The sequence below is a fragment of the Priestia sp. YIM B13491 genome, from assembly GCF_042787605.1.
Classification (GTDB): Bacteria; Bacillota; Bacilli; order Bacillales; family Bacillaceae_H; genus Priestia; species Priestia megaterium_E.
Genome location: NZ_JBHZOR010000002.1, coordinates 287,724 through 403,066, shown reverse-complemented (window position 1 = coordinate 403,066; position 115,343 = coordinate 287,724). Strand labels below are relative to the sequence as shown.

General features: G+C 38.3%; 111 protein-coding genes and 2 riboswitches (2 of these 113 cut by a window edge). Of the genes, 76 read left to right on the top strand and 35 right to left on the bottom strand.

Going from position 1 to position 115,343, the window contains the following annotated elements; all coding sequences use genetic code 11:
- From ACFX4E_RS08200 to ACFX4E_RS08150, 11 genes are all read left to right on the top strand, one after another.
- Positions 1 to 645, top strand: partial view of a glycosyltransferase family 4 protein gene (locus ACFX4E_RS08200; protein WP_377258034.1) — the 3' portion only. The gene continues 510 nt to the left of window position 1, outside the view; 645 of the gene's 1,155 nt are visible here — the last part of the coding sequence; its start codon lies beyond the left edge, outside the window; the stop codon is at positions 643 to 645.
- Between the two features lie 38 nt (positions 646 to 683).
- On the top strand, positions 684 to 2,012 hold the full coding sequence (locus ACFX4E_RS08195; protein ID WP_377258031.1) for a UDP-glucose dehydrogenase family protein: 1,329 nt from the start codon (positions 684 to 686) through the stop codon (positions 2,010 to 2,012).
- 87 nt (positions 2,013 to 2,099) lie between these two features.
- A complete protein-coding gene (locus ACFX4E_RS08190; RefSeq protein WP_155008337.1) occupies positions 2,100 to 3,158 on the top strand; it encodes a glycosyltransferase family 4 protein in 1,059 nt (352 codons plus the stop codon).
- A 39-nt stretch (positions 3,159 to 3,197) separates the two neighbouring features.
- Entirely contained in the window at positions 3,198 to 4,268 is a 1,071-nt protein-coding gene (locus ACFX4E_RS08185) for a glycosyltransferase family 4 protein (protein WP_377258028.1), read from the top strand.
- Positions 4,269 to 4,284: 16 nt separating this feature from the next.
- Positions 4,285 to 5,670 (top strand): sugar phosphate nucleotidyltransferase, encoded by a 1,386-nt coding sequence (locus ACFX4E_RS08180; RefSeq protein ID WP_377258025.1) that lies wholly within the window; start codon positions 4,285 to 4,287, stop codon positions 5,668 to 5,670.
- A 100-nt stretch (positions 5,671 to 5,770) separates the two neighbouring features.
- On the top strand, positions 5,771 to 6,778 hold the full coding sequence (gene manA / locus ACFX4E_RS08175; RefSeq protein ID WP_328153237.1) for a mannose-6-phosphate isomerase, class I: 1,008 nt from the start codon (positions 5,771 to 5,773) through the stop codon (positions 6,776 to 6,778).
- On the top strand, positions 6,738 to 8,498 hold the full coding sequence (locus tag ACFX4E_RS08170) for a phospho-sugar mutase (protein ID WP_377258022.1): 1,761 nt from the start codon (positions 6,738 to 6,740) through the stop codon (positions 8,496 to 8,498). The genes manA and ACFX4E_RS08170 overlap by 41 nt, the downstream gene beginning before the upstream one ends.
- A 157-nt stretch (positions 8,499 to 8,655) precedes the next feature.
- Positions 8,656 to 9,411, top strand: coding sequence for a YveK family protein (locus ACFX4E_RS08165; RefSeq protein WP_121944605.1), 756 nt, complete (start codon positions 8,656 to 8,658; stop codon positions 9,409 to 9,411).
- Entirely contained in the window at positions 9,395 to 10,102 is a 708-nt protein-coding gene (locus ACFX4E_RS08160) for a CpsD/CapB family tyrosine-protein kinase (RefSeq protein WP_155008333.1), read from the top strand. The genes ACFX4E_RS08165 and ACFX4E_RS08160 overlap by 17 nt, the downstream gene beginning before the upstream one ends.
- Before the next feature lie 442 nt (positions 10,103 to 10,544).
- The gene (locus ACFX4E_RS08155; protein ID WP_377258019.1) at positions 10,545 to 11,828 is read left to right on the top strand and encodes a cellulase family glycosylhydrolase; all 1,284 of its coding nucleotides are present in this window, start codon (positions 10,545 to 10,547) and stop codon (positions 11,826 to 11,828) included.
- A gap of 707 nt (positions 11,829 to 12,535) precedes the next feature.
- Entirely contained in the window at positions 12,536 to 13,849 is a 1,314-nt protein-coding gene (locus tag ACFX4E_RS08150) for a hypothetical protein (protein WP_377258016.1), read from the top strand.
- 517 nt (positions 13,850 to 14,366) lie between these two features.
- Here the strand turns inward: ACFX4E_RS08150 and ACFX4E_RS08145 are convergent.
- Together ACFX4E_RS08145 and tagU are read right to left on the bottom strand one after the other, a co-directional pair.
- Positions 14,367 to 15,455 carry an acyltransferase family protein gene (locus ACFX4E_RS08145; protein WP_377258013.1) on the bottom strand — a complete coding sequence of 363 codons (1,089 nt, stop codon included), beginning with the start codon at positions 15,453 to 15,455 and terminating at the stop codon, positions 14,367 to 14,369.
- Positions 15,456 to 15,614: 159 nt separating this feature from the next.
- Entirely contained in the window at positions 15,615 to 16,559 is a 945-nt protein-coding gene (tagU, locus tag ACFX4E_RS08140; protein WP_377258010.1) for a polyisoprenyl-teichoic acid--peptidoglycan teichoic acid transferase TagU, read from the bottom strand.
- A gap of 180 nt (positions 16,560 to 16,739) precedes the next feature.
- On the opposite strand from tagU, the gene ACFX4E_RS08135 reads away from it, so the two are divergent.
- From ACFX4E_RS08135 to ACFX4E_RS08110, 6 genes are all read left to right on the top strand, one after another.
- Positions 16,740 to 17,513: an SGNH/GDSL hydrolase family protein gene (locus ACFX4E_RS08135; protein ID WP_377258007.1), complete on the top strand. Its 774-nt coding sequence runs from the start codon at positions 16,740 to 16,742 to the stop codon at positions 17,511 to 17,513.
- A gap of 358 nt (positions 17,514 to 17,871) precedes the next feature.
- A complete protein-coding gene (locus ACFX4E_RS08130) occupies positions 17,872 to 18,633 on the top strand; it encodes a tyrosine-protein phosphatase (protein WP_377258004.1) in 762 nt (253 codons plus the stop codon).
- A 133-nt stretch (positions 18,634 to 18,766) separates the two neighbouring features.
- Positions 18,767 to 19,531, top strand: a complete 765-nt coding sequence (locus ACFX4E_RS08125; RefSeq protein WP_377258001.1) for a CpsB/CapC family capsule biosynthesis tyrosine phosphatase — start codon at positions 18,767 to 18,769, stop codon at positions 19,529 to 19,531.
- Positions 19,532 to 19,810: 279 nt separating this feature from the next.
- Positions 19,811 to 20,578, top strand: coding sequence for a tyrosine-protein phosphatase (locus ACFX4E_RS08120; protein WP_274863438.1), 768 nt, complete (start codon positions 19,811 to 19,813; stop codon positions 20,576 to 20,578).
- 100 nt (positions 20,579 to 20,678) lie between these two features.
- On the top strand, positions 20,679 to 22,400 hold the full coding sequence (locus ACFX4E_RS08115; protein ID WP_377257998.1) for a pyruvate oxidase: 1,722 nt from the start codon (positions 20,679 to 20,681) through the stop codon (positions 22,398 to 22,400).
- Positions 22,401 to 22,443: 43 nt separating this feature from the next.
- Positions 22,444 to 24,024 (top strand): FMN-binding glutamate synthase family protein, encoded by a 1,581-nt coding sequence (locus ACFX4E_RS08110; RefSeq protein ID WP_377257995.1) that lies wholly within the window; start codon positions 22,444 to 22,446, stop codon positions 24,022 to 24,024.
- A gap of 24 nt (positions 24,025 to 24,048) precedes the next feature.
- On the opposite strand, the gene ACFX4E_RS08105 is transcribed toward ACFX4E_RS08110, so the two are convergent.
- Complete coding sequence (locus tag ACFX4E_RS08105) at positions 24,049 to 24,675, bottom strand: GntR family transcriptional regulator (RefSeq protein ID WP_336091376.1); 627 nt, start codon at positions 24,673 to 24,675, stop codon at positions 24,049 to 24,051.
- Between the two features lie 293 nt (positions 24,676 to 24,968).
- On the opposite strand from ACFX4E_RS08105, the gene garR reads away from it, so the two are divergent.
- The 4 genes from garR (at position 24,969) to ACFX4E_RS08085 (ending at position 29,391) form a co-directional block, all read left to right on the top strand.
- The gene (gene garR / locus ACFX4E_RS08100; protein ID WP_377257992.1) at positions 24,969 to 25,871 is read left to right on the top strand and encodes a 2-hydroxy-3-oxopropionate reductase; all 903 of its coding nucleotides are present in this window, start codon (positions 24,969 to 24,971) and stop codon (positions 25,869 to 25,871) included.
- Positions 25,868 to 27,307, top strand: a complete 1,440-nt coding sequence (locus ACFX4E_RS08095; protein ID WP_377257989.1) for a four-carbon acid sugar kinase family protein — start codon at positions 25,868 to 25,870, stop codon at positions 27,305 to 27,307. Before garR ends, ACFX4E_RS08095 begins: the two co-directional genes overlap by 4 nt.
- Positions 27,308 to 27,413: 106 nt before the next feature.
- On the top strand, positions 27,414 to 28,772 hold the full coding sequence (locus tag ACFX4E_RS08090) for a GntT/GntP/DsdX family permease (protein WP_013055857.1): 1,359 nt from the start codon (positions 27,414 to 27,416) through the stop codon (positions 28,770 to 28,772).
- A gap of 139 nt (positions 28,773 to 28,911) precedes the next feature.
- On the top strand, positions 28,912 to 29,391 hold the full coding sequence (locus ACFX4E_RS08085; protein WP_223546426.1) for a competence protein ComK: 480 nt from the start codon (positions 28,912 to 28,914) through the stop codon (positions 29,389 to 29,391).
- A gap of 100 nt (positions 29,392 to 29,491) precedes the next feature.
- Here the strand turns inward: ACFX4E_RS08085 and ACFX4E_RS08080 are convergent, their stop codons facing one another.
- Positions 29,492 to 29,983, bottom strand: coding sequence for a sigma-70 family RNA polymerase sigma factor (locus tag ACFX4E_RS08080; RefSeq protein WP_377257984.1), 492 nt, complete (start codon positions 29,981 to 29,983; stop codon positions 29,492 to 29,494).
- 463 nt (positions 29,984 to 30,446) lie between these two features.
- On the opposite strand from ACFX4E_RS08080, the gene ACFX4E_RS08075 reads away from it, so the two are divergent.
- The 5 genes from ACFX4E_RS08075 to ACFX4E_RS08055 all read left to right on the top strand — a co-directional run bounded on the left by ACFX4E_RS08075 (position 30,447) and on the right by ACFX4E_RS08055 (position 36,032).
- Entirely contained in the window at positions 30,447 to 31,193 is a 747-nt protein-coding gene (locus tag ACFX4E_RS08075; RefSeq protein WP_377257981.1) for an SGNH/GDSL hydrolase family protein, read from the top strand.
- A 376-nt stretch (positions 31,194 to 31,569) separates the two neighbouring features.
- Positions 31,570 to 33,984: a nitrite reductase large subunit NirB gene (gene nirB / locus ACFX4E_RS08070; RefSeq protein WP_060746467.1), complete on the top strand. Its 2,415-nt coding sequence runs from the start codon at positions 31,570 to 31,572 to the stop codon at positions 33,982 to 33,984.
- 18 nt (positions 33,985 to 34,002) lie between these two features.
- A complete protein-coding gene (nirD, locus tag ACFX4E_RS08065; RefSeq protein WP_013055862.1) occupies positions 34,003 to 34,329 on the top strand; it encodes a nitrite reductase small subunit NirD in 327 nt (108 codons plus the stop codon).
- 71 nt (positions 34,330 to 34,400) lie between these two features.
- Positions 34,401 to 35,171, top strand: a complete 771-nt coding sequence (gene cobA / locus ACFX4E_RS08060) for a uroporphyrinogen-III C-methyltransferase (protein WP_377257978.1) — start codon at positions 34,401 to 34,403, stop codon at positions 35,169 to 35,171.
- Between the two features lie 24 nt (positions 35,172 to 35,195).
- Entirely contained in the window at positions 35,196 to 36,032 is an 837-nt protein-coding gene (locus ACFX4E_RS08055) for a formate/nitrite transporter family protein (protein WP_377257975.1), read from the top strand.
- 216 nt (positions 36,033 to 36,248) lie between these two features.
- Here ACFX4E_RS08055 and ACFX4E_RS08050 read toward each other — a convergent pair whose 3' ends face one another.
- On the bottom strand, positions 36,249 to 36,575 hold the full coding sequence (locus ACFX4E_RS08050; RefSeq protein WP_098332225.1) for a cyclic-phosphate processing receiver domain-containing protein: 327 nt from the start codon (positions 36,573 to 36,575) through the stop codon (positions 36,249 to 36,251).
- A 455-nt stretch (positions 36,576 to 37,030) separates the two neighbouring features.
- On the opposite strand from ACFX4E_RS08050, the gene ACFX4E_RS08045 reads away from it, so the two are divergent.
- The 7 genes from ACFX4E_RS08045 to ACFX4E_RS08015 all read left to right on the top strand — a co-directional run bounded on the left by ACFX4E_RS08045 (position 37,031) and on the right by ACFX4E_RS08015 (position 45,501).
- Complete coding sequence (locus tag ACFX4E_RS08045; RefSeq protein WP_016763311.1) at positions 37,031 to 38,008, top strand: carbohydrate kinase family protein; 978 nt, start codon at positions 37,031 to 37,033, stop codon at positions 38,006 to 38,008.
- 460 nt (positions 38,009 to 38,468) lie between these two features.
- A complete protein-coding gene (locus ACFX4E_RS08040; RefSeq protein ID WP_014461163.1) occupies positions 38,469 to 39,332 on the top strand; it encodes a GRP family sugar transporter in 864 nt (287 codons plus the stop codon).
- A 283-nt stretch (positions 39,333 to 39,615) separates the two neighbouring features.
- Complete coding sequence (locus ACFX4E_RS08035) at positions 39,616 to 40,074, top strand: VOC family protein (protein WP_377257971.1); 459 nt, start codon at positions 39,616 to 39,618, stop codon at positions 40,072 to 40,074.
- Positions 40,075 to 40,452: 378 nt separating this feature from the next.
- Complete coding sequence (locus ACFX4E_RS08030) at positions 40,453 to 41,580, top strand: DUF2087 domain-containing protein (RefSeq protein ID WP_377257965.1); 1,128 nt, start codon at positions 40,453 to 40,455, stop codon at positions 41,578 to 41,580.
- Between the two features lie 62 nt (positions 41,581 to 41,642).
- Positions 41,643 to 42,965, top strand: coding sequence for an MATE family efflux transporter (locus ACFX4E_RS08025; RefSeq protein WP_244300228.1), 1,323 nt, complete (start codon positions 41,643 to 41,645; stop codon positions 42,963 to 42,965).
- Between the two features lie 111 nt (positions 42,966 to 43,076).
- Positions 43,077 to 43,742 (top strand): cupin domain-containing protein, encoded by a 666-nt coding sequence (locus ACFX4E_RS08020; protein WP_377257962.1) that lies wholly within the window; start codon positions 43,077 to 43,079, stop codon positions 43,740 to 43,742.
- 412 nt (positions 43,743 to 44,154) lie between these two features.
- Positions 44,155 to 45,501: an FAD-binding oxidoreductase gene (locus tag ACFX4E_RS08015; RefSeq protein WP_028407823.1), complete on the top strand. Its 1,347-nt coding sequence runs from the start codon at positions 44,155 to 44,157 to the stop codon at positions 45,499 to 45,501.
- A gap of 193 nt (positions 45,502 to 45,694) precedes the next feature.
- On the opposite strand, the gene ACFX4E_RS08010 is transcribed toward ACFX4E_RS08015, so the two are convergent.
- Together ACFX4E_RS08010 and ACFX4E_RS08005 are read right to left on the bottom strand one after the other, a co-directional pair.
- Positions 45,695 to 46,525, bottom strand: coding sequence for an LCP family glycopolymer transferase (locus ACFX4E_RS08010; protein ID WP_377257959.1), 831 nt, complete (start codon positions 46,523 to 46,525; stop codon positions 45,695 to 45,697).
- A gap of 76 nt (positions 46,526 to 46,601) precedes the next feature.
- Complete coding sequence (locus ACFX4E_RS08005; protein ID WP_377257956.1) at positions 46,602 to 46,973, bottom strand: PilZ domain-containing protein; 372 nt, start codon at positions 46,971 to 46,973, stop codon at positions 46,602 to 46,604.
- Positions 46,974 to 47,470: 497 nt separating this feature from the next.
- Here ACFX4E_RS08005 and corA point away from each other — a divergent pair, with 497 nt between their 5' ends.
- Positions 47,471 to 48,442 (top strand): magnesium/cobalt transporter CorA, encoded by a 972-nt coding sequence (gene corA, locus ACFX4E_RS08000; protein ID WP_013055874.1) that lies wholly within the window; start codon positions 47,471 to 47,473, stop codon positions 48,440 to 48,442.
- Between the two features lie 39 nt (positions 48,443 to 48,481).
- Here corA and ACFX4E_RS07995 read toward each other — a convergent pair whose 3' ends face one another.
- Entirely contained in the window at positions 48,482 to 51,673 is a 3,192-nt protein-coding gene (locus tag ACFX4E_RS07995) for a S8 family peptidase (RefSeq protein ID WP_377257953.1), read from the bottom strand.
- Between the two features lie 454 nt (positions 51,674 to 52,127).
- On the opposite strand from ACFX4E_RS07995, the gene ACFX4E_RS07990 reads away from it, so the two are divergent.
- From ACFX4E_RS07990 to ACFX4E_RS07975, 4 genes are all read left to right on the top strand, one after another.
- The gene (locus ACFX4E_RS07990; RefSeq protein ID WP_225049769.1) at positions 52,128 to 52,637 is read left to right on the top strand and encodes an SUKH-4 family immunity protein; all 510 of its coding nucleotides are present in this window, start codon (positions 52,128 to 52,130) and stop codon (positions 52,635 to 52,637) included.
- 142 nt (positions 52,638 to 52,779) lie between these two features.
- The gene (locus ACFX4E_RS07985; protein WP_377257950.1) at positions 52,780 to 53,058 is read left to right on the top strand and encodes a YesK family protein; all 279 of its coding nucleotides are present in this window, start codon (positions 52,780 to 52,782) and stop codon (positions 53,056 to 53,058) included.
- 1 nt (position 53,059) lies between these two features.
- Positions 53,060 to 53,518 (top strand): GNAT family N-acetyltransferase, encoded by a 459-nt coding sequence (locus ACFX4E_RS07980; RefSeq protein ID WP_253352425.1) that lies wholly within the window; start codon positions 53,060 to 53,062, stop codon positions 53,516 to 53,518.
- Positions 53,519 to 53,993: 475 nt separating this feature from the next.
- Positions 53,994 to 54,479: a hypothetical protein gene (locus tag ACFX4E_RS07975; RefSeq protein WP_050688262.1), complete on the top strand. Its 486-nt coding sequence runs from the start codon at positions 53,994 to 53,996 to the stop codon at positions 54,477 to 54,479.
- Positions 54,480 to 54,695: 216 nt separating this feature from the next.
- Here the strand turns inward: ACFX4E_RS07975 and ACFX4E_RS07970 are convergent, their stop codons facing one another.
- The 4 genes from ACFX4E_RS07970 to nagA are packed head-to-tail and all read right to left on the bottom strand — an operon-like array spanning position 54,696 to position 58,144.
- Entirely contained in the window at positions 54,696 to 55,421 is a 726-nt protein-coding gene (locus ACFX4E_RS07970; RefSeq protein ID WP_377257947.1) for an SIS domain-containing protein, read from the bottom strand.
- 15 nt (positions 55,422 to 55,436) lie between these two features.
- Positions 55,437 to 56,162, bottom strand: a complete 726-nt coding sequence (locus ACFX4E_RS07965) for a GntR family transcriptional regulator (RefSeq protein ID WP_377257944.1) — start codon at positions 56,160 to 56,162, stop codon at positions 55,437 to 55,439.
- Positions 56,163 to 56,219: 57 nt separating this feature from the next.
- Positions 56,220 to 56,957 carry a glucosamine-6-phosphate deaminase gene (gene nagB, locus ACFX4E_RS07960; RefSeq protein ID WP_263034427.1) on the bottom strand — a complete coding sequence of 246 codons (738 nt, stop codon included), beginning with the start codon at positions 56,955 to 56,957 and terminating at the stop codon, positions 56,220 to 56,222.
- Positions 56,958 to 56,959: 2 nt separating this feature from the next.
- On the bottom strand, positions 56,960 to 58,144 hold the full coding sequence (gene nagA, locus ACFX4E_RS07955; protein WP_377257941.1) for an N-acetylglucosamine-6-phosphate deacetylase: 1,185 nt from the start codon (positions 58,142 to 58,144) through the stop codon (positions 56,960 to 56,962).
- 328 nt (positions 58,145 to 58,472) lie between these two features.
- Here nagA and nagE point away from each other — a divergent pair, with 328 nt between their 5' ends.
- The 4 genes from nagE (at position 58,473) to ACFX4E_RS07935 (ending at position 62,358) form a co-directional block, all read left to right on the top strand.
- Positions 58,473 to 60,350 carry an N-acetylglucosamine-specific PTS transporter subunit IIBC gene (gene nagE / locus ACFX4E_RS07950; protein ID WP_217599497.1) on the top strand — a complete coding sequence of 626 codons (1,878 nt, stop codon included), beginning with the start codon at positions 58,473 to 58,475 and terminating at the stop codon, positions 60,348 to 60,350.
- A gap of 387 nt (positions 60,351 to 60,737) precedes the next feature.
- A complete protein-coding gene (locus ACFX4E_RS07945; protein WP_057239623.1) occupies positions 60,738 to 61,457 on the top strand; it encodes a DUF554 domain-containing protein in 720 nt (239 codons plus the stop codon).
- A gap of 129 nt (positions 61,458 to 61,586) precedes the next feature.
- Positions 61,587 to 61,961, top strand: a complete 375-nt coding sequence (locus ACFX4E_RS07940; RefSeq protein ID WP_377257938.1) for a VOC family protein — start codon at positions 61,587 to 61,589, stop codon at positions 61,959 to 61,961.
- Between the two features lie 79 nt (positions 61,962 to 62,040).
- Complete coding sequence (locus ACFX4E_RS07935; protein ID WP_034270421.1) at positions 62,041 to 62,358, top strand: hypothetical protein; 318 nt, start codon at positions 62,041 to 62,043, stop codon at positions 62,356 to 62,358.
- A gap of 58 nt (positions 62,359 to 62,416) precedes the next feature.
- Here ACFX4E_RS07935 and ACFX4E_RS07930 read toward each other — a convergent pair whose 3' ends face one another.
- Positions 62,417 to 62,734 carry an iron-sulfur cluster biosynthesis family protein gene (locus ACFX4E_RS07930; protein WP_057241684.1) on the bottom strand — a complete coding sequence of 106 codons (318 nt, stop codon included), beginning with the start codon at positions 62,732 to 62,734 and terminating at the stop codon, positions 62,417 to 62,419.
- Between the two features lie 512 nt (positions 62,735 to 63,246).
- On the opposite strand from ACFX4E_RS07930, the gene ACFX4E_RS07925 reads away from it, so the two are divergent.
- The 4 genes from ACFX4E_RS07925 to ACFX4E_RS07910 are packed head-to-tail and all read left to right on the top strand — an operon-like array spanning position 63,247 to position 68,025.
- Positions 63,247 to 64,941 carry a DUF6583 family protein gene (locus tag ACFX4E_RS07925; protein ID WP_060746678.1) on the top strand — a complete coding sequence of 565 codons (1,695 nt, stop codon included), beginning with the start codon at positions 63,247 to 63,249 and terminating at the stop codon, positions 64,939 to 64,941.
- 14 nt (positions 64,942 to 64,955) lie between these two features.
- Positions 64,956 to 66,179 (top strand): ABC transporter permease, encoded by a 1,224-nt coding sequence (locus ACFX4E_RS07920; protein WP_028407842.1) that lies wholly within the window; start codon positions 64,956 to 64,958, stop codon positions 66,177 to 66,179.
- Positions 66,176 to 67,318, top strand: a complete 1,143-nt coding sequence (locus ACFX4E_RS07915) for an ABC transporter permease (RefSeq protein ID WP_377257935.1) — start codon at positions 66,176 to 66,178, stop codon at positions 67,316 to 67,318. Before ACFX4E_RS07920 ends, ACFX4E_RS07915 begins: the two co-directional genes overlap by 4 nt.
- A complete protein-coding gene (locus ACFX4E_RS07910) occupies positions 67,315 to 68,025 on the top strand; it encodes an ABC transporter ATP-binding protein (RefSeq protein WP_060746681.1) in 711 nt (236 codons plus the stop codon). Before ACFX4E_RS07915 ends, ACFX4E_RS07910 begins: the two co-directional genes overlap by 4 nt.
- A 52-nt stretch (positions 68,026 to 68,077) precedes the next feature.
- Here ACFX4E_RS07910 and ACFX4E_RS07905 read toward each other — a convergent pair whose 3' ends face one another.
- The 3 genes from ACFX4E_RS07905 to ACFX4E_RS07895 all read right to left on the bottom strand — a co-directional run bounded on the left by ACFX4E_RS07905 (position 68,078) and on the right by ACFX4E_RS07895 (position 70,286).
- Positions 68,078 to 69,433 (bottom strand): hemolysin family protein, encoded by a 1,356-nt coding sequence (locus ACFX4E_RS07905; RefSeq protein ID WP_013082163.1) that lies wholly within the window; start codon positions 69,431 to 69,433, stop codon positions 68,078 to 68,080.
- Between the two features lie 59 nt (positions 69,434 to 69,492).
- The gene (locus tag ACFX4E_RS07900; protein WP_377257932.1) at positions 69,493 to 69,858 is read right to left on the bottom strand and encodes a MerR family transcriptional regulator; all 366 of its coding nucleotides are present in this window, start codon (positions 69,856 to 69,858) and stop codon (positions 69,493 to 69,495) included.
- A gap of 227 nt (positions 69,859 to 70,085) precedes the next feature.
- Entirely contained in the window at positions 70,086 to 70,286 is a 201-nt protein-coding gene (locus ACFX4E_RS07895) for a hypothetical protein (protein WP_014461135.1), read from the bottom strand.
- A gap of 147 nt (positions 70,287 to 70,433) precedes the next feature.
- On the opposite strand from ACFX4E_RS07895, the gene gloA2 reads away from it, so the two are divergent.
- From gloA2 to ACFX4E_RS07880, 3 genes are all read left to right on the top strand, one after another.
- Complete coding sequence (gene gloA2, locus ACFX4E_RS07890; protein WP_014461134.1) at positions 70,434 to 70,832, top strand: SMU1112c/YaeR family gloxylase I-like metalloprotein; 399 nt, start codon at positions 70,434 to 70,436, stop codon at positions 70,830 to 70,832.
- 5 nt (positions 70,833 to 70,837) lie between these two features.
- Positions 70,838 to 71,704: a gamma-glutamylcyclotransferase family protein gene (locus ACFX4E_RS07885; RefSeq protein ID WP_028407845.1), complete on the top strand. Its 867-nt coding sequence runs from the start codon at positions 70,838 to 70,840 to the stop codon at positions 71,702 to 71,704.
- 119 nt (positions 71,705 to 71,823) lie between these two features.
- A complete protein-coding gene (locus tag ACFX4E_RS07880; RefSeq protein ID WP_255255733.1) occupies positions 71,824 to 71,958 on the top strand; it encodes a hypothetical protein in 135 nt (44 codons plus the stop codon).
- A gap of 73 nt (positions 71,959 to 72,031) precedes the next feature.
- Here ACFX4E_RS07880 and ACFX4E_RS07875 read toward each other — a convergent pair whose 3' ends face one another.
- Positions 72,032 to 72,907, bottom strand: coding sequence for an aldose 1-epimerase family protein (locus tag ACFX4E_RS07875; protein WP_377257929.1), 876 nt, complete (start codon positions 72,905 to 72,907; stop codon positions 72,032 to 72,034).
- A 141-nt stretch (positions 72,908 to 73,048) separates the two neighbouring features.
- On the opposite strand from ACFX4E_RS07875, the gene ACFX4E_RS07870 reads away from it, so the two are divergent.
- On the top strand, positions 73,049 to 73,495 hold the full coding sequence (locus tag ACFX4E_RS07870) for a YndM family protein (protein WP_016763336.1): 447 nt from the start codon (positions 73,049 to 73,051) through the stop codon (positions 73,493 to 73,495).
- A gap of 36 nt (positions 73,496 to 73,531) precedes the next feature.
- Here the strand turns inward: ACFX4E_RS07870 and lepB are convergent, their stop codons facing one another.
- From lepB to ACFX4E_RS07855, 3 genes are all read right to left on the bottom strand, one after another.
- Positions 73,532 to 74,083, bottom strand: coding sequence for a signal peptidase I (gene lepB / locus ACFX4E_RS07865; RefSeq protein ID WP_013055900.1), 552 nt, complete (start codon positions 74,081 to 74,083; stop codon positions 73,532 to 73,534).
- A gap of 190 nt (positions 74,084 to 74,273) precedes the next feature.
- Positions 74,274 to 74,609 (bottom strand): LapA family protein, encoded by a 336-nt coding sequence (locus ACFX4E_RS07860; protein WP_060746685.1) that lies wholly within the window; start codon positions 74,607 to 74,609, stop codon positions 74,274 to 74,276.
- Positions 74,610 to 75,001: 392 nt separating this feature from the next.
- Complete coding sequence (locus ACFX4E_RS07855; RefSeq protein ID WP_013055902.1) at positions 75,002 to 75,340, bottom strand: YmaF family protein; 339 nt, start codon at positions 75,338 to 75,340, stop codon at positions 75,002 to 75,004.
- A gap of 252 nt (positions 75,341 to 75,592) precedes the next feature.
- On the opposite strand from ACFX4E_RS07855, the gene ACFX4E_RS07850 reads away from it, so the two are divergent.
- Positions 75,593 to 76,000, top strand: a complete 408-nt coding sequence (locus ACFX4E_RS07850; RefSeq protein ID WP_025749486.1) for a DUF1259 domain-containing protein — start codon at positions 75,593 to 75,595, stop codon at positions 75,998 to 76,000.
- Between the two features lie 212 nt (positions 76,001 to 76,212).
- On the opposite strand, the gene ACFX4E_RS07845 is transcribed toward ACFX4E_RS07850, so the two are convergent.
- Positions 76,213 to 76,965 carry a M48 family metallopeptidase gene (locus ACFX4E_RS07845; protein ID WP_028414208.1) on the bottom strand — a complete coding sequence of 251 codons (753 nt, stop codon included), beginning with the start codon at positions 76,963 to 76,965 and terminating at the stop codon, positions 76,213 to 76,215.
- A 261-nt stretch (positions 76,966 to 77,226) separates the two neighbouring features.
- Between ACFX4E_RS07845 and ACFX4E_RS07840 the strand changes: the two genes are divergently transcribed.
- From ACFX4E_RS07840 to ACFX4E_RS07820, 5 genes are all read left to right on the top strand, one after another.
- Complete coding sequence (locus tag ACFX4E_RS07840) at positions 77,227 to 78,471, top strand: methyl-accepting chemotaxis protein (RefSeq protein ID WP_051421047.1); 1,245 nt, start codon at positions 77,227 to 77,229, stop codon at positions 78,469 to 78,471.
- A 203-nt stretch (positions 78,472 to 78,674) separates the two neighbouring features.
- Positions 78,675 to 79,181, top strand: coding sequence for a GNAT family N-acetyltransferase (locus tag ACFX4E_RS07835; RefSeq protein ID WP_377237602.1), 507 nt, complete (start codon positions 78,675 to 78,677; stop codon positions 79,179 to 79,181).
- A gap of 47 nt (positions 79,182 to 79,228) precedes the next feature.
- A complete protein-coding gene (locus tag ACFX4E_RS07830) occupies positions 79,229 to 80,383 on the top strand; it encodes an amidohydrolase (RefSeq protein ID WP_377237604.1) in 1,155 nt (384 codons plus the stop codon).
- Between the two features lie 63 nt (positions 80,384 to 80,446).
- A riboswitch (SAM riboswitch) is annotated at positions 80,447 to 80,548 on the top strand.
- Between the two features lie 68 nt (positions 80,549 to 80,616).
- A complete protein-coding gene (locus ACFX4E_RS07825) occupies positions 80,617 to 80,859 on the top strand; it encodes a hypothetical protein (protein WP_028414204.1) in 243 nt (80 codons plus the stop codon).
- A gap of 469 nt (positions 80,860 to 81,328) precedes the next feature.
- On the top strand, positions 81,329 to 82,942 hold the full coding sequence (locus ACFX4E_RS07820) for a M20/M25/M40 family metallo-hydrolase (RefSeq protein ID WP_377237606.1): 1,614 nt from the start codon (positions 81,329 to 81,331) through the stop codon (positions 82,940 to 82,942).
- An 18-nt stretch (positions 82,943 to 82,960) separates the two neighbouring features.
- Here the strand turns inward: ACFX4E_RS07820 and ACFX4E_RS07815 are convergent, their stop codons facing one another.
- Together ACFX4E_RS07815 and ACFX4E_RS07810 are read right to left on the bottom strand one after the other, a co-directional pair.
- Positions 82,961 to 83,758 (bottom strand): VOC family protein, encoded by a 798-nt coding sequence (locus ACFX4E_RS07815; protein WP_098333628.1) that lies wholly within the window; start codon positions 83,756 to 83,758, stop codon positions 82,961 to 82,963.
- 147 nt (positions 83,759 to 83,905) lie between these two features.
- On the bottom strand, positions 83,906 to 84,289 hold the full coding sequence (locus ACFX4E_RS07810; RefSeq protein WP_377257926.1) for a CotG/ExsB N-terminal domain-containing protein: 384 nt from the start codon (positions 84,287 to 84,289) through the stop codon (positions 83,906 to 83,908).
- A gap of 113 nt (positions 84,290 to 84,402) precedes the next feature.
- Here ACFX4E_RS07810 and ACFX4E_RS07805 point away from each other — a divergent pair, with 113 nt between their 5' ends.
- A complete protein-coding gene (locus tag ACFX4E_RS07805) occupies positions 84,403 to 84,849 on the top strand; it encodes a GNAT family N-acetyltransferase (protein ID WP_377237612.1) in 447 nt (148 codons plus the stop codon).
- 45 nt (positions 84,850 to 84,894) lie between these two features.
- Here the strand turns inward: ACFX4E_RS07805 and ACFX4E_RS07800 are convergent, their stop codons facing one another.
- Together ACFX4E_RS07800 and ACFX4E_RS07795 are read right to left on the bottom strand one after the other, a co-directional pair.
- Positions 84,895 to 85,125 (bottom strand): hypothetical protein, encoded by a 231-nt coding sequence (locus ACFX4E_RS07800; protein WP_034275570.1) that lies wholly within the window; start codon positions 85,123 to 85,125, stop codon positions 84,895 to 84,897.
- 23 nt (positions 85,126 to 85,148) lie between these two features.
- Entirely contained in the window at positions 85,149 to 86,318 is a 1,170-nt protein-coding gene (locus tag ACFX4E_RS07795; RefSeq protein WP_028407856.1) for an MFS transporter, read from the bottom strand.
- 165 nt (positions 86,319 to 86,483) lie between these two features.
- On the opposite strand from ACFX4E_RS07795, the gene ACFX4E_RS07790 reads away from it, so the two are divergent.
- Complete coding sequence (locus ACFX4E_RS07790; protein ID WP_231504471.1) at positions 86,484 to 86,687, top strand: hypothetical protein; 204 nt, start codon at positions 86,484 to 86,486, stop codon at positions 86,685 to 86,687.
- Positions 86,688 to 86,718: 31 nt separating this feature from the next.
- On the opposite strand, the gene ACFX4E_RS07785 is transcribed toward ACFX4E_RS07790, so the two are convergent.
- The 3 genes from ACFX4E_RS07785 to ACFX4E_RS07775 form a co-directional block, all read right to left on the bottom strand.
- Entirely contained in the window at positions 86,719 to 88,020 is a 1,302-nt protein-coding gene (locus tag ACFX4E_RS07785; RefSeq protein WP_013055916.1) for an NCS2 family permease, read from the bottom strand.
- A 219-nt stretch (positions 88,021 to 88,239) separates the two neighbouring features.
- Positions 88,240 to 89,190, bottom strand: coding sequence for a sensor histidine kinase (locus ACFX4E_RS07780; protein WP_336095562.1), 951 nt, complete (start codon positions 89,188 to 89,190; stop codon positions 88,240 to 88,242).
- A gap of 17 nt (positions 89,191 to 89,207) precedes the next feature.
- Positions 89,208 to 89,906: a LytR/AlgR family response regulator transcription factor gene (locus tag ACFX4E_RS07775; RefSeq protein ID WP_098248418.1), complete on the bottom strand. Its 699-nt coding sequence runs from the start codon at positions 89,904 to 89,906 to the stop codon at positions 89,208 to 89,210.
- A 175-nt stretch (positions 89,907 to 90,081) separates the two neighbouring features.
- On the opposite strand from ACFX4E_RS07775, the gene ACFX4E_RS07770 reads away from it, so the two are divergent.
- From ACFX4E_RS07770 to msrA, 7 genes are all read left to right on the top strand, one after another.
- The gene (locus ACFX4E_RS07770) at positions 90,082 to 90,819 is read left to right on the top strand and encodes an ABC transporter ATP-binding protein (protein WP_098333623.1); all 738 of its coding nucleotides are present in this window, start codon (positions 90,082 to 90,084) and stop codon (positions 90,817 to 90,819) included.
- Position 90,820: 1 nt separating this feature from the next.
- On the top strand, positions 90,821 to 91,987 hold the full coding sequence (locus tag ACFX4E_RS07765) for an ABC transporter permease (protein WP_377237615.1): 1,167 nt from the start codon (positions 90,821 to 90,823) through the stop codon (positions 91,985 to 91,987).
- Positions 91,988 to 92,101: 114 nt separating this feature from the next.
- Positions 92,102 to 92,236, top strand: a complete 135-nt coding sequence (locus ACFX4E_RS07760; RefSeq protein ID WP_255257676.1) for a hypothetical protein — start codon at positions 92,102 to 92,104, stop codon at positions 92,234 to 92,236.
- A gap of 105 nt (positions 92,237 to 92,341) precedes the next feature.
- The gene (locus ACFX4E_RS07755; protein WP_377254000.1) at positions 92,342 to 92,818 is read left to right on the top strand and encodes a hypothetical protein; all 477 of its coding nucleotides are present in this window, start codon (positions 92,342 to 92,344) and stop codon (positions 92,816 to 92,818) included.
- 137 nt (positions 92,819 to 92,955) lie between these two features.
- The gene (locus tag ACFX4E_RS07750; RefSeq protein ID WP_028407862.1) at positions 92,956 to 93,456 is read left to right on the top strand and encodes a MerR family transcriptional regulator; all 501 of its coding nucleotides are present in this window, start codon (positions 92,956 to 92,958) and stop codon (positions 93,454 to 93,456) included.
- Positions 93,457 to 93,658: 202 nt separating this feature from the next.
- On the top strand, positions 93,659 to 94,087 hold the full coding sequence (locus ACFX4E_RS07745; protein WP_028407863.1) for a MarR family winged helix-turn-helix transcriptional regulator: 429 nt from the start codon (positions 93,659 to 93,661) through the stop codon (positions 94,085 to 94,087).
- Between the two features lie 153 nt (positions 94,088 to 94,240).
- Positions 94,241 to 95,203, top strand: a complete 963-nt coding sequence (gene msrA / locus ACFX4E_RS07740) for a peptide-methionine (S)-S-oxide reductase MsrA (RefSeq protein ID WP_377257923.1) — start codon at positions 94,241 to 94,243, stop codon at positions 95,201 to 95,203.
- Between the two features lie 25 nt (positions 95,204 to 95,228).
- Here msrA and ACFX4E_RS07735 read toward each other — a convergent pair whose 3' ends face one another.
- The 3 genes from ACFX4E_RS07735 to ACFX4E_RS07725 are packed head-to-tail and all read right to left on the bottom strand — an operon-like array spanning position 95,229 to position 98,986.
- On the bottom strand, positions 95,229 to 96,353 hold the full coding sequence (locus tag ACFX4E_RS07735; RefSeq protein WP_377257920.1) for a GerAB/ArcD/ProY family transporter: 1,125 nt from the start codon (positions 96,351 to 96,353) through the stop codon (positions 95,229 to 95,231).
- A 12-nt stretch (positions 96,354 to 96,365) separates the two neighbouring features.
- Complete coding sequence (locus tag ACFX4E_RS07730; protein ID WP_377237620.1) at positions 96,366 to 97,451, bottom strand: Ger(x)C family spore germination protein; 1,086 nt, start codon at positions 97,449 to 97,451, stop codon at positions 96,366 to 96,368.
- A 14-nt stretch (positions 97,452 to 97,465) separates the two neighbouring features.
- Complete coding sequence (locus ACFX4E_RS07725; RefSeq protein WP_221832901.1) at positions 97,466 to 98,986, bottom strand: spore germination protein; 1,521 nt, start codon at positions 98,984 to 98,986, stop codon at positions 97,466 to 97,468.
- Between the two features lie 202 nt (positions 98,987 to 99,188).
- Here ACFX4E_RS07725 and ACFX4E_RS07720 point away from each other — a divergent pair, with 202 nt between their 5' ends.
- The 5 genes from ACFX4E_RS07720 (at position 99,189) to sigI (ending at position 107,700) form a co-directional block, all read left to right on the top strand.
- A complete protein-coding gene (locus ACFX4E_RS07720) occupies positions 99,189 to 100,844 on the top strand; it encodes an alkaline phosphatase (RefSeq protein WP_377237622.1) in 1,656 nt (551 codons plus the stop codon).
- A 751-nt stretch (positions 100,845 to 101,595) separates the two neighbouring features.
- A complete protein-coding gene (locus tag ACFX4E_RS07715; protein WP_028407869.1) occupies positions 101,596 to 102,339 on the top strand; it encodes a LytR/AlgR family response regulator transcription factor in 744 nt (247 codons plus the stop codon).
- Positions 102,340 to 102,498: 159 nt separating this feature from the next.
- On the top strand, positions 102,499 to 105,522 hold the full coding sequence (locus ACFX4E_RS07710; RefSeq protein WP_377257917.1) for a PAS domain S-box protein: 3,024 nt from the start codon (positions 102,499 to 102,501) through the stop codon (positions 105,520 to 105,522).
- A gap of 76 nt (positions 105,523 to 105,598) precedes the next feature.
- Positions 105,599 to 105,694, top strand: a riboswitch (yybP-ykoY riboswitch).
- A gap of 96 nt (positions 105,695 to 105,790) precedes the next feature.
- Positions 105,791 to 106,606 carry a TerC family protein gene (locus tag ACFX4E_RS07705; protein ID WP_377237625.1) on the top strand — a complete coding sequence of 272 codons (816 nt, stop codon included), beginning with the start codon at positions 105,791 to 105,793 and terminating at the stop codon, positions 106,604 to 106,606.
- Between the two features lie 383 nt (positions 106,607 to 106,989).
- Positions 106,990 to 107,700 (top strand): RNA polymerase sigma factor SigI, encoded by a 711-nt coding sequence (gene sigI / locus ACFX4E_RS07700; RefSeq protein ID WP_028407872.1) that lies wholly within the window; start codon positions 106,990 to 106,992, stop codon positions 107,698 to 107,700.
- Positions 107,701 to 107,752: 52 nt separating this feature from the next.
- On the opposite strand, the gene ACFX4E_RS07695 is transcribed toward sigI, so the two are convergent.
- The 3 genes from ACFX4E_RS07695 to phaQ all read right to left on the bottom strand — a co-directional run bounded on the left by ACFX4E_RS07695 (position 107,753) and on the right by phaQ (position 109,254).
- Entirely contained in the window at positions 107,753 to 107,950 is a 198-nt protein-coding gene (locus ACFX4E_RS07695; protein WP_013055933.1) for an alpha/beta-type small acid-soluble spore protein, read from the bottom strand.
- A 143-nt stretch (positions 107,951 to 108,093) separates the two neighbouring features.
- Positions 108,094 to 108,606, bottom strand: a complete 513-nt coding sequence (phaP, locus tag ACFX4E_RS07690; RefSeq protein WP_014461097.1) for a polyhydroxyalkanoic acid inclusion protein PhaP — start codon at positions 108,604 to 108,606, stop codon at positions 108,094 to 108,096.
- Positions 108,607 to 108,774: 168 nt separating this feature from the next.
- A complete protein-coding gene (phaQ, locus tag ACFX4E_RS07685; RefSeq protein ID WP_013082201.1) occupies positions 108,775 to 109,254 on the bottom strand; it encodes a poly-beta-hydroxybutyrate-responsive repressor in 480 nt (159 codons plus the stop codon).
- 353 nt (positions 109,255 to 109,607) lie between these two features.
- Between phaQ and phaR the strand changes: the two genes are divergently transcribed.
- From phaR to ACFX4E_RS07655, 6 genes are all read left to right on the top strand, one after another.
- A complete protein-coding gene (phaR, locus tag ACFX4E_RS07680) occupies positions 109,608 to 110,207 on the top strand; it encodes a polyhydroxyalkanoic acid synthase subunit PhaR (RefSeq protein WP_013055937.1) in 600 nt (199 codons plus the stop codon).
- Between the two features lie 81 nt (positions 110,208 to 110,288).
- Positions 110,289 to 111,032 carry an acetoacetyl-CoA reductase gene (phbB, locus tag ACFX4E_RS07675; RefSeq protein WP_014461095.1) on the top strand — a complete coding sequence of 248 codons (744 nt, stop codon included), beginning with the start codon at positions 110,289 to 110,291 and terminating at the stop codon, positions 111,030 to 111,032.
- A 76-nt stretch (positions 111,033 to 111,108) separates the two neighbouring features.
- On the top strand, positions 111,109 to 112,197 hold the full coding sequence (locus tag ACFX4E_RS07670; RefSeq protein ID WP_028407874.1) for a class III poly(R)-hydroxyalkanoic acid synthase subunit PhaC: 1,089 nt from the start codon (positions 111,109 to 111,111) through the stop codon (positions 112,195 to 112,197).
- A gap of 268 nt (positions 112,198 to 112,465) precedes the next feature.
- Entirely contained in the window at positions 112,466 to 113,845 is a 1,380-nt protein-coding gene (locus tag ACFX4E_RS07665; RefSeq protein ID WP_255256589.1) for a TrkH family potassium uptake protein, read from the top strand.
- Between the two features lie 328 nt (positions 113,846 to 114,173).
- Complete coding sequence (locus ACFX4E_RS07660; protein WP_025749458.1) at positions 114,174 to 114,332, top strand: hypothetical protein; 159 nt, start codon at positions 114,174 to 114,176, stop codon at positions 114,330 to 114,332.
- Between the two features lie 2 nt (positions 114,333 to 114,334).
- Positions 114,335 to 114,508 (top strand): thiamine pyrophosphate-dependent enzyme, encoded by a 174-nt coding sequence (locus ACFX4E_RS07655; RefSeq protein ID WP_169305214.1) that lies wholly within the window; start codon positions 114,335 to 114,337, stop codon positions 114,506 to 114,508.
- Between the two features lie 27 nt (positions 114,509 to 114,535).
- Here the strand turns inward: ACFX4E_RS07655 and ACFX4E_RS07650 are convergent, their stop codons facing one another.
- Positions 114,536 to 115,343, bottom strand: the final stretch of a protein-coding gene (locus tag ACFX4E_RS07650) for a B12-binding domain-containing radical SAM protein (protein ID WP_050689442.1). Its footprint extends 962 nt past the window's final position; only the last 808 of its 1,770 coding nucleotides appear in the window; its start codon lies off the right edge, out of view — the gene reads right to left on this strand; it ends in the stop codon at positions 114,536 to 114,538.

The following is a 115,343-nucleotide window of genomic DNA, read 5'->3' as shown; positions in this document are numbered from 1 at the left end:
GGTATTTCAAATTACATTTTGAAGTATCATCAAGACCATCAGTTGTTTCAACGCTCCGACGCAGACGTTATTGGTAATGTAGTAAATGCTGAGCGTTTTGATCGCAATCCAAGAGTAGAGGGTGACCCTCTAACCGTTGGATACTTTGGACAAGTGGCTTCTAACAAAGGCGTTATGATGCTCGTAAATACAATTCAACAGCTAGATTCTTCGATTGTGAATAAGCTAGTTATTTGCGGTACAGGAGATCAGCTTGACGAAATAAAAGAAATTGCTAAGACAGATAGCAGAATTGTAGTAAAAGGAAAAATTTCTCAAGGAGAAGTATATCAGCAGATGGCCAGTGTAGATGTAACCGTCGTACCGTCAAAATGGGCTGAGCCTTTTGGACGAGTAATCATCGAATCTTATCAGCAAGGGACTCCTGTTCTTGCAACAGCTGTAGGTGGCATTCCTGAATTAATTCCTGAAAAAGATATGTTGTTTGAAAGAGAAAATATAGAAGAGTTAAAAGAAAAATTAATCGTTATCCAAAAAATGTCGCGCAAATCATATGAAAAGTTAGTTTCTGATAGTTACGAAAATTCCGTTAAATATAGAGACAATCTTGTAGATTACAAACGCGTGTATGAGAAAGTAATGTAACAAGTGTTATAAAGGCACGCATGTAGGAGGAGTATAACATGAAAATTAGTGTGGTAGGAACTGGATATGTAGGGCTTGTAACAGGGGTATGCCTATCAGAAATTGGCCATGATGTTACGTGTATTGATACAGACATCAACAAAATTAACAAAATGAGACAAGGGCAATCGCCCATCTACGAACCAGGATTAGCTGAGCTAATGGTTAAAAATATTAACGAAGGTCGCTTACATTTTACAAATGTCCATAAAGAAGGCTTCGAAAATTCAGAAGTCGTGTTCATCGCAGTAGGAACACCTCAGCTGCCAGACGGTTCTGCTAATTTACAATATATTGAAGCGGTAGCAGAGCAAATTGCTCAAGAGGTAACAACTGATGTGGTCGTTGTAACAAAAAGTACAGTGCCAGTAGGAACAAATTATCGAGTAGAGAAAATTATCCGTGAAAATCTTAAAAATGACGTAAAAATCAGCATTGCTTCAAACCCTGAGTTTTTACGCGAAGGTTCAGCGGTTCAAGATACATTTAACGGAGATCGAATTGTTGTCGGAACAGATGATGCTGAAACAGCGGCTATTCTTGAAGAGATGTACAAGCCGTTGAATATTCCAGTATTTAAAACAGACATTTCAAGTTCTGAAATGATTAAATATGCATCAAATGCGTTCTTAGCAACAAAAATTAGCTTTATTAACGAAATTTCTAATATTTGTGAAAAGCTAGGAGCGAATGTAGAAGATGTAGCAAATGGTATGGGCTATGATCAGCGTATTGGCCGAAACTTCTTAAATGCGGGAATTGGTTACGGAGGGTCATGTTTCCCAAAAGATACGCATGCATTAGTGCAAATCGCAGGCGGAGTGGAGCATGATTTTGAGTTGCTTAAATCTGTTATTCAAGTAAATAACAATCAGCAGCGTCTAATGGTAGATAAAATTGTTTATAAATTTGGCAGTCTAGAAGGGAAAGTTATTTCATTATTAGGTCTGGCGTTTAAACCAAATACTGATGATATGCGTGAAGCAGCTTCTATCGTTTTAGCAAAAGAATTAATTGCTCAAGGAGCTAAAGTGAAAGCATACGATCCAATTGCTATGGCAAATGCCAAATCACTTCTTCCAGAAGCAGTTACTTATGAAGAATCAGTTTCAGGTGTTCTACAAAATGCCGATGCAGCAGTAATTGTAACAGAGTGGGATGAATTTAAAAATATGAACTTAAAAGACTTGCATACGGTCATGAACGAAGCTGTTGTTTTTGACGGACGTAATTGTTTTGATGAAAAAGCCGTAACAGAAGCAGGTATTGAATATCATTCTGTTGGTCGAAAATCTATTTACACTTCTAAGTCATTAATTAATTCCTAAGAGATCAGAAGGTTAATTGCCTTCTCTCTTTTTCAAGGCTTCCCTTTCCTATTAGGAATAAATTTTAATGAATATAAGGAGAATACTATGGATGTATATATAAATGGACGCTTTTTGACTCAGCGCGTAACAGGTGTGCAACGGTTTGCGTGGGAAATCATACAGCGTTTAGACAAACAAAAAGACGTTCAATTCACGATTTTAGTTCCCCCTAATTATGAAGGGGAGCATTCGCTTCAAAACATAAAAATCAAATCAATTGGCCAATCTACAGGACATAAATGGGAGCAGTTAGAGCTACCGGTTTATGTAAAAGCAAAGCCTTTAATTAATTTCTGTAATACGGGTCCTATTTTGAAAAAAAATCAAATTGTTGTGATTCATGACACGGCTGTCTATGCTTCACCGCAAGGCTTTTCAAAAGCTTTTAGAGTGTGGTACAAAACAATGTTCACATTCTTCAAACTTAGATCAAAAAAAGTATTAACTATTTCTCAATTTTCAAAAGAGGAATTAATAAAATATCTAAAAATCAGCTCAAAGAAATTAGAGTTAATTTCTGAAGGCAAAGAACATTTTGATTCTATTAAAGAAGATCATTCAATCCTTGAGAAGTTTGATTTAAAGCCTCAGAAATACATTCTGGCTGTGAGCAGTATGAATCCAAACAAAAACTTCAAAGCGCTAGTCGATGCTACCGAGTATTTGCAAGACGAAGATTTTCAGATTGTTATAGCTGGCGGAACGGATTTAAAAGTTTTTAATAAAATTAACATTGAAAATGAAAACATTAAGCAAGTTGGATATGTAACAGACGAAGATTTAAAAGGTCTGTATATGAATGCAGGCTGCTTTGTATTTCCGTCCGTTTATGAAGGATTTGGATTACCTCCCTTGGAAGCAATGTCTACAGGATGTCCTGTACTTGTGTCCAATGTCGGCCCGATGCCTGAAGTATCTGGTGACGCTGCTATTTACTTTAATCCGAACGATTCACAAGAACTTGCGGATAAAATTAGATATGTCATGAATAGTGATGATGTAAAGCAAGAGCTAAAAGTAAAAGGTTTAAAACAAGCTGAAAAATTTTCTTGGCAAACAGCAGCTAATCAGCTGATCGGATATACAAAGTCGCTGGATGCATAAAAAGGCAAAGGTCTTTTTATGAAAGGAGATTTATCCCCTATGAAAGTAATGCATGTAGGTGAATACGTAAAAGGCGGAGTAGCCACTTATGTAAAGGAAGTTATCGATTACCAGAAACACTGCGAAGATATTGAAGAAATCTATCTTGTTGCAAGTGACACAAATTCTGATAAAGATTTTGATCTTCCTTCTGAACACCTGTTTTTTTATAAGTATGAACGTAATTTGAAGAGTGTTGCAAGTGCGGTTAAACAAATAGAAAAAGCAATCGATCAAGTACAGCCTGATGTCGTACATGTTCACAGTACGTTTGCAGGAGTGTTTGTAAGGTTTCCTTTATTTTTTAGAAGAAAGAAATATAAAGTTGTTTATTGTTCACATGGATGGGCTTTCTTGATGGAATTATCTTCTTTAAAGAAAAAGGTATTTACGTTTGTTGAAAAGGTACTGTCTACAAAGACAGATAAAATCATCAATATTTCGCAAAACGAGCAAAAGAAATCTCTTGAACTAGGGTTTACTGATAATAAGTTAGCGCTTATTAACAACGGAATCAATACAACTGTACGTGATGGGAAGCCAAACCTCAAAGTTGATAAAGAAAAAATAAACCTCCTGTTTGTAGGGAGATTTGACCGGCAAAAGGGACTGGATATCTTAATTGAGTTTTTCACAGGCTATAAAAATAAAGATATTCAGCTATATATTATTGGTGATAGCGTGCTGAAAAATAGTGCAATTGAAATCCCTGAAAATGTGATAAGCGTTGGCTGGGTGGATAATAATCAACTAGATTCATATTATGAGTTATTTGATGCGGTGATTATTCCTTCCAGATGGGAAGGTTTTGGATTAGTTGCCGTGGAAGCGATGAAAAACGCAAAGCCAATTATAGTAAGTGATCGAGGAGCTTTACCTGATTTAGTTGGAAATGATAATGGTTATATTTTTTCGCTTAATCAGTTAAGTACATTGGAACAAATCTTGAACTCGCTTAATAAAGCTGAGCTGCGACGTAAAGGTCTAAATGGTTATGACTATTTTATGGACAACTTTACTAGTGAAATAATGAATAAAAAAATTATTGATGTATACAAACAAATAATTTAATAAGGTGGGCATAAATTTGAATTTAGTACTTTTATCAGGTGGGTCTGGCAAGCGCCTATGGCCGCTGTCCAATGATGCGCGTTCAAAGCAATTTCTAAAAGTATTAGAAGATAAAAATCAGTCGCTTGAATCAATGGTTCAAAGAGTATGGAATCAGCTGAAGAATGTTGGACTCGCTGAATCTTCAGTCATTGCAACGAGCAAATCTCAGGTTGACATGATTCACAGTCAGTTATCGAATGAAGCTGACCTGATTGTAGAACCTATGCGCCGAGATACATTTCCGGCTATTGCTCTTGCTGCTTCTTATATATACAGCGTTAAAAAAGCTTCATTAGACGAAGTAGTAGCTATTCTTCCAGTAGATCCGTATGTAGATGATGCTTTTTTTAATAGAGTAAAAGAATTAGAAAGAGTTGTGCAAGAGAGCGAAGCACAGCTGGCCCTTATTGGTGTTACCCCTACATATCCTTCATCTAAATATGGATATATTGTTCCTGCAGAAGAAAAGGAAGAAAGTAAAGCGGATTATCTTTCAGTTAACCGATTTACAGAAAAGCCGAGTGAAGCGACAGCCGCTGATTTAATTAAGAATAACGCTTTGTGGAACTGCGGAGTCTTTGCTTTCAAACTAGAATATGTGATCTCTATTCTTGAGGCTAAGGGCTGGCCAACTGATTATGAAAAGTTGCTGAAACAATATAGTACTCTTCCTAAGATTAGCTTTGATTACGAAGTAGTAGAAAAAACAAAAGACATTGTGGTTCTTCCATATGACGGCTATTGGAAAGACTTAGGAACTTGGAATACATTAACGGAAGAAATGGGCACAGTCAAAATTGGTAAAGGTGTTATCAGTGAGGACAGCGAAGGAGTTCATTTAATTAACGAGCTAGATATCCCGGTCACAGTACTTGGAGCTTCTAACCTGGTAGTAGCTGTAAGTCCTGATGGCATTCTTGTATCGGATAAAGAATCCAGCCCTCGTATTAAAGAGTTAGTAGGTGAGTTTGACAATCGCCCTATGTACGAAGAACGTCGCTGGGGATGGTATCGCGTATTAGACTATACAAAGCTTGAGGAAGAAAAAGAAGTCTTAACAAAAAGAATTGGCGTAGCAGCAGGCAAGAATTTAAGCTATCAGCTGCATGATTATAGGGACGAAGTATGGACAATCATTAAAGGAGAAGGGGAACTAGTTTTAAATGACCGCTTGCAAATGGTAAAACCGGGGGATGTAATAAAAATAGCAGCAGGAGAGAAGCATGCCATTAAAGCAATCTCGGATATGGAATTTATTGAAGTGCAAACTGGTTCTCAATTAATCGAAGAAGACATTGTTCGACTATATATGGAATGGGACGCTATTCAGGAGCATGTATTAAGTGTAAAAGAAGTGTAGGAGCAAAAGCAAAAAAGAGTAGCTTCATCTACTCTTTTTTGTTTGGTATTTTTGCTGCTAAAAACGTTATATAAGTAATAATAGAGGAGATGTACAATCATTGAAACAACCTATTTTTTTACGACCATCATTTCAAGAGAGGATCTGGGGTGGAAATCAGCTAAATAAAAAGTACGGATATACCATTCCATCCTCGAGAACGGGAGAGTGCTGGGCAATTTCTGCTCACCCACATGGTCAAAGTGTTGTAGCATCTGGGAAGTTTGCTGAAAAAAGCTTAGGAGAACTATGGGAAGAACATCCAGATTTATTTGGTCATTTTGAAAGCGATCGTTTTCCTTTGTTAACTAAAATTCTAGATGCAAATGATGATTTATCTGTTCAAGTTCATCCGGATGATGAGTACGCCAATAAGTTTGAAAATGGTGAACTGGGCAAGACAGAATGCTGGTATATTGTTGACTGCGATGAAGACGCAGATATGATTTTTGGACATCATGCGCAGTCCAAAGAAGAATTTGTTCAGTTGGTGGAAGATGGTAATTGGGAAGGTCTTCTGCAACGAATCAAAATTAAGCCAGGTGATTTTTTCTACGTTCCAAGCGGTACGATTCACGCTTTGTGTAAAGGAACGCTTGTATTAGAAACTCAGCAAAGTTCAGACACTACATATCGCGTGTACGACTATAATCGCCGAGGAGAAGATGGTAAGCTTCGAGAGCTTCATTTAGATAAAGCAATTGATGTTACTACTGTTCCTCATACTGCAGCTAAAATTGAGCCAGCTATCGCTAAAACAGCTGGAGGAAGCATTACAACATTCGTGGAAGAAGATTATTTCACTCTATATAAATGGGACATTACTAACTCCTTATCACTGACTCAAGAACGCTATTTTACACTAGTAAGTGTGATTAATGGTGAAGGTAAAATAATTTCAGAAGATAAAGAATACTCAATTAAATATGGTGATCATTTTATTATTCCACATGAAATGCATTCATTTACAATTGAAGGACAGGTACAATTAATTGCTTCACAACCAAATAGTAAAGGAGGTCATCAACGTGAGATGGCAAGTACAGCTAGACAAATGGCTAATGTTTGATGATTTGAACGAAGAATTAAAAAAAGAGTTACTTTTAATGGAAAAAAATAAAAAAACAGCAGAAGATGCATTTTATAAAAACCTAGAATTTGGCACAGGCGGAATGCGAGGAGAGCTTGGACCTGGTACAAATCGTTTGAACATTTACATGGTTCGTAAAGCCACTAAAGGTCTAGCTTCTTATATTGAGGAAAATGGAGAGAGTGCAAAGAAACGAGGAGTTGTAGTAGCTTACGATTCTCGTCATAAATCTCCTGAATTCGCATTAGAAGTAGCAAAAGTATTAGGGCACCATGGAATTAAAACGTATATTTTTGAAGAGTTGCGTCCTACGCCTGAGCTGTCTTTTGCCGTTCGTTATCTAAATGCATTTGCAGGCATCGTGATTACAGCCAGTCATAACCCTCCGGAATACAACGGATATAAAGTATACGGAGAGGATGGAGGCCAGCTTCCACCTGCTGCTGCAGATACTATTATTTCTTATGTAAATGCAGTGGAAAATGAGCTGGTGATACCAGTAAAAGAAAAAGAAGAACTTCTTGCTAGTGAGTTGTTGGCGTATATTGGCGAAGAAGTTGATGCAGCTTATACGAAACAATTGAAAACAATTCAGTTGAATCGTGAAGTTGTAGAGCAAGCGGGAAAAGATTTGAAAATTGTTTTTACACCTCTACATGGTACTGCCAATAAGCCTGTTCGTGCCGGATTAAAAGCATTTGGTTTTACAAATGTTACGGTTGTAAAGGAACAAGAGCTTCCGGACCCTAACTTCTCAACCGTCAAATCACCTAACCCTGAAGAGCATGCAGCTTTCGAATTAGCTATTCAATATGGCAAGGAAATTGATGCTGATATCCTAATGGGAACAGATCCAGATGCTGATCGCCTAGGTGTGGCAGTGAAGAATGAAAATGGTGAATATGTAGTACTTACAGGAAATCAAATGGGTGCTTTAATGCTTCACTATTTGTTAACACAAAAGCAAAAACAAAATATCCTTCCTGAAAATGGAGTCGTTGTTAAAACAATTGTAACATCGGAAATTGGCCGTGCTATTGCTACTAGCTTCGGATTAGAAACCATTGATACGTTAACAGGTTTTAAATTTATTGGCGAAAAAATTAATGAGTTTGAACAGACAAAAGAGTATCAATTCCAATTTGGATATGAAGAAAGCTATGGCTATTTAATCGGGGACTTTGTACGTGATAAAGATGCTGTCCAGTCAGCAGTTTTTGCAGCTGAAGTTGCAGCTTTTTATAAGGCGCAAGGGAAATCTCTTTATGAGGGTCTATTAGAGATTTTTGAAAAATACGGATACTACAAAGAATCTCTTTATTCTTTAACGCTTAAAGGAAAAGACGGAGCAGAGCAAATTGAACGAATTTTAACTTCCTTCCGAAATAATCCGCCAACGCAAGTAGCTGGTAAGTCTGTGACGTTCATAGAAGATTACCAATATAGTAAAAAAGTGGATGTAGTTCATAATAGATTGGAAAACATTCATTTACCGAAGTCTAATGTTTTAAAATATTATCTAAACGACGGATCATGGTTTACTGTCCGTCCGTCTGGAACGGAACCTAAGGCTAAATTTTATTTTGCTGTACAAGGTGAAAATCTAGAAGAAAGCCAAAATTTATTGGAAAGACTTCAAACAGAAGTAATCGAATTAGTAGATAGTATAATAAGTAAAAAGAATCAACCTGTCACTTAAAAAATATGAATTAAGAACTATTCATTAGTTTAGAAAACAGGTAAGTAGTTGTTTTTTTTTAGAGAATTTTATCAAATATTTATAAAATAGTGTAGAAGTTGGATAAAAGTTCTATTATAATGAATAGGAATGAATTCATCTATTATTGGAGGTCAACATGGCAGAAACAATCACGCTGAGAGACTTGTTTCGGACAATTAAAAAGCGTCTGTGGCTTATCGGTATTATTACTTTGATAGCAGCGATAATCAGTAGCGTCTTAAGTTTTTTTATTTTAACGCCAACTTATGAAGTGAAAACACAGCTACTGGTGAACCAGGCTAAGTCTGAACAGCAACTCTATAACTCTGGAGAAGTAGAAACAAATATTCAATTAATTAACACATATAACGTTATTATTAAAAGTCCAGCAATACTTGAAAAAGTCAAATCTGAACTTAATTTAGATATGAGTGTTGAAGAATTGAACGAAAAGATAGAAGTTACAAGTGCAAAAGATACTCAAGTAGTAGAAGTACTAGTGACGGATGAATCACCGTACGTAGCAGCTAAAATTGCAAACAAAACAGCACAGGTATTCAAAAGTAAAGTTTCAAAGATTATGAATATCGATAATGTTAGTATTTTAGCACCAGCGGAAGTTAAGGAGAACATATCTCCAGTAAGTCCGAATCCGCCGTTATATATTGGTATCGGAATTGTGTTAGGTCTTATTGTAGGGTTAGGTGTTGTATTTTTAGTTGAACAGCTAGACAACACAGTAAAAACAGAAGATGATATAGAACGTTTATTAGAGTTGCCAATCATGGGCATTGTGGCACCTATTAGTGACACTAACTTGTCTACTAGTAGAAGAGCTCATTCTTCTAGTCGTCAGAGAGTGAGGGGGGAATCCATTGGCTCGCAAAAATAAAAATAACGATAAACTGTTGACAGTTCAACGTCGTTTAGTTGCACATAATTCACCAAAATCACCATCGGCCGAACAATATCGTACAATTCGTACAAATATTCAATTTTCTACTTTAGAGGAGGATATTCAGACAATTGTTATGACTTCTTCTGGTCCTGGTGAAGGGAAGTCTACGACATCTGCTAACTTAGCGATTGTATATGCTCAGCAAGGCAAGAAAGTTCTTTTAGTAGACAGTGATTTACGAAAACCAACTGTACATTACTCTTTTAGATTAGAAAACTACGTTGGTTTTACAAATGTTTTAACAAAACAAGAAACATTATTAAATGCGGTTAAAAAGACAGATGTTCCAGATCTGTTCGTTTTAACAAGTGGTCCAATACCACCTAACCCTTCAGAGCTTCTTGCATCAGGTTATATGAATGAAGTGTTGGAGCAAATGAAAGCTGAATTTGATTTTATTATCTTTGATACGCCGCCAACACTGGCAGTTACAGATTCACAAATCCTATCTAACAAAGCCGATGGTACCATTTTAGTAGTAAGTAGTGGCAAGACTAATATGGACGCTGCTAAGAAGGCTAAGGGGTTATTAAGTAATTCTAAAGGTAGATTATTAGGAGTTATTTTAAATAATCGAAAGATGGACAATGATAGCCAATATTACTATTATTATGGTACTAATTAATAAAATCTTGATATTTAGACTCACTTAGTAATTTAAGAAAAGAATAAAATAATCTTTTAGGCTGCCATATCACCAAGTTCTATAGGTGTGTGGCAGCCTAATTTTATTTATTGACAGACACACACTCTCTCTAACTTTCTCAACAGACAAGGAGTTATATTTACGTATTAGAATTCTTCAGGTTTTAAATTTGATTGGAATGACTCTAATGCCACTAATTTTAACGACCGTACCAGTTCTCAATTGGGTACGACCTTTACTTAATTTAAAAGTCTATAGTTTGGATATAGCAAGTTAAAGGTACTTATAAACTTCTTTGATTATATTTACTGAATCTAGTCAATCAAAAACTATATATAATATCAGCTCAATTGATTTAAACGTAATTATAATAGAAAACATAACAATGTAATTATAAAGAAGGTTAAGAAAGAGGGGAAATATGTTAATCAGTAATTTAAAACGGATTTTCAGTAAGAAAATTTTCGTTTTATTGTTAATTTTATTAATAGCTATAACAGGAGTCATCAGTGTTTGGAAACAAAAGCAACAAAATTTCCTAGAATCGCATTATAGCGTGTCTGATGGTTTGGGAGTAAGTATTCATCCAGGATTAAAAGAAGAAGAAATAAAATCTATTGCAGAAGCAGGGTTTAAATGGGTGAGAATTGACATTTTTTGGTCTTCTGTTGAAACTAAAAAAGGTATCTATGATTTTAAAGGAACAGGATATGATCAATTAAACAAATCTTTGAAAGAAAATAACATTAAACCCTATTATATTTTAGATTATGGAAACTCCTTATATGAGCAAGATAGGTCTGTTAATACTAGTGAAGGAAGAGAAGCATTTGCGAAATTTGTGAAAGCTACAGTTACAAGGTATGGCAATCAAAAAGGTATTTGGGAAATATGGAATGAGCCCAATATAGAGAAGTTTTGGAGTACACAGCCTAGTGAAATTAATTACGCTCTTTTAGTTAAAAAAGTAGCACCGGTAATCAAAAAAAATGATAAAGGTTCAACTATTGTAGCACCTGCACTTGCAGGTATTAATGAACAGTCTCTAACGTGGATGCAGAATACGCTGGATCAAGGAATATTGCCTTACATCGATGCGGTCTCCGTTCATCCTTACCAATATGATAATCCTGAGAATGTTATTGACCAATACCAGGAATTAAGTAGTTTACTAAAAAACTATAGTAAAGAAGATGTTCCAATAATATCGGGCGAGTGGGGATATTCACTATCTAATACCAAAAATCAAAAGTCTATTACTGAAATGCAGCAGGCAGAATATATAGCCAGAATGAATTTAGTAAATAGCTTAGAAAAGATACCAGTAAGTATATGGTATGATTGGAAAAACGATGGAGGAGATCCAAATAACAGAGAACATAACTTTGGTATTAACTCTTATTATTCAACTCCTAAATTAAGCTATTTATCTATTCAAACCTTATCCAGAACTTTAGAGGGATATCGTTTTTCGAAGAAAATTAAAACTCAAAACCCCAATGACTATATCTTGGAATTTTCAAAAGGAAATAAGAAAAAGGCTATTGTTTATTGGACAACTGAAAATAGTCATCACACAACTATACCTTTAAAAGATGGCAAAGCTATAAAAATTTCAATGCTTGGAATTAAGCAGCAAGTCGAATTGAAGAAAAAGATGGGTTTAAACCTTCTTACAAGTCCTACTTATTTAATGATTGAATAGCAAGAAGGTGTATTTTTTGGTTAAAGAGGGCTGTTATCAGCTCTTTTTTTGGTTCATAAAAAAGTCCGTGTATACATAGCAATTATTGTTTCACATCTCATTGGTTAGGCTTTAGCGTTTAATAGACAACTGCGGTATTAATTAATGTGCTGAAGCTCGCTATAAGGTGCTGGAAAACCCTTAAAAAGCATACGTTGTGTGTTTAATTTAAAGAAGTGTTATCAGAGAGGTTGCCGCTCGCTTAGTAACCTAATCCAATATCTAGCTTATTACTAGTAATGAGTTAATTTCAGCTAATGAGGATGCAAAACACATTGAATGAAATGCAGTGAGGACAATGAAATTCTATGTAGCAGAGAACTCTTACACATCGGCTTGAGAAATATCTCTGTTCATCCATAAATGTCACTGCTTTCAGAAGTAATCAACAAGGGAATACAAGACGAGTGTACAGTTTAATTAATGCTAAGAATTAGGTTTTGGATGCTTAGAAAGCATTACATAACTGAATGAATAAGAAGTTATATCACTGTTCGAGTGCATGTAGGGCGTTAAAACCTTAATAAGCTTATACACGTACAGGGTTAGTTCTTTAGTATCGTTTATTTAGATAGAAAGTAGGCGTTAAATAGTATAGAGTTGAAAAAATGATTGGTATTTCCAATTGTGAATTAGTATAATAAGTCTAGTTAAGGAGGAAAAAAACATTGCAAAACATGTCTAATTCAAAACCATTAATTTACTTTTTTCTCGTATTTATATCTTTTTATGGAACAATTGCCGTATTTTTTGATAATACAATATTTAAGATATCCAAAGATATTATTTTGATATTTATTGTGTTAAGTTTTCTATTTTCATTTTTTACCCGTAAGGGATTTGAAAAACAAACATTTTCTATTATTTCTATGCTTGTCATTTTCAGTTGTATAAGTGGAATAGGTCTGTTTGGAAATTCCAGTGGATATTCTTCCACTGATTTTGTATATGGAGTTAAAACTACTATATTCCCAATGCTGGGCTTATTAATAGGTATCTCGCTTCGTGAAGCTAAAGTTAACATTGTTAAGCCTTTGTATATTGTTTTCTTCCTAATTATTATCGTGTGGTTCCTACAACGGATGTTGGGAGTTGAATCACTCATGTCTATGGGATTTGAATATGGGGTGAACGTTAAAACGTTTAATGGAAATTTACGTCTTCCTTCACTTGTAGGGACACCAGATGGTTATGCTTTTCTACTAAGTTTAATAGGAATTCTTATAGACTGGGATTTAACAAAACACGGAAAAAAGAAGCTTGCAATTTTGTTTAAGGTACTTACGCTAGTTTTCTTACTGTTGGCTACAATCAGATCGGCAATTATCTTCTGGCTAATCTATCAGCTAATTACTACTCTTCGTTCGTTCGCTAAGTTACCTAGAAGTTACGGATATACGGTTCTAGGTTTATTAATGTTTTTAATAATACCTGTTGTTTTAGGCGGTACATACATTTTTACAAATACAACTTTAGGTAGCGTTTCATCTACACAGGATAGACTTTCACACTGGGGTGACAATTTGTCACCGTTGTTCAGCCACCAGGGCTTGTATGGCGAGGGGATTGGTTCAGTTGGTGCAGCAAGCGTTTCTACAGCTGCATTGAATACAATGGAAAAAAGCTATGCAGTAGATAATCAATTCTTTGCTATCTATGAGCAAATGGGGATTTCTGGGGTCATTCTATTATTTTTATTATTTCTAACTTTAATGATTGGATGCCTGAATGCTAATCGGACAGGACTGGAAAATAACGCTAATGCTTTAATAATAGCCTTAGGCATATCTTCAATGTTCACAAATTGCCTTGAAATGTATCCTTTCAACATAATTCTTTGGATACAAATTGGAATGGCTTATCGAAATTCTTATTCAATCAATTATGAATTGGGTGTAACAAATAAAGAGAAAAAACCTCGAATTAAGTTTCGTTTGTTTGAAACACCAGAGCAAAAGGTACAAAAACAATTAAAATTTTAATTTGATGAAACAATATCAATAAAAAGCTAACCTTTTAGGCTGCCATATCACCAAATTTTAAAGGTGCGTGGCAGCCTTATTTTATTGATGAACCGTTCTCTCTTTCTCAAAAAACATAGAAATATTTTTACAAATCGGAAGTCATCAGGTTTTAAATTTAAATGTAGCTATTCTATTGCTGCATTGTCCCCATGCATGGTTTTCTCTTCTCAACATATTACTTACTACAGTCTTTTCTTTTGTGGAAATTTGGCACGTGCGTATAGGAAGTATAGTTAACATACGTTGTACGTTACCTCTTCCGATTCTGTTCTTATGAAATGAAACCCCATTTTAGACGTAATGTTTGGACGATCATTGACTCCTTTTGGTTCCTACTTGCATGCATTTGAACAACTAATCTTGCCTATACAAAAACACCTCCGAATAAGTACTTTGTTTAAGGGTACTTATTTGGAGGTGTTTTATAATGTTTCATTTAAATAGGTTAGTCTATTTAGCTAATAACTATTAGTATTTAAACAGCTTTTGGGTGATTAGATGTTCTATTATTTTGTTTTCTTCCTATTTTTAAAATATTACCTACAAGATATTTACCAAATGGCAATTTATTAATCACAGTAGCTAAAATAATAGAACCGGTGATACTTAATATTAATAAATATAAAGTATATGTAATCATATTCATATGAGGTAACGGTTTAATAGTATATAAGAACATCATATGTAATAGGTAAATGTTAAAAGAATAATTGCTTATTAGAACAATAAAGCTTGGAGCAAGTTTTATCTTTCCAGTTAAGTAAAAAATTAAGCAGATGATAGCTGTTGTATAAATTGGTATATCAGGTCTTTTAGAGGATGAATCAGGAAGTATTCCAACTAATTTTAGTCCTACTACCATACAATAAGCAACGACAGCAAAAAGTAAAATAATCTTTCCGTTTCTGTTCAACCAAAGTTTGAAAGCTTCGAAATCTTTACCTATATAATATCCTAAAGTAAAATAGAAAATCCATCCAATAGCTAATAGCCAATAACCTCTTTCCCAAATGTAGTCATGGAATGGAATTGCTTGAATAGGCTGTATAAATTTAAAAAAGGATAAATAAAGAACGTTTACTATTAGTGAAACAGGCAGTATGACTTTCGGAGATGCTTTTTCTAAATACTTTGGTACAAACATGTGAAGTAAATAAAACTGCAAAATTAACAAGATAAACCAAGCTACATAGTCACCAATTAAAATATTCTTTAATGATTCAACGATAAAAGATTTTAAGGTGATAGAGGCACCCAGCTCAAAGAAAGTATAAATAATTCCCATAAAGATGAAAGGTGTGATCAAAAACTTTACTCTTTTCTTTAAAAATCCTTTTGGCACACCTGAGGGATATGCTTTAGCTAATAAAAATTCTGAAATGAAAACGAATGACGGCGTTCCAAATAATGCAGCTGCATAAAACAAATGCAGAAAATAAACCATCGGTGTATTTTCACCTGTAAAGTAGTAATCGATCCCTTTCTGAATGGAATGGATAGTTACAACTGCCAGACATGCGAGGGCTCTTAACCAAAAAATTTCATTTACTAATTTCTTTTTCATATAAACCTCCAATTTAATTAATAATTAGACTATTGTACCACATATTTGAAAAATATTTGGGAATACTAGGGGTATTTTCAATCGAAATCCAACTATGTATAAGCAAGCAAAAATAAGTGAAAAAGTGAAAGAACTGATGCTTCTTTCACTTTTTATGTACTATTTAAGATTTAATTGTTCTTTTAACATACTAGATAGTTTTTCTCGTTCGGAGTCAGAAACAATATAGTAATAAATTCCATTCATTTTTGTTCCTTTACCATCAATTTGTATTTGTTCTAAGTCTTTACGAGCCTCTTTATAATTAGATTGAATACCTTTCATTTCATCAAATGTTAAATTCGTTCTTACATTATTACCGATTGCATCAAGAATATGACCGTAGTTAGCCAAAGACTTTACGCTTGCACCTTCTTCAATAACAGCTTGAATGATTTGTCGCTGTCTTTCTTGGCGTCCAAAATCTCCTCGTGGATCTTGATATCGCATACGGGTATAAAGTAAAGCTTTATCACCATCTAAATTTAGCGTGCCTTTTGAATAATGAACGCCATCGATATCAAAGGCAAAAGGGTTATTGACAGTAATGCCATCTACAGCATCCACAATATCTCTAAAACCTTCCATATTGACTTGTACGTAGTAATCAATAGGTACATTAAGGAAATTTTCTACAGTTTTAACAGACATATCTATGCCGCCAAAAGCATACGCATGATTAATTTTATCCTCTTTGCCCTTACCAATAATTTCAGTGCGCGTGTCACGAGGAATACTAACCATTTTTACTTTGTTAGTTGTAGGGTTAACGGTCATTAGAATAAGGGAATCAGATCGTCCTCGATCGGCACCACGCTGATCTACTCCCATTAGTAAGATGGAAATAGGATCCTTTTTTTCTAAACTTACTTGAGTGGAACGCTTGTCAGAAACTGATCTACTTAGTGGTTCATGTGTTTTGTTAAATGTATTGGCAACTGAATTATAAACAGAAAAGCCGTAGATGCCTACTCCGATAATAAGTAGCAAAATAATACCTAAAGCTATTTTAAATCCTTTTTTCTTTTTCTTTCTGCGCTTCTTACGCTTACGTTCTTCTTCCATTCTCACTCTTCCTTTACAAGAAATTTGTTGCTGATAATGTCAAGACTTTTAACATGTGATAAAAGACACAATCATTCTTCCATTCTACCAAAAAAAATGACAAAATTAATCATTTTTTATAAAAAATTTCTCGAATTATATTATAATGGATAAATAAACAAAATAGTAAGGAGATTATTTATGAAAGTATGGATTAATATTATTGCTATTCTCACTCTTATTGCTACTATAGTAGTGGGTAAAATGAATTGGAGTGAGAAAGTTGAGGCAGAAGGTGCTGCTCGTCCAACTGCAGTTGGTAGTTCATCGGTTCCTGCTTCTTCAAACGACTGGAAAAGCTATACGGAGAACCTTCCCACATCTATTGTAGAAAAATTGGAGAAGGCAAAGAAAACTGGAAAACCAATTAAGTTGGTTGTTGTAGGCTCACAAGATACCTCAACGGACTCAGGAGCATGGCCTGCTCAGCTAGAGAAAAAGTTGAACGATACATATGGATCTGCAGTAGAAGTTGAAGTTCAAGAATATAAAGATAAAAATTCACTTGAGTTTATACGCGAAAAACTCTATGAAAAGGTTATTGAAGCCAAGCCAGATATACTTTTATTTGAGCCATTTTTAGCTAATGATAATGGAATAGTGGGTATTACAAATACGCTTGATAATATCAGTTTAATTATGACTCATATCAATGAGAATGTAGACAATTTAGTAACGATTATTCAGCCGTCTCATCCCATTTATCACGCAACTAATTATCCAAAAGAGGCAGAGCAATTAAAGGCATTTGCTAAGAAAAATGAGTATGAGTATATCAATCATTGGTCACAATGGCCAAACAGTGATTCTGAAAGCTTGTTGAACTATTTGACTGCAGACAAGACAGCACCAAGTGAAAAAGGAAATACAGCGTGGGCAAAAGCTCTAGAAATTTATTTCACCAATAGTAAATGAAAAAGACTGTCTATCTAGACAGTCTTTTTTTGTGACATTATATAAAATTTTAAAAATAAAATTGAATTTTTTTGATAGAAAATATATTATATAAATATAAAGTGTTTGTTACATCGAACGATATTTCGATCCAACGAACAATTTTTCTTAATGAAGGATATTTGATGAAAAGCTAATAAATCAAAAGTCTTAATTTAAGCAAACTTTTCAACATCTTTTTTGTTCTTTTCGCGCTTTAATTTGAATATTTCACATGCATAAGCCTTTTAAATGGTATATTTTGTTAAAGTTACATCTTTTTAATTCTCTTCTTTTATTTTACTATTAAGTATATCTATATAATAAGAGGAGAGTTTTTATGATTGATATTCACACTTTTGTTTTACCTAACTTTAGTAAGGGACCAAAAGATAAGGATACATTTATACATATAGCTAAAATGCTTGTCAAACAAGGCGTTACCCATGCGGTAGCCACACCTACTATTAATAGCGAAGTATCAGTTGAGACTAAAGAAAGTATTCTTAATCAAATTGATATTGTTAATCGCCACTTAAAGGAACTATCAATCCCCTTGAAAATTCTTCCTGGACAAAAAGTTCGTTCATCTAGACAAATTTTAAGTTTATACACAGAAAGCTTGACTATTAACAATACAAACAAGTATTTAATGATAGATTTTACTGAAGAAGGCTCTGTTACTCAGTTTGACGATATTATTTATAAAATTCAGTTAAACGAAGTAGTGCCTATTATTAGTGAACCGGAAATATGTTCTTTTATCCTAGATAATCCTCAAAAGCTATATCAGTTTGTAAAGAATGGAGCAATTATTCAGTTATCGGCCGCTAGCATTTTAGGCCAAAATGGCCGTAAAGCAAAGCGAGCTGCTTTTCAATTTATAGAGCATGGTCTTGCTCACGTTATTGCATCAGGGGTGACAGCTCAAACATTTAACACATACGGATTGCAGCGAGCTTATGATGTGTTATTTAAACGTTACGGAAGTCGAACGGTCTATATGCTGAAAGAAAATGCAGAATCGATTATTCGAGGAGAAGCGTTAATTAAAGAACGTCCTGAACGAATCAAACAAGCAAAGTTTTTAGGAATATTTTAAGAAAGAGAACTTCAATGAAAATTGAGGTTCTTTTTTTATGAGATAATGGTTGAAAATAGAAAAAATAGGGTAGGAATTGGTATAATAATCGTAGAATATTACAAGTAAGTCAAATTTTAAGGGGGCTAGTAGAATGATTGATTTGTATACACATTTGTTGTTAAATGTAGGACAAGGTCCCAAAAGTGAAAGTGTATTTACAGAAATGGCTAAAAAGCTTGTGGATCAAGGTGTTAAAACTGCAGTTGTTGCGCCATGTAATAACGGAAGTGGCAGGATGCACCCAAAAGATATTAGAACGTATATACAACAAGCTAACGAACTGTTAAGCAGTAAATTTATACCTTTGCATTTAATAGGCGCTCAAGAAGTAATGGCTAGTTCAGACGTACCCATTCAATATGATAATCATGAGCTCATGACAGTCAATGAAAACAACAAATACTTATATTTGCGTTTGCCACCTCAAGGATTTCAATTTGATATAGAAACTCTTGTATATGATCTTCAATTATCAGGACTGATTCCAGTTTTCCTTCATCCAGAAAAATATCCATCATTTCAAGAAAACACTAATTCCTTATACAAAATTGCTAAGCAAGGAGCTGTCCTTTTAGCAGACGCCCAAAGCTTTTTGGGAATGAATAGTCGCAAAACAAAAAAAGTGGCTTTTCAACTGTTAGATCATGGTTTATGTCATGCAATTAGCTCAAGTGCAAATCCTTTTACATATCAAAAAGCTTCTTTAGCTAAAGTATATGATGCAATTAGTCATCAATACGGAGAAGCACTTAGAGATACCTTGATAGAAAACGCTCAAGCTATTGTCACTGGATACTCTATTCTAAAAGATGAGCCTGAACGCATCAAAAAAACAAAATTTCTAGGAATCTTTTAACTTTTCCCTTTGTACCCTGATTAACTTCTGTTTAATCAGGGTATTTGCATACAAAGACCTATTTCAATCCCTTCTTTTATCATCATTATTTGGAGTTATTTTACAAATTATGTTTGCGTTTTCACATAGAGTGATAGTAAAATATTGTTAGTTAAGTAGATGACAGGAAAGTACGCGGTTTTCCGGGGTTCGTGGTGGTAAATGTCGAGAAGAATACATAGTTTCACATTTAAAATCGTCGTAGAATAGAGCTATACAAAACGCAGGGAGGGAAATAAAGTGATTGATATTCATACGTACATATTGCCTAATATCGATAGCGGACCTGAGGAAGTAGACGGCTTTTTGAAGATGGCACGCTCCTTAGCGGATCAAGGTGTTCAGTCCGTTGTGGCGACGCCGCTTTATGATAGCGATCAAGAGTTTATGAAACACCATTTATTTCTCTATGTAAATGCAGCTAATGAATGGCTTACAAATTCATGTGTTCCTCTACAAGTATTACCAGGTCAGCTTGTCCCTTTATCGCCTCAACTTCTGCGAAACTATGAGCGAAATCAGCTTCTTACGCTTAATCACACCGATAAATATTTGTTTCTTTCACTGCCTGACTATGATATCTCACCTTATTTTGAAAAAACGCTGTATGATCTTCTCACAAAAGGCGTTGTGCCTATTCTACGTTCACCAGAATGTCATCCGATTTTTCGAGATCACCCTGAGCGTTTGTATGAGCTTGTTAAAAAAGGCGTACTTGTTCAGCTAAGCGCTGCTAGTATTCTCGGTTTAAACGGAAAAAAAGAAAGAAAAGCGGCGTGTATGTTTATTAAATACCGCTTAGCCCACGTGATTGCCTCTGGCGTTCATGCTCGCAATTACCACGACTATTCACTTTCAAAAGCGTATGATTACATTTCCGATATGTACGGTGCTTCAGAACTTTATTTTTTTATTGAAAATGCAGAAGCGATTATCGACGGTCGTCCGGTGCATCAATTAGAGCCTGAGCCGATGAAAAAATTTAGTTTATTTAAATTATTTAGCTAAAAACAAGGGACTTTTCCATAAAAACGGGAAAGTCCCTTGTTTTGTCTTTCTTTCATTGTGGTATGGAATAGAAACAAAGTTAAAGAAAGGAAGGCTGAATATGATAAAAACTACAGCTGGAAAAGCAGCTATGTCGGTATTAAAAGAATGGAAGATCAATCACATTTTCGGTATGCCCGGGGATTCAATCAATCATTTTATGGACAATCTGCGCAGTGAAAAAGATGAAATTGAGTTTATTCAAGTCCGTCACGAGGAAGTAGGCGCACTTGCGGCATCTTCTTACGCTAAAATTACAGGCAAAATCGGCGTGTGTCTGTCGATTGGAGGCCCGGGTGCGATTCATTTGTTAAACGGCTTATATGATGCCAAAGCAGACGGTGCACCGGTGCTAGTGCTAGCCGGACAGGTGCCTCGCGCGAAGCTTGGCAATGAATCGTTTCAAGAAGTGAACTTAGAACGTGTTTTTGACGATGTGTCGGTGTTTAATCACCGAGTAGATTCGCCGGAATCGTTTCCGCATCTGCTGCAGCAAGCGATTCGAACGGCTTATGCGAAAAAAGGCGTCGCAGTCTTAGTTATTCCAGATGATATTCCGTCTTCAACGATTAAAATTGATGAAAAAACGCCAGTTGCCAATGTATCAAAAAGTATTTCTCACAGTGACCCAGAAGATGTAGCTAAAGCTCTTCTAGCGATTAAATACGCAAAAAAACCGGTTATTTTAGCAGGAACAGGTGCAAAGCATGCGAAGCTTGAGTTAGCACAGTTTGCGGAAAAAATTGCGGCACCGATTATCTTTACGCTTCCGGGTAAAGGAATACTGCCGGATCATCATCCTTATAACCTGGGGCAGCTCGGGCAAATTGGGACAAAGCCGGCGTATGAAGCGATGGAAGAAACCGATTTGCTGATTATGATTGGAACTTCGTTTCCATACCGTGAGTTTTTACCGGACAAGGTTGAAGCGATTCAGCTGGACTCTGACGCTACACAAATCGGCAGACGCTATCCTGTATCGATTGGATTAGTCGGAGACTCTAAAACGACGCTCTCCCAGCTTGCGCATAATTTAGATTATCAAGAAAACCGCCGTTTCTTAGAAGAGTGTCAAGTTAATATGGAAAACTGGTGGAAGCACGTAGAAAAAGAAGAAAACGAAGTGAGCACGCCAATCAAGCCGCAGCAAGTCATCCCTAAGCTGCAAAAAATCGTCGATGATGATGCGATTGTATCTGTTGATGTCGGGAACGTGACGGTATGGATGGCGAGACATTTCCGCATGACAAATCAAAAATTTGTGATTTCAAGCTGGCTGGCAACGATGGGCTGCGGACTTCCGGCTGCGATTGCAGGAAAGCTTGCTCATCCTGAAAAACAATCGGTAGCCGTGTGCGGTGACGGAGGCTTTACGATGGTCATGCAAGATTTTGTGACGGCTGTGAAGTACAAGCTGCCAATTGTTGTAGTCGTTCTTAATAACAGTGAAATCGGCATGATTAAATATGAACAAGCCATTCAAGGTCACTTGGATTACCAAACGCAGCTTGGTGAAATGAACTTTGCGAAGTTCGCTGAATCGTGCGGAGGAATTGGCTACCGCGTTGAAAAACACGAGGAGCTGGAAACAGCGTTTGAAAAAGCAGCGCTTGCGAATGTTCCTGTTGTGATTGATGTTGTGATTGCGGATGAACCGCCGCTTCCAGGCAAAATTTCATTCGGACAAGCAGCCAATTATTCGAAGCACATCATGAAAAAGTTCTTCAAAGAACATGAGCTCGAAATGCCGCCGCTTCGTAAAGGACTAAGCAGAATGCTTTAATCAGTGACTCTCCGTATAGGAGAGTCTTTTTAGGAGGGATATCATGGGAGTGTTTGAAATCATTTTACTTATTTTTGGTGCGGTCATGATGCTTGTGATTGTAGTGCCGGTTATTATTGCTATTATTCTTTGGTTGAAAGATGAAAAACAAGAAGAGCATTCGGTTTTGAGAAACTATCCGCTGCTCGGAAAAATGCGCTATATTTTTGAGAAAATGGGGCCTGAACTGCGTCAGTATTTATTTTTAAATAATAATGAAGGCAAGCCGTTTTCTCGAAATCAATACGAGCAAACCGTTAAGTCAGGCAAATACCTCAACCGAATGATGGGATTTGGCTCAGAGCGTGATTTTAGCGAACCGGGCTACTACATTCGAAACGCGGTGTTTCCAAAGCAGCGCGACGAAATGAAAGCGGATAATACGCAAAAAATTAAAACGAAAGTATATAAAATGGACGCCGATAACTTATTCAGCCGAAGAGAGCACCGAGAAGAAAAAGAAGCGGATCCGTTTTATTTGCGAGATGAAGAAGCGGTCGTTATAGGTCCTTCATGCAAAAAGCCGTTTGTTGTAAAAGGATTAATCGGTCAATCCGGTATGAGCTTTGGAGCGCTTGGTGACCACGCGATTACGGCTTTATCACTAGGTTTAGGACGAGCAGGCGGCACGTGGATGAACACGGGAGAAGGCGGACTGTCACCGTATCATTTAAAAGGAAACGTCGATATCATTTTTCAAATTGGTCCCGGGCTTTTTGGCGTTCGTACAAAAAAAGGTGAATTTTCATGGGAAGAATTTAAAAAGAAAAGTGAAATGGAGCAAATCAAAGCGTTTGAAATTAAGCTCGCTCAAGGAGCTAAAACGCGAGGCGGTCACGTAGACGGTTCAAAAGTAACGGAAGAAATCGCTGAAATCCGCAACTTAAAGCCAGGAGAATCGGTAGACAGCCCAAACCGCTTTAAAGAGTTTGCGTCGTATCCTGAAATGTTCCAGTTTATTGAAAAACTTCGAGATGTGGGCGGCAAGCCAGTAGGCATTAAAATGGTTGTCGGAAACACAAATGATCTTGAAGAAATGGCGGCTTATATGAAAGAGACGGGAAGCGGTCCTGATTTTATTACGATCGACGGAGCTGAAGGCGGAACAGGCGCATCGTTTCAGGAATTAGCGGACGGAGCGGGGGTACCGCTGTTTTCAGGACTTCCTTTTGTGGATGAACTGCTTAAAAAGTATGGCGTTCGTGATGAAGTAAAGCTTTTTGCATCGGGCAAGCTGTTAACGGCAGATAAAATTGCGACGGCTTTATCACTGGGTGCCGATTGCGTAAATATTGCCAGAGGCTTTATGTTTTCTGTCGGCTGTATTCAAGCGCAGGTTTGTCACAACAACCGTTGTCCAGTAGGCGTAGCCACAACAGATCCGAAGCTGCAAAAAGCGCTTATTATTGAAGAAAAGTCATACCGCGTGTGCAACTACGTGCTGTCATTACGTGAAGGATTGTTTAATTTAGCAGCAGCTGCCGGTATTGATTCACCGACAAAGTTTTCAAAAAAACACGTGGTGTTCAAAAACAGCAGCGGACAGTTAGCCGATATTTCTGTAAAAGAAAAGATGTACGTATAAAAAAGCTGCCAATCGGCAGCTTTTTTATTGTCTTCTCTGAAGCAAATGCAGGCAAAACTCTAAGTCTTTTTGTAGGTGCTCTTGCATTAGCGCTTCAGCTTTTTCAGCATTGCGTTCTTTAATAGCTTTATAAATGTCTTCGTGTTCGTCAATTAAAAACGGGCGGTTGTAAAATACGACCGTATGACGGAATAAGTAAATGATCGACTGCATGCGATCGATGATATTAATCATGACGTCATTGTTGCTTGCGTTCACAATAATGGCGTGAAAACGTTCATTTGCGCTCATGATTTCTTCAAACGAGCCGTTTCTTCCTGTGTCTACGCATTCCTTTAATTCTTCTAATTCGCTGTCAGATAAAAAAGTTGCAGCAGCTTTAGAAGCTGAGCCTTCTAGCAGCATTCGCACTTCAAACAAGTTGCGTAAGTCTTTTTCTGTCGGCGACACCACTTTTTTTCGGACAATCAGCCCTTCATATTCTAAGCGTCTAATAGAATCACGAATCGGGGTTCGGCTGAATCCAAGCTCGCTCGCTAATTTTTCTTCGACGATTTTTGTACCGCCTTCAAGCTCACCGTTTAAAATTTTATCTCGAATCATCTCATAAGAAGGGTGATGAGACGAACGAGAACCTTGATTTCTTAACATACTCTACTTCACCTCTAGCATTCGACACGAGGAAATCTCGTCTCTTTCTCTCTTTATTTTTTATCATTTTGTACGCGTATACCCAAATCATACTATAACTTGTGAAAAGGTGGGACGGAAAGTTTCGGTTTTGGAAATAAATTTCATTTAAAAAAAGGCTAGACAAATAAATAAAATGCGAATATGATGAGTGTATACAAAATTATCAGAAATGTATACAAAAAATATTTTAACGTATACATTCTTTTTTTAAACGTATTTGAAAACGTATACAACAAGGGGAGGAAACGAAAATGACAAAACGCGTTGGATTTATTGGACTTGGAATTATGGGAAAACCGATGACACTCAATTTATTAAAAGCAGGCTTTGAGGTAACGGTTTACGATATTAATAAAGCAGCAGTAGAAGAAGTGAAAGCAGCAGGAGGATTTGGAGCAGAAAGTCTTGCTGAAGTTGCAGTGAACAGCGAAGTGATGATCACGATGCTTCCAGCTTCACATCATGTAAAAAGCGTAGTGCTTGGAGAAGAAGGGTTAATTCATAGCGCCAAAGAAGGAAGCGTTATCATCGATATGAGTTCCATTTCACCGGTAGCATCAAAAGAAATTGCGGCTGAGCTTGCACAAAAAGGAATTCACATGCTAGACGCTCCGGTTAGCGGCGGAGAGCCAAAAGCAATTGACGGCACGCTTGCAATTATGGTCGGAGGAAATGAGCACATCTTTGAAAGCGTTTCACCTATTCTTCATGCGATGGGAGCAGAAATAACGCTTGTTGGAGACAACGGAAGCGGCGTAACGGCTAAGCTTGCAAACCAAGTGATTGTAAACTTAAACATTGCAGCGATGTCTGAAGCACTTGTACTAGCAGCCAAAGCAGGCATTGACGTTGAAAAAATGTATCAAGCGATTCGCGGCGGATTAGCAGGAAGCGCTGTATTAGATGCAAAAGTGCCGCTTATTTTAGACCGCAACTTTGTAGCAGGCGGACGCATTGATATTAACTTAAAAGATATGACAAACGTGATGGAAACGGCTCATGACATTGGCGTACCGCTTCCGCTTTCAAGTCAGCTTGTGGAAATTTTCCATGCGTTAAAAGTAGACGGAAAAGCAAGCGATGATCACGGTGGGATTGTACAGTACTATGAAAAGTTAGCAAACGTTGAAGTGAAAAAGAAGGTGAAAGCATGATTAAACAAGATGAAAAACGTCTTGTAAGCGATGTGTTTAAAAACATTCCAGCAGTCGACGAAGCACTTGTGCAAAAAATGCTCGACGAAGAGCTTTTGACGTTCAACCAAAAAATCATCGTACTAGATGATGATCCAACCGGTGTTCAAACCGTTAACGGTATTTCCGTCTATACAGACTGGAGCAAAGACAGCATCAAGCAAGGATTTTTAGAAGAAAACTCCATGTTTTTTATTCTAACAAATTCACGCGGATTTACCGCTTCTGAAACGGAAAAAGCCCACGCGGACATTGCTGCTGTTATTACAGAGGTAGCGGCTGAAGTAGATAAAGAGTTTTTAATTATCAGCAGAGGTGATTCGACTCTTCGCGGTCACTACCCGTTAGAAACAGAAGTATTAAAGAAAACCGTTGAACAGCACTCAAATCAAGTGCTTGACGGCGAAGTGATTTTTCCTTTCTTTAAAGAAGGCGGACGATTCACAGTTGATAACATTCACTACGTGCAAGATGAAGACTACTTAGTGCCGGCAGGAGAAACGGAGTTTGCAAAAGACCGTACGTTTGGCTACAGCAAGTCTCATTTAGGCGAATGGGTAGAAGAAAAGTCAGAAGGGAAATTCAAAGCAAGTCATACGACGTATATTTCGCTTAGGAGCATTCGTGCACTTGATTTAGTAACGATTACAAATCAGTTAATGGAAGTGAAAGACTTTAACAAAGTGATTGTGAACGCAGTGGATTATGTAGACGTGAAAGTTGTGACGATTGCGCTTCTTCGCGCGATGAAGCTTGGAAAGCACTTTATGTATCGAAGCGCTGCGGCTTTAACAAAAGTAATGGGCGGCGTGAGCGATAAAGACCTTTTAACAAAAGAAGAGCTCATTAAAGAAAAGTCGTCAAACGGCGGATTAATTATGGTTGGTTCGCACGTTAAAAAAACAACGGAGCAGTTAGAAGAATTAAAGAAATGCAGCTTCATTGAATTTATTGAATTTGATTGTCATCTTGTCTTAGAACCTGAAAAGTTTGAAGAAGAAGTGAACCGTATTATCAATGAAGCAGAGAAGCTTATTTCACAAGGTCAAACGGTAGCCGTCTATACAAGACGCGAGCGCTTAGATCTTGGCGAAGGGAAAAAAGAAGAAGAACTTAAATTATCGGTAAAAATTTCAGATGCGGTTACAAGCATTGTTCGCCGCTTGAACGTTCGTCCAAACTTTATCGTTGCAAAAGGCGGCATTACGTCAAGTGATATTGGCGTAAACGGCTTATCCGTAAAGCGCGCGACGGTTGCTGGACAAATCAAACCCGGCATTCCGGTATGGGTAACGGGAGAGGAAAGCAAGTTTCCAGGCATTGCATACATCATTTTCCCTGGAAACGTTGGAGCCAAAACAACGCTTCGTGAAACGGTTGAATTATTAAGTAAATAAGCAGAAGTGAACGTACAAGGTGCGTTCACTTTAGAAAATATTTGAAAGCGTATACATTATTTGGATGTACGTACATGAAAAATGGTCACACTAAGGGGATGAACATATGAATTCAGTATTCGGATTAAGTCATGAAGCAAGTCTTTTGCTGTATGCAATTGTATCGATCGTTGGACTTATCTTTTTAATTGCTAAGTTTAAAACAAATCCGTTCGTAGCGCTGATTGTTGCGGCTTTGTTTATGGGTCTTATTTCAGGTATGAAGCTGCCTGATATCGTAACAGCTTTCCAAGAAGGAGTAGCGAGCGTCTTAGGATTTATCGCGATTGTTCTTGGTCTTGGGACGATGTTAGGTAAAATGATGGCAGAGTCAGGCGGAGCCGAGCGTATTGCCCGCACGTTAATTAAAGTATTCGGTGAAAAGAACGTACACTGGGCCATGATGGTTGTAGCCGTTATTTGCGGTATCCCAGTCTTTTTCCAAGTTGGTGTTGTGTTATTAATTCCGCTTGTGTTTGTAATTGCCAAGCATACGGGTACGTCACTTATTAAAATCGGTTTATCATTAATTGCCGGTTTAGCCGTTGTTCACAGTTTAGTACCGCCGCATCCGGCAGCGATGCTAGCGGTGGATATCTTCAAAGCAGATTTAGGTAAAACGATTTTGTATTCATTAGTTGTGGCATTCCCAGCTGCAGCAGTGGCAGGTCCTATTTACGGATCGTTCATTTCACGCCGTGTTCACGTAGAGCCAACGGGTGAAATTATGGAGCAGTTCACAGAGTCGAAGCATAAAGATCTTCCTGGTTTCGGCATTACGTTATTCACGATTTTACTTCCAGTACTATTAATGCTTTTAGCAACAATTACTGGGTTTGTTTATCCAGAAACAAGTACGATTCGCTATGTAACAAACTTTATCGGAAGTCCAATCGTAGCGCTGTTAATTTCGCTAGTGTTTGCTTTTTATTCGTTCGGTTTTGCAAGAGGATACAACAAAGACGATTTATTAAAATTCACAAACGAATGTCTTGGACCCGTTGCTTCGATCATTTTAATCATCGGTGCAGGCGGCGGTTTTAACAAAATTTTAACAGCAAGCGGTGTAGGTGACGCGATTGCAGGATTTGCTCAAGATGCTCATCTTTCTCCTATCGTGCTAGCGTTTGTGATTGCCGGGTTAATTCGTGCAGCAGTTGGTTCAGCAACAGTAGCCATGACCACAGCAGCAGGTATTGTCGCACCCATTGCAGCAACGATGCCAAACGTAAGCCCAGAGCTATTGGTGCTAGCAACAGGCGCAGGTTCTGTAATGCTATCGCACGTAAATGATTCTGGCTTCTGGTTAATCAAAGAATTCTTCAACATGTCAGTGGCCCAAACGTTAAAAACGTGGACAGTGATGGAAACGATTCTATCATTTGCGGCGTTTGCAATGGTTCTTATTTTAGACATTTTTATTTAAAAGAAAAGCGCTGGCTTCAGCGCTTTTTTCTTTGGATATAAAATAAATTCAAAATATTTCAAATAATGAGAAAAAAAGACTAGATTTTTCCCGTTTCGATAGTATAGAATAGTTATAAAGTAGCAAAGGGGGTAGATGTATGACAAATGATGAAAAGTATCAAATTGGTTTGACGACAAAAGCATTAATTCCAGTGAATGATCCTGTGCACCGAACGAAGGTGCTAGATGAAGCAGGAGAATACATGTTAAGCAAGACGTGTAAGCAATTATTAGAAGAAGCGTGCATTCGAGAATTAAGTACGTTTAAAGGGTCTATTGCTGCCGTTCGAAAAATGTTTCCGTACAAACAGCTTACGCCGCTTGTTATTAACCGTTCACAAGCCATCATTGCGTTTCCGACATCTTCGCCAAATGACTATAGCTGCACCTGGATTTTTGCCTCTCATGTTCATACTTCACACACGCTTGCTACAGTTGATCCAACCTCCATGCTAATTCACTTCAAAGATGGAACGTTCATTCCAGTTAAGCTTTCTTATTATAGTTTAGAAAAAAAGCTGGCCAGAGCGGCTGTTATTCGTAATTACTGTTTAGAAAGTCCGGTTGTCTTGGCATAATCGTTCGATTTATCGAATAAACTTGTCCTACATATGAACAATCATTTGGACTACACATGTGTACTAAAAGAGGAAGCTTATCATAAGCTTCCTCTTTTTCTTACTCCCTAAGAAGTGAGGCCTTTAGCTTTTTGCGAGCTGCTTTTCCCCAGTTTTTAACGGCTCCCGTGGAGACTCCGTATTTGTAGGCGATATCTTTATACGAGTAGCCTTCTAGCAGATGTTCGATTACATAGATTTTTTCTCTTCCCGTTAAGTGTTCGATATGCTGCTTGATAATTTCACTTTCTAGCGGAACGGGAAGAGCGAGATCTTCGTTCAGTGAAAGCAGGTTTTGCTCAGCCGGTGTTTCCCGTTCTTCGTATGAAATGGTGCCTTTTAAATGAGAAAGGATCGTACCCCGCACGGTTGTGTAGGCATAAGCAGAAAAAGATCCTTTGTTTTCGTCAAATTTTTGATACGCTCTCCATAAACCAATCAACGCAATTTGATAATATTCGTCGTAGTCTTTGTAAATATGAAATTTTTTAATCATCGACACAATTAATGGATGAAAAGATGAAGCGATTTGATCAAACGAGCTTTTTTGCATGTAGCATTCCTTTTTCAAAAACGCGTTTTTGCTGTATTCCGCCGGTATCTCTACTGTACAAGGGGAAGATCACATGTGCGAATGAGCGTACATTATGTTTTTTTTTAAGAAACGTGACGTAATTTCCCCGGAAACTTCACGTTTCGCTAGGAAATATGCGAAGTATACGTGTATTTGTAGAGATTTTACGTACGAAAGGTCCCCCATTCCAAATTCTACTAATCTATACTATTTATATATCGATGTAGCAACTCTACCATCACGGAAGAGCGGTGATGGTAGAGTTGCTAGACCTAAGCGGCAGTCACCCTCCCTTGCGGGTTTGCGCCTGCCGCATATGTGAACCTTTTTGGGCAAATTCAGTGAAGTATTTGTGTGGTTGTCTCTTTGTTTATTCTATTGAATGTAAGTTGGGTGGGCAGAATATAGTTGGTTTTTAAAAAGTGGGTAAAGGGGAGATTGAATGAAGGCGATGGTTGGGGTAAATGTGGCGGCTGCTGTTTTGTGCGGGGCGGTGATGTATGCGGGGACGCAGCACTGGCAGGAGCAAACGGAAGCGCAGGCAAGTGAAGTAAAAACTGCTGTTGTACATAAAGAAAAACAGTTTTCTGATGTATCTGCTTATACAAAAAATCTTCCAGACTTTATCACAAAGCAAATCCAGTCATCTATCGCAAATAAAAAGCCTCTGACTCTTGTGCTTGTCACATCCGCGAAGGAAGCAGGTTGGCCACAGCAGTTAAAAAAAGAGCTAGCAGCTACATATGGACGTGATGTGTTTACGGTTAAAACCCTTTCATATGGTAACGGGACAACCGATGAGCTTTTATCCTCACATATTGCCGATCAAATTGATCAACTTCAGCCAAACATTATTCTGTTTGAAGCACCTCTTAAAAATGATTATCAGCACCTTACGCTAGATGAGACGCTTGAAAATACAGACAAGCTAATTCATCAGCTCAAAGACTTGAAAAAAACCCTTATGGTTCAGCCGTCACAGCCATATATTTCACAAACCGAGTCCTATGAAGAAGGGGTAGAAGCGATCAGGGGAGTATCTGAAGCAAACTGGGTATATTATATGAATCACTCGCTCATTTGGCCGTTTCATTTAGGAGAGTATTTAAATAAAGACAATGGTAATTTAACGAAAAAAGGAAATGAGGTGTGGGGCGAATACGTTGTTAATTGGTTTACGGGAAAATAAAAAGACAAGCCCTCTTTCAAAAAAGGGGGCTTGTCTTTTTGTAGTTTTTAGAACAAGACTATCAAACTATTGATCATTTTTCATAGGAGTGATTTTTATCATAGCTCAGGTTATTTATTCTTGCTAAATTAATGTTGTGAAAAACATCACAAAATGAAATGCAAAGGATGAGCTCAATTAATACGTAATTAGACCATTTATTTTTTTACTTGCTGTTAAAGCAATGGAATCGCATACATACCATAACTGTGTTAGATAATCTAACACATAAGTTGAACGATTCAGAAAATTCATATATCTTAAATGTATCTTTAAAGATGCATAGGAAATATATCTTTGGAACAAGCAGGTATAGACGCCAGGGGAGGAATGGAAGATGCAAAAAAAGAAACTCGTATTGATTGGAAATGGAATGGCTGGAGTTCGAGCGATTGAAGAAGTATTGAAGGTTTCAAGCGAAGCGTTTGACATTACGATTTTCGGAAGCGAGCCGCATCCGAACTATAATCGTATTTTACTATCAAAAGTGCTGCAAGGAGATACGAATGTTGAAGACATTACGTTAAACGATTGGAACTGGTATCAAGAAAACAATATTACATTATATACGGGCGAAACGGTTACTAGTATCGATTCAGTGAAAAAAGAAGTAGCGACGAACAGCGGCAGAGTAGAATCGTATGATGAGTTGATTTTAGCAACGGGCTCTCTTCCTTTTATTCTTCCGATTCCAGGGTCTGATAAAAAAGGAGTTACGGCTTTTCGAGATATAAAAGACACGGATGAAATGCTTCAGGCTTCTCAGCAGTATAAAAAAGCAGCGGTTATTGGAGGCGGACTGCTTGGACTAGAAGCAGCGCGCGGACTGTTAAATTTGGGGATGGACGTATCTGTCATTCATTTAGCTCCGTATTTAATGGAACGTCAGCTTGATCCAACAGCCGGCAAATTGCTTCAAAACGAATTAGAAAAACAAGGCATGAAGTTTTTGCTTGAAAAACAAACGGCGGAAATCGTCGGCGATGAGCGAGTTGAAGGGTTATCTTTTAAAGACGGGGTGTTTTTAGACGCTGATTTAGTCGTGATGGCGGTTGGAATTAAGCCAAATGTTCAGCTTGCAAAAGAAGCAGGACTTAACGTAAATCGAGGAATTGTTGTAAATGACTATATGCAAACGGATATTCCAAACATCTACGCGGTTGGAGAATGTGCAGAGCATAGAGGAATGGTATACGGACTGGTGGCACCTCTGTATGAACAAGGAAAAGCATTAGCAAAAGCGATTTGCGGTGCAGAAAAAGTGCCTTATGAAGGATCGGTTTTATCCACGCAGCTAAAAGTATCAGGTGTTGAAGTGTTTTCCGCAGGAGACTTCACGGAAGATGAAGAGAAAAAAGCGATCAAAGTGTTCGATGAACAAGACGGCATTTATAAAAAGCTTGTTTTGCGAGGGAATCAAATTGTAGGAGCCGTTCTTTTTGGAGACAGCAGCGACGGAAATCGACTGTTTTCAATGATTCAAAAGCAAGAAGATGTATCCGATGTCGCGAAAGTGTCGATTTTACAGCCATCTGGCGGTAATGCGGGTGAAAGCTTAGTAGCAAGCATGAGCGCCGATGATATTATTTGCGGCTGTAACGGCGTAACAAAAGGTACGATTGTGGAAGCTATCCAAAAACAAGGATGCTCATCGGTTGATGAAATCAAAGCTTGTACAAGTGCCTCTCGCTCCTGCGGAGGATGTAAACCGCTTGTAGCGGAAGTGCTTCAGCATACTCTTGGCGCTGACTTTGACGCGGCGATTCAAAAAGAAGCGATTTGCGGCTGTACGACTTTGTCACGAGATGAAGTTGTCGAAGAAATCAAAGCAAAAGGCCTTTCGCATACGCGTGAAGTGATGAATGTACTTGGCTGGAATAATGAAGAAGGCTGTTCGAAATGCCGTCCGGCGCTAAACTATTATTTAGGTATGGTGAATCCAACCGGATACGTTGATGAACGCGAATCACGATTTGTGAATGAACGTATGCACGCAAATATTCAAAAAGACGGCACGTATTCTGTTGTTCCTCGCATGTACGGAGGCGTTACAAATGCAGAAGATTTACGAAAAATTGCCGATGTTGTTGATAAATATGAAATTCCGCTCGTAAAAGTGACGGGTGGTCAGCGTCTTGATTTGTTTGGCGTTAAAAAAGAAGATTTGCCTAGCGTATGGGAAGAGTTAGATATGCCTTCCGGCTACGCGTACGGTAAGTCGCTGCGGACGGTGAAAACATGCGTCGGCGAACAGTTTTGCCGTTTTGGCACGCAGGATTCAATGGGCGTTGGAATTACGCTTGAGAAAAAATTTGAAGGACTATGGACGCCTCATAAAGTGAAAATGGCTGTATCTGCTTGTCCGAGAAGCTGTGCTGAGTCAGGTATTAAAGATATTGGCTTTATTGGAATTGACGGCGGCTGGGAAATTTACGTAGGCGGAAATGGAGGTACGCATCTTCGCGGCGGAGATTTATTGTATAAAGTAAAAACAGACGAAGAATTGATGGACATCACAGGAGCTTATTTGCAGTATTACCGAGAAACGGCTAATTATTTAGAACGTACGTCTGCATGGATTGAGCGCATGGGACTTTCGCACATTCAGTCCGTGCTTAATGACGCTGAGACGAGAAGAGAGCTGAATATGCGTATGGACGAAGCGTTATCTACGTACCGTGATCCTTGGAAAGAAATCGTCGAAAGCAAAAAGACGAAAAAAGAGCTATTCGAAACAGTTGTCACATCATAAAGCTGGGGGGAAATAAAGATGGTGAATAAAAACATTACAAAAGTATGCGTAGGGTCGATTCATGATTTTCCGGTAAGCCTAGGAAAAACAGTGAAAGTAAACGGAAAAGAAATTGCGGTGTTTAAGCTATCAAGCGGAAAAATACGGGCAATTGAAAATCGCTGTCCGCATAAAGGCGGGGTGCTAAGTGAAGGAATCGTGAGCGGCGACTCGGTGTTCTGTCCGATGCACGACTGGAAAATTTGCTTGCATGACGGTAACGTGCAAGAGCCTGACAGCGGCTGTGTCGACACGTACGAAGCGTCTGTTGAAGGAGATTTACTGTATCTTTTAATTGAAGAATAAGTACCGTGGCGCGTTGACTTTCAACGCGCCACAAAAATTCAAAGGGACACACTAAAAGGAGCGAAGCAAAAATGAGAACAGGAAAAGTGTACATTGTAGGAGCCGGACCAGGAGATCCAGATTTACTGACGATAAAAGCAGCCAAATGTTTAGAAAAAGCAGATGTTATTTTATATGACCGATTAGTGAACCCTGTTCTTCTTCAGTATGCAAAAGAAGGAGCCGAACTCGTCTACTGCGGGAAAAAGCCTGGCGATCACTGCGTTTCTCAAGAGGATATTCATGATTTGCTTGTATTCTACGCAAGAAAAGGAAACACCGTCGTGCGGTTAAAAGGCGGAGATCCGTTTATTTTCGGAAGAGGCGGTGAAGAAGCAGAAGTGCTTGCCCAGCATAGAATTCCATTTGAAATCGTTCCGGGTATTACAGCGGGCATCGCGGCACCGGCTTATGCTGGAATTCCTGTGACGCATCGTGAGCTGAGCCGTTCGTTTGCCGTTGTGACGGGACACTGTTTGAGCGGCAAGCCGGAAAGCATTCGCTGGGAGCATTTAGCCAAAGGAGTTGATACGCTTGCGATTTATATGGGCGTTAAAAACTTACCGTATATTTGCCGTCAGCTTTTAGACGCCGGAAAAAGCGCGGATACGCCGGTCGCGCTTATTGAACAAGGCACGTCGGCTTATCAGCGCACGGTTACGGGAACGGTTGGCACAATTGTAGACACGGCTGCTGAACAGCAAGTCAGCAATCCCGCGATGATTGTGATTGGTGAAGTGGTGAAGCAAGCTTCTGCTCTTTCTTGGTTTTTGGAAAAAACAGAAGAAAAAGTATGCGTCTAAGATGAATAAAAGGAGGAAACGCTTTTGTTTAAGAATTCACTGCAGTCAATGAATGAGTTAGCACGCGAAAAAACGAAGCTTGTGAATGAGCATTTGCCGAGTTATTTGCTGTTAGCGATGCTTGCGGGTGCTTACGTAGGGCTTGGCGTTATATTAGCTCTATCGGTAGGAGCGCCTTTAGCTTCTGCTTCTTTACCGGTCGTTTCTCTTGTGATGGGGTTATCATTTGCTGTTGCTCTCCTGCTTGTTGTATTTGCAGGAGCTGAATTGTTTACGGGAAATCATATGATTTATACGGTCAGTACGCTATCGGGAGTCACGACATGGAAAGATACGTTCAAAAACTGGACGTGGTGTTTTATCGGAAATGCGATAGGAGCGTTTGGGCTTTGTTTGTTAATTACCGGAACCGGTTTGTTTAAAGGAATTGAACCGAATCATTTACTCATGACGCTGGCAGCTAAAAAAATGAATTTGCCGGTCAGTGAATTGTTTTTTCGCGGCATCCTTTGCAACTGGCTTGTTTGTCTGGCGATTTGGACCGCTTCGCGCACTAAAAGCGATGCAGCAAAGATCATGCTTATTTTTTGGATGCTGTTTGCATTTGTTGCTTCAGGATACGAGCACAGCGTGGCAAATATGACGTTTCTTGGCCTAGCTTTATTGCTTCCGCATCCAGATACGATTTCGGCTGCTGGACTATTGCATAATTTAATTCCTGTTACGCTCGGAAACATCGTGGGGGGAGGAGTGTTTGTAGGAAGCATTTACTGGTTTGTGAACGCTAGGCAGCTAAAAGAAGCTAAAAAGCAGCCGGCTGCTCTCTCAGCTGATTTGGATTCTGCTAAACTGTCTAAATAGCAAAAAACCGCTCTTTGTACCATATAGTCTGCTTTTAAAGCTAACATAACGGTATTTTAGAGCGGTTTTCTTCTATATAATATAAACTGCTTAAAGCGTATTCACATCTATACGTATCGAACAAGCAGTATTGTTCTTCATTTTATAGAAACAGGAAGTCTGTGAGAATTGAATCCGGACAGATTCTGTTGAAATGAATGTGTGAGGGTGCAGGTCTCATCGAAGAGGCAGAGGGCATCTTAGAATTTTAATGTTGTTTGGCATTTTATGCTCTTTTTGAGCATCTTTAAAGCAGTTGTACATTGCTTTGCTGCCTAAGTGATTAGCGGAGTGAATCGTAATTCGATCGGCATATAAATGATGCTTTACCATAAAATGCACGAGCATTAATCCATTCCGTGTCTTGCTGAGTAAATCGTGATCGAGTGACAAATGTTCAACATCGAATGCTCTTAGCAGGTCAATACATTCGTCAATCGTTTCGGCTAAAACATGACCGTCAGGGCACTTGCGATAGTCGTCTAGAAAAACATTGATTTTCATGACTGATTCTCCCTTCCTTGCCTTGTATTTAGTGTAACATACATAATGTCATATACCTACCTAAGTCTATTCGACACGTTTTAAGCTATTCCTTCTTAAATAGGGGTAAAAACACGAATTTTTATCATTATTTGCATATTCACGGCGAATAAACAGGAAATAAGGAAAGAGATGTCGAACGAAAAGTAAATAAATAAACAGTTTAAACTGGAAATTAACTTTTTTTATTCTGTGATCTTTGTTTAACAAGGTCTTTTAAATCCCAGATTTAACAAGGGATGGAAAAGGTTTAATGAATAAAAGATTGTGAGAAAAAAACGATAATTTGCGATTTTTTTAAAATAAATTGGAAATTTCTCTTTACGAAAAAGATGTTTGGGACGTATAATTTGATTTAAGGATTTTTTGGAACATAGTATGACAATATGACAAAAAAGAAAAGTAAGGTGAATAGAATGGGTAAGTTATTTAGTATCGGTGAAGTATTAATTGATATGATTCCAGCTCAAAAGGGTCTTCAATTGAAAGAAGTGGAATCGTTTACGCGTGTGCCAGGCGGAGCGCCGGCAAACGTTGCAGCAGTTGTTGCTACATACGGTAATGAGTCAGCGCTTATTACAAAAGTTGGAGAAGATGCGTTTGGAGACTTTCTAGTAGACACGCTTCGTGAAGTAGGAGTAGGTACTGATATGGTCTATCGTACAGAAGAAGCAAACACAGCTTTAGCTTTCGTTTCACTGCGTGAAGACGGAGAAAGAGATTTCAGCTTCTATCGTAATCCTTCAGCAGATTTATTGCTAACAGAAGACGAAATTAACCCTGATTGGTTTGCAAGCAACGATGTTCTTCACTTCTGTTCGGTTGATTTAGTTGAAAGCCCTATGAAATACGCTCATATGAAAGCGATTAAAAGCATGAAAGAAAAAGGCGGCGTTATCAGCTTTGATCCAAATGTACGTCTTCCACTGTGGAAAGATCATGAGCTATGCCGTCAAACAATTTTAGAATTTATTCCTCAAGCGCACATTGTCAAAATTTCAGACGACGAGCTAGCGTTTATCACAGGCATTGAAGATGAACAGCAAGCGATTCAGTCTCTATTTACAGGTGACGTTCAAGTAGTTGTGTTCACAAAAGGTGCAGAAGGCGCAACGCTTTATACAAAAGAAGCTGTCTATGAATCAAACGGTTACAAAGTAGCGGTTGTTGATACAACAGGTGCAGGAGATGCGTTTATTGGCGGATTCCTTTATCAGCTATTAAGCCGAGATGTGTCACAAGAAAACTTAACGGCTATTCTTGACTCTGACCACGACGCTATTTTGCGCTTTGCAAATGCAAGCGGTGCCTTAACGACAACTGGAAAAGGTGCAATCAGTTCGATTCCAGCCAAAGAAGTAGTAGAGCAATTTTGTAAGCCTGTAGCTAACTAAAATGAAAAGGCTTTATCTCTTCTTATTTTCAATCAGCAGAGGCGCTAGTTTCTGCTGATTGCAGATCACACAAGAGGAAGAAGCGAGCTGCGGAGTAAGAAGAAAAAAATTTTTTCTGTTTTTAAAAAATAATCAAAAAAATTTCTAGCTAAATAATAAATGTTCGTGTTAGTATAATACGAGCAGCAAGAAATAGCAGTTTTACCACCATTTATGAAAACGTTATATATTTATCGATGTAGGAAATTTAATAGGATCAAAGAGCGACCCTATTAAATTTTCTAGACCTAAGCGGATGATGCCTCCCTTGCGGGGTAGGCATCATCCGCGTAAGTGGACCTTTGGGGGAATATTCGAGGGAGTATAAGTGCTTGGCTCTTTGCCCTTGATGAGAGAAAAGCAGCAGGTCGTTACATACGATGTACATAGATTAGAAATAGGAAAGTAGGTTAAGAGAAAGATGGATATTTTGCTAGGTGTTCTTCCTTCCGTTGCGTGGGGAAGCATGATTTTAGTTAGTATGAAGATGGGCGGTGGACCTTACAGTCAAACGCTGGGAACAATTATTGGAGCTTTGATTCTTTCATTTGTTCAGTTTATGATTGTGCAGCCGGTGTTAACGCCAACGCTCGTTATTGTCGGAATTGTTTCAGGTTTGTTCTGGTCAGTAGGTCAAAGCAATCAGTTTAAAAGTGTTCCATACCTTGGTGTTTCAAAGTCAATGCCGATTTCAACGGGTATGCAATTAGTATCAACAGCTCTTTTTGGTGTTATTGTATTTAAAGAATGGTCAACGCTTCAAACGATTGTACTTGGATCTATTGCGATTCTTTTAATACTAGCAGGCGTTGTGCTTTCTTCATTAGACGGTAAAAAAGAAGGAGCACAAGGGACTCCCGGACAAACGAAAAAAGGAGTTATCACTCTTATCATTTCAAGTCTTGGGTTCTTAGTTTACGTAGTTATCGCACGTATCTTCAACGTAGACGCATGGGCAGCTTTATTCCCGCAAGCAATCGGTATGTTAATTGGCGGCTTAATCATTACATACAAACATAAGCCATTTAACAAATATACGATTCGTAATATCTTACCAGGTCTAATCTGGGCATCTGGAAACATGTTCTTATTCTTATCTCAATCAAGACTAGGCGTAGCAACAAGCTTTTCACTATCGCAAATGGGGATTGTTATTTCTATCTTTGGCGGTATTGTCTTCTTGGGAGAAAAGAAAACGAAGCGTCAATTATTCTATGTATCTCTTGCGAGTGTACTGATTATTTCAGGCGGTATCTGTATCGGCCTCGCAAAAGCCCACGCTTAATTTATCGATGTAGAAAAACCCCCATGGCTAAAGTACAGCCATGGGGGTTTTTCTAGCACTAAGGGTTTGAGGCACCCCTTGCGGGGTAGCCTCAAACCCTTAGTGAAGGTCAAAACCTTAGTAGAAACCAAATCTTAGTGTTCTTCAGTGCTCTTCGGAATTTCAAGGCTGCATGTTTATGTTGGGGTTTCTCATTCTTAAGGCTGATTGTTTTTCATTCTTTGTTAGGAAGCTGTTTGGTGTGAGATGGCTTATAGTAGGAGAAAAGGATGGAGGAGAGGCTATGATTAAGAGTATTTATGAGACGCATGTGCAGGTTCGGAGTTTGGAGGATTCGATTGAGTTTTATAGACGTCTTGGGCTGACGTTTGTTCATCGAGTTGAAGAGAGGCGCTGTGCTTTTTTCTTTGTTGGGGAACAAAAGCAGATGCTTGGGCTTTGGGAAACCGATGAAAAAGAGTTGAAAAGAAGTCATTTTGCTTTTGGTATTGAAGCAGCGGATATTCATGAAGCATTAACATGGCTGCGTTCAAAAGGTATTGAACCGGAAGAGACGTCGTTTGGAAAGCCGCAGACAGAACCGATTGTTCATACGTGGATGCCAGCGGCTTGCGTATATTTTAATGACCCTGACGGTAACCGTTTAGAGTTAATTACACTTTTAGATGATAAGCCCGTTATATCTAAGGATTTTCCTTATTTAAGTGAATGGAATAAAGAGACCGGAACGAAATTATTTTAGCTCAAGTGAAAAACGAACCATTGATCAACGTGTTTGATTCGTGGTTCGTTTTTTTGGTTATGGTTAACGTAGGTTTCATGTGTGTAGGTTTTTCTAGCAGTTGATTAGAGGGCAAGGCGAAGACTCCTGCGGGAAAAGCGCAAGCGACGAGGAGGCTCACCGGCCGCCCGTGGAAAGCGAAGCCTTGCACGGAAATCAACTGCGGTGTCAAGCGATCTGTGTGAGCTCATGTATCCCATTTGTTCGTATTTAGGTTGGGTTCATTTCGTTATAATTCAACCTTTCTTGTGTATCATAAAACGTATAATTGACATATTTATAAACATATAATATATTTGTTTATAAATTAATAAACAAATAAGAAAGGTGTCTATTTATATGGTAAACGATTTGTTTTGGGAATCATCTTTTGAAGATATGAAGAAAGGGTACGGGGAAAGCGAAGATCACTACCACTGCTTACTGTGCAGTGAAAGCATTGAAAAAGGCATTATTTATCCGGTGGAAGGTGTTTTTTATGAAGCAAAACGTTATATGAAGCTTCATGTGGAACAGCAGCACGGGTCTGTGTTCCAACATTTAATAGAGCTAGATAAAGAGGTAACGGGTCTGTCTGATCATCAAAAAAATTTAGTGAAGTTTTTTAAAGAAGGAAAAAGCGATAGTGATATTCAAAAAGAAATGGGAATTGGCAGTTCATCGACCATTCGGAATCACCGCTTTACGTTAAAGAAAAAAGAGCGTCAGGCAAAAGTGTTTTTAACGCTGATGGAACTGTTGAACGACGGGGAAGAAGAGAAGGCGGTATCCGTAACAAATACGACGCCTAGAAGAAGTCAGCGCTACAGCGTCAGTGATGAAGAACGTGAAAATATTTTAGCGAAGAATTTTCCGCAAGGTTTAAACGGACCTCTTCGCACCTTTCACTTGCAAGAAAAACACCGTCTTGTTGTTCTTGAAGAGTTAAGCGGGCATTTTGATGTTGGAACAACGTATACCGAAAAAGAAGTAAATGATAGGTTAGCACCTTTTTATGACGACTACGCCGTGCTGAGACGCTATTTAATTGAGTACGGTTTCTTAGAGCGCAGCGCAGACGGAAGCAGCTACTGGAGAAAAGGAGAGACAGAGATGAGCGAAAAAGACTATAAAAAGCAAATGAAGCAGCTAGCGAAAGAAGTAAAAACAGAAGGCGGCGTGTATCAAATAAAAAACCTTCACAACGATAAGATTTACATTGGCTCTACGCCTAACATCAAAACGTTAAACGGCGTAAAGTTCACGTTAAAGACGAATACTCATCAAAATAAAGAGCTTCAAAAAGAGTGGAATACGTACGGAGCGGATGCTTTTTCAATTGAGATGCTGGAAACGATTAAAAGAGAAGAAGAAAAAGCACTTTCAAAAAAGGATTTGCTGAAACTGGAAGCGAAATGGTTAGAGAAGCTGCAGCCTTACGGCGAAAAAGGCTATCATTCGCCGAAAGCTGATACAAAGGAGAAATAGGTGTGAAGAATCAAGATGTTAAAAGTGAAGCAGTGGAATCAGAAAAATCCGTCAGTAAGCTGATGCTTGTGTTTTTGATTCCGCTCATGTTAAGTAACGCCATGCAGTCAGTTGGGCAGCTGGCGGGAAGTATTATTGTCGGAAGAGCGCTTGGAGTTGATGCGTTAGCCGCTATTTCCGCTTTTTTTCCTCTGTTTTTTCTGCTCGTGTCGTTTTCGATTGGAATTGGTTCAGGAAGTTCCATTTTAATCGGGCAAGCGTACGGGGCACAAAACGAAAAACGAGTCAAAGAAATTATCGGTACCACGCTCACGTTTACCTTTTTAGTCGGAATTGTGCTTGCTGTTTTAGGAAGCATATTTGCTCCGGATATTCTTCGGATTATGGGAACGCCGGCTAATATTATTGACGTAACGGTTCACTATGCGCGCATTTTGTTTGTGGCAATTCCTGTTTTGTTTTTATACTTTGTTTATACGACGTTTATGCGCGGAACCGGAGACTCTAAAACGCCTTTTTACTTTTTAGTTGTGAGTACGGTCTTAAACATCATTTTCCTTCCGATTTTAATTTTTGGATGGATCGGAGTACCAAAGCTTGGAGTGTACGGTGCTGCGTACGCAACGGTGTTTTCAACTGTATTAACGTTCATTATTATGATTGTTTATTTACGCAAGAAAAATCATCCGCTAAAGTTTGACTCATCTATTTCATTAAAAATGGACGGAACGCTTTTAAAGTTGCTTATGCGTTTAGGGATTCCAGCGAGTATCAATATGATTTTAGTTTCTCTTTCTGAAATTGCGGTTATTACGTTTGTAAACGGATTTGGCTCAGACGCTACAGCAGCGTACGGAGCGGTGAACCAAGTGGCGAGCTATGTACAAATGCCGGCAATCAGCTTAGGCATTGCGGTTTCTATTTTTGCGGCGCAGTCGATTGGCGCCAATAAATTTGAGCGTTTAAAAGAAGTGATCCGCTCTGGAATTATGCTGAATTACGTTATTGGCAGCGTATTGATTTTACTTATTTATCTCTTTTCCAATCAAATTTTAGCTCTGTTCTTAACAAGTCAGCACACGCTCCATATTGCCGAAGAGCTGTTAGTGATAACACTTTGGAGCTATTTGATTTTCGGTCATGCTCAAATTATTACCGCTACGATGCGAGCAAGCGGTACGGTGCTTTGGCCTACGGTCTTTAGTATTATGGCTATTTGGTGTGTAGAAGTACCCGTAGCCTACGTGTTATCGCAGTTTACACCTCTTGCGATCAAAGGAATTTGGATTGGATATCCAGCGGCGTTTGTGGTCAGCTTAATTCTGCAGTACAGCTATTATCAATTTGTATGGAAGAAAAAGAAAATTGAACGCCTTGTCGGATAAAAAAACGAGTGGAAACGCTCGTTTTTTATTTTTCCTAATTAAAACACCCTTAGCAAAGAGTTTTAATAGGATAGTGCATATAACTTTTTGATGAAAAGAGGGTATGACACTATGAGTAAATCTGGATTTGTGCCGGATAATTCAAATATTAAAAAAAGCTCAGGAACGCCTAATTTGTCAGTGAACTATAAGCAAAACGTCCTGTTCAAACGAAACGACCAAAATATAGCGTATCAGCTAACCTCAACTCAGCTTCCTGCAATGCTTGGAGGAGCGTTTGTTGATTTATATATGACCAAAGGGCATATGAGAGAACCGCACTGGCATCCAAACGCGTGGGAATTAGATGTCGTCGTTTCAGGTGAAGTGCAGGTATCTATTTTAGACCCTGATACAAGCAGCATGCACAATTACCGAATAAAAGAAGGCGAAGTTGTGTTTATACCGATGGGCTGGTGGCATTGGATTGAACCCTTATCGGAAGAAGCGCATCTTCATCTCTTTTTTAACAATGATCAATTTGAGTCTACAGAAGGATCCGACGTGCTGCGCTTAACGCCTCCGATCGTGTTTCAAAAAGCATACGGAGTAAGCGCAAGCGAAGTAGCAGAAGCCGTTGCTCCGATTACGGATACGGTTATCATTGGACCGCCTGAGAGTAAGCAATACTATAAGATGAAACAAGCAAATGAGTATAACAGTGATGGAAATGATGAAAGAATTATCGTCAAAATTAACGAGAAAATACTTGCTTCTGAAGAGGGGCAAGACGTGTAAGGGTTTTTTAAAATGAGCTTAACGGAAATTCTGCTTTACCTCTATATCTTTACTTCCGAGCCAAATCAAATGGCTCAAGAAATTAAGTAAACAAATCTATGACTTATCATAGGTAAGCAACATCACGATCATGGTATCTTCGATTAATCTACTATATGACTAGGTTTGACTATTTGTATAATACACAAACCTAGTTTATTTAACCAAAATTATCAGTAGTTAATTTGGTTAAAATTCTATAAAAATAGCGTTTTGAGGGACTTTTTCAACATCAAAAATTCTCTGTGAAAGGTATACGCTTAGGTATATTTGCATGTTTTTAAGTTAGTAGATAATTTGTCCAAGAGCTTGTCAAAACCCTACATATACTAGTATTGGTAATTAAATATCTAGTAGGAGTGGAGTATAGTATATGGGATCAACACACCTAACAGGGCGAGTAATCTTTAAGGGTGACCCTGGTTATAAAGAGGCAGTTAAGAACTGGAACCCTTATGTTGATGTCTTTCCTCTTGTCTTTGTTTTTGCACAAAATTCATATGATGTTAGTAATGCTATTAAATGGGCTCGTGAGAATAATGTACCACTGCGCGTCAGAAGTGGTCGTCACGCTCTCGATAAGAACCTTTCAGTAGTAAATGGTGGACTTGTTATTGATGTGAGCGACATGAATAAAGTTCACTTAGATAAAAAAAATGCAATTGCTGTTGTTCAAACAGGAGTGCACGTAGGTCCGCTTGTAAAAGGTTTGGCTCGGGAAGGTTTTATGGCGCCGTTTGGGGATAGCCCAACTGTTGGAATCGGAGGAATTACGATGGGAGGAGGATTTGGCGTACTCTCACGGTCGATTGGTCTTATAAGCGATAACCTTGTCGGTTTGAAAATGGTAGATGCACATGGCAAAATTATTGAAGCAAATAAATCTTGCAATGAAGATTTATTTTGGGCATCTAGAGGTGGTGGAGGCGGTAACTTTGGATATAATACTCAATACGCGTTTCAAGTTCGTCGCGCACCTAAAACCGCAACAGTTTTTAACATTATTTGGCCATGGGAACAGCTAGAAGCGGTATTTAAAACGTGGCAGAATTGGGCTCCGTTTGTAGACTCACGGCTAGGATGTATCCTCGAGATTTACAGCAAAGTCAACGGCTTGTGTCATGCAGAAGGTATCTTTTTGGGCTCAAAAAAGGAGCTAATTCAATTATTAGAGCCTTTAACAAACACAGGTACTCCATCACAAATCGTGATAGAAACATTACCTTATCCAGACGCTATAGATTTCTTAGACCCTGACGAACCAATCCCTGGCAGATCTGATCAAAGCGTTAAATTTTCCTCATCATGGGGACTTGATTTATGGCCGGAAGAGCCCATTTCAATTATGAAGAAATTCTTGGAAGAAGCTCCCGGCACAGAGTCCAACTTCTTTTTTATAAATTGGGGCGGTGCGATAAGTAAAGTACCAAGCCACAAAACAGCCTTTTTCTGGCGCAGCCCCTTGTTTTATACTGAATGGACTGCTAGTTGGGAAAAGAAATCACAAGAAGCTGCTAGCCTTGCATCAGTTGAAAAAGTACGTCAGATGATGAAGCCTTATGTAACAGGTTCATATGTTAATGTTCCTGACCAAAATATTGAAAATTTCGGAAAGGCCTATTATGGATCAAACTTTTCAAGGCTTCGAGAGGTAAAGGCGAAATATGATCCAGAAAATTTATTTCGTTTTCCGCAAAGCATACCGCCATCATCATGCTGAAGCTTTTATTCATTAAATAAGATCTCTTAGGCTTAGAACTGACCTTTGATTGGTAAGCAGCATCTATCAATCGAAGGTCAGTTTTTATATAGAAAAGTCACATTCTCTATAAGCTAGCAAAAATTAAAAAGGATTTAATTATGCATCTACATATAACGTATACGCAATAACCGCAGGAATCAATCTCCTGCGGTTATAAAAAAAGCTCGCTACGTTCTAAGTGTTTATATAGACGCGTTGTGACTTGTTTTTGGTTCCATTCGTTTTGCGGAAACTGCTGCTTGTCTACGTGAGAAACGGCTGGTTTGTAGGTTTTTTGAATCCGTTTGATATCATTAAACGTTGCGTTGGTTTCAATGTGATCAGCGAGCGTAAATACAAGAGAATGTAGCTTTGCAACATTGGGAATCGTAGCTGCTTGGCTGAAAATAGCTTTCGCGACGGACAGCTGTCTTTCATGCGCAGTAAAGATGTCTTGCTCATTACGCTCCTTTAAAAAAATAAGCGCTTCTTTTCCGTTAAGACGAATTGATCCTTTTGGAAAAACAATGTTGCTCTGTTCAAAAGCACGTTTGTTTGTGACGATAATGCCGCCTAATTTATTTACAGCATCGACGACTGACTGCTGATCCATTTTGACATAATAATCAACAGGAAGCTTTGCATACGTTTCGACGTTCTTTACGACAGCATTCATATTTCCTCGGTGATAAATGGTTCGCAGTGTTTCATTGCCGAGCTGAGTTGACCCTGGCAAGTGGGTCATTTTTATTGATTCATGCTGCTTATTAACAGTCATATACACAAATGACGTATTTTGATGGTTTTCTTGAATTAAAAGCAGGGAAAACGGTTGCCCTTTTTTTAAATTGACGTGTGTTTTGTTACCAAGCTCAAGCGGTACATATGTTTGTTCAACGGCGGCTTTCACCGTATGATAGCCTGCAAATGTGATGCTGACAAAACTGACGAGTAAAAATAGTACGAGACCGCCAATCCACTCTTTTTTTGCTTTGCTGCTCATCGTCTCACCTTTTTCTATCGAAGTCGTTCGTAGTATTGCCATCTTAAAAGGGGAGTAAAACAAATGAGCGCTATTTTTATTGCTTATATTGCTTTTTCTTGGCATAGGTTTTGAGCTCTGTGATTAAAATCGCTTGTTCTTCCACATCGTTAAACGCTTCAATGCCATAAAGGTATTCGGTGTGCCGTTTTTCTTTCCACACGCAAAGTCCGGTAATATGGATGGGTTTTTCATTTAAATAAAAGCTGATTTTTAGCTGAATTTGATGGTTGAAAATAGGTAAATCAAGCGGCGTGATTATTTTGATTCCTTTTGGTGAAAGGTCGATAACGGACAAAGGACCTGGCTTAGAATCGATTTCTTTGTTGTCGTATTTAGCAATGGAAAACGTTCCAACTATGGGGGTCTCAAATAAAAAGCGAAACGGTTCTTCACGTTTAAAATGCATGTATCATCAGTCCTTTTCGTAATCTAAGTTTGTTAAGTAAGTATTCGATGAAAGTCCAAAAATTCCTACACGTTTTTCCCCATCACACATATAATGTTTATCGGTGTAGAAAATCTCACATGACCAAAGACCGGCCATGATAGATATTCTAGACCTTTGTGGGAAGATTCAAGCGATCTTAGTTATCGATTGCCGATTTTAACTGCTTTTATAGTATCGGAAGTTTTGTTTGAAACTTTAAATAGAGAGGGAAAGGTTTTGAAAAAAGCGCTACGCTAGAGTTAGATTGTATGTTAAAATTAAACTTTGTGAAGTAGCTGTATTACAAGTCAGCGTTCCTTCAACTAATTAGGAGGTGAGATGAATGGGCACTGATGACCCCATTTCGATGAAGGTTACTGCAAAACAAGATAGGGGCAACAAAGGTGTATATGTTCCTCTCATTTCAACGAAGGAAAATACCCCTTAATGCCTCAATGATGTGAGGTGAAAAATCAATGATTAAAACATACTTATATGATGATGAAACAAAAGAAATGGTAACGAATCTTGATTTAGGAGACGTGCATGAGAAATTGCGCAATCCTGATAATTTGCTGTGGATTGATTTGTATGATGTCCACGGACAAGAGCTTGCTCAAATTGCTAAATTATTCGATTTTCACCCATTGGCGATTGAAGACTGCTTACACGACAGTCCTCGCGCTAAAATGGATGATTACGAAGACTATAAATTTTTCGTCTTTCACGCGCTTCGCTATAACGAAGAAAGTGATGACGAGATTACGACGCTTGAGTTAAATGCCTTTGTCGGATCAAATTACGTAGTGACGATTCATAAACATAAAATGGGGTGGCTTCGTAAAATGGATGCTGTGTGCTCACGCTATCCAAAGTTTATGAACCGCGGCGCCGACTTTTTACTGTATGCTTTGATTGATGGCATCACGGACGAATACTTTCCGATTTTAGACCGAATTGACATGCGTATTGATGAATTAGAAGATGAAATCTACAACAAAGAAGTGCGCGGAGTGACGGAAGAGTTCTTGGCGTTAAAAAGAACGATTATCTTAATCCGTCGCGTTATTTTGCCTCAGCGCCGAATTTTCTTAACGGTGAATGGAAAGTGGAAATTCGATATACGAGAAGAAAATGTTCCTTTCTATATTGACTTGCTTGACCACTTAGAGCGTATTGTAGACTCTGCCGAAACGTTTAGAGACCTCGTAAACAGTGCGCTTGATACGTATTATTCTATTACCAATGCAACTTCATCTGAAAAGCTGAACGTCTTAACGCTGATTTCAACGATTATGCTTCCGCTGACGTTCGTAACCGGATTTTTTGGGATGAACGTACCGATTCCATATCAAAATTCCCACTGGGCTACTGCTGTTATTATCGTTATGTTAATTGTGTTAACGTGGGGAATGTGGAAATACTTTAAAAACAAACAGCTTTTATAACAAAAAGGCACTTGGCCATAAGCCAAGCGCCTTTTTTCTTTATTTTGTCACCGTTTTTGCTGTTGCTTTACTCGTATTATTCGCTTTGTCTTTTGCCGTTACGCTTAAGACTGTTTTTTCTTTTTGCTTTTTAATTTTTACTGAGTATTGTCCTTTGCTGTTAGCAGCAGCAGAGCCAATGCTTTTTTTGTTTACTGTTACCGTTACGGTAGCATTTGCTTCTGTTTTACCTGTTACAGCCGTGCTTTTTGTTGTGACAGCATTGACGCTTGGTGCAGCAGGGGGTGTTTTATCGCTCACTTTTACAGTCGTAGCTTTACTTGTGTTGTTGGCTGCGTCTGCTGCTGTTACGCTGATTGCCGTACCTGCTTTTTGTTTTTTAATCGTTATGCTGTACTGACCTTTTGCATTGGCTTTTGCTTTGCCGATTTCTTTGTTGTTCACTTTCGCTACAACAGATGCATTTGCTTCAGCTGTTCCTTTAATAGCCGTATCCGCGTCGCTGACCGGATTCACTTTAGGTGCATTTGGAGCAATAACGTCACGCACCGTTACTTTTACTTCTTCACTTTCTTGTTTTTGGCTGTTTGTAGCCGTGATGTACAAGACTGTGTTTTCTTTTTGTTTTGGAATTTTCACTTTGAACGCGCCTTTTGCATCAGCTTTTGCTGAAGCAATCACTTTCTTAGCGCTATTTTTAACATTTACCGTAAAATTCGCTTTAGACGTTCCTGTTACATACTCATCTTTATTCGTTACGGCTTTTACCGCTGGTTTGGCAGGTGCTTTTTGAACAACTGCACGAATGCTCGTACTTGCTTTTCCGTTTGTGACAACTACTTGTAAAACGGTATCAGCTTTTTGAGCTGGAATGTTCACAGAGAACGTATTTTTTGCATCAGCTTTCACTGTGCCAAGTGTTTTTGAGCCGTTCATTACTTTAACAGTTGAACCGCTTTGAGCTTTACCTGTAACAATTTTTTGCGTGCTGACAAATGTATTTACCTGCGCTTGCAGCTGCTGTGCACTTACTGCGCTGTACGCATTTAAACGTCCCCATCCTGATACGTAATCGTAGCCTGGAGCAGGGGGTTCTGCTGGACTTTCTTCATCATCGTATACAGGAGCATCTTTTTCATCAAATTTAATATCTTTAGCTGTATCCGTTAGGCGTTTTTCAACGTCTTTTGGCTTTAAGCCTGGGTTTTGTGATAGCAATAATCCCGCAACGGCTGCCACGTGAGGCGTTGCCATTGATGTTCCGCTTAAATAAGTGACGTTTCCGTCTGGAACAAGACTTGGAATATCAGAGCCAGGAGCTGTAATATCTAATCCTTTTCCGTAGTTTGAGTAGTCAGATACGATATCTAAACGGTTTGATGCGCCTACTGAAATCGCATAGGCAGATGAAGCAGGGTAAGAGAGTTCTTCCATACCGTCGTTTCCACTTGCAGCTACAACCGTTACGTTATGATCGTATGCGTATTTTAACGAATATTCAAGCACGCGGCTGTAAGATCCGCCAAGGCTTAAGTTAATGACTTTTGCACCGTGATCAACCGCGTATTTAATACCGTACGCAATTTGTTCTGTATCTCCGCTTCCAGATGCGTCTAAAATTTTAACCGGTAAAATTTTTGCATGAGAATTAATGCCGGCCATTGAATAGTTATTGTTTGCAGAGGCTGCGATAATACCTGCTACGTGAGTTCCGTGTCCGTTGTCGTCTGTTGCATTCGACGAACGATCCACGTAGTTATAGCCTGTTTTTGTATCCACTACACCTTTTAAATCAGCAAGTGATGAATCGACGCCCGTATCCGCAACGGCAATAACCGTATCTTTTAATTTTTGACCGTTTAGTAATTTTTCAAGTGATTCGTATTGAATATCGGCATGCTGCGTACCGTCATTTTTACCCGTGTTATTTAATGACCATTGATACGGATATTGTGAATCCATTGAAAGAGCGTGGTACTCTTGAACCGGCTCGATAAATTCAGTTTCAGGAAGTGCCTGAATTTGTTTTGCCGTCATTTTACCTTGAGCAGATGACGTGCTGAAGCTTTTTGCATTGCTGTCATCTAATTGAATAACAAACATATTATCAAAAGAAGCAGCTGATTGTTTTAATGGATTAATAGATTCAATGCTTGCTGATTTTGACTGTGCTTTTGTTTTGAATGATTTAGCATTTGCACCATCTTTTAATTTAACAATATAGCGAGTTTCAGCTTTTGTTGAAACGCTGTTTGCGCTGACTAACTTAGCTCTTACTAATACAGACGATACGTTTAAGTCCGTTACGTCTTTTAATTTTGTCTGTGCTGCTACTTTTTCTAAGTCTTTCTTTAAAGCAGCCGGAACGGATTTATAAGCGATGTTGTATAAATCATTGATTGCTTTTTGATCAGCACTTGTAATCATGTACGTGCTTGATGCGCCGTTTTTCGCCACATCTGTAAATAGACCTTTTAGCTGAACTAAATCTTTGTATACTTGTTCGCGCATTGATTTGTCGATAATCATTTTAGAGCTGATAAACGGTGCGGCTTTGTAATAAAGAGAAGAAAGGTCTTTTCCGCTTGCTGTTTTTGAAAGCACAGCGTCGCGAATCGTACGCAAATCTTTTAAAATACCTTTTCCATTTTCTTTTTGGCTTGTACTTAATTCAGCCGGGCATTCTTCTGCCTCCATTTGAGAAGGGGGAAGTGAAGCGCCTTCATAGCTGATTGTGTAAGGAACTTCTGTTTTTAATTCCGGTTGAGGTTCAGAAGGTGTTTTTCCATCTTCTTCTGTATCGTCTTCGATGATGATATCTTCATCTCCATAATACTCAACTTTCACATAATAAGGGCCAGTCCAGGCGATTGGAAAATCAAGCTGAGCAGGCTCGTCTTTGTAGGAGTATCCCATATAACGGTCAAATGCCACGTTGTTTTTGGCATTTTCAAGACTAGAGTAAACTGTGATGTTTACTTCATCATCACTTTGAAGCTTAATTCGGTAGTGTGAAAACTTTGCTACCTCTTGCTTAGAAGGATTAATTTTGTACCAATGTGTTTGTTCTGGTTCTGTAAATGTTCCTTTTGCTGCTTTACCAATGCTTAATGTTTTTTCATTAGCAGGTGGATTGCCTGCCGCTTGTGTTTTCAGTAAGCCTAATTGGCTAAAACACAAGGTGAACATTAAAGCAAAAGCAATAAAACGATAAATTGACCCTTTTTTCATGTTAAACCTCCAAAAAAATATAGTAAAAAACAGGAATTACATACCTATTAAACCATAAAGTTTAAAAATTTGTAAATAATTACTGTTGCTTATTTTATTATTTTGTCAAGTTATTAATCTCGCATAAGAAATGGTGAGATAAGTCCTAGTTGCAAAAAGTAGAAAAAATTGGAATAATAAAGATTGAGCCTGTTTATAAGAGGCGAGAGTACGCTGAAAAGGGAAGAAGGGAATGAGAATTATTTTTCAAAGCAGAATTCACTGGAGAAAATCTGATCGGTTTCTTTTTACCTGTGTTTATAAAGAGGAAATCGGGCTATATAAATAAAGATTGGAAAAAATTTCAGTCTAATTAAGTTCATTTGTAGCATATAATACGAGCTGGATTTCTTTTATAATAAACAAAAGCAAAGAAAGAGCAAATGGTGAAAAGGAGTGAAAGAAGTTGTCAAATGTGATGCAACGACAGGAAAAACGAATGAAGTTTGATGCCGAACAGCTTGCACCCCTTGATATTGATGAAGAGACAAAGAAGTTGCTAACAGAAAAAGGATTGCCCAAAGAAGCTTCACCATTTCTAGAGTTCGTTTCATCCAAAGGAAAGCTAACAACATTATGCGAAACATTTGAGTTATCATCTCGCTACCAGCACTATTGGTTTTTAGGAACAACAGGGGCTGGAGATCCAATTTGTCTTCATCAAAAAAACGGTTCGGTTGTGCTGCTCGATACGTCCAACGATGACTGCGAGCGTTTCGTGAATACAACTTTTCCGCAGTTTTTAGCATGCCTAGATGTATTTGAAGAGCTAGTAGAAGAAACGATTCAAGCTAACGGAGAATCTGCATACTTAGAGAGACACATTCCTGCTGAGGTGCTGCAGCGATGCAAAAAACGTATGAATGAAATTGATGAAGCTTGCTTAGCCCCTTATTCTTTTTGGTTCAAAGAACTTTCTTTTTAATATAGTAGAAAAATAGACATGGCCGTTTTGGTCATGTCTATTTAGTTGTGGCTACAGGGCTATTAATATAGATAGAATAAATAAAAATGATAGTATATAATGGATATAAATTCCTTTTTTAAAAGTAAGGAGGAGGGTGTAAATGATTTCTTTATTTGGATTAATGGGTGCTTTCTTTGTTCTGCTTTTTGGTGCGTCGTATTTCTTCTATAGAAAGAACTCACCCGTGCAGTACGGAATTTCACTTAGCAGCATGCTAATAAGCATATTTCTATTTCTATATAGCATATTTGGAGTTGGCGGCTTTGAAGGAATGGGTCTTGGTGCTTTAGCGGCTGCTTTGTTCTTGGCATCGGTTCTGAGCTTGTTCGTCAGCGTTCTTTTTAATATCATAAATAGATACGGGAAAGGTGCTGTGTGAAATGGGAAAAATAACCTTTAGAGAAGCGGTGCGGGAAGATTTAGATCAAATTGTTGAAATGCTTGCTGATGATATGCTTGGAAGCAAACGAGAGCGCTACGAATCACCGCTTCCCGCCTGTTATGTTCAAGCATTTCAGGCAATTGATGCGGATCCAAACAATGAACTGATTGTCGCATGTAAAGATAGTGAAGTAATAGGTGTTCAACAATTAACCTTTACGCCTCACATTGCACGACAAGGCGGGTGGAGAGCAACGATTGAAGGAGTTCGAACCGCTTCGTCACAGCGCGGTAAAGGGGTTGGATATCAGCTGATTACATGGGCGATTGAACGAGCGAAAAAACGTAATTGTCAGTTGATACAATTAACAACCGATAAAGAACGGTCAGAGGCATTGCGTTTTTATCAAAAGCTCGGATTTACTGCTTCTCATGAAGGATTAAAGCTCCATTTGTAATTGGCTGTTAATGGTTGTATCCCTGTGATAAAAATTTTTTGATTAAAATGAATTTTTTAGTTTAGTTCAATTGAAACGTGGTATACAGATAGTACAGAGCTGATAGAAATTTTTCTAAGGCTACTGTGAAAGGTAAATACTTAGCTTCATGAAGGGACTGGTTTAGTTTTGGAATACTTAACAGCAACTTCAGCAAACGTATTACCTCACATGAAAAGCAGATATTCTGATCTGACAATTGGCACTCTCGTTATGAACCGATATACGTAGCGAAAGGGCCTCACAAGGGCAAATGAACATGAAATAATTAGCATGATATGAAGGGAAGAACCTGCATCAGTTTTGATGCAGGTTCTTTTTTGTGAGATGCACAATAAAACTTATATAAAGCTTCGGCAGGGATTTACATGTAAAATTTATAGGTATGGTAAACTATTCGAAATTGTATCGGCACGAAAAAGGAAGGAGGAGTTCTATGGATACACGCGAGCTCTTTTATTATATTTATCAAAAGAGTGTCACAGCGGAAAAACATTATTTACCATGGGCACTTTCTATGCTGGAGCATGAACAGGATTCTTTATCTCTTTCTATTTTAGCTTCTCTCCAACCACCTTATAATCTCTTTGAAATAGAAGATTATTTTCAGCGTACTTTAAAAGAGCTTTCCTTATTGAAACCGAGTGAACAGGAATGTACAGATTACCTGATTTATACGCGGCTTCAAACGATTGTGCAGCATGAAGAGAGGGCGCTAACAGAAGCCAATCACTTATACAACATGTTCATTGAACTCGACTGTCCGACGAAGTTAGTAGGTTGGCTTGAAATTAGTGATATGATAGATGACTATCAGTACGGAGACAATTATTTTAACATTACGGATGAAATCATACATACAACAATTATGAAAGAAGCTAAAAGCCAGCTGGAACATTACCGCAAAAAAATCTTCAAATGAATGCACTACGAAATTTCTTATAACTTATTTGACACCTAAGGTATAAAAGAGTATACTTATGTTAAACATAGTAATTATGTCGGATAAGTAGGTTATGGTGCTGTGAACAAGACTTCTACTGATAAAGAGGAGATCTAGTCCAAATCGTACAGTCCGACTTTGATGAGATGCTTTCAAGCATCTTTTTTTTGTGCAAAAAAACAGCCGCAGGGGCTGTTATAGGGCAGTAATTCTTCCTTTGTAAGCATCAATCAACCGCTGGTTATGTTCATCTGAACCTTCCATGTTTCCGCTTAAAAAGACAGGAGGGGTGATGCCGCGGCTGAGCAATTTTTGGATGGCTTTAGATAAAACATCATTTAAGATAGCGCCTCCAATTACAGTAGAGCCAGAAGCGAAAGAAATGTCTTGCTGATGAAGAAGAACGTCTCCTTTTGGAATGTGATTATTAATAACAAGATCCACGACATCATGAAGGTATGTTCCGCTTTTATGTCGCGAAGCCCGGCTCGTGGCATAAGAAGGAGAGGTAAGCCCGATAACAAAGGCGCCTTTTGCTCTTGCAATTAAAGCCACATCAATCGGAACGGGATTTACGCCCGACGTAGAAATCACAATCATGATATCGCCTGGTACGATATCTTCTTTTTCCATAAAGGTATTTGCATAGTCATTTCTACGCTCTAGCTGTGAAGAGCGCGAAGCTCCTTTATGAAGCATCAGTTCTTCTACAAAAATAGGGTGAATCGGTGCAAGCCCTCCGGAACGGTAAAACACTTCTTCCGTTAAAATATGAGAATGACCGCACCCAAATAAATGAATGAGGTGATGAGAAGCTAGTTGCTGTGAGATTTTCTCGGCTGCGGATTCCATTGCCTGCTGTTCATGCGCCTCCACTTTAGCAAGCAGTTTTGTTAGTTCCTGTAGATATAAACTAGACATAAAAAAACTCCTTAGTTAAGATCGTGTCATGTTAATCGTAAACTTATAGCGGTCTGCTCGATACGAAGACTTCACCACTTCAAGCGGCGTGCCGTCTTGCAAATACGTATTTCGTTGAATCAGTAGAACCGGTGAATATGAGCTGATTCCAAGATGCTTCACTTCGGTTTCAGAAGCTAAAATGGATTCTAGCGTTTGATTGGCTTCGCCAATTTTCAGCCCGAGCTCTTCTTCAATATAGCGGTAGAGAGAGTCATTAACAATGGATTCCGTTAATCCTTTAACTAAGTTAGCGGATACATACACGCTTTCAAGGGCCATTGGTACGTTGTCAGCTAAACGAATACGCTTGATTTCATAAACAGGTGCATGAAGAGAAATGTGCAGCTGCTCGGCAATTTTTTCTGAAGCCGCAATAATTTCAAAGCTCAGCAGCTTGCTGCTTGGTACCATTCCACGCGCTTTCATATCTTCTGTAAAACTCGTTAATCCAACGAGCTGCTGCTCCAGTTTTTTTTCAGATACGAAGGTGCCGCGACCTTTTTGACGGTATAAATAACCGTTGTTTACTAAATTGTTAATCGCTTGGCGAACGGTCATTCTGCTGATTTCAAATCGTTCTGCAAACTCTCGTTCAGAAGGAAGCGAATCATTTGGTTTTAACTCTCCGTTTTCAATTTGTTTTTTCAACTGTTCTTCAATTTGATAATAAATCGGAAGAGGTGAGCTTTTATCAATCACTTAAGTTCTCTCCTTTATGTAAACCTCCTCATCTAAAAAAGACGAGGAGGCTATAAATTAAACCGTAGTCGATACTTTAGCTAAAGCTTCTTGGTCCGCAATAATTGTAACACAGTGATGCTTCTTTAAAATAGAAGCAGGGAAGTTCTCTGTGATTTCTCCGTTAAGCAGCTGATACATCGCTTCTGCTTTGGCTTCCCCAGAGATAAGCAGTAAAATTTCTTTACTTTTCATAATCGATTCAATTCCCATTGTAATAGCCTGAGTAGGCACTTCGTCAAGAGAATTAAAGTAGCGCGCATTCGCTTTTCGCGTTGACTCTTCTAACGTCACAATATGAGTAGGAGAGTTGAATGACGTACCAGGTTCGTTAAAGCCAATGTGTCCGTTTTGGCCAATTCCAAGAATCTGAAGGTCAATGCCTCCGTGATTTTGAATCATTTCATCGTAGCGGCGGCATTCTTCTTCAGGCGTATCAGCTAAGCCGTTAGGAACGTGCGTGCTGCTTACGTCAATATCAATGTGATTAAATAACGCATCTGCCATATAGTAGTGATAGCTGTTTGGATCTTGCGGCTTCATTCCGACATATTCATCTAAGTTAAAGGAAGTAACGTGTTTGTAAGACGTGCCGTGCTCTTTATGATCTTGAATTAAACGATCATATAATCCTTTCGGCGTGCCTCCCGTTGCAAGTCCCAGATTCATATTTGGCTTTTCATGAAGTTTGCTAATCAGCATATCAGCTGCTTTTGCACTCATTTCACTGTAGTTTTTCACTTGGATGATATTCATTGTTAGTCCTCCTTTTGAAAGCTCAATGTGCCTCGGCAAAATGTCATTTCAACATCTAAGTTTTCATTTAACACCACGATATCCGCATCTTTTCCAATTTTAAGGCTTCCTTTTGTATCGAACAGGTTAAGCTGTCTTGCTGGGTTTTCAGCGGTCATTTTTACGATGTCTTCTAATGAGCAGTTCGTAAAGCTCATCGTGTTTTTAATCGCATCGTTCATCTTTAAGATGCTTCCTGCTAACGTTCCGTCTGCAAGGGTAGCAGTCGTATCATTTACGTGAACAGGCTGTCCGCCTAAATCATACGTACCGTTTTTTAGCCATTTGGCACGAAGAGAATCCGTGATAAGAATCATGCGTTCACTTGTAATTTGATCGTACGCAAGCTTGACCATTTCAGGTCGGCAGTGGATGCCGTCTGTAATGAGCTCTACAAATAATTCATTTCTCAAATAAGCGGCGCCTAATACGCCCGGCTCTCTATGGTGAAGACCGCGCATGCCGTTATATAAATGCGTAATATGAGACGCTCCTGCTTCGATAGCTTCACTAACTTGATCGTATGTGCTGTCAGAATGGCCAATAGAAGCGACGACGTTTGTTTCTTTTAAATAAGAAGTAAGCGCTAAGCCGTTTGGCTGCTCCGGAGCTAATGTAACAAGTTTAATATGTCCTCCGGCTGCTTTTTGCCACTCTTGAAACAGTGTCACATTCGGATCTTGAATGTGAGTGGGGGGCTGTGCACCCGCACGTTTCGGTGAAATAAACGGACCTTCTAAGTGAATACCAACTACTTCAGCATCCGTATCTGTTTGTTCTTCTATATAAGCGCCCGCGTTGCGAAGCGCTTTTTCAACCGTTTCATTCGACTGCGTCATAGTGGTTGCTAAAAAGCTTGTTGTACCTTCTTTTGGGAGCGTGCGCGCCATTGTTTTTAATGCTTCTGCTGTACCGTCCATTGCATCGGCATTGTTAACGCCATGAATATGCACATCAATGGCACCAGGAATCACTTTATAGGAAGGAGAAAGCTCAATCACATGATCATTCGGCTGACGGACGTATTGATGTGTCTCTCCGATTTCAGTAATTTTCTTGTTCGTTAGTTTAATATACCCGTTTTTTAATGTCTGATTTTCACTATAAACGGTTACATTATAAATAATGATGGATGAATGTGTATCCATACATACACTCCTTTGCTCGTTGTATTGATTTAAGTGTAACGCTTTTTGGAATAGTTGTCTATACCAGTTGATTCTTTTTTGTGAACTAGAAAGTTTTGTAAGGGCTTTTAACATTGATATAGAGAGGTTTTCAAAAAGAAAATTGGTATAGACAACTATATATTTTATGTGCTAGTATGAGTCCATGCAGTAAAACCGCCGTTATTTCAGCTGATGATGTACTCATGGGCTGGGGATGAATGCGGTAACTTGTCATCCGATAAATATTGTTACGAAAATCCTTGCTCGTAACATCGGGTTAAATACGTTATACAAAGGGGATAGAAACATGCTGAATTTTTTACAACGTATTGGTAAATCGCTTATGCTGCCAATCGCAGTATTACCTGCTGCGGCATTGCTTCTTCGTTTGGGTCAAAAGGACTTATTGGATATTCCATTTATGGCACAAGCCGGAGATGCAATTTTTGCGAATTTAGCACTACTGTTTGCGCTCGGTATTGCTGTAGGGCTTTCAAAAGATGGAAGCGGCGCAGCAGCACTTGCCGGAGTGGTCGGTTATTTTGTGTTAACAAAAGGTACTGTAGCTATTGATAAAGATATTAACATGGGTGTACTCGGCGGGATTGTCTCAGGGGTAACGGCTGGTTTACTATACAATCGTTTCTCAGCCATTAAGCTGCCAGAGTGGCTCGGCTTCTTTGCAGGAAAGCGGTTTGTACCGATTATTACGTCAGTCGTTATGCTCGCGCTTGCAGGAATCTTCGGGGTTATCTGGCCGCCGATTCAAGATCAAATTAACAACTTAGGAACGTGGATTACAGGAGCAGGAGCGCTTGGTGCAGGTATATACGGATTTTTAAACCGTCTGTTGATTCCAATTGGACTGCATCACGTGTTAAACAGCTTAGTATGGTTTGTATTCGGAGACTATCACGGCGTAACGGGAGATTTGAATCGATTCTTTAAAGGCGATCCAACGGCAGGAACATTCATGTCTGGATTCTTCCCGGTTATGATGTTTGGTTTACCGGCAGCAGCGCTTGCGATGATCGCAGCAGCTAAAAAAGAAAAACGCAAACAAGTCAGCGGTATGTTAATCGGACTTGCGGTTACTTCTTTTTTAACGGGAATTACGGAACCAATTGAATTTCTATTTATGTTCGTAGCACCGTTATTATATGTTATTCATGCCGTTTTAACAGGAATATCAATGGCTTTAGCCGTTGCTCTTGGTATTCACGCTGGATTTGGATTTTCAGCAGGGGCCATTGATTTCTTCTTAAACTACGGAATTTCACAAAAACCGCTGCTGTTAGCGGGAATTGGAATTGTATATGCAGTCATTTACTTTGTCATTTTCTATACGCTGATCAAAGCGTTAAATTTAAAAACACCGGGACGTGAAGATGATGAAGAAGTAGACACATCAAACGAAACGGTTGTGGCAACAGGCGATAAATATGTGGATATGGCGTCTTATTTTATTGAAGATTTAGGCGGAAAAGAAAACTTGACCGTCATTGATAACTGCGCGACTCGCCTTCGTTTACAAGTAGCTGATGCCGGCAACATTAACGAAGCTGCCTTAAAGCGCCACGGAGCGAGAGGAATCATGAAGCTCAGCAAAACAAATGTTCAAGTCATTGTCGGAACAGAAGTAGAGTTTGTTGCAGACGCAATGAATCAATTAGTTAAATACGGCACAGCGTCAACCGCTGCACCTGTTGAACAACAGGCTGTTCAAGCAGACGTACACACAGAGTTTGTGTTACCGTTTGAAGGCGTTGTAAAGCCGCTTAGTGAAGTAGAAGATCAAGTGTTTTCACAAAAAATGATGGGCGACGGCTTTGCGATTGAACCTGTTGAAGGAACGCTCGTATCACCGATTAACGGTGAAGTTATGACCGTGTTCCCAACAAAACATGCGATTGGCTTAAAAACAGTCGAAGGAATTGAAATCCTCATTCACGTTGGATTAGATACCGTGAATTTAAAAGGCGAAGGATTTGAAGCGCTTGTTCAAGAAGGCGACAGCGTTCAACAAGGGACGCCGCTTTTACAAGTGAATGTAGACTATGTTAAAAAGCATGCACCGTCTATTGTGACACCAGTTGTATTTACCAACTTGCCAGCGGATAAAGAAGTAAAGCTGTTAAAAACAGGCTACCAAAAGCAAGGTACAAAAGACGTTATTACATTTTAATAAAAAGGCTAGAACAAACCTGTTCTAGTTAAAAGAAGATCCGAACGATGAAGCGTTCGGATCTTTTTATTGTGATGGTGAACGTAGATTTAATCTATTTAGTTGCTTCTGGCTGTTGATTGGAGGGCAAGGCTCAGCGCCCGCCCGCGGAAAGCGAAGCCCTGCATGGAAATCAACAGCGTTGTCGCAAGCAATCAGCTCATGTATCCTATTTGTTCGTTTTTATATGGGGGTAATCTAGTTACGTTTCAATCTCTTTTTTCTTTTCTTCATAATTGAAAGAATTTTATGTTAAAATTTAGTGTGTTTGATACAGCTAGTGCGGAGCAGAGAGGGAGTAGAACAAATGAAAAAAGAAGCGGCATTATTCATGGTAAAGGTGACAGCATGTTTATTATAGGAGCATTAGTCAATGGATTAGCAATTGTTGTAGGAACATTAATGGGCAAGCTTGCTCACCGCATTCCTGAAAAAGTAAGCGTGACGGTGATGCAAGTGATGGGTTTATCCGTTATTACGCTCGGTTTGCAAATGGGCTTTAAAAGTCATCAGTTTTTAATTGTAATTTTGAGCTTAGCCATTGGAGCGGTTATTGGTGAGTTCATTGATTTAGATGAAAAGCTAAACCTTCTAGGCAATATGATTGAACGAAAATTTCAATCACAGCAAAATGACAAGCAAACATTCAGTATTTCACAGGGCTTTGTAACAGGGACGTTAATCTTTGTCATTGGAGCAATGGCAATCGTAGGAGCATTAGACAGCGGAATACGAGGCGATCACAGCGTATTGTTTACAAAAGCGGTGATGGATGGGTTTATCTCATTATTATTAACGACTACGCTTGGAATAGGCGTCATTTTCTCAGCGGTGCCCGTGTTTCTATACGAAGGCATCATTGCGTTGTTTGCCACGCAAATTAATGCGGTCGTGCCGCAAGATTTAATGAATAGTATCATTGCCGAAGTCACGGGAGTAGGGGGCGTGTTAATTTTAGCGATTGGAATTAATTTATTAGAAATTATTAAAATTAAAGTTGCGAATTTACTGCCTTCGATTTTAATTGCGGTTGTGATTGTAGTTGTACAGCATACATATTTTTCATGAAGAAAAAGCTTGTGAATAGTATTCGCAAGCTTTTTTGTATATATGGGCAAAAGTTAAGGGAATAGCAGGTATAAAATGATACGTGGATAATGGTATAGAATGAACCAAAAGCAAAAAGGAGGATTAAAAATGTCGAGTCCTGTCTTCAATAAAATGAATACGGTATTTATCCACGTATCTCATTTAAAAACTTCAGTAAAATGGTATAGCGAGTTACTGAGTCAAGAATACAAGATGAGCGAGGTGAAGGACCCTGTTTATAATCTTAAAATTGATGGAGAAACGGGGTTAACATTAGACGCGGGTCCTGAAGGAACAGAAAAACAAATAGTGGCTAGCCCTCATCCAATTTTTAATTTCCATACGGAAGATATTAAAGAAGCGTATGAATTTCTTAAAGGGATGGACTATACGATTGAGTCTCCGATTACTTCTTTTGATGATTTTTCGTTTTTTACGATAAAAGATCCGGATGGACATGTGGTCATGATATGCACAGGTTAAGTCGTTAGCTCCAGAAGTTTAAGGTATAGTATACTAATAAGAAAACCCTAATGAGATGAAGTAAGGAGAAATACTGCTTATGAAAGACAATCAACCGATTACAGCTCTTATTGCTGCACAAGTGGAGAAGTTAGCACATCAATTTGGCTATGATTTTTTATCTGAAAAACAAGGGAATCAAACGCTTTGTCAAATTCTTCAGCGAGATGAAGATGGATCTATTTTGGCGACGCCGCTTAGTTTTCATTTACATATGAATGAAGACAAAGGGACAGGAGATATTATTTACTACCATGAACAAGGAGAATTTAAGCGTCAGCAGGTGAATGTATATGAAGAAAATAGTCTTGTGAACGTGCTGTTATTTATCCAAGAGCGCTTAAAAGTCAATCGATAGAAGCGAGTTTCCTAACATATGCAAGAAAAAAAGCAGGGAGTTAGTTCCCTGCTTTTTTCTATGAATTGATATAGCGCAATCCTACGCGGTTATTAAAAATTTGGTTGTGATTTTTGAAGACAAAAGCACCTGCTGCGTGATCAATTACCAGCTCATTGTCGTACACTTCTTCCATGTCGTCATCAACAATAAATTCTAAGTCTTCAACCGTTACAACTTTTTCATAGGGTTGAAGGCTGCGCTTTGAGATGATCTTCATTTCATAAATCGTATTAACAATATCGCAGCTTCCTCGATCAAAAGAAAGCTGAATCATTTGATTTTGTTCTACGTTCCGCAACGCTTCTTTTGCAGAAGGAGTGACGCGTATATTCATAATGATATCCTCCTTTTTCTATCCTCAAATTAAATTGTGTAAAATGTATTTAGTAATACTTTACTCGATTTTTACATCACCGGCATGAAAAAAGCTTTCTTATATTATTTCCCTTTCGAACCAGAACAAAACGCTGCTTTTTTATCATCTTTTCATAAAGGCGTACATAGATATCACCTGTATATGATTAAAGGAAAAAGAGATCGACTATAGAAAAGTGCCGATTCGTAATTATTAGGTGTAAATGCTTAAAAATAGGAATATATTGTAATAAACTAAGAAGTTAAGTCATTTACCTATTTTAATAGTTATTGAGATAGTTTTGAATAATTGGTTTTATTTTCAATATATTGGGTACTTAAGTAGAGTACTTTGCACACGATATTGCACCGAAAGACATCGGTTTATCGGACTAATTATTGTCTTATTTTGTCGAAGTAGTAGAATTTATGGAAACCATTCCTTATCATGTACAAAGTGACTAACAAAATACATAGGAGGTTCTGGTGTAGATGAGTGAGAAAGATCAAAACAGAACAACAGACGAAACAGCGGCTTCGCTAGAAACAGCGCCCGCTCCCAAAAAAGCGCCGGCTAAATGGATTATCATTTTAGCAGCTTTAATTGTGATTATTGGAGGAGCAATTACATTTGCTACGGTATTTAAAAAATCTCCTAAGCAATTATACTTAATTTCTGAAGTAAATACGTATCAAAAAGCAGCTGATGAATTAGAAACAAAGTACAGTGAAACGATGGCTTATCAGGAAAAAGCGATGAAGCAGCCTTCTACTACAAATGCTACTATCAAAGGCGGCTTTAACATGGATTCACTTTCATATGATCCAAGCTTTAAAATGATTCAAGACCTTATCAGTAAAGCTGAAATTAAAATTAAAGCGGAACAAGATCCGAAAAAAAGTGAAGGATACGGTTCACTGGCTCTTAATATCGGCGGTTCGAAAGCGCTTGACCTAGAAGGTTTTCAAACGAAAGAAAGAATAGGCTTTAAAGCTCCGATTCTAGCAAATGAATATTTCTATTTAAACTTAGACGAATATGGACAGGTAGCGCGTAAGTTCGATCCTTCTTATTCTGGTCCTGAAACGCTTGATATTAACACAAGCAACGTGAGTTTAGAAGATTTAAAGTTAACGGAAAAAGAAAAGACTTACATTGCAAAAGAGTACGGAACGTTCATTTATGATCAGCTAGACAGCGATTATTTTACAAAAGAAAAAAATGTGGATTATAAAACAAATGGCAAAACGCTTCAGTTAACAAGCGTGACGCTTAACATGTCTGATAAAGAAACAAAACAATTTATGGATAAGCTTATTGCGAAGGTAGCAAAAGATGACAAGCTTCATACCATCTATGCAAATCACGTATCTAAGCTGTTTAAATCTTCGGCAGCAACGAATCCAGAATTAAAAGATATGGCAGATCCAAAAGAATTGAAAAAATCAGTAAAAGAAAGTCTTCAAGACTTCCAAAAAGAAGCAAAAGATACGACTTACCCTGGCGGTGTTAAATCAACTGTGTACGTTCAAGATGATGTTGTGGTAGCTCGCGATATGGACATGGGTGTAAAAAATGCTTCTAACGATAAAGGCAAACTTAACGTAGTGACTAAAAATATTCCGTATGAAGATAACAAAACGGCTAAGCAGTTTAAAGCAGTTCTAACTGATAGCACTACCGATGATGCGTTTACGTTTGATATGAAAAATGACGTAACAACGGAAAGTGAAAAACGAAAAGAAAACATGTCTATTCATTTGTTAACAAAAGATTCAAAAGATGAAGACACGAATATGACGTTTAAAATGGATTCAGTAATCAATGGTAAAACCGATGCGAAACAAACGGCTGACCGTACTTTCTCTTTAGACTTAGGTGATCAAGAAGATCTAGTAGTAAACGGGGAAGTAAAGCAGAATCAAGCAATAAGTGCTTCAAAAGGAAAAGCAGATTATTCGTTTGATATTCGTACAAAAATAGGACCAAAAGCAGATCCGGCAAACGTTACGTTAAAAATTGACTCTGCTTCTCAATTAAAAAAATCAGCAGCTATTCCAGAGCTTGACGCATCTAATGCGACAAACGTAAAAGATGTAACGCCTGAAGATATGCTGTCAATTCAAGAAAATTTCGCTAAAAATGTTCAAGGTCTCATGATGAATATGGGAACCGCTGGTTACTAAAAGGTGCAAAGCAGATGAAGATATATTTCTCTTTGACTCTTTTTACATGTAAAGCTCTATTGAAAAATATAAAATCTCTCATACTGCTAATAATGATCCCTGCTCTGTTTTTATTTGGAGCAGGGATCATTATTAGTCAGAGCATGCAAGGTGAGGAGAGAGTAAATCGGTTCCCCGTGGCAATTGTGGATAAAGATGATACTGCACAAACCAAGTACGTCATCGAACAGCTGACTGAAGGTAAGCTTCGCAAAATCATGAAGCCTCTTTACACGAATGAACAGAAAGCTAAACAGCTGCTGCAGCAAAATAAAGTGGCAGCCATTGTGACGCTGCCAAAAGGTTTTAGTCATGATATTGCTCATGGGAAAAATCAGCCTTTACACGTCATTGGAAATAGCAATAAGCCGCTTCAGTCACAGCTCTTTCGCTATGTGATGGAAAGTGCAGCCGACTACACATCAGCTGCTCAAAGCGGTATTAATACGGTTGATACCTTTTTAGAAAAAGAAAATGTTTCCGATAAAAATAGACGCGCAGAGTTTAAGAAAAGCTTGGTGACGTTTGGGCTTCACGTGTTAGATCGAGGAAGTTTATTTGATGAACAAATAGAAACGAGTTTCTTTCAGCAGGATATGAAGCAATATTACGTCCTGTCTTTTGCTGCTTTGCTGCTTATGATTTGGAGCTACGGCGGCTGGCTGCTTGCTAGTGAAACGCAGACTTCTCCCGTGCTGGCTCGAATGAAAACAAGAGGTGTATCATTTGTCCACATTTATTTAGCGCAGCTGACGGCTCTGTATGTTCTTTTGCTACCCGTATCCGTCGTTTTGTTTGGAAGCCTCCTTAAAGGATTGAAACTTCCTGTAACTGGTACGTACGGAGAGCTTTTTTTAGGGGTAAGCGGAATTTTGTTTGCTTTTTTATGTTTGTTTTTACTGCTTCGGGTTCTTTTTTTATCACAAAAAGCTTATCAAATAACCGGTTTGCTGTTTATTTTGCTGAGTGCGATTTTAAGCGGACATGTTGTGCCGGTCGTCTATTTACCGGACTGGGCGAGTGGTTTCCAGAAATGGTCACTCAACACCCGTGTCTTGGAGCTGTTATTTTATGAGTTTGATGGATATAACACAAACGAAGCTTTTCTTCACCTTAAGCCTATTCTCATTACGGCAGCAGGAAGTTTTGTTCTTGCTGTTGGCTACGTGATGACTTTGCAAAGGCGGTGGAGAAAATGATCAGTGAAAAAATAAAGCAGCTGCTGAAGCGCCCTATGCTTGTTATTATGATTTTCTTTTTACCTTTAATAGGAACGATTATTAGCAGCTCGTTTTTAGCAAAAGTACAAAGTGATTCGAAAATACCTGTTGCTCTTGTCGATCAAGATCACAGCAAAATGTCTAAACAAGTGATGGATCGACTACAGAAAACAACAGAAATTCAGTTTCTTTCTCTGAACGAAGAACAAGCGAGAAAGCAGCTGGCAAAAAATAAAATTGACAGCATTTTTATGTTTCCTAACGGATTTCAACAAGAAGTAGAAGCGGGGAATTATCAAGGGGTCATTGATTTGCTCACGCTGCCTTCTTCCGTTGCCACAGAAGCGGTTCGAGAAGTTGTGGCGAGTGAAGTGACAAGGTTAACGACAAATGTTAAAGCGGCAAATGAAGTGCGTTTTTTATATAGAGTCTATAACATTCATGCAGAACCGGATTTATGGAAAGAAGCGTATCGTTATACTGATAACCAGTGGAAGCCAAAGCCGCTGATGACAATTGATTACGAGGCGCAAGGAACGAAGCATACGAAGCAAGGGAACGTTCAAATGACCGGATACGTGCCGCTATGGGGATTCTTTACGCTTTTACTTTGCTGCGTCACATCAGATTGGATGATTAAAGAGCGGAAGCACATTTTCAAACGAATGAAAACAATGCAAAAAGGACTTTACGGTTATATTCGAACCGTCAGCACCGCTTATGCTGTGCTATACGTGCTTCAAGCTCTCATAAGCTTTACTCTATTTAAATGGCTTTATGGAGTAGAGTCTTACGGTGTGCTGCTGTATATGTGTATCTATGTGATTGTGTGCGTTGCTTTTAGCACGTGGCTTGCAAGTGAAAGTCAGCGAGTTGGATCTTATTATATGATCAGCGTTGTTATGGTCACAGGACTCAGTATAATAGGAGGGAGCTTTTTCCCGGTAGGAGAGCTTTCTGCAACGATTGAAAGAATAAGTCAGTGGCTTCCGCAGCATCTGCTTCTGTATCAGCATGCACTGCCGCTTACGTTCATTTGGAAAGAGATAGCTGTTTCCATTGCATGTATATGTTTGTGCGCGTTTAAACTAGTGTGGAATGTGAGGAGCATCAAATGATTGAAATTAACAATGTTAGCAAAACATACGGAAAAAAACGGTCATTAGCAAATGTTACGCTGACCGTAGAAAGTGGAGAAGTCATTGGTCTTTTAGGACCAAACGGCGCTGGTAAGTCGACGCTTCTGTCTATTTTGTCTACCATTACGGCTCCTTCAAGCGGGAAGGTCACGATTGGAGGCTTATCGCTTAAGAAAAATCAAAAAGCGATTCGAGAAGTCATTGGCTACGTTCCACAAGACATAGCGCTGTGGGAAGAGCTTAGCGTAAAAGAAAACATGAAAATGTGGAGTAAAATGACTTCACGCTCTCTGTCGAATGAACAGCTTCAGTCTCTTTGCTCAGCTGTACAGCTCGAAGGAAGATGGAAGGAAAAAGTGAAAAATTTATCAGGAGGCATGAAGCGAAAGCTAAACATAGCCGTTTCACTTATTCATGAACCGTCCGTTTTGTTAATGGACGAGCCGACGGTCGGAATTGATTTGCAGTCCAAGCTTGAGATCATTCGTTATATTAAACAGCTGGCGGCAAAAGGAAAAACGATTATCTATATTACCCATGATTTGAATGAAATCTTAGACGTGTGTCATCGGTTTGCGGTCTTAAAGGAAGGAAAGCTGGAATTTGTCGGCACGATGGACCAAGCGAAAGAAAAGACTGGGGAAGAGGCAGAAGAGAATGTTGTGTACAAGCTGCTGCATGATTAAAGTAAAACAATAATAAAAAAAGAGCCGCTTTATAAAGAAGCGGCTCTTTCTATTATGCTTGTGTAACTTCTTGTTCTGGTGAATGACTTTCAGGCTGCACGCGTTCTTCTTCAGGAAGGGCACGTACTTCTACTTCTTTCATTTGGTGACCGTCCATTTCTTTTGCAATAAACTCGTATCCGAAAAGTTTGAACGATTCGCTTTCCTGGATATCGATATTTTGCATTAGCATCCAGCCGCCAATTGTATCGATATCGTCGTTTTCAATTTCGATATGAAGCACTTCGTTGACTTCTTCAAGCAGTACTTTTGAGTTAAAGACAAAATGCTGATCGCTGATTTTTTGAACAAGCGGCTTTTCATCTGTATCAAACTCATCTCGAATTTCTCCAACGATTTCTTCTAAAATATCTTCAACGGTAACGATACCAGCCGTACCGCCGTACTCGTCAATCAACACAGCCATATGCGTACGTTTCTTTTGCATCGAGCGCAGTAGGTCTTGAATCGCTACGGTTTCAATTACTTGAATAATAGGATTCATATAAAGCTTCACGCTTTGCTTTTTTAACGCATCGTTAATTACGACATCGTTTAGAATCTCTTTGACGTTGACTAAGCCGATAATGTTATCTTTGTCTCCGTCAACGGTAACAGGGTAGCGAGTGTAGCGATCTTCTACAGCAAGCTTTAAGAAATCTTCAATGCTGTCGTCTTCAGAAACAGCTGAAATTTCTGTTCTTGGTACCATGATTTCGCGAGCAACACGGTTATCGAATTCGAAAATGTTGTTCACGTACTTATATTCAGACTGGTTAATTTCCCCGCCTTTAAAACTTTCTGATAAAATAATGCGCAGCTCTTCTTCACTGTGCGCAAGTTCATGCTCTGAAGCTGGCTTTAATCCAAACATTCCAGTTAATAAACGGGCGGAACCATTTAGTAACCAAATGAAGGGGAACATAATTTTATAGAATAAAATTAACGGACGAGCAAACAATAACGTAACTGTTTCAGCTTTTTGAATCGCAAATGTTTTTGGCGCTAATTCACCAACGACTACGTGAACAAACGTTACAAGCGCAAATGCGATAATGAATGAAAGAATATGTGTTAAAGATGCAGCAACACCCATTTTTTCAAACAGGGGTTCTACAATCTTCGCAACAGTCGGTTCTCCTAACCAACCGAGTCCTAAAGCAGTAATCGTAATACCAAGCTGACACGCAGATAAATATTCATCTAAGTGTGTCGTCACGGTTTTAACCGCATTCGCTCCTTTTTTTCCTTCAGCAACAAGTTGATCTACCCGTGAACTACGAAGCTTCACAATTGCAAACTCTGAAGCAACGAAAAAAGCAGTGAGTACAATTAAAATCGCAAAAATAATTAAGTTAATGGTTATCAATGAATATACTTACTTTATAATGCTATAAAGTAAGTAAACACCTCCTGTAAATAATAAATTTACGACAGCAGCAGCAGTAAAGAGTGCAAAAGAGTGACGCTTTCTGGTGAGAGCCGATTCATCATTACTTTTCGATCTTCTTCATTCAGCTTTTCCATAAGCGGTGCAAATTCTTTTAAACTGTCGTTTAGTACGTAAAATTTGGATGCTAATTCGTCTTTGGAGTGGCTATTCTCGGATTGCTCTATAGAAAATAGAGAAGAAATCTCTTCAAGAGAACGGCCTTCGCTTTTTAATTTTTCAATTAAGTAAAGACGTTTCAGCGCTTCTTCGTTATAAAAGCGATAGTTAGAAGCAGAGCGTTCTGCTTTTAACAAACCAATGTTGGTATAATAGTCAACCGTGCGTTTCGTTACATGTGCCATCTCTGCAAGTTCGCCAATTTTGTATGTCGCAACCCCATCAGAATACCACCTCCTTTAACTATGTCAACCATCACGTGATGGTTTTTATCTGCGTAACTATTTATCTTTTATCCTATCGTAATTAAGTATACGCGCGTAAGATCAAAAAGTTTCATTTTTTTATTAGCATTCAGTATATCTCAAAATAAGGTAGTTTGACAAAGATTTTATAAAAAAACTCGCTTATATTAAGCGAGTTTTTTAGTAGGATGACGTACGATAATGTGCATGCGTTCATACACATATTGAATACGTTCAGTATATTCTATGAACTCAGGGCTCATTGGAGATAGCTGATCAGCAATACGGTGCATAATAGACGCTTCTTCTTTTAACGAATCTAAATTTTGAGTTCGGTCAATTCTTGCTTTAAATGTTAACGAAATCATGTTATTCACCTCGTTGTTATGTTACTCGTTATGAGGCGCTATGTCCGTGACTTTTATCACTCTCGTCAAAGGTGATAACGTAATTATTTGATGTTTGCCGGCATTTTGTGTAGGATGATTAGAAAAGGGTTTTTATGGGAGAATGAAATGAATTTAAAACGAATGCACCACGTAGCCATTATAGGAAGTAATTATGAACGTTCAAAAGCTTTTTATGTAAATGTGTTAGGATGCAAGATTATAGAAGAAACATATAGAAAAGAAAGAGATTCATATAAGCTAGATTTAGAAGTAGCTCCTGGCTATCAAATTGAGTTGTTCTCGTTTCCAAATCCGCCACAGCGTCCTTCAAGGCCTGAAGCGTGCGGCTTACGACATTTAGCTTTTGCGGTTGAAAGCGTAGAGGATTCTAAGCGTGAACTAGAGCAGCAAGGGATTGATGTGGAACCTATTAGGGTAGATGAACTAACGGGAAAAAAATTCACTTTTTTTGCTGATCCAGACGGGTTACCGCTAGAGCTTTATGAAGAGAAAGAGGGGGAATAAGGAGTATGTGCAATTATTTATTTGTATACGGAACGCTTCTTGAAGGAGAAGGTAATCACGGATTGCTGCATCATGCGCGCTCTATTGCCAAGCAGGCAAAAACGAAAGGGAAATTATATGACACAAAGCAAGGCTATCCTATGCTCGATATCGACAGTGAACATATTGTATACGGAGAAGTATATGAAGTGACCGATCAGCTTATGTGGAAGGCTCTTGATGAATTAGAAGGATACATTCATGAAGGTCATAAAGACAATGAATATGATAAAGTTGTGCAAACGGTTGAAACGGACCAAGGTGAATTTGAAGCCGTTGTGTATGTGGCAAGCGATCGTTCGCTGCTGCACGAATTTATCCCGAGCGGAAACTGGCGCGTGTGGAAAGAAGATTTATTAGAAGGTATGCTGTATTTCGCTTACGGTTCATGTATGGATAACGATCGTTTTATTAAGCACGGGGTGGATCAGCATTTCCAAGACTGTCTCGGCAGAGCTGTTTTCAATGGCTATACGCTTCGATATAACCACGTTATTCATGACGGAGGACGTGCAGACATGGTTGAAGAAGGCGGAGTCGTTGAAGGCAAATTGTACCGCGTGCCGCCTGAAGCCATTACGTACCTGTATGGCAGAGAAGGCGTAGATAATAACGGCTATCGTCCTGCTATTATTTCTGTCGAGCATGAAGGTAAGATGGTGGATCATGTGCTTACTTTTTTTGTGTTAAATAAAGAAAAAGAAGTCGCACCTCCCGATCACTATTCGACTGAAATTATTCGAGGAGCAACAGGTGTACTCAGCGAAGAATACGTTCAGAAGCTAATAGAGCAAGTCCATGCGCTAAAAAATAGCGATGTTGTAAATAACTAATATAAAAAGAAGCAGGGACAAAAGCAGTTTAGTTAAAAAAAGCTCCGAACGAGTAATCGTTCGGAGCTTTTTATTGTTATGGTGAACGCAGACTTAATCTATTTAACTGCTTCTAGCTGTTGATTGGAGGGCAAGGCGAAGACTCCTGCGGGAAAAGCGGAATAGGTGAGACCCCGCAGGAGCGTAAGCGACGAAGAGGCTCAACAGCCGCCCGCGGAAAGCGAAGTCTTGCACGGAAATCCACAGCGGTCTAACAAGCAGTCCAGATCATTGATCCCATTTGTTCATCTTAAGATTGGATTGATTGTGTTATGTTCTCTGTTGCCTTTAGCTAAAGGCAACAGAGAACTCTGTTTGAAATACACCGTCTTTTGATAAACGGTTGATGCCTAATTTTTCTTTGAAATTTCCGTTGTGATCATGCGTATCTGCAATTCCAAACCAAGGTTCGATGCAAAGAAAAGGAGCGATTGTATGATTTTCTGCATCATACTTTGACCAAATACCGACATACGGGAAATCATTAAACTGAACGTTAATTTGATTTTCATTAACCGCAGATTTAATCGTAATTCCGTCAATATGGCTAAAAATTAACGCATCATTTGCAAATAAATCTGCGCTTAGCGGCAGCTGATGCACATTTTCTGCAGCTCCTTTTTCATGAATAAGAGCGTCTTTTAATATAAATTCCTTCGGCGTAGTTTCAGAAGGCTCTATTTCTAAAAAGTAATCAGAAATCTGCTCGTTTTCACGTAACGGAATACGAAAAGCAGGGTGGGCTCCAATTGAAAAATACATATCGTCTTTATCTTCATTCACTACTTTCCACTGAAAAGTTAATCGGTTATTTTCCAGACGGTAGCTGATTTCAACTGAACATTCAAACGGATATACGTCTTTAAAACGGCCGTTTGTAGCAAATTGCAGCCGTGCCGTTTCGTTTGTTTGTTCGATCACGCTAAAAGCAGAATCACGTAAAAAGCCGTGCTGCGGCAAAGAGTATTCGCGCTGATCAACGGTATACTGATCATTTTTTAATCTGCCTACGATTGGAAACAATACCGGGGATACTCGTCCCCAATAAGCGGGGTCTCCGCTCCACATGAACTGCAGGTCTTTTTCTTTATGAAATACTTCTACAACTTCCGCTCCTTTTTCTTGAATACTTACTTTCATTTTGCTATTTTCTAGTACAATCATTACAACATCTCCCAAATCATTCTTGTACGCTCGAGCAGCCTCAAGCGTACTGGCTTTGCCTATATTATACCCTTCTTGGCAAAAAAGGTATTAATTTCCCTATTTTTGTTCAAATTAATATAGAAAAAGGAGGGTTCAAATATGAATCATGCAACATTATTGCTCATTAAATTTGCAGCGGCACTTATTGCGTTTGGTATAGGCCTTGATTTGTTTTTTGATGCAACCATCGGAGATATTATTTCTTTTAGCTTGCTAACGACAGTTGTGACATATTTAGTAGTGGATCGAATTGTACTGCCTCGAGTGGGCAACCGTGATGCCATTATTGTTGAATTTGTTCTAACCTATATGAGCGTATGGATTTTTGGAACATTGTTATTAGACAGCTACGTTCAAATTGCTTGGGGAAGTATTATTTCTGCAGCTATTATTACATTTGCCGAGGTTTTTGTTCACCGCTACTTATTCAACCATATTGAAACGAAACATACGGCGAGAACGCGTCCCGCTTTTAAGCGAAAACTAGCGTATGACACAGAATTTGCAGAAGAACAGCATGTAGAAAACAAGGAAAATCCAAAATAAAAAGAAAGCTCACTTTTGAGCTTTCTTTTTTATGTGTTAATGCATAAAAGTCATTTCCTTTAAAGGCCAGTATTTCATATTGACTTCTCCCATGATCGAAGAAATCGGAGTGAGGCCAAAATGCCTGCCATCTCGGCTAATGCGTCTGTTGTCACCTAGCACTAATACGTATCCATCCGGTATCGTGCCGTCTGGAGACAGTTCGTACGTGGAAAAATTTTCAGTGAATCGCTCGTAAGCAGGAACTTTGGATAAATATTTATGGAGATGCGGTTCTTTTTTGACTTTGTTATTTATATACAGAACATCATCTTTGTATTCGACCGTTTCTCCTGGTAAGCCCACGATACGCTTTACTAGAAAATCACTGCTGTAGGGAGCTTGCAAAACGACAATGTCAAAGCGCTCCAGCTTGCTGTGTTTGTTAATAATAATTCGATTGCCTTCGTGCAAAATAGGCTTCATAGAATCGCCTTTTACAGTGTAGGGCTGAAACCAATAGTGCTGAACGACAACAGAGAGCAAAACGGTGCCGAGGATGACGCTTGTGTATGTAAGAATTTCACGCTTTATTTTTTTATTGACCATAATGGATGAACACCTTCTTAACGGTAAGACTGTCAATTTAAGTTTTTCATAGAGATATAACAGTGTTGATTGTACCATTCAGAACTAAAGTTTTCCATATCTATCTATTTATGCGTATATGCCAAAAATATGCTGGGCGGAACAAAAAATGAAAAGAGCCGCTATTCTCTAGAATAACGGCTCTTCTTTATTATAACTGAGCGCGCTCAGTTCGAGTAGCTGGTTGATTTGGTTCTTCTTCCACAACAGGCGCAACAGGCTTATGCTGCTTGACTTCTTCTTCCAGCTCAGCAATTCGCTTGTTTTTCTGTTTCACTTGTCCTCTTAGTTGAACAATTTTCACAAAGCTCAATGAAGCAGCAACAACTCCTCCAAACACGGCCGTTGTTAAGATAATTAAAATAAGAGGCCATTTTTGTGAACCAAATACATAGTTAAATTGTACAGGATCGTTGTTAATTACAGCTAAAACAGCAATGATAAGAGCAAATATAAGTCCTAAAATAAAAAAGCTCTGTCCTTTCATAAGCTGCACTTCCTTTCTTTACATGGTCATTACAACTTTTATAGCGTAACCACTCATCTTAAGTGTTTGCTATCTTGCTTATAGGTATACGTATCCACATTTAAACAAAATCAAACATTTTCTTGATTATATATATCTTTCTTTCAAAACACAATATATCGATTGGTGTAGAAACTTTGACATGTCCAAAGACCTGGTATGTCGAACTTTTGGAATAAAGAGCTCGCATATCCTTTTTTGCTTAAGCAGAGGGAGAGACTGGCATTTAACTCATATATGCACAAAGAGACCTTTATCTATTAAAGGTCTCACTTTTAATAAAGGGGTATAAACACAAGATGAAAATCAGTTCAGAAGCTGAGACTTTGGCTTAATTGCATTAAACTATTTCATTATCTATCGCCCGGAGCAGGATGGTCTACACCTTTGACATGATGCCGATGCTGGTTGTCTTCGCTGGTATAAAAGTCATAATAGTGAACATGCATACCGTTGCCAATGGGAATAGCGGGACCAGAGTAGGCTTTGTAATGATGTGTATGTCCGTCTTCAAAAACAACATAGCCTTCTGTATAGTGAATGTGGCTTCCATCCTCGCTTTGAATTGGAGGAGACGTTACATCGAGGCACTGATGGACATGTCCTGACGCAACAGAAGTGTAGTCCACTGAGCCATGATTATGATGAGGAACAAACCCTGAAATAAAATCATCCTTGCCTATTTTTTTCATTTTACTTCCCCCTATAAATTCAATTTAAAAAAACTGCTTAAGTAAATTTTTTAAATGGCATCTAAATTTCTCTGTTTAGTTAAATTCAAAAATACATGCTATTGATATGAACAAAGAAAAATAAATATGACTTTTGATAATCAGGATTTATAAAATGGGTAGTTTTCCTGTGTGTTTGCCGTTTCTACTTGATAACTTTCACATATATTTATTAAGGTAGGACAAGTTATTACAAGAGAGGAAGTCAGCATAATGAGTTGGGAAAATAAAAAGAGTCTATGTCAGGAGTTTGCGAGAATTCTAGGTGGACAAGGCAGTTTAGATGAAAATGGCGTTTGTTTAGTACAAAAATTTAGGACGATTCGTTTTAAAATTTTAGGGCGTCCAACACGCTCTCCGTTAGTTACTCCTCAATTTTTTACTTTTGAAGATTTAGATAGCAAGGGAAGAGCGCTAAATCTAGGTGAAACCGTGCTTTTGCAAGAAGAGGTAAATCCATTATTAACGGAGCTTAGAAAAAGAGATATTAAGGTTACGGCCGTTCACAACCATTGGCTATTTGAAGAGCCGAGAGCAATGTATATGCATTTTGAATCTGTAGAACCACCGTTAGATTTTGCACGAAAAGTAAGAGAAGCGTTTAAAGTATTAAAAGGATAAGAAGCAGTTTTTTATAGAATCAGTTTATTCTTACTTACTGCTTTTAAAATTAGATTAATAAAACTTTAAACATGTATATTATATATTGGTTTATAAACTGCGCTTGAATGAACCTATCAGATTAACTAATTTTTGAGGAGTGAGATTATTCGGGTACTTCTATCCAAATAAAAAAAGCACGCGTTCGCCGCGTGCTTTTTTTATGTATAAACTTAAAATGCGTTTAGGGTGTTATCGCTTAACCACTGTTTGCGTTCAGCTGCATCTTCGAATAACTCATCTGCATTTGTAAATTGAGAAGCAATGACATATTCAATTGTTGCAAGAGGAGCTGTTAGCAAACGCCAGTTTAATACGATTGTATTATCTTGAGTCGTAGCGTATTCTTCGCCTAACTCGTCCCACTTAACAGATTCAGGAGCATTGTCAGCTGCTTTTTTAACAGATTTCAAAGCTTCTTGGAATTTTTCACCTGCGCGGCCTTGGTACCATTCTGTTAATAGTTGTCCAATACCTTCATTTGTTTGCTGCTCGTTCCAGCTTTCAGGTACTGTAGCAATGAATTTTGCACGGAATGTCATTTCAGCCTTTGCTACATCTCCACGAACGATGTTTAAGCGGTATTGACGTCCTAGGTAAGGGAATTTGTCTCCCTCTTCAAAAGAACCAGTTTTAGCTGCAGAAGCTGCTGCTTTAGGAGCCTCTTTTTTAGCTGTTTCTTTTTTTACTGCTTCTTTTTTTGGAGCAGCTGGCTTTTCCTCAGCTGGCTGTGAACCGTTTAGTTGTTTTAAAATCCATGTTGCTTTGCGTGCGATAATTGAACGCACATTGTTTTCATTAAGACCTCTCGGGATAATAACTTTTACCCCTTCTTTGTCACAAATTTGCACCGTGATATCGGTTCTATTTGGAACGACTTCAATTTTGTAGTCAATTGTTTGATTGCCTGTTTGATACGTATACATAAAATTTTTCGTACTCCTTTCTACAAATCTTCATTTTATAAGCAAAGGTAGAGTTTGGTCAAATGAAAGAATAATCAGACAGTTATCAACTGCTGTTGCAGCGCCTTGCAGAATGATATGTATTCCAATGTTTAGTGGAAAAGCGCCAATAATAATTGTTTCAATTCTTCTTTAGTTTTTACAAAAAAATATAAAAATATGCCGATACTACTAATATAGATTAGACATTCTATGTCTTTAGATTGTATAGGGGATGAAAAAATGAAAAAAGTTTTTCAAAGTTTACGCATGAAAATGCTATGTATGATTGCAGCCATGGTGGCCATAACATCTACTGTAATTGAAGTAACAAATTATTATCTTATTGTGAAACAAGAGCAAGCAGCTTCGATTACGCTAGTGATTACATTTCTGTTTGTTTCTTTTACAACTACCGTGTTCTATTTTATCATACGTCGCTACATAATTGCGGTTGAAAATTTGTCAAAAACAATGAAAGGGATTTCAAACGGTGATTTATCTGTAGATGTTGTTCCTTTGAAAGGGAAAAATGAGATTAGTACACTCATATCTTCATTTAATGAAATGATGACTCACATGAGAATGCTGCGTCAGAAAATAAGTAAAACAAAGAACACGGTCAGTCATTCCTCAGAGCAATTGCTTGCAAGCATGGAGGAAACAAAAACAGCTGTGACAGAAGTTACGATGTCTATTCAAGAAATTGCTGCGGGTTCTGATAAGCAGTTGCTAAATGTGGTTGAAACCGAGCAAGCTATGGTGGATATGGCCAAGCTGCTTCAGAAAATGACTGATCATTCTTCAAAGGTACAACAATCGATGAACAGAGCCTCTGAACATGCTTCCACTGGCAATGTTTCGGTGAAAGAGGTGACGAATCAAATGAATAAAATCTATGAATCAGTTAAGATATCCACCAGTGAAGTAAAGGGACTCGAAGATCGTTCTACAGAGATTGGACGAATTATTGACACGATTACAAGAATTGCTGAACAAACAAATCTTCTTGCACTTAATGCTGCTATTGAAGCTGCAAGAGCTGGGGAACATGGAAAAGGTTTTGCTGTAGTAGCAGGGGAAGTACGTAAGCTAGCGGAAGAATCTAAAACGTCCGCTATACAAATCAGTCATCTGTTAAAAGAAATTGAAGCGCAGGCAAAGCAGGCTTATCAAAACATGGAAGTCAATACAGAAGAAGTCACACTTGGGATTGCCACTGTCGAAGATGTAACTGAACAATTTTCCACAATCATGGAAGATGTCTTTGCTGCTCAAGAACAAATGAACAAAATGACAAGGGCAACAGGAGAGATTGATGGGTATTCGTTCAAGGTAATGGAGTCTGTCATGGGGCTTTCAGAGGTTGCCAAACAAGCAGCTGCTTATGCTGAAGAAGTAGCAGCGGCTTCACAGGAGGAATTAGCATCTATAGAAGAACTTGTAGTGTTGGCAGCTAATTTAAAAGCTACGGTAAGTGAGTCCTAAAATTTGTCTTGATATGTAACAAATACGCGCAGAAAACTGCGTGTATTTGTTTTATTTATACCCTTTATAGAAAACGATAAATAGAATTGACACGTTATAAAAGCAGTTGTATAGTGAGGCAAGGCGGCAGTCTGTCTTTTTTAATTCTTAGTAAACTTATAAGTTAAATAAAATATTTAAGCACTACATAAGGAGACGAAGAGATGAAAAATGAATTCCGTTTGGCAACAAATGACGACGCAGATAACTTATTGAACTTAACTCTACAAGCATATAAGCCTATTCGAGAGCTAGGTATTCCTTTCTTAGCAGCTACTGCTGATCTTGCTCTTGTTAAGAAAAATATTTCTCAAAACCTTTGCTATGTATATGAAGAAGAGAAAAGAATCGCTGCTACTGTGTCGATACGAATGCCTTGGGGAGAACATCCAGGTCCGTTTGCTGTTCCGCATCTTTGGTGGTTTGCAGTAGACCCGTTGTTTACCAGGAAAGGTGTTGGATCTAAGCTGCTGCATCGAGTAGAAGAAGAGGTAATAAAAAATACGTTTAAATCACCAGGTGTGTCTTTAGGAACAGCAAAAGAACATCCTTGGTTAGTTGAAATGTATGAACGAAAAGGATATGTTCAAGCTAAAGAAAAGCACCTTGCAGAAGACTATACGACCGTATTTCTTTATAAAAAATTCAATGAGGTACACTCTTTGTCGTAAAAGATAGAGAAGTTCTCCAAATTAAGAAATGTGAAAGAGTGATAAATATGACAGATCAATTACTACTAAATGAGCTAATAGACATACGCCGTGAGCTGCACCGGTTTCCAGAGCTTTCAATGAAAGAATATGAAACAACTAAACGTATTAAAAAGTGGTTAAAGCACTATGATATTTCTACAGCGGATACATTCCAATTAGACGTAGGAGCAGTAGCAGAAATTGTGGGAGGAAAGCCGGGACCTACTATCGCTATTCGAGCTGATATTGATGCGCTGCCAATTGAAGAAAAGACCAATCTGCCATTTGCTTCTGAAGTGAACGGTGTGATGCACGCGTGCGGCCATGATTTTCATACGGCTTCTATAATCGGAGCAGCTATCCTTCTTAAAGAGCGTCAGCAGGAGCTTTGCGGCACGGTTCGATTTATCTTTCAGCCAGCTGAAGAAACGGCTTCTGGGGCAAAAATGCTAGTTGAAAAAGGTGTGCTCGAAGGAGTGGAAGCGATATTTGGGATGCATAACAAACCGGATCTTCCTGTAGGAACCATTGGTATCAAACCGGGACCTTTAATGGCAAGTGTTGATCGTTTTGAAATTGACGTCAAAGGAGTAGGAGGTCACGCGGGTATTCCTGAAAAAACAATAGATCCGATTGCTGCTGCTGGTCAAATTGTTACTAGTTTACAAACCATTGTCAGCCGTAATCTCAGCCCCTTTCAAAATGTTGTTGTCAGCATAACTCAAATCCATGGAGGGAGCTCGTGGAACGTCATTCCTGACAAAGTAACGCTTGAAGGAACGGTGCGTACCTTTCAAGAAGAAGCAAGAGAAAAAATACCGGCTCTTATGAAACGAACTGCTGAAGGGATTGGGGCAGCTTTCGGGGCTTCAGTAGACGTTAAATGGTATCCATATCTTCCTGTAGTGAACAATGATGATACGCTGGAAAAACTGGCTACTAAAGCGGCAGAGGATCTTAGTTACCAAGTCGTAGAAGCTGAACAATCGCCTGGAGGAGAAGACTTTGCCGTATATCAGCAGCATGTACCAGGATTTTTTGTATGGATGGGTACAGCTGGAGAATATGAATGGCACCATCCTTCTTTTTCATTAAATGAAGAGGCATTGCTTGTAGCAGCTTCTTATTTTGCTAATCTCAGCTTTCATTTTTTGAATTCATTCCATTACCAAAAAAATTAAAATATTTTTATTTTTCTATTTACGCGGATGAAATTGTTTGATAAAATAAATTTTAAATTAAAAAAGTTATCACGAGTGGACGAGAGATCTGGCTCTTTGACTCCACAGCAACCTACGAATGTAAGGTGCTCCTACCAGCAAAGCATGTGCTTTGGGTGATAAAACGGGTGAAAAACTCATTTTGCATCAAAGCAAAATGAGTTTTTTTTATTTTTCTAAAAGGAGAGGGTTTTATGAGTCATACAGCAGTTGCAGCACATACAGGAGAGAAAGCATTAAAGGAAGCAGTGAAATTATTAGGAAAGCATTATCAAGTAGCTTATCGTGAGTTAGAAACATTTTATGAAATTGTGGTCGAAAACCATGTTCGTACATATGCTGTAGGCATAGATATTAAAGATGTACAAAAAGCAAATGAACTAGAAATTTATTCATCATGCTGTTCCAAGCTTGAGCGAGTAGGCTGTCTTTTATAGAAAAAGTCTGCTCGCGCCTCTATTTTTTAAGTGGTTTTAAATAGAAAGCATGGTTTTTGACAAGCAAAGAATCTGGTGGGTATAATCAATACTCACTAGGTTTTAAAATTGATTGTAAATTGTCGAAATTTTTACGCAAATTAAAGGTTACATTCGAAATGAATTGTGGTATGTTATAAAACAAGAATATTTTATGAAAGGAGCATTGAAATGGAAATGTCTCTTGAACACGGAAACGATGCAGGAAGCGAACAGCTTATTGATCGTATCCTAGACTTTTTAGAAGATGACCAAAAGTAAAAAAAGAGTGTGCGGTGCTATCCCTAGCCGCGCACTCTTTTTTTATCATGTGTGTAAAGGCAGCGCCATACTATGATACATAGGGATAGAATGAAAGGGTCTCTGTCAAAGGGATTGACGAATGGTTTTGTTTGATAGAAAATTTAGAAAAAGGAAAGAGATGAAGGGTATGTCGAACAAAACATCTTTGTATCAAACAAAAGAACAGTTAAAAAAACTTGTAAGCGAATTGGTTTCTATACCTAGCGTGACAGGAACGATGGCAGAAGTTGAAATGGCTGAATCGATAGCGTCGTATTTATTGAAGCTGCCTTACTTTCAAAAAAACGAGCAAGTCGAGCTTCATTCAACAGGAGACGGGCGATCGATTGTCACAGCTTTTGTTCAAGGGGAAAATACGAATAAAACAGTTGTACTCGTAAGTCATTACGATGTAGTGGATGTACAAGATTATGGACAGTGGAAAAAGGATGCTTTTCACGCTGATACATTAACGAGTACTTTTTATAACCATATGGAACAAGTTCCGGCGCACGTACAAAAAGATATGATAAAAGGAGACTGGCTTTTTGGCCGAGGAACGATGGACATGAAAGCAGGCATTGCCCTGCATATCAGTATGGTTGAACGAGCATGCAACGGAGAGTTTGACGGAAACATCCTGCTGCTGTCGGTACCGGATGAAGAAGTAAATTCGCTTGGGATGAGAAAAGCAGTGCCTGTTCTTTTAGAACTTGCCCGCAAACATCAGCTGGATTTTTCTCTCATGCTAAATGCAGAACCGGTGTTCAGCCGCTATCCTGGAGATCAAACGAACTATGTGTACTCAGGATCAATTGGGAAGATCATGCCAAGCTTTTTGTGTTATGGAAAAGAAACTCATGTAGGGGAACCGCTAGCTGGTTTAAATGCTAATTTACTAGCTTCTTATTTAACAAAAGAAATAGAATTAAACGTTGATTTTTGCGAAAAAGTAAGAGATGAAACGAGTCCACCTCCTACGGTGCTGATACAAAAAGATTTAAAAGAAGAGTATTCAGTTCAAGTTCCGCACTCTGCCGTTGTCTTATTTAATTTATTTATGTTAAACCGCTCTCTTAAAGAAGTAACAGATCTGCTGTTGAAATCGGCTGACAAAGCGGCTTTGAATGTAAAAAAACATTATAATAAAGCCGTTAGGCAGTACGCTGCGGGAATGGAGAGTTCATCTCTTGACGTGAACGTATGGACGTATGAAGAACTTTATACTCATGCAGTCAAACAGCACGGTGAAAAATATGTGCAAGAAATGGAAGCAGCACTTTTGGCACAAGAGGAGGATGACAGAAATAAAACCATTAACTTAGTAAACTCTTTAGCTGGTTTATGTAAAGAAGCAGCTCCGATGATGGTCTTATTTTTTACGCCGCCTTTTTATCCGGCCGTTTGTTCACATGATGACCCCTTTGTACAAGAGATTTTGTCAAACGTACAGGCAACTGCCAAAGAGCAGTTCCAAGTGGAGCTAGTTGAACAAAGTTATTTTGGCGGAATTTCGGATTTAAGCTATGCCAGCCTGCAGCATCCGCTTCATACATTTAACACGTTAGTAGCCAATATGCCGCTATGGAATAAAGGGTATCATATCCCGCTAGAAGAGCTAGAGGAGCTGAAGATGCCGGTGCTGAACATTGGACCGCTGGGAAGAGATGCGCATCAATGGACCGAAAGATTAGACGTTCAGTATTCCTTTGAAATTTTGCCTCATTTCATTTATCAAGCTATAAAAGAAGCGCAGAAATAAACATCCGCCTGCGGATGTTTATTTGTTGAATTTAAAAGAAGCTCCTTGTACGGTAATTTGTTGCGGTGTTAGAGCGTGATCCAATTCAACCAAAAATGGACGCTCTCCAACTTTTTTTAATGTATCATGGACAACACCTTGTGTTCCGCTGCAAAAAATAAGGTTTCCTCCATTGACATATAGTTTTTGACAACGTGCATCAAGCAAAGAGTCTTTGTAGCTTTCACCAGACTGAACGTCCAGCAGTTTCGTCCACTTGCTGATGGATTCTTCGAGGTTATGTACAGCACAGTAAATATTTTTTAGCTGCAGCTGACCAGCTTGGTGAGAAGAAAGATCTGCTAGCTTTGGCTTGCGTTTTTCTTCTGGTTCACCCCATTCAATAAAAAAAGGAAGAGGCAGGGAATCGTGATCAGCTTCAATAAAACACATTTTCCATTGAAGTCTTTCTCCATCATTGGTTTGGCGAGAACCCGCTACAGGACCTTTTACAGTGACGTTCTTGTTTTCCAGCTCTTTTATCAGCAAATCCATATCATCTGTACGAAGTGCAAATCGGCCAAAATGACCAACCGGTGTATGTTCGTTAACAAGCTGCTGAATAAGGTCATTATCTGTAACGTTTTGAGCTAACGCGATATCTCTAAGCCCAAGCCATTCAATATAGCTGAGGTTAAAATAAGCCAACGTGTTAAAAGTGCCCCATTTTTCATGGATGCCGCCTTTAATGACATGTATTCCGTATTCGTTTAGTTCTTTCTGAGCTTTAATAGGGTCAGGTGAAAAATGAACAAGATGATCAAAAGATAAGTGCATGGATAGGCCTCCTTTTAAAAGAGATTCTTTCCCATTATTATACGTTGTTTTCCTTTTCAAGAGGAGTAAAACGAATGATTATGTAAAATGAAAATCTTAAAAAAAGCAAGCCGCGTATGTTTTAAACTCGACTTGCTTTAGATTTAGTTAGCGACGACAGCCATGCCCCTTATAGCAGCATCCAAATGATTTATTAAACCATGGATATGAGCAGCAAGGTGAACCGCAGCGACAGCGGCGACGGCTAGAACGGTGAGTAGAACGATGAGTAGAACGGCGAGTAGAACGGCGAGTAGTGCGGCGAGTAGTGCGACGAGTAGTGCGGCGAGTAGAACGGCGAGTAGTGCGACGAGTAGTGCGGCGAGTAGAACGGCGAGTAGAACGGCGAGTAGAACGGCGAGTAGTGCGGCGAGTAGAACGACGACGAGAGCGCCTGTGAAGAGCAGTTGGCTCTTGGTACATAAATGTTTCAAGCTCAGTAGAAGCAATCGCTTCTGTTGCTTCTCTAATTCTTTCAGCAGTGATATGCATATAAACACCTCCTGGCTAATTCGGTACATAATACAATATGTACAAGGAAGGCGTTTGGATATAGTGAAAACATGGAATTTGTCTAAATTTGTGAAAGAAATGGAGTGGTTTTCATGCTTCAAATCCTCGAACATCAAAGAGTGGATATCGCTCTTCAAATAGTAGCTGTACAAATAGAAGCTTATCAAGAAGAAGCAAGGCTCATTGGTTTTTCAGATATTCCTCAGCTTACAGAAAGCAAAGAAGATATTATGAAAAGCAAGGAAGTGTTTATCGGAGAAATGATTGAAGGTAAGCTAGCAGGAGTGCTGTCGTTTGAAATAGAAAATGAGCGATTAACGATTTGCCGCCTTGTTGTGCGTCCTCATTACTTTCGGAAAGGAATCGGAAGCCGTCTTTTAACACATGTACTTCAAAGATATTCAAAATGTGAATGTATGGTGTCTACAGCCGAAAAAAATACACCTGCGATTAAGCTATACGAAGCTCATCAGTTTTTAATTATAAAACGTACTGCAGCTGCTGATAATCTTGTGTTAGTAACGATGAAAAGAGATTGAGACATAGCTAAATTAATCCAAAGAACAATAAATGAACCACATGAGCTAGTAGAAATCGGCTGTTGATTTTCCTGCAAGACTTCGCTTTCCGCGGGCGGGCGCTGCGCCTTCTCGTCGCTTCCGCTCCTGCGGGGTCTCCTCTCTTCCGCTTATCCCGAAGGAGTCTCCGTCTTGCTGTTCAATCAACACAGCTAGCATACTCATAACAATAAAAAAATCCGAACGCGTTGGATTCTCCAGCAAGAATCTCGATTCATCGTTCGGATCTTCTTTCAACTAAAATAATATTGTCCCAGCCTCTACGATGAGAGTGTTTGCTCAGAATAATCTAGAGCTGTATGGCGCTGAATCAGCAGTAAAGCAGCTAAAGTGACAACCGCTCCAATAATAAAAGGCAGCGTCATATTGAGTTTAAAGGCAAATGCACCAAGCAGAGGCCCAAAAATACGCCCTAAGCTATCCATTGAGGCGGTTAACCCCGAAGCAGAGCCATATCCTACTTTGGTTCTCATTGTAATTAATGAGAGGACACAAGGACGAATAAGGGCATTACCTGCTGTAAATATGCACAAAAATAAGGTAGCATTAACGGCACTAGAAGATAACAAAATAGACGTAAATCCTATTGCTGAAACCAATAAGCCAATGGCCATCAGCTTTTTTTCATTTCCTTTTTTAAATCGCTGCAGCACACCGCCTTGAATCAGCGCTTGAGTTAAACCGCTCGCCATAAACATCCATCCGATTGTCGTAGGAGTAGCATTGATTTTCGCTATTTGAAAAAATTGAAAAGTAGCTTCTAAACCAGCGAGCGTAAAAGTCGCTAAAAATGAAAGAACATATAAATACTTCATAGCTCCTTGAAAATCTGACGTGAAGTCATGCCATCTCGATGTCTGTACTTTATCAGCAGATTCTTTTCGTAAAGATTCTTTTAACGTAAAGAATGAGAACGCTGTCATAATCAGTGACAAGATACCAGAGATAACGAAGGGGAAAAACAAGCCGAAAGATGAAAGGACGCCGCCTAATGCCGGTCCAAAAATAAAGCCTAAGCCAATCGACATTCCTAACAGTCCCATTGCTTTCGTGCGGTTTTCTTCATCTGTACTATCAGAAGCATATGCAAAAGCACAAGGAATAACAGCTCCTGCGAACAAACCTCCGATGATGCGCGACGTATACATTAAAGTCAGAGAGTTTTCTGCCACCGAAAAAAGAAAAAAGCTTGCGCTAAAGCCGAGTAAGCCCCAAAGTAAGATGGGACGCCGGCCTTTTATATCGGAAAGCTTCCCCCAAAAAGGTGCAGTAATAAAAGATGCGATCGAATAGCTAGCCATTAGTATTCCTAAATTGACCGTGCTTGCACCCGTGGCACGAATAACTTCAGGTACGATGGGGATGATCACTCCAAAGCCGACAAATACCATAAAAATAACAAACATTAATGTTCCAAGCTGTTTGTTCATATGCAATTAAGCCCCTTTCTCTGTAGAACATGCCGTGAGTTTAGTATACCAAATACAAAGAAGTTTTTTACGTATATTTGGTAAAAAACGTTTTATTTACAAATGGATAACTATGTTAATATTTACCTGTTGCGCTGAGGATGATACAATTAAAAGGAAAGGGACGTGAAGCGATTGCCAATATGGATTGTATTTGCTGGGATCATAGGCGGTCTTTTAGGATTTGGGGCGCTAGTGGACTATATAGCTAAAAAGAGAAGTATCGAGTTAGATCCAGCAGAAGGAATAAAGAATGCTTCTGATGCAGAACAAATCTATGTGGAAAATTATCTTTATCAAACAAAAGAAAATAACAATCACTTTCAATAAAAAAAGCTTGGAGAGAAATCTCCAAGCTTTTTTAATGCGGTAAAAAGATGAGCTGATAGAGAAATAAAACAGCAAAGACATACACAAGCGGATGAACTTGTTTGCCTTTTCCTTTTACCAGCTTCATTAACGGATAAGAAATGAAGCCAAGCGCAATTCCTGTTGCAATACTTGATGTAAGAGGCATCGCTAGAACAACTAAAAAGGCAGGGAACGCTTCATCAAAGTCATTCCAATTAATTTTAGCTACAGCACCCATCATCAAGCTTCCGACAATAATTAATGCAGGTGAAGTAATAGCTGCTACGCCAGAAACCGAGCTTACAACCGGACTAAAGAACGCTGCAACAATAAATAAAATGGCTACCGTCACACCTGTTAGACCTGTACGTCCGCCTGCTGCTACACCAGATGAAGATTCAACGTAAGCCGTTGTTGGGCTTGTACCAAATAAAGCTCCAATCGTTGTACCAAATGAGTCAGCAAGCAATGCTTGACGTACGCGAGGCATCTTATTACCTTTCATAAGACCGGCCTGTTGAGCTACTCCTACCATTGTACCTGTTGTATCAAAAATTGTAACAAGTAAGAAAGAAAAAACAACTGTGTACAGATCATGATGAATAACATCTCCAAAAGCAGCAAAAGGATTTGAAATCATTAAGCCGTCTGGAAGGTGAGGGGAAGCAAACAAACCTTTATCAAATGAAAGCTGTCCTCTAAAGAAAGCAATTAATCCGGTAATAATCATACCGAAGAATAAAGCGCCGTTTACATTTAGCGTATATAAAATGATTGTAATCGCAAGTCCGATCAGTGTTAAAACTACTTTTTCAGACTGCAAATCACCAAGTCCAATTAAATTTGACTTATTTGCAACAATAATACCGGCTGAACGAAGCCCGATAAAAGCAATAAATAAACCGATACCAGCACTAATCGCGTGCTTTAAATTGTTTGGAATAGCTTCAATTAATTTTTCACGAAACGATGTTAACGATAGGATGATAAAGATAATACCCGCTACGAATACAGCTGAAAAAGCAGTAGCATAGTCGATGCTTCCATTTGAACCAACAACTAAAGCAGCAAAGTACGCATTCATTCCCATACCGGGAGCAATAGCAATTGGGTAGTTAGCTGCAAGAGCCATCCATAGCGTAGCTACGACTGCTGAAATAATAGTAGCTGTAAATACTTGATCAAAAGGAACGCCGGCGCTGGACAAAATAACTGGGTTCACAATGACGATATAAATCATGGTTAAAAACGTTGTAATACCAGCTAAAATCTCCGTTTTAGCATCCGTGTTATATTCTTTTAACTTAAACATAAGTAACCTCCAAAAATAACGAACATTAAAAGCAACATGATATATAATATTCGTTTTTTACTTGAAATGCAATAGATTTGCATATAAAAAATCAAAAACTGAAAAAGTGACGATAAAAGAGCTAAAACAAGTGTGAAATATTTCTTTTTTTCGGTGCTTTTTATAGTGTGTGCGTATAGAAGAGGCTCATACGAAAAAAAGCCGCTTGGGCTGCAGCGGCTATGTTGCTTGTTTTGAGGCAACGACTATTGGAAATTTTATTTTAATGGAAAGAGTTAAATCGTGATACGTATATTCCAAGCGTCCGTGGTAGTTGGAAACAAGTTCAGAAATGATCCACGTGCCAAGGCCTTCGTGGCGTTCTTTCTTTTCTGTAACATGAAAAGAAGTAAACAAGTGATCTTGACGTTCTCGTGATAAAGCAGCGGTAGAATTGCTGACTTCTAAAATGTAAATGCCGCTTCGAATCATACTCGAAACGGTTATCTCCTTTTTCTCAGAAGAATGAGCGGCTTCTAAAGCATTATGCAGTAAATTCATGATGAGATTCATTTGGTCAAGGTGGTTTAAAGGCAGCTGTGATAACGGTGAATCTAATTGAACATTCATATGTATTCCCCACGTATGTGCTTGATTCTTGCTTTGATGGACAACAGAAGCAACGTGCGAATGTTCACCTTGAATATATGAATGGGTATCATTCAGAGCTTCAACGTAATCTTGAATATACTCTTGTGCCTGCTGTCTTTGATTTGTTTCTAAAAGATAGGATACGGCACTGACATGTTTAATAAAATCATGTCTTTCAGCCCTTAACGCTTGAAAAAGCTCATTGTTTTTTTGAATTTCACGTGAAGCACTGCTTTCCCGGTTGGTTACAAATATGTATTGTTGATAAGAAGAAAACATGTCGGTCATGTAACCAATCATTGCGATAACGGTTAAGCTAACACTAAAAGGTGAAGATAGGCTAAATAAAAGCAGGAAAAAAGCCGTCAGTACGATTGCTTTTTTTATAGTTAGTGAAGGAGCCGTTTGATATTTCTTTCTCCATATAAAAAATGAACCAATTATAAAAGAACTAAGTAGGAGATGTAAACTAACAGGCAGGTCTTTAAAAAAGAGGAGCACGAAAACAGTTAGTAAAACTAATGTGTAAAATAGTTTCATTTTAGATAGTCCCTCCTTTAAAAGTATTCTTTTTGCAAGATGTCTAAATTTGGTTTCGTGATTAAAGCTGTTTTTTCGGTGCTTTGAAACATCACTGAGTAGGAGTGCTTAGTATACAGGGAGAAATTTTGAACATAGGAAATGTTGATAATAAAAGCTCGATGCGACCTTAGAAAATGACTCGCTGTTAATTCTTTTTCAATTTCGTTTAATGATTGATAGGTACTAAATTCTCCATTTGTCGTTATGATTGTGGTAGAGCGACCCGTTCGTTCTGCAAATATAATATCTTGTTTGTTCAGCACTTGCATTTCGGTTTTTTGTTTTAAAATAAGCTTATCTCTTGTGTCAGTTGATTGTTTTTTTTGATGAAAACGCTGAATGCCTTTTAACAGACGCTCTTTAGAATAAGGCTTCATAATATAGTCTAAAACGTTGAGTTCAAATGCATGAACGGCAAAGCCGCTGTGCCCAGTGACAAAAATGACTTGAATATCAAGTGCGTAAGCATTGATAAAGTCTGCAAGCTCATAACCTGATAGCTTTGGCATTTCAATATCTGTAATTAATAAATCAATTTGATTTTTTTTAATTTCGTTATAAGCTTCCTCCGCGCTGCTAGTCGAAAAAAGGATGTCTATATCATCTTCTCTTTCTAAAGAAATCCTCAATTTCTCTAAATCATATGAATGATCGTCCACTAATCCTACCTTCATAAATAAAAACCCTCTTTGTTTCATTCTATTGGATATTACCACACTATTTTACCATGATTTACAAGATAGAAAGGACGTTTCGCGACATAAAAAACCCTCTTTATGACAAGATGGAAGATGCTGTATGAAAAATAAGCTAAGATATAGTCAATCACGGTAAAAGGGGAGAGCGGATATGATTGAAATCAAAGGTGTGACGAAATATTTTAAAGAGAAAAAGCAAACAATTGCGGCTGTTCAAGATATTCATGTAACCATCGCACAAGGAGAAATTGTAGGGCTATTAGGTGAAAATGGAGCAGGGAAAACAACTCTTTTACGTATGCTGTCGACTGTACTTGAACCATCGGAAGGTAATATGTTTATTCACGGAATTAACATTCATAAACAGCCCGATAAAATAAAACAAAGAATCGGCGTGCTTTTTGGCGGTGAAACAGGCTTATACGACCGTTTGACCGCTCGTGAAAACTTAGCTTATTTTGCTAAGTTTTATGGCATGAGCAAACATGAAACAAAGATAAGGATTGAGGAACTGGCCAAACGTTTTGGAATGAAAGACTACTTGGATCGCCGCGTCGGAGGCTTTTCAAAAGGAATGCGTCAAAAAGTAGCCATTGCACGCACTATTCTTCATAACCCGGACGTTATCCTATTTGATGAGCCGACTACAGGATTAGATATTACATCAGCAAACATGTTTCGTGAGCTTATTAAAAGTCTGCAAAGAGAAGGAAAAACGATTATTTTTTCCAGTCACATTATGGAAGAAGTGGAGATGCTGTGTCAGTCTATCATCATGATTCATAAAGGGAAAATGATTTATCAAGGAACAAACGAACAGCTGTATAAAGAAGAGGAAAGCACAGACTTAAACTATATCTTTATGTCGCGTATCGTGAGGGGGGCTTAATATGATTTGGCATATTTATAAAAAAGAGTTAATTGATTGTTTGCGAGATCGAAAGACGATTATCTTTAGTGTGTTGATTCCGATTTTGTTAAATATAGGGATGCTGTTTTTTGTAGATAGAATGATGTCTAGTGATCAATCTGATGGTATGTCTATAGCTGTTGAGAAAGGCTCAGATACAAGTGTAGTGGAATGGTTAAAGAAAGATAGAAACCTTCAAGTTGTGGAAAGCGAAGATCCACTTCAAACAGTAGAAAAAGGCAAAGCATTAGTAGCTTTAAAAGTTGACAAGAAATTTTCCGATAAAATTCTCCATATGCAATCTCCAGATGTGACGATTTATACAAGTCCAAGTAGTGTAGAATCTTCAGGGGCGACAGAGTACGTTACAAATATACTAAACAAACAGAGAGAAGGCATCGTAAAAGAACGTTTAAATCAATTAAATATTAATAATCAAACGATTGAGCCCTTTCATGTAATTGAACAAAGTGTTTCAAAAGAAGATACCAGTTCACTATACATGGTAGCAATTTATGCCCCCCTAATTATTATTATAGGTATATTAGGAGGTATCTTGCCTTCTGCTAATGATATTTTTGCAGGAGAAAAAGAGCGAAAAACGATGGAAGCTCTACTCATGGCTCCTGTTAAACGACTACATTTACTAGTAGGGAAATGGTTCACTATTTCTACATTTGGTGTCTTAAGCGGAGTTCTTTCTACTATTTCATTTGTGCTTTTTGTACGCTACTTTACCGTGACGTTAAATGATGCCTTGAATCTAACCAATCACCTCGTTGCTTTTGGCGTTTCATTACTAGTAGCTATCACTTTATTTGCTTTATTAGCAGGACTAATTCTTTGTATCTTTAGTCTCTTAGCAAGCTCCGTTAAAGAAGCGCAAAGCTATACATCACAAATCATTACGGTAGCGATGCTTCCATATTTCCTAATGATGGGGAAATCTGTAAACGAGCTGCAGTCAAGTACCTTTTTAATTCCTATTTATAACGTATTTGCACTTATGAAACAGCTTCTCTATGGTGTCTATGACATGCAGAGTCTTGTGTATACAGCAGGAAGCTTGTCGGTTTGCATTATTGTTTTATTTACGATTGGTTACACGATGTTTACCAAAAGCCGCTGGGTGCTTGGTAAAGGGTAAGAGACTGGGCAAAAGTAATTTAGTTGAAGAGAAATCCGAACGAGTAATCGTTCGGATTGTTTTATTGGAATGGTGAACGTAGGTTTCAAGTAGGTAGTTAGCTGCTTCTAGCTGTTGATTGGAGGGAAAGCCGGAGACTCCTGCGGGAAAAGCGGAACAGGTGAGACCTCACAGGAGCGGAAGCGACAAGGAGGCTCACCGGCCACCCGCGGAAAGCGAAGTCTTCCACGGAAATCAACAGCGGCGTAACAAGCGCCTCATAATAGCTCATTTACCCCAGTTGTTTGTCTCTAGATTCAATTGATTTCGTTATATCTCAACTTTTTTGTAGGGAAATAGAAATTAAAAGAGAATATGGAAAGAAAGGAGAGTGAAACAGCTGCATCTTATTATATGCATCCTATTATAGTAGAAGAAATTTCTCATTCGATAAAAAAGTATGTAAAGCAAATCGAAAAAGTGACGTTTCCAAAGCAAGGATGTACCTCGGATGTTGGTATCCTTCATACGGCTAAAGGAAAGTATGTTTTAAAGCGGACAAAAGGGGGGAAGTACAGAAAATGGTTATATAGGGAATATTATGTATTAGAAAATATACGGGCACTGGCGGACTTTCAAAGCCCGAGTGCTTACAAATTTGTTCAAACAGCTGTTATTGGCTGGAGCGGAGGAACCTGCGGAGACGCTCGTTATGATATGGCGCTTGCTGTGCGCTTTGAAGACGGAATTTTTACAGATAAAGAGCGCGCGTCTTTTTTTAAGGGATATGGCAAGGGGATTTCACCGCACGAATTTTGTTATTTTGCAGAAGGATTGTACGAGTTTTTCTAAGTAATAATGACATCATTTTCTTCATTTGTTGAACGTCCACTTTCTTTGACGAATTCATACTAGTTTTGTCACGTATGAAGGGATTTAAAAATTTCTCTCGAAATGGCTAGTAAATGAAAAAAATGGAGGGATGGAACATGACGATGAAAACGGTAGATGTGGCAAAAGCGCTGGGAATACATCCAAGTACGGTACTAAAGTGGGTCAAAATGGCGGATATCGAGCTAGAGAGAAATGAATCGGGACACTGTGAGTTTACAGAAGAAAACATTGAAGCACTTAGAAACTTTCAAAAAAACCGCAATCGTCAAGCCGTCGTCAAAGTGGTAGAAAAAGTAGTAGAAAAAGAGGAAGTCGTTATATCTGATGAACGTGCGCAAGACATGCAAAAGCAGCTTGATCAGCTTTTTTTAAGGTTGATTGAAAATGAAAAGCGTACAGAAGAAAAAGCGGGAGAAGTAGTGACGTTTCAAATTTTAGAGCATCGTTCAGAAATCGATCGATTAAATAAAGTTATTACGAAATTAGAAAATCGAGTAGTGGAACTTGAAAGTCAGTTAAAAAGTGAAGATAGCTTAAAAGGTAAAAAGCCTGTTCCGAGATGGAGAAGCTTTTTAACCGGTATTTTTAGCTACTAGCAGCGATTTACCATAACGGTAAATCGCTTTTTTTATGGAATTTTATGAAAAATACATCAATTTGTACAGGTTTGTGGAAAAAAATCTCAATAATAGTTGACGAAACGCTTAGTAATTTGATAAAACTAATTAAGTTAAGAAAGTGAAATACTTTCGTAAATACATATTCGTTATCATGCGATAGCGATAAGGAGAGTGACAAGTGAAAAAAAGAGAAGAGCTCGTTCAAGAAATGGAGACGCTGTTTCGCTTTGTGTTCAGACAGCTTCGCCAAGAAATTAATGAAGTATACAATTCAGAGCTATCAACAAATGAATTTATGGTGCTTCGCATGCTGGTTGATTCCGGCAGGCAGCGATCAACTGATTTATCAAAGTATCTTCAAGTGTCAGCAAGCCACATTACGGCGGTAACAGACTTGCTTTTGTCAAAAGGCTACATTGCACGCAAACGGTCTGAAAACGATCGGCGTATTATTGATATCGAACTGACCAAGGAAGGACAGGATATTTTTAATGCTATTCAAGAGAAGAAACGAGCCTATTTCCTTGAGCGTTTTGAGCACTTTACAGATAAAGAAATTGAAACGATGAATAAACTGTTTCACAAAATTAAAGGCGATCAAAAATAAAGCGCTTTAAATACGGAAGAATAATCAGTGAATATGGCCTTCACTGATTATTTTTTTGTCTTAAAACGCAAAGAGTATAAAAGGCAAGTTAGTTGGTGAGAACATCAAATCAGCGTATAATAATAGAAAGAACACATGAAGGAGGTCATCTTTTTGACAGAACAATATGAAGTAGCAACTTTTGCCGGCGGCTGTTTTTGGTGTATGGTGAAGCCTTTTGATGAACAGCCAGGCATTATAAAAGTTGTATCTGGCTATACAGGCGGTCACAAAGAGAACCCGACGTACAAAGAAGTATGCTCAGAAACAACGGGCCACTATGAAGCGGTCCAAATTACATTTGACCCAGAAGTTTTTCCATATGAAATGCTTTTGGAACTATACTGGCCTCAAATTGATCCAACGGATGCAGGCGGACAATTTGCGGATCGAGGCGATTCATATCGAACAGCCATCTTTTATCACAATGAACATCAAAAGGCACTAGCTGAAGAATCCAAACAACAATTAGAAGCAAGCGGTCGTTTTTCTGAGCCAATTGCTACACAAATTCTACCGGCAAAACCGTTTTATGAAGCCGAAGAATACCATCAAGGTTACTATAAGAAAAATAAATTCCGCTATGCTATGTATCGACGAGGATCTGGACGCGATCGTTTTATTAAAGAAAACTGGAAAGATTTTGGCCGCGACGAGCAGCTGAAAACGACATTAACGCCTATTCAATATGAAGTTACTCAAAATGACGCAACGGAACCTCCGTTTCGCAATGAATTTTGGGATCATACAGAAGATGGTATTTATGTAGATATCGTATCAGGAGAGCCGTTGTTTAGTTCAACTGATAAGTATGATGCCGGATGCGGATGGCCGTCTTTCACAAAAGCGATTAATAAAGATGAAGTAAAGGAAAACATGGACGTTAGTCATAATATGGTTCGTACAGAAGTACGAAGCAAAACGGCTAACTCTCATTTAGGTCATTTATTTGATGATGGTCCGCAAGATGCAGGCGGCTTGCGTTACTGCATCAACTCAGCAGCTCTTCGCTTTGTTCCGAAGGAAGATTTAGAAAAAGAAGGATACGGGGAATACGCTGTTTTATTTAATAAATAAAATAATATGAAAAAAAGAGCGTGATTCAACTTAAAGTTGGCTCACGCTCTTCTTTTTGTGCTTTCTTTTGTTTTATTTTAGCTCGAATGAGGCTATAGAGAAAAAGGAAAGGAATGTAGCCATAAATAAAGTAAAAGCCGGTCATGGATAATCGTGTATTAAGCTGATCGATGGTTTCCCGATCATCAAAGAAAATAGAAAAACCAAGAAGGGCAATAAGAACTAATATAAGAAAAAGCGTAGGCGGCTTATTAAATGTTTTGCTAAATCCACGAATTGTACACCATACGCTGACAGCAATCGTAGGAAGAACCACTATAAGCCACAGAGCAATTAAAATATATTCAAAACGCTGTAAAAACGGAATTTCAATAATTTTGGCCATCGTTAAAGTTGGCCAGATCGTATGCATTAACTGTCCCTGGCTAAAGTAAGCAAATGACACTAATGCTGTGCACAAGTATAAAAAAGCACTGAACAAAATTCCAAGTTGACCCCATTTTTGGCTAGTAGCTCCATTTTTTATAAAAGGATAGAAAAAAAGCACGGATTCAAATCCTAAATTCTCAAAAGTCATCATTTTAGTTGAAATTAAAAATTCCCATATGGTGTGATCAAACAAAGGAAATAAATTATTAAGGTGTCCGTATTTTAATGGATAAATCAATGCGAATACGAGCGGCAAGGGAAGCATAACCCCAAAAAAAGCAATTCCAGTAATCACACGAAATCCACCGGAAACTGTATAGTAAATAATAGGTAAGTAAACAAGTGATACAATCCATGTTTCCAGCTGTGGAAACATCCATATTTGTAAAATTTCTACGTACGTCCGGTAAATGGTTAAAGCAAAAATAAAATAATAAGCCGATGCCGCAAGAGTTAAAGCTCCTCCAAGGTATTTACCAAAGTATAACCGGTGAATATCGACAATATCGCTGTTTTCACGGGTTAAGATATTAAAAATCATCGCTAATAAAATACAGACGCTGATCGCAGCAAGGAAGATAGATATCCAAGCTTCATATCCAGCTCCTTTAATAATATAACGCTGAAATCCTAGTATTCCAACACCAATTTGTGTAGAGTGGACTAAGAAAAAAAGAAAAGAAGGGGAAACTTGATTTTCTTCTTTAATTGTATTGTGCATCTTTTCTTCCTCCTAGTTGCTAATACCGGTTTGAATAAGGTGAACGCGAGCTTTTACTTCAATATTCATATCCGGATATTGCGCTTTGAATTTTTCACTGTTAAACCCTCGCGTTTTACTTCGAACATAATCTGTAAAACAAATGGGGTCGATTTTGTGCCGCTGAAGCTTCTTAATAAAGGTATCCCCATCTTTTTCAATATCTTTTTGAAGCGTTTTTTCAACCATTTTAATACTAGCCGGGTCTGTTAAATCTATCCATCCAGGAAACTCTTTTACAAGTCCGTCGATAGTTAAGTGCGCAACAATACTTGGATGCTGATGATTTCCTTTAATTTCATACTTTGTTTTGGTGCGCAAGTTTTGCAGTATAATTTCGCCTTTGCGGTCACTTTCTTTAATTTTTACTGAGTAGCGGCCGTGCTTTGTTCCGCTTGTTAGCAGCTTAAATAAAAACGTTTCTTTCATTCCGATGGTTGTAACGACTTTTTGTTTTTTAAAAAGCGCCAGTCCCTTTAATTTAATAGCATCTTTTTCTTGAGCTAAAACAGGAAGGTACGGGTCGCGGTCATCGCTAAAAAAACTGAATAAAAAAATTTGTAAATTGGTGTTAGGCAAATTTTCTGTTCGGATATTTTGTTCAATCAAATTAGAAATAAACTGATAGTCCTTGATTTTCTTTTTTGTAACGGAGCTCAATAATTCATGTGCGTTGCCATCTGCAATGCTTAATTTAATATTACGTCCAAGGTCTGGATTCCTAGCAATTGTATTTACTAATTCATCCACGCCATGTGTTGCAAATTTTTTTCCCATGACGATGCTTCTCAGCTGCCCAAAAGCGACCGGAAGAGATGATTTATTGTTTAAGCGGAGTGGAATATCAAATGATGAATTAGCAGTAGCCGCAATAATACTAGGTTCTTCTGTTGGCCCGTACTTATAGATAGGGTATAAAATAGTTCCTCTGACTTTATTGCTTTGAGGAATATAATCATATCCTATGGAGTTAACTACTTGAATTTCGTCAATTGTTTCACGGTCTGCACAGCTCGTTAAAAAAGTAAGGCAAGTGCATAAAATAAGTATTCTCTTCATGACGTTTCCCCGCTTTACTCATTATCTAAATTACTTTTTCGTTTAGTCTTGTTCGCTTTATTAGGGTTATAGCGAAAGCGTTCTAAAGGACGCAAGTAGCTTGGTCGCTTGGCCGTATGACTATAGGGCAATCGCAGAAAGGTATCCCTATACTCTGTTGGGCGAAACGGAAAAAGCGGAACAAGATAAGGCATGCCCAAAGATTTTAAACGAAGCAAGTGAACCAGCAAGAAGCAAAAGCCAAAGGTGATGCCGACTAAGCCAAACGCAGTAGCAAACAAAATAAATGGAAAACGTAGCAGCCGGATCGTGTTAGACATTTTAAAAATAGGCGTTGTAAAAGAGGCTAAAGCTGTCAGTGAAACAATAATAAGCAAAATATTGCTTGTTAACGCCGCTTCGACTGTTGCTTGCCCAATAACAATCCCGCCTACGATTCCCAGTGTTTGCCCTACTTTTGTTGGAAGTCTGGCCCCGGCTTCGCGAAGCAGTTCAATGGTGATTTCTAAAAAAAGTACTTCGATGACCGGTGGAAAAGGAACGTTTGTCCTTGAAAAGATAATAGGCCCCAGAAGATCTTTTGGAAGCATCTCATAATGATACGTAACAATGGCTACATAAAGAGGCGTAGCAAAAATAGAGAAAAAGACGCCTAAAATACGGATAACTCGGAAAAACGATCCTAGAACCCACGGTAAATAGTAGTCTTCAGGTGAAATAAAGAAGTCAAGCAGCGTTGACGGCCCCGTAACTGCGTAGGGTGAACCGCTTGAGAAAAAGGCAGCTTGCCCGTTTAACAGACTGAACAAGACCCGGTCGATCCGCTCTGTTGTTAAAAACAGAGGAAACGCCGTAGAAGAATTATCGGAAATTAATTGATCAAGCATTGTACTATCAAAAATGACGTCGAAATCTATATCTTCCAGGCGCTGCGTCATAGTGTCTACGTGCTGAGGGTTCGTTACGCCTTCTAAGTAAACAAGAACGACACGCGTTTTTGATTTATTTCCTACGGTGAGTTCTTTAAAAATAAGGTTTTCGGAAATGACCGTTTTTCTCATTAAATAGAGATTGACATCTAAATCTTCTACAAAACCAATTTTAGGACCAACAACACTGAACTCATTTTCGGTTTCATTTTCTTTTCGAAACCCTGTATCAAAGCTTTGAACTTTAATAAGCGCTACTAGCTTATCGTCTTTATGTAATTGAAACATTACGTAGCCGCGCAGCATCTTTTCTAAAATTTCTTTTGTATCTTTTGTAACGGAAATATCTTCAATCGGCAGAACGTTTTCGACTTCATATACACTGCTTAACGTGAAGTCTAGTTTTTGAAAAGGCTCAAGTATTTTATCTTCAACACTTTGCATGTTTACAAGTTGCTTAAAATACGTAATGATGTATTTTCGATGCTGCGAACCAATGGCTAATGTTGTGAAATCACTTGATTTTTTAAATTGTTTAATCAGTTCATCCAATGTTTTTTTGGGCTGATCGTCTGCATTCTTTTTTTTAAATAAATGTTTAAACATAACCGTGCCCCTCGCATGACTTTCTATTACTGGTAGTTTGTTCATGTACTTCCTTTTTATTCGACTATTTTTTCTCAAGAAGAAAGGAAGAATATAAAGACAAACTTTACACTCTTTTACAGTGGATAAACAGTGGATTTACGTTTGAATGGTAACTTTAGACATGTCGAAGATAATGAAATAAAGGAGCGGGTACATTTATATGAAGAAAAAATTAGCAGGTATTACACTGGCAGGAGCAGTAGCATTGGCCTCGTTTGGTGTAGGAAACTCACTTATTCAAACGGAAGCAAAAGTGGAGCATAAGTCAGCTAAGAAGCCTCAAAATGTCATTATGATGGTAATGGACGGGACGAGTTCAAATGCTACTACACTCGCAAGATGGTACAAGGGAAAACCGTTACATATGGATCAGCTGATGGCTGGGGGAGTACGTGCGTATTCGGCAGAATCTGCTATTACAGATTCCGCTCCGGCAGCTACTGCTTTAGCAACGGGAAATAAATCAAATTCAGGCTATGTAGGGGTGCTGCCTTCGGTAGTGAATACGCCTGGGGTTAAACCCGTAGAAAAAGAAGATCAATTTCGTCCCGTAGCAAACGTTCTAGAAGGAGCAAAGCTTTCAGGGCGCGCGACGGGAATTGTGGCTACTTCTGAAATCCAGCACGCTACACCAGCTGGTTTTTCAGCCCACAACTATAGCCGTGATGATTTTCAAACGCTAGCGGAGCAGCAAGTGTATCAAAACATTGATGTAGTGCTTGGAGGAGGCAAGCAATCTCTTCTTCCAGGAAAAGAAGAAAAAAGCCGGAAAGACGGTGAAAACTTAGTCGATGTTTTGAATACAAGAGGATATGACTTTGTAGAAAATAAAAAGGAATTAGAGCAGTCACGCGCCAAAAAAATCTGGGGGAGCTTCGCCGACCGTGACTTAGCGTATGATATGGACCGACCGCAGACAAAAGCAGAACAGCCAAAGTTGTCCCAGATGACAAATAAAGCAATAACAACACTATCCAAAGATAAAGACGGTTTTTTCTTATTTGTTGAAGGAAGCAAAACGGATTGGGCAGCTCATGCGAATGATCCAGTAGGAATGATTAGCGATGTATTAGCGTTTGATGAGGCAGTAGGCAAAGCAGTAGAGTTCGCTGAAAAAGATGGAAATACGATGGTTATTGCGATTGCTGATCACGGAAACAGCGGTCTTTCAATCGGTAATGCAAATACAACAAAAGGATACGATACCACACCTGTTTCTGCTTATATTGATCCGTTAAAAAAAGCAAAAATGACGTTAGAAGGTGCTACGTCTAAATTAAAAGAAGATTTATCAAATAAAGAAGAAGTGGCTGCTTTGTATGGTTTGTCCAATCTAACTTCAGAGGAAAAAGCGCAGCTGACTAAAGCAAGAGATAAAAAAGAAATCAGTGCTGCACTATCGAAGTTATTAGCCAACCGAGCAAACCTTGGATTCACAACGGGCGGTCATACGGGGGAGGATGTATTTCTGTATTCGTACGGCGTAAATCGACCAACAGGGCACTTTGATAATACGGATATTGCCAAACATATGGCTAAATCAATGAATATTAACTTAAACAAGTTAACAAATGAATTATTTATTGAGGCAAATAAAGCTTTTAAAGGCTCAAAGGTAGCGGTTGACTCAAAAGACAAAAACAACCCTGTGCTGGTTGTTACAAACAATAAGCGAACGGTGCGTTTCCCAGTAAACAAAAATATTGCTATTGTAAACGGAAAAGAAATTCAAATGGACAGCGTGGTGGTACAGGATAAAAAGAATCGCTTTTTTGTATCGAAACAAGCACAGCAAATTGTAAAAAATGAAAAATAAGAAATGAATACAAAACAGGCCGGGTTATAACTTTAGGCCTGTTTTTTTACAAATAATAGATGGTTAATTAGGTTATGCAGCCTTTATAGAGGAATGAAGCTATTTATTTTACAAATAAATAGCTTTGAACACTTAAAGAAATGGAAAGTCTTCACGTTTAACTATATGTGATTTGTACTATGAAATGGTATAATAATCATAGTTTTAAAAGGAACTAGTTCGGAATACATATGTAAGTTCATACCTTTGTATGCTAGAATTTTTATAATAAAATGAATAAAAAATACATAAATTCTTTTGGCTGAAATCACAAAGTCATGGTTATTAAGGACAATATGTAAGTAATTACCTTGAATAAAAAGTAAAAAATGAATAAAAGTATGGGTGAAAGAGCGTAGAACATGTTTTAATAGTAAGAGAAAACAAAATGATTGAAAAAAGCGTGTCGTCTTTATCGAAAATAGTAAATAAAGATTTTGGCATGCTGATTTACAGATTATAAAAAGGGTATTAAATCATTGTTAGGAAAATAAATGATAATAGATAAACGGTTTTTATGTCTTCTTCTAGAAAACCTACAATTATTGCAATATTCCCCATGAACAATCGTTGTGCGTTCCATTAACGATTAGCGTCCGTGTAGATCATTCATCTCAACATAAAAACACTATAACTATGTGTAGACATGCATAAAACAGAATGGGCAATAGTTCGTACTATACTTTAACATTGTATCCTAGGGGGAGTCAGGATGAACAAAATTAACTTAATTATTGCCGATGATAACGAAGATTCGGTTGAAATTTTAGATTATTTTATAGAACAGCTTCCGGAATTTGAAGTGATTAGCACCTGCAAAGACGGAGAGCAGCTTGTACAGGAAGTGATGGCTAAGAGTCCAGACCTTTTGCTCGTAGACATTAATATGCCTACGATTAACGGTGTAGATGCCATAAAAAAGTGCCTGCGCATTAAGCCGAATTTAAACTTCATTTTTATCACCGGTTATGATGAATTTGCTGTAAAGGCATTTGAGTTGTCAGCACTGGATTACATTGTAAAACCGATTGAAAAAACCAGGCTTTATATGGCGTTAGAGCGGGCAAAAAACTCCATTGGAATTGATAAAAATCAGTCAAAAAAGCCAGGTGAGCAATTAAAAAGACTGCCTGTAAAATTTAATGGTTCTACTTATTACATTCCAATTGATCAAATTATTTTTATCGAGAAATCCGGAAAAAAATGCTTAATTTATACTCAATCACGTGTCTATGAGACATATGAAAATATTAGTGATATCTATATGTATTTGAACCCTTCTGTATTTAGTCAAACACACCGGTCTTATATCGTGAATTTACAGAAAGTTTCGCACATCACACCAAAAAACGAAACATATCTTGTTTATTTCTTAGAAATTGATGAATATGCTCATATCTCAAAATTAAAAATCCAAGACGTTCAAAAACAGCTGCATCAGTTAATGACGAATTAAAAGATGCTGCTGCTTCTAAAATAGCTATGTTGATGAAAGGACGAAGCTTATGTAAGTTTCGTCTCTTTCATGTGTCTGCTTTCGGAATAAATGATCGTAATATAGTTCTTATGAGAAGAGTTAGATAGAAGACGTAACGTTGAATTGAAAGGAAAGAAAATGATTTCAATTACTGGTAACTATAATGAATTTACCGTATTTCTTGCTGTCATTGTAGGGATTCTTGCCTCTTATACAGCACTTGATATTATGAGCAAAATGATAAAAGAGAAGCGGAACAATTATTTGTGGCTTACACTGTCAGCAACTTCAATGGGGCTTGGAGTGGGGGCGATGCATTATATTGCGATGCTTGCTTATTATGTTCCTGTTAGCTTTCATTTTGATGCTATACTTTCTGTCCTTGCTTTAATAATAGCGATCAGCGGATCATTAGTTGCGTTTTGGACATTCTGGAAATGGCGCACGTCGGTATGGTCAGGGCTTATTTTAGGAAGCAGTATTCTGGGTACGCATTACATTGCAATGGCAGCAATCGAAACAGAAGCACGCATTCATTATGCCGTGCTATCTGTTTTGCTTTCCATCATCATCGCCCTGGTCGTTGCATTTTATGCGATGCACTTGTTTTTTCGTTCGAAAAGCGTGAAAGCTAATCCGTTTCTTAAACTTGTTAGCTCTATTTTGCTGGGTATTGGAATTTCAGCTATGCATTTCATCAGTATGTATGGAATGAAGCTCCATATTGCACATTCAGTTGCTAGAAGGTGGGGCCAGTGGCTGCCGTATCAAGCGCCATTTTCCAATATTATTGCAAGCATCACAATTACGCTACTCATTGTCTTCCTGCTCGTTGCTGCTTTTAAGCGTCAGGAAGAAGTGAGGGAAAGTCAATTAAAAGAAGAGTATTATCAATCTCTTTTTAACTACAATCCCAATATTGTGTGTGCGGTTGATTTGTACGGCAATATTCAAACGATTAATCCAAAAGGAACAGAGCTAACAGGATACACGTTGCATCAAATGGAGAAAATTCCGTTTCCTTATATGTTTAGAGAAGCTGAAAGAGCTGAAGAATATATGTGGAAATCTCTGAGCGGAGACTCTGTGTATTATGAGGCAACGCTCATTCGCAAAGATAATCAGCCTGTATACGTTGAAGTAACGCAAATGCCTATTATTGTTCATGGTCAAATTAAAGGCAGTTACGTTATTGCCAAAGATGTGACAGACCGAAAAAAGGCTCAACAGCAGCTGTTGGATTTACAAGAAGATTTAAAACGCACGCTTTCACAGCAAGATGGCGCTATTTTTAAATTTGTGAAAAACGATAAAGGGTATATTCATACCATGTGCGAAGGAAAAATGGTTCGTGAAATGGGATATGAGGAAATAGATGTTGTTGGTAAAACACTTGAAGAATTTTTGCCTGAATCCTACGCGAAAGAAAATAAGAGATACTATGAGAAAGCATGGGCGGGAGAGAAAGTGTCTTATGAAGTACTTATGAACGACTTTGCTTACTATACGAAGTTAATACCTCATATCTACAAAGGAGAAGTACAAGAAGTTATTGGTTCTATAGTAGATATCACTGATCTTCACGAAGCAAGAGAAAAGCTGGCTAAAAGTGAAAGCATGTATCGCTCCGTTCTTTCTACAATGTCAGAAGGTGTGGTGTTTCATGACCTTGAAGGTAACTTAATTGCTGCCAATGCCTACGCTGCTAAAATTCTAAACGTGCCTTACGACCAAATGTTATCGGTTAACCCGTTTGGTTTAGACTGGGAAATTATTCATCCTGATGGCACAGCTTTTGCACTCGAAGATATTCCATCTGTCCGCTGTCTTCATACAAAAGAGCCCGTACGAAACACGGTCATGGGCATTTATTTAAATGAGAAAAAGTTGACTTGGCTTTCGGTGAATGCTGAACCTCTTCAAGAAAGCAAATATTATAAAGGCGTAGTGGTCACATTTTATGATATTACAAAACAGCAGGAACAAGAACAAGATTTGCTTCATTCTAATCAGCAAATGATTATAGCAAAAGAAGAAGCCGAAAAAGCAAATCAAGCCAAGTCTGAATTTTTATCAAAAGTAAGCCATGAGCTTCGAACGCCGTTAAACAGTATTTTAGGTTATGCACAGATATTGGAAGAGCAAGGGGAAAAAGATTTAACAGAAAAACAATTGAATCGTATACGAAAAATTTTAAAAGCTGGTAATCATCTTCTTTATTTGATAAATGAAACGCTTGATTTATCGAAAATTGAATCAGGTCACTTAGCGATTAATCTTGAACCGGTGTCGGTAAAAGAGGCAATTGAAGACGCGCTTAAAATTATGAAACCACTAGCAAAAAATAAGCATAGTATACTTTATACTCGCTTTCACGCATACCAAGAAGTCTTTGTTGAAGTAGATGAACTTCGGTTTCAGCAGATCTTATTAAATCTGCTTACAAACGCCATTAAATATTCGCCCGCTTATCGTGATATCACTATCTATACTGACATCACTCAGGATCACGTAACTATATCGATTGAAGATAGGGGCTTTGGAATTCCAGCTTCAGAATTAAATCGGATTTTTGAGCCTTTCTACCGTGTAAATAGACTAGAAAAAGACGGAACCGGAATTGGGTTGGCGCTTGTAAAACAGCTTGTTGTATTAATGAATGGAACGTGCGGAGTCCGAAGTGAAGAAGGAAAAGGCAGTACATTTTGGGTGCGTTTTCCCATAGTCCATCCACCTGTTCCTAAACGATTATCTGATGAAGGAGAAGCCGAGCCGTTTTTAGGTTTTTCCATGCCAATTTCAATCGTGTATATTGAGGATAACGATACAAATATCGAGCTTATGCAATCGATTCTTTCTCCATATAAAAACGTTAAGCTTTTAATTGCTAAAACAGGAGAAAATGGCATCGGGCTAATCAGGTCTATTTCACCGGGTATAATCTTAATTGATATTGATCTGCCTGATATGAATGGTTTTGAGGTATGCACACAGCTTCAGGTGGAAAAAGAGTTGAAGCATATTCCGCGAGTCGCCCTGAGTGCAAGCGCGATGCAAAGCGATATCGATCAAGCTTTTTTAGTCGGCTTTAGTGAATACGTAACAAAGCCTATTCACATTGCAACGTTTTTGAATGTATTAAAACGCTTAACAAACGCTTAACAAAAGTTTAGAGGGCTTTTAATTGACTTATTAGTGAACTCTTTGTAAAATAAAAACAACTTAATACATTTACTTCTTAAGGAGTAAAGGGGAGTAGCGTCAGGGAAACCTGAAACAAAGTCGTCATTACATGGAGTATTCCATCGGCTTTGTTGGCATAATGATTATGCTTAGCAAGACCTTTGCCATATTTGGCAAAGGTCTTTTTGTGTTTTATTCCAGTAATGAGGATAAATAAACTTATACAAAGAAACGAGAGGGGATTTTTATGGATGCATCACTTTTGTTAGAGTATGGATGGGTATTGCTAGTGCTGGTTGCATTAGAAGGAATTTTGGCGGCGGATAATGCTCTTGTGATGGCCATTATGGTCAAACATTTACCGGAAGAAAAACGCAAGAAGGCATTATTTTACGGACTAGCCGGTGCCTTTATTTTTAGATTTGGTTCATTGTTCTTGATTTCATTTTTAGTCGACGTATGGCAGCTTCAAGCTATAGGAGCCATTTACTTATTGTTCATTTCCATTAATCATATTGTGAAGCGATATATGAAAAAAGACGATCATGAAAAAGTGAAAGAAGCAGACGGGAAAAAGGGCTCAAGTTTCTGGATGACGGTTTTAAAAGTAGAAATAGCAGACATTGCTTTTGCCGTTGATTCAATTTTGGCCGCTGTGGCTCTTGCCGTTACATTGCCAACAACAAATCTTCCTCAAATTGGCGGACTGGACGGTGGACAGTTCTTGGTGATCTTCGCCGGAGGAATTATGGGATTAATTATTATGCGTTTTGCTGCAACTTGGTTCGTCAAGCTATTAAATACGCGCCCAGGCCTAGAAACGGCGGCTTTTGCTATTGTAGGCTGGGTAGGGGTTAAGTTAGCGGTCTATACCCTTGCTCATCCGGAGTTGGGTATTATTAATGAACATTTCCCTGAATCAAAAGTGTGGAAAATTACGTTTTGGATTGTGTTACTTGCCATAGCAGCTTCAGGCTGGTTTCTATCTAAAAATAAAGAACAAACTGATCTTGAAGGCTCAGAGAAAGAAAAAGAATCGTTAAAAAAAATTGAAAATCAATAATACAAAAAAACACGCCTTCAATTAGCATTGAAGGCGCGTTTTTTTTGTGTTGGGATAAAATACCTAGTTTAGATTATTTAAATAAAGGGTAAAAGAACTAACTGCTGTTTAATTACTGTATATCCGAATGTTTTGCTTTTTCGTTCATATTCTGTAGAGAACAGAAGCAGCCGTAAGTAATTCAGTTCAATGAAGTTTATTTCAGTTTATAAACATATATTTCAAATGTATGTTAATTGGTAAAATTGAGCTATTATGGGTTATAATAAAGGGAAATTAAAAGGAGCAGAGCGCTTCTCAACCCTGTTCGTCATCAAAAGAATGGATATTAATGATATTAATATGGTATAAAGCAACTGAGTATAGTAAAAGAGGTGAAGCCAATGCTCACAAAAGTTCAAACGCCTCCATCGCTTGAAACGCTTGTACTGACGATTCAGCAAGGGGATAAACAATTACATAATGAAATGATACAACAGTATAAACCGTTTATTGCTAAAGTTGTTTCAGCTGTATGTAAACGTTATATAAGTGAAGCTGATGATGAATTTAGCATTGGTCTAATTGCATTTAATGAAGCCATTGAAAATTACACAGTCCAAAAAGGACGATCTCTTCTTGCATTTGCCGAACTTATTATTAAAAGAAGAGTAATCGACTATATTCGAAAAGAAAAGAGAAATCAAACGCTGCTCTATAGCCGAATTGAAAATGAAGGTTTTATTCAAGGCAAGGTAGAAAGGGACATATCGCTTTCTAACTATAAAAGGCAAAGTGAAACTTCATATATTCAAGAGGAAATGACTTATTTTTGTCAGGCGTTAAAATTGTTTAAATTAACTCTTGAAGACATTATTAACACGTCTCCTAAACATAAGGATGCAAGGGGAAATGCAGTCGAAGTTGCATCATTTATCGTCAATGAAAAAGAATTAAAAGATAAGCTGTTTTTAAAGCGGCAGCTTCCTATTCGCTTGATTGAAAAACATGTCAAAGTGAGCCGGAAAACAATTGAAAGAAACCGTAAATATATTATCGCGATGGTTATTATATTAGCGGGGGACTACGTGTATTTAAAAGACTATATTATGTAAGAAAAAGGCACACGCAGGTGCCTTTTTTTTAGCCATGTTATGAAGTTAAGTTTTATTTTTGTGTGCTGCCGCTTAAGTGAGCTTGAGCTTGTTGCACCAAGCGTTTTGTGATTTCTCCGCCTACTGAACCGTTGCTGCGTGCAGCAGTGTCAGAACCTAGAGTTACCCCAAATTCTTGAGCGATTTCATATTTATATTGATCTAAAAATTGTTCTACGCCTGGTGTTAATAGTTTATTTGTTCTAGCCATGATTAGTCATCTCCTTTTTTAGTGGTACAGCAGTTCACTGCTGTATCTGTATTATTTGTTGTTTCCTATTTTGCATACTGGTAATGGTTTGCAAGAAAGTATAAAAAAGCCCAGCTTTCAAAGAAGCTGGGCTTTTTTATATATTATTTTACAACTGCATATTGCTCAAGAGACTGAGCAAATGACTTTTGAAGAGATTTTACTTGTTCTACGTATGCATCAGATACGTGTTGGAATTCTTGGCGCGTTTTCTTTTGCTCTTCTACTAATTGTGTTACTACTTGATGATATTGTTCTTGAGCTTGCTTTACTAAAGAATAGCTTGATTTGCTTTGGTTAAGAGAAAGCTCTTGTAATTTATTTAATGCTTCATGCGTGCGGTTTGTCCATTCTTCATAAGAATCGGCAACAGCGTTTCCAGCTGTTTTACGTAAGTTTTCAACTGTTTTTTGTTGAAGGTCTTCTAATTCAGCTTTCCATTGTTTGTCTGTTGCTTGAAGCTGTTCAACTGCTTTTGTTACAAATTCTTGCTGTTGCTCAAGTGCTTTTAACGTCCATTGCTCAATTTGTTTGTTTCCGTCTGCAATGTTTTGTAACCCCTTTGTCCATTGTTCCCACATTGCATCAATTACTGTATCATACTTTACTGTTGACATAATCAAATTCCTCCTTGAATAATTTGGTCTGGCGAACAGTTATCGTAATGAACAAAACGTTAAAGAAGAAATTCGTAGTTGTGTGATAAACCTAACATTCCGCGCTCGCTGGTTGACCGTGAAATTTTACATTATATTAGGAAACGCAGATGTACTGCGTGAATCCCTTTAATCGTTTTCTTCCTCTTTTGATTCTTTTGACTTTTTAGAAGAAGAAGAGCTAAAAGGGAACAACATGTCGGTATACATGTGAAAAAATGAATCTAACATGTTTTGATACTGTTCAAGTGAATTAGCCCACATGCTTAAATATTGTTCGCCGGCATCTGTTAATGAATAAATCCGACGTGCAGGGCCTTCAGCTGACGTATCCCATTGCGATGTAATCAAGTTGTCTTTTTCAAGCTGTCTCAGCGTGCGGTAGACATTTCCCTGATCAACTGATGTGAATCCAAAGCTCATTAGTTGCTGAATGAGCTTGTAACCATGTAGATTCCAACCTCTTAAACTTAAAAGAAGAAAAGGAACCATCAAGTTTTTTGGTGCACCGCTAATCGATTTTTCTAAGTTGTTTGAATTAGAGGTGTTATCTTTTTCACTTGATCCCAAGGTAATCACCCCTTCGAAAAAAGAGAATTTGTTTTCCATATGTGTAATTTACACCTAGATGAAAAAATTGTCAACACTTTAAAACAGGTCTTTCAAATACAGGAAAAAAGAACGATTTTTTGGATTTCGACAAAAAGCGTCAAAAAAATTCAAAAATAAACAAAGATTTAGAATTGTTTATTTCGGAAAACGTATTTATAATAGTACATGTAGGTAATTTTTATAACATTTATAATTTGTTGGTAAGTGAATTGTGAAAAGATTTACATTATCCAATAAATAAACGCAAAATTGGTTGCGTTTACTTAGAGCTTCTAATATGTCGCTTGTCACATTAAGTGTCCATATTGAAAGCCATCACTTTTAACGTACACAAGAAAGGAGATGGAGTTTTGGAACAGCAAAAAGTATTTGATCCGTTTCAAGCATGGAAAGACGTATATGACAAAACCGAATCTTACTGGGGTAAAGTTATTGGGGACAATATGAATCGTGAAGAATTTTCCCAGCTCATGGGAAATGTGCTAAATATGAACCTTCAATATCAACAAGCAGTAAATGAAGTAACGGGGCGCTATCTGCACCAAGTAAATGTACCAACAAAAGAAGATGTAGCAAACGTTGCGTCATTAGTCATTAATGTGGAAGAAAAAGTAGAATTATTAGAAGAGCAATTTGACGATCGTTTTGATGAATTAGAAGCACAGCAAGAAAGTGCATCTGCTTTGAAAAAAGATGTCACTAAGCTGAAATCTGATGTCAAATCGTTAGACAAAAAACTCGACAAAGTTTTATCTCTTCTTGAAGGGCAGCAAAAAACACAAGACGAGTTAAAAGAAACTATTCAAAAACAAATTAAAACTCAAGGTGAGCAGCTTCAGGCTCAGCTGTTAGAAAAACAAGAAAAATTAGCTGAAAAGCCAAAGGCAGAAGCTAAATCTGAAGCAAAACCGTCAAACGCTCAAAAAACTGAGCAGCCAGCTCGCAAGTAAGGTATAGGGGATTTTATAACAACATTAACTGCTGTATTTACAGTAAAAATCATAGCTGAAGAAGCAAGGGGGAAATTTTTCATGACAACATTACAAGGTAAAGTAGCAATCGTAACAGGCGGATCTAAAGGTATCGGGGCAGCAATTACACGTGAGCTTGCTTCTAATGGAGTAAAAGTAGCAGTAAACTATAACAGCAGTAAAGAATCTGCAGAAGCAATTGTCAAAGAAATTAAAGACAACGGCGGAGAAGCTATTGCGGTTCAAGCTGACGTGTCTTATGTAGATCAAGCAAAACACCTAATCGAAGAAACAAAAGCTGCGTTTGGTCAATTAGACATTCTAGTAAACAATGCTGGAATTACGCGCGACCGTTCATTCAAGAAGTTAGGTGAAGAAGATTGGAAAAAAGTAATTGATGTAAACTTACATAGCGTATACAACACAACATCAGCTGCGCTAACGCACCTTTTAGAATCTGAAGGTGGTCGTGTTATCAATATTTCATCAATTATTGGTCAAGCGGGCGGATTTGGTCAAACAAACTACTCAGCTGCTAAAGCAGGTATGCTAGGATTCACTAAATCATTAGCTCTTGAACTAGCTAAGTCAGGCGTAACAGTTAATGCAATTTGCCCAGGATTTATTGAAACGGAAATGGTAATGGCAATGCCGGAAGAAGTTCGTGCAAAAGTTGTAGCAAAAATCCCAACTCGTCGCTTAGGCCACGCTGAAGAAATTGCACGCGGAGTGGTTTACTTAGCAAAAGACGGCGCGTACATTACAGGACAACAGTTAAACATTAACGGCGGCTTATACATGTAATAGATGCTGGCCCTGACTTTTGTCGGGGCTGTGCTTGTTAACTAACTACTAATGAAATGAAAGGGTGTGTATATTCGTGGCAATTCCTTACGTGCAAGAGTGGGAAAAATTAATCAAATCAATGCCAAGTGAATATAAAAGTTCTGCAAGACGTTTTAAGCGTGCATATGAAATTATGACAACAGAAGCAGAACCGGAAGTTGGATTAACACCAAAAGAGGTTATTTGGAAAAAGAACAAAGCGAAATTATACCGCTATACGCCAGTAAAAGATAACCTGCATAAAACACCAATTTTACTCGTATATGCACTGATCAATAAACCATATATTTTAGATTTAACGCCTGGAAACAGCCTTGTTGAATACTTATTAAACCGCGGTTTTGACGTGTATTTACTTGACTGGGGAACTCCTGGGCTTGAAGACAGCAATATGAAGCTAGATGATTATATTGTGGATTATATTCCAAAAGCGGCGAAGAAGGTGCTCCGCACTTCTAAATCTCCTGAGTTGTCTGTTCTTGGTTACTGCATGGGCGGAACCATGACATCTATTTTTGCTGCATTAAATGAAGACTTGCCGATTAAAAACTTAATTTTTATGACAAGTCCATTTGATTTTTCGGATACAGGTTTATACGGGGCATTCCTAGACGATCGCTACTTTAATTTAGATAAAGCAGTAGATACATTTGGAAATATCCCTCCAGAGATGATTGACTTTGGAAACAAGATGTTAAAACCAATCACGAATTTCTACGGTCCATATGTAACGTTGGTGGATCGTTCGGAAAATCAGCGTTTTGTTGAAAGCTGGAAGCTCATGCAAAAGTGGGTTGCTGACGGCATCCCATTTGCTGGTGAAGCTTATCGTCAGTGGATTCGTGATTTCTATCAACAAAACAAATTAATCAATGGTGAACTTGAAGTTCGCGGACGCAAAGTAGATTTGAAAAATATTAAAGCTAATATTTTAAACATTGCTGCTAGCCGTGATCATATTGCGATGCCGCATCAAGTGGCAGCTTTAATGGACGCTGTTTCAAGTGAAGATAAAGAGTATAAATTGTTGCAAACAGGTCACGTATCTGTTGTATTTGGTCCAAAAGCAGTGAAGGAAACATATCCTTCAATCGGCGATTGGCTAGAAAAACGCTCTAAATAAAATAAAGACGAGGCTGGGACAAAAGTATTTTAGCCGACGTGAAAAACGAACCACTGATATTAGTGGTTCGTTTTTTTGTGTAAGTAGACAATATTGAGTGATGATTCTTTATGCGGGCTGTCGGGATTTATGATATCTAATGACAAGTGAGGTGACTTCTTTTATACTAATGTAGTCACCTTCTTAAACATGGGATTTTTTACATGGATATTGCGATCCGTGTAACAATGAGTATGCTTTGGGAAGAAAGAAGAAAACTATTAGTATTATAACAAAAAAGGAATGTCAGATTATGCCGCAACCATGGAAACGACGAGTAAGGCAGATGTCTTCAGCTCAAATTATTGTTACATTTTACATAGTGGCTGTTACGCTTGGATTTCTATTACTTAGTATTCCAGAAGCTTTAAAGCCGGGAGTGAAGTTAGCATTTATTGATCGCTTATTTATTGCCGTCAGTGCGGTAAGTGTAACAGGGCTGACACCTGTCTCTACTCCGGATACATTTAGTACGACGGGCTATTTTTTGCTCGCTTTTATTTTTCAAATCGGTGGTATTGGTGTAATGACACTCAGTACATTTATTTGGATGATTTTGGGTAAAAAAATCGGTTTAAAGGAACGTCAGCTCATTATGACGGACCATAACCAATCCCGCTTATCAGGGTTAGTTGACTTGATGAGAAATATTTTATTTATTATTTTTGCCATTGAACTAGTTGGCGCCATTATTTTAGGATTACATTTTCTCCGTTATTATTCGAGCTGGACAGATGCGTTTCTGCATGGTTTCTTTGCTTCTGTCAGCGCTACAACAAATGCTGGCTTCGATATTACAGGATCTTCATTTATTCCGTATGCCCATGATTATTTTGTACAAGTGGTAACCGTTATTTTAATTACGCTTGGAGCGATTGGATTCCCTGTATTAATTGAAATTAAGCACTATTTTTTAACATTTAAAGATAAGCGTAAATTTCAGTTTTCGCTATTTACGAAGCTAACGACTATTATGTTTTTTCTGCTGTTAGCAGGGGGGACAATCTTGATTCTTGTGTTAGAGCATTCAGGATTTTTAGCAGATAAGTCTTGGGATGAATCGTTTTTTTATGCGTTTTTCCAATCCGCTGCTACAAGGAGCGGAGGAGTAGCGACCATGAATATTAATGAATTTTCGCTTCCCACGTTAATTATGATGAGCGCGATGATGTTTATCGGGGCTTCACCGAGCTCAGTAGGGGGAGGAATTCGTACGACGACGTTTGCATTAAATATTCTTTTCCTGTTTTATTACGTAAGAGGAAATAAGACGATTAAAATTTTTCGCCGCGAAATTCATGAAGATGACATTATTAAATCAGTAGCTGTATCGATGTTAGCGGTAATCATTTGCTCGATTTCTCTTCTTGTTTTAAGTATTACAGAACATTTTTCTCTCATTGAGCTTATTTTTGAAGTGTGTTCAGCTTTTGGGACAACAGGTTTATCAATGGGAATTACAGGAGGGCTTTCTGATATTGGTAAATGCGTTATTATGATTTTAATGTTTATTGGCCGAATCGGCATGTTTTCATTTATTTTAATGCTTCGCCGTCCAACGTCTGGGCCGGATTATCACTATCCGAAAGAACGTATTATTATTGGATAAAAGAGGCTGAGGTAAAAATATGTTAGTTGAAGAAGAATCCGAACGAGCTTAATTCTTAATCAAGCTCGTTCGGATTTTTTTATGATGGTAAACATAGGTCTCATATGTTTAGCTGCTTCCAGCTGTTGATTGGAGGGCAAGGCGAAGACTCCTGCGGGAAAAGCGGTTCAGATGAACTCATGTATCCCATTTGTTTGTCTTTAGATTAAAGTAATTTCGTTATGTTTCAACCGCTTTTTTACAGCTTTTTCTGCTTATATTGCGCATCAGAAAGTGCATTCTAAGAAAAGGAAGTTCAATGGACTTCCAAGCATAGGAGGGATATATGATGGCAAAGCGTAAAGTAGGGTACAAATCAGCACTGACTAACAATAATACACCAAAAGAGAGCCTTTCAGATGCAGAATTTGCTGCTGAATATGCTGGCGGCGAGGAGCCGGCTAAAGGCGCGAATCGCAATTCGAAAAAAGGAAAGCAAGGTAAGTAACGATGAGCAAACATAAACAAAATAATAAGCATATCGCAAGCACCGAAGCGAAGCAAAAACAATTACTGCAAGAAGAGTTCGGAGCGGAAATGGGCGATCCTAACGCAGCTAAAATATATGAATCCTTAGGAAAGACACAGTCTGATAAAGAGCAAAAAAAGAAAAAAGAATGTTAGAGAAAAAAACCTCGGATATCCGAGGTTTTAGCTTACAACTGGAAGGCCAAATGCCTCTACAGGTGCTGAATAAAGTTTTGTATCATTTGCTTTTTGATCATAATAAGCAAGAAGAACAGATGGTTGTTCATTTATTTTTCCCGTTTGTTTATAATACATATAGTCAAATGGAAGAATCTCTAAAACAGTGTGCTTGTATAATTCTTTTTCAGCGAGCTGTTCAGCTTCAAAAGCCTGTCCCATGATAGAAGGATTAGCAAGCATTTGCTGATAGTAATGAGAGCGGATTTGTTTTTCTACTTTATCGTCCCACCAAGGTTTACGAGGCTTATGCTTTTGGTTTTGTAAATAATCAATTTTCATAAACCCTTCAATCATTTCTTCATTTGAAAAATTCTCTGTTTCAATATACTGTCTAAGGCGTCTGAATAAATCTTCAAGCTGATGGCCGATTCGAACCCAGCCCATTTCATCCCAATACGTCCCGAAGTTTTGGAAGAAATCAAAAGGTGTATCATAGCAGTGCTCTACTAAAAACTCTATTGTTTCATCCATTCGATGGTCATTCCAAAACTTTTCTAAAATATCTTCTACATGTTTAATACGTACGACATCTGAAAATGGCAAGACGTTATTGCTTAAAATTTCATAAGGCGACTGATCCATGTATTGATAATTATAGCGAGGCGCACTTAAGCGTAAGCCGGTGCCGCGAAGCATTTTCAAAAAGCCTAGCTGAAGCTCTTCAGGGCGAAGTGCAAATACATCATTAAACGTATTCTTAAATGAGTTATAATCTTCGTCTGGCAGTCCTGCGATTAAGTCTAGATGCTGA

What these genes read in the sequence shown, in the direction of transcription:
- ACFX4E_RS08195 (WP_377258031.1), top strand. Translation starts at nt 684, where the DNA reads ATGAAAATTAGTGTGGTAGGAACTGGATATGTAGGGCTTGTAACAGGG.
- ACFX4E_RS08190 (WP_155008337.1), top strand. Translation starts at nt 2,100, where the DNA reads ATGGATGTATATATAAATGGACGCTTTTTGACTCAGCGCGTAACAGGT.
- ACFX4E_RS08185 (WP_377258028.1), top strand. Translation starts at nt 3,198, where the DNA reads ATGAAAGTAATGCATGTAGGTGAATACGTAAAAGGCGGAGTAGCCACT.
- ACFX4E_RS08165 (WP_121944605.1), top strand. Translation starts at nt 8,656, where the DNA reads ATGGCAGAAACAATCACGCTGAGAGACTTGTTTCGGACAATTAAAAAG.
- ACFX4E_RS08155 (WP_377258019.1), top strand. Translation starts at nt 10,545, where the DNA reads ATGTTAATCAGTAATTTAAAACGGATTTTCAGTAAGAAAATTTTCGTT.
- ACFX4E_RS08145 (WP_377258013.1), bottom strand. Translation starts at nt 15,455, where the DNA reads ATGAAAAAGAAATTAGTAAATGAAATTTTTTGGTTAAGAGCCCTCGCA.
- tagU (WP_377258010.1), bottom strand. Translation starts at nt 16,559, where the DNA reads ATGGAAGAAGAACGTAAGCGTAAGAAGCGCAGAAAGAAAAAGAAAAAA.
- ACFX4E_RS08135 (WP_377258007.1), top strand. Translation starts at nt 16,740, where the DNA reads ATGAAAGTATGGATTAATATTATTGCTATTCTCACTCTTATTGCTACT.
- ACFX4E_RS08130 (WP_377258004.1), top strand. Translation starts at nt 17,872, where the DNA reads ATGATTGATATTCACACTTTTGTTTTACCTAACTTTAGTAAGGGACCA.
- ACFX4E_RS08125 (WP_377258001.1), top strand. Translation starts at nt 18,767, where the DNA reads ATGATTGATTTGTATACACATTTGTTGTTAAATGTAGGACAAGGTCCC.
- ACFX4E_RS08115 (WP_377257998.1), top strand. Translation starts at nt 20,679, where the DNA reads ATGATAAAAACTACAGCTGGAAAAGCAGCTATGTCGGTATTAAAAGAA.
- ACFX4E_RS08110 (WP_377257995.1), top strand. Translation starts at nt 22,444, where the DNA reads ATGGGAGTGTTTGAAATCATTTTACTTATTTTTGGTGCGGTCATGATG.
- ACFX4E_RS08105 (WP_336091376.1), bottom strand. Translation starts at nt 24,675, where the DNA reads ATGTTAAGAAATCAAGGTTCTCGTTCGTCTCATCACCCTTCTTATGAG.
- garR (WP_377257992.1), top strand. Translation starts at nt 24,969, where the DNA reads ATGACAAAACGCGTTGGATTTATTGGACTTGGAATTATGGGAAAACCG.
- ACFX4E_RS08095 (WP_377257989.1), top strand. Translation starts at nt 25,868, where the DNA reads ATGATTAAACAAGATGAAAAACGTCTTGTAAGCGATGTGTTTAAAAAC.
- ACFX4E_RS08090 (WP_013055857.1), top strand. Translation starts at nt 27,414, where the DNA reads ATGAATTCAGTATTCGGATTAAGTCATGAAGCAAGTCTTTTGCTGTAT.
- ACFX4E_RS08085 (WP_223546426.1), top strand. Translation starts at nt 28,912, where the DNA reads ATGACAAATGATGAAAAGTATCAAATTGGTTTGACGACAAAAGCATTA.
- ACFX4E_RS08080 (WP_377257984.1), bottom strand. Translation starts at nt 29,983, where the DNA reads ATGCAAAAAAGCTCGTTTGATCAAATCGCTTCATCTTTTCATCCATTA.
- ACFX4E_RS08075 (WP_377257981.1), top strand. Translation starts at nt 30,447, where the DNA reads ATGAAGGCGATGGTTGGGGTAAATGTGGCGGCTGCTGTTTTGTGCGGG.
- nirB (WP_060746467.1), top strand. Translation starts at nt 31,570, where the DNA reads ATGCAAAAAAAGAAACTCGTATTGATTGGAAATGGAATGGCTGGAGTT.
- nirD (WP_013055862.1), top strand. Translation starts at nt 34,003, where the DNA reads ATGGTGAATAAAAACATTACAAAAGTATGCGTAGGGTCGATTCATGAT.
- cobA (WP_377257978.1), top strand. Translation starts at nt 34,401, where the DNA reads ATGAGAACAGGAAAAGTGTACATTGTAGGAGCCGGACCAGGAGATCCA.
- ACFX4E_RS08050 (WP_098332225.1), bottom strand. Translation starts at nt 36,575, where the DNA reads ATGAAAATCAATGTTTTTCTAGACGACTATCGCAAGTGCCCTGACGGT.
- ACFX4E_RS08045 (WP_016763311.1), top strand. Translation starts at nt 37,031, where the DNA reads ATGGGTAAGTTATTTAGTATCGGTGAAGTATTAATTGATATGATTCCA.
- ACFX4E_RS08040 (WP_014461163.1), top strand. Translation starts at nt 38,469, where the DNA reads ATGGATATTTTGCTAGGTGTTCTTCCTTCCGTTGCGTGGGGAAGCATG.
- ACFX4E_RS08035 (WP_377257971.1), top strand. Translation starts at nt 39,616, where the DNA reads ATGATTAAGAGTATTTATGAGACGCATGTGCAGGTTCGGAGTTTGGAG.
- ACFX4E_RS08030 (WP_377257965.1), top strand. Translation starts at nt 40,453, where the DNA reads ATGGTAAACGATTTGTTTTGGGAATCATCTTTTGAAGATATGAAGAAA.
- ACFX4E_RS08025 (WP_244300228.1), top strand. Translation starts at nt 41,643, where the DNA reads ATGCTTGTGTTTTTGATTCCGCTCATGTTAAGTAACGCCATGCAGTCA.
- ACFX4E_RS08020 (WP_377257962.1), top strand. Translation starts at nt 43,077, where the DNA reads ATGAGTAAATCTGGATTTGTGCCGGATAATTCAAATATTAAAAAAAGC.
- ACFX4E_RS08015 (WP_028407823.1), top strand. Translation starts at nt 44,155, where the DNA reads ATGGGATCAACACACCTAACAGGGCGAGTAATCTTTAAGGGTGACCCT.
- ACFX4E_RS08010 (WP_377257959.1), bottom strand. Translation starts at nt 46,525, where the DNA reads ATGAGCAGCAAAGCAAAAAAAGAGTGGATTGGCGGTCTCGTACTATTT.
- ACFX4E_RS08005 (WP_377257956.1), bottom strand. Translation starts at nt 46,973, where the DNA reads ATGCATTTTAAACGTGAAGAACCGTTTCGCTTTTTATTTGAGACCCCC.
- corA (WP_013055874.1), top strand. Translation starts at nt 47,471, where the DNA reads ATGATTAAAACATACTTATATGATGATGAAACAAAAGAAATGGTAACG.
- ACFX4E_RS07995 (WP_377257953.1), bottom strand. Translation starts at nt 51,673, where the DNA reads ATGAAAAAAGGGTCAATTTATCGTTTTATTGCTTTTGCTTTAATGTTC.
- ACFX4E_RS07985 (WP_377257950.1), top strand. Translation starts at nt 52,780, where the DNA reads ATGATTTCTTTATTTGGATTAATGGGTGCTTTCTTTGTTCTGCTTTTT.
- ACFX4E_RS07980 (WP_253352425.1), top strand. Translation starts at nt 53,060, where the DNA reads ATGGGAAAAATAACCTTTAGAGAAGCGGTGCGGGAAGATTTAGATCAA.
- ACFX4E_RS07975 (WP_050688262.1), top strand. Translation starts at nt 53,994, where the DNA reads ATGGATACACGCGAGCTCTTTTATTATATTTATCAAAAGAGTGTCACA.
- ACFX4E_RS07970 (WP_377257947.1), bottom strand. Translation starts at nt 55,421, where the DNA reads ATGTCTAGTTTATATCTACAGGAACTAACAAAACTGCTTGCTAAAGTG.
- nagB (WP_263034427.1), bottom strand. Translation starts at nt 56,957, where the DNA reads ATGAATATCATCCAAGTGAAAAACTACAGTGAAATGAGTGCAAAAGCA.
- nagA (WP_377257941.1), bottom strand. Translation starts at nt 58,144, where the DNA reads ATGGATACACATTCATCCATCATTATTTATAATGTAACCGTTTATAGT.
- nagE (WP_217599497.1), top strand. Translation starts at nt 58,473, where the DNA reads ATGCTGAATTTTTTACAACGTATTGGTAAATCGCTTATGCTGCCAATC.
- ACFX4E_RS07945 (WP_057239623.1), top strand. Translation starts at nt 60,738, where the DNA reads ATGTTTATTATAGGAGCATTAGTCAATGGATTAGCAATTGTTGTAGGA.
- ACFX4E_RS07940 (WP_377257938.1), top strand. Translation starts at nt 61,587, where the DNA reads ATGTCGAGTCCTGTCTTCAATAAAATGAATACGGTATTTATCCACGTA.
- ACFX4E_RS07935 (WP_034270421.1), top strand. Translation starts at nt 62,041, where the DNA reads ATGAAAGACAATCAACCGATTACAGCTCTTATTGCTGCACAAGTGGAG.
- ACFX4E_RS07930 (WP_057241684.1), bottom strand. Translation starts at nt 62,734, where the DNA reads ATGAATATACGCGTCACTCCTTCTGCAAAAGAAGCGTTGCGGAACGTA.
- ACFX4E_RS07925 (WP_060746678.1), top strand. Translation starts at nt 63,247, where the DNA reads ATGAGTGAGAAAGATCAAAACAGAACAACAGACGAAACAGCGGCTTCG.
- ACFX4E_RS07920 (WP_028407842.1), top strand. Translation starts at nt 64,956, where the DNA reads ATGAAGATATATTTCTCTTTGACTCTTTTTACATGTAAAGCTCTATTG.
- ACFX4E_RS07915 (WP_377257935.1), top strand. Translation starts at nt 66,176, where the DNA reads ATGATCAGTGAAAAAATAAAGCAGCTGCTGAAGCGCCCTATGCTTGTT.
- ACFX4E_RS07910 (WP_060746681.1), top strand. Translation starts at nt 67,315, where the DNA reads ATGATTGAAATTAACAATGTTAGCAAAACATACGGAAAAAAACGGTCA.
- ACFX4E_RS07900 (WP_377257932.1), bottom strand. Translation starts at nt 69,858, where the DNA reads ATGGCACATGTAACGAAACGCACGGTTGACTATTATACCAACATTGGT.
- ACFX4E_RS07895 (WP_014461135.1), bottom strand. Translation starts at nt 70,286, where the DNA reads ATGATTTCGTTAACATTTAAAGCAAGAATTGACCGAACTCAAAATTTA.
- gloA2 (WP_014461134.1), top strand. Translation starts at nt 70,434, where the DNA reads ATGAATTTAAAACGAATGCACCACGTAGCCATTATAGGAAGTAATTAT.
- ACFX4E_RS07885 (WP_028407845.1), top strand. Translation starts at nt 70,838, where the DNA reads ATGTGCAATTATTTATTTGTATACGGAACGCTTCTTGAAGGAGAAGGT.
- ACFX4E_RS07875 (WP_377257929.1), bottom strand. Translation starts at nt 72,907, where the DNA reads ATGATTGTACTAGAAAATAGCAAAATGAAAGTAAGTATTCAAGAAAAA.
- ACFX4E_RS07870 (WP_016763336.1), top strand. Translation starts at nt 73,049, where the DNA reads ATGAATCATGCAACATTATTGCTCATTAAATTTGCAGCGGCACTTATT.
- lepB (WP_013055900.1), bottom strand. Translation starts at nt 74,083, where the DNA reads ATGGTCAATAAAAAAATAAAGCGTGAAATTCTTACATACACAAGCGTC.
- ACFX4E_RS07860 (WP_060746685.1), bottom strand. Translation starts at nt 74,609, where the DNA reads ATGAAAGGACAGAGCTTTTTTATTTTAGGACTTATATTTGCTCTTATC.
- ACFX4E_RS07855 (WP_013055902.1), bottom strand. Translation starts at nt 75,340, where the DNA reads ATGAAAAAAATAGGCAAGGATGATTTTATTTCAGGGTTTGTTCCTCAT.
- ACFX4E_RS07850 (WP_025749486.1), top strand. Translation starts at nt 75,593, where the DNA reads ATGAGTTGGGAAAATAAAAAGAGTCTATGTCAGGAGTTTGCGAGAATT.
- ACFX4E_RS07845 (WP_028414208.1), bottom strand. Translation starts at nt 76,965, where the DNA reads ATGTATACGTATCAAACAGGCAATCAAACAATTGACTACAAAATTGAA.
- ACFX4E_RS07840 (WP_051421047.1), top strand. Translation starts at nt 77,227, where the DNA reads ATGAAAAAAGTTTTTCAAAGTTTACGCATGAAAATGCTATGTATGATT.
- ACFX4E_RS07835 (WP_377237602.1), top strand. Translation starts at nt 78,675, where the DNA reads ATGAAAAATGAATTCCGTTTGGCAACAAATGACGACGCAGATAACTTA.
- ACFX4E_RS07830 (WP_377237604.1), top strand. Translation starts at nt 79,229, where the DNA reads ATGACAGATCAATTACTACTAAATGAGCTAATAGACATACGCCGTGAG.
- ACFX4E_RS07825 (WP_028414204.1), top strand. Translation starts at nt 80,617, where the DNA reads ATGAGTCATACAGCAGTTGCAGCACATACAGGAGAGAAAGCATTAAAG.
- ACFX4E_RS07820 (WP_377237606.1), top strand. Translation starts at nt 81,329, where the DNA reads ATGTCGAACAAAACATCTTTGTATCAAACAAAAGAACAGTTAAAAAAA.
- ACFX4E_RS07815 (WP_098333628.1), bottom strand. Translation starts at nt 83,758, where the DNA reads ATGCACTTATCTTTTGATCATCTTGTTCATTTTTCACCTGACCCTATT.
- ACFX4E_RS07810 (WP_377257926.1), bottom strand. Translation starts at nt 84,289, where the DNA reads ATGCATATCACTGCTGAAAGAATTAGAGAAGCAACAGAAGCGATTGCT.
- ACFX4E_RS07805 (WP_377237612.1), top strand. Translation starts at nt 84,403, where the DNA reads ATGCTTCAAATCCTCGAACATCAAAGAGTGGATATCGCTCTTCAAATA.
- ACFX4E_RS07795 (WP_028407856.1), bottom strand. Translation starts at nt 86,318, where the DNA reads ATGAACAAACAGCTTGGAACATTAATGTTTGTTATTTTTATGGTATTT.
- ACFX4E_RS07785 (WP_013055916.1), bottom strand. Translation starts at nt 88,020, where the DNA reads ATGTTTAAGTTAAAAGAATATAACACGGATGCTAAAACGGAGATTTTA.
- ACFX4E_RS07780 (WP_336095562.1), bottom strand. Translation starts at nt 89,190, where the DNA reads ATGAAACTATTTTACACATTAGTTTTACTAACTGTTTTCGTGCTCCTC.
- ACFX4E_RS07775 (WP_098248418.1), bottom strand. Translation starts at nt 89,906, where the DNA reads ATGAAGGTAGGATTAGTGGACGATCATTCATATGATTTAGAGAAATTG.
- ACFX4E_RS07770 (WP_098333623.1), top strand. Translation starts at nt 90,082, where the DNA reads ATGATTGAAATCAAAGGTGTGACGAAATATTTTAAAGAGAAAAAGCAA.
- ACFX4E_RS07765 (WP_377237615.1), top strand. Translation starts at nt 90,821, where the DNA reads ATGATTTGGCATATTTATAAAAAAGAGTTAATTGATTGTTTGCGAGAT.
- ACFX4E_RS07755 (WP_377254000.1), top strand. Translation starts at nt 92,342, where the DNA reads ATGGAAAGAAAGGAGAGTGAAACAGCTGCATCTTATTATATGCATCCT.
- ACFX4E_RS07750 (WP_028407862.1), top strand. Translation starts at nt 92,956, where the DNA reads ATGACGATGAAAACGGTAGATGTGGCAAAAGCGCTGGGAATACATCCA.
- ACFX4E_RS07735 (WP_377257920.1), bottom strand. Translation starts at nt 96,353, where the DNA reads ATGCACAATACAATTAAAGAAGAAAATCAAGTTTCCCCTTCTTTTCTT.
- ACFX4E_RS07730 (WP_377237620.1), bottom strand. Translation starts at nt 97,451, where the DNA reads ATGAAGAGAATACTTATTTTATGCACTTGCCTTACTTTTTTAACGAGC.
- ACFX4E_RS07725 (WP_221832901.1), bottom strand. Translation starts at nt 98,986, where the DNA reads ATGTTTAAACATTTATTTAAAAAAAAGAATGCAGACGATCAGCCCAAA.
- ACFX4E_RS07720 (WP_377237622.1), top strand. Translation starts at nt 99,189, where the DNA reads ATGAAGAAAAAATTAGCAGGTATTACACTGGCAGGAGCAGTAGCATTG.
- ACFX4E_RS07715 (WP_028407869.1), top strand. Translation starts at nt 101,596, where the DNA reads ATGAACAAAATTAACTTAATTATTGCCGATGATAACGAAGATTCGGTT.
- ACFX4E_RS07710 (WP_377257917.1), top strand. Translation starts at nt 102,499, where the DNA reads ATGATTTCAATTACTGGTAACTATAATGAATTTACCGTATTTCTTGCT.
- ACFX4E_RS07705 (WP_377237625.1), top strand. Translation starts at nt 105,791, where the DNA reads ATGGATGCATCACTTTTGTTAGAGTATGGATGGGTATTGCTAGTGCTG.
- sigI (WP_028407872.1), top strand. Translation starts at nt 106,990, where the DNA reads ATGCTCACAAAAGTTCAAACGCCTCCATCGCTTGAAACGCTTGTACTG.
- ACFX4E_RS07695 (WP_013055933.1), bottom strand. Translation starts at nt 107,950, where the DNA reads ATGGCTAGAACAAATAAACTATTAACACCAGGCGTAGAACAATTTTTA.
- phaP (WP_014461097.1), bottom strand. Translation starts at nt 108,606, where the DNA reads ATGTCAACAGTAAAGTATGATACAGTAATTGATGCAATGTGGGAACAA.
- phaQ (WP_013082201.1), bottom strand. Translation starts at nt 109,254, where the DNA reads ATGGAAAACAAATTCTCTTTTTTCGAAGGGGTGATTACCTTGGGATCA.
- phbB (WP_014461095.1), top strand. Translation starts at nt 110,289, where the DNA reads ATGACAACATTACAAGGTAAAGTAGCAATCGTAACAGGCGGATCTAAA.
- ACFX4E_RS07660 (WP_025749458.1), top strand. Translation starts at nt 114,174, where the DNA reads ATGGCAAAGCGTAAAGTAGGGTACAAATCAGCACTGACTAACAATAAT.
- ACFX4E_RS07655 (WP_169305214.1), top strand. Translation starts at nt 114,335, where the DNA reads ATGAGCAAACATAAACAAAATAATAAGCATATCGCAAGCACCGAAGCG.